Annotated in this window: 103 protein-coding genes and 5 tRNA genes (1 of these 108 only partly in view); 35 read left to right on the top strand and 73 right to left on the bottom strand. The window is 68.2% G+C overall.

Annotation, left to right across the window (positions count from 1 at the left end; genetic code table 11):
- Positions 1-11 precede the first annotated feature (11 nt).
- Entirely contained in the window at positions 12-1124 is a 1113-nt protein-coding gene (locus tag RUR_RS02565; protein WP_283133204.1) for a M12 family metallopeptidase, read from the bottom strand.
- Between the two features lie 838 nt (positions 1125-1962).
- Between RUR_RS02565 and RUR_RS02560 the strand changes: the two genes are divergently transcribed.
- From RUR_RS02560 to glnII, 3 genes are all read left to right on the top strand, one after another.
- Positions 1963-2853: a sporulation protein gene (locus tag RUR_RS02560; protein ID WP_283133203.1), complete on the top strand. Its 891-nt coding sequence runs from the start codon at positions 1963-1965 to the stop codon at positions 2851-2853.
- Positions 2854-3098: 245 nt separating this feature from the next.
- Positions 3099-3665 (top strand): ATP-dependent Clp protease proteolytic subunit, encoded by a 567-nt coding sequence (locus RUR_RS02555; RefSeq protein WP_283133989.1) that lies wholly within the window; start codon positions 3099-3101, stop codon positions 3663-3665.
- Positions 3666-3798: 133 nt separating this feature from the next.
- The gene (gene glnII, locus RUR_RS02550) at positions 3799-4851 is read left to right on the top strand and encodes a glutamine synthetase (RefSeq protein WP_283133202.1); all 1053 of its coding nucleotides are present in this window, start codon (positions 3799-3801) and stop codon (positions 4849-4851) included.
- Positions 4852-5037: 186 nt separating this feature from the next.
- Here the strand turns inward: glnII and RUR_RS02545 are convergent, their stop codons facing one another.
- On the bottom strand, positions 5038-5529 hold the full coding sequence (locus RUR_RS02545; RefSeq protein WP_283133201.1) for an anthrone oxygenase family protein: 492 nt from the start codon (positions 5527-5529) through the stop codon (positions 5038-5040).
- Between the two features lie 189 nt (positions 5530-5718).
- On the opposite strand from RUR_RS02545, the gene RUR_RS02540 reads away from it, so the two are divergent.
- The 4 genes from RUR_RS02540 (at position 5719) to RUR_RS02525 (ending at position 11569) form a co-directional block, all read left to right on the top strand.
- Positions 5719-6528, top strand: coding sequence for a phosphotransferase family protein (locus RUR_RS02540; protein ID WP_283133200.1), 810 nt, complete (start codon positions 5719-5721; stop codon positions 6526-6528).
- 382 nt (positions 6529-6910) lie between these two features.
- Complete coding sequence (locus RUR_RS02535; protein ID WP_283133199.1) at positions 6911-7855, top strand: AraC family transcriptional regulator; 945 nt, start codon at positions 6911-6913, stop codon at positions 7853-7855.
- Between the two features lie 517 nt (positions 7856-8372).
- Complete coding sequence (locus RUR_RS02530) at positions 8373-9338, top strand: alpha/beta hydrolase (RefSeq protein ID WP_283133198.1); 966 nt, start codon at positions 8373-8375, stop codon at positions 9336-9338.
- Positions 9339-9838: 500 nt separating this feature from the next.
- Complete coding sequence (locus RUR_RS02525) at positions 9839-11569, top strand: HNH endonuclease signature motif containing protein (protein WP_283133197.1); 1731 nt, start codon at positions 9839-9841, stop codon at positions 11567-11569.
- A 557-nt stretch (positions 11570-12126) separates the two neighbouring features.
- Here RUR_RS02525 and RUR_RS02520 read toward each other — a convergent pair.
- Positions 12127-13335 (bottom strand): FAD-dependent monooxygenase, encoded by a 1209-nt coding sequence (locus tag RUR_RS02520; protein ID WP_283133196.1) that lies wholly within the window; start codon positions 13333-13335, stop codon positions 12127-12129.
- 55 nt (positions 13336-13390) lie between these two features.
- On the opposite strand from RUR_RS02520, the gene RUR_RS02515 reads away from it, so the two are divergent.
- Both RUR_RS02515 and RUR_RS02510 read left to right on the top strand, forming a co-directional pair.
- Positions 13391-14110 carry a TetR/AcrR family transcriptional regulator gene (locus RUR_RS02515; RefSeq protein ID WP_283133195.1) on the top strand — a complete coding sequence of 240 codons (720 nt, stop codon included), beginning with the start codon at positions 13391-13393 and terminating at the stop codon, positions 14108-14110.
- Between the two features lie 606 nt (positions 14111-14716).
- Positions 14717-15334: an ABATE domain-containing protein gene (locus RUR_RS02510; RefSeq protein WP_283133194.1), complete on the top strand. Its 618-nt coding sequence runs from the start codon at positions 14717-14719 to the stop codon at positions 15332-15334.
- Positions 15335-15366: 32 nt separating this feature from the next.
- On the opposite strand, the gene RUR_RS02505 is transcribed toward RUR_RS02510, so the two are convergent.
- The 5 genes from RUR_RS02505 to RUR_RS02485 form a co-directional block, all read right to left on the bottom strand.
- Positions 15367-15585: a hypothetical protein gene (locus tag RUR_RS02505; protein WP_283133193.1), complete on the bottom strand. Its 219-nt coding sequence runs from the start codon at positions 15583-15585 to the stop codon at positions 15367-15369.
- Positions 15586-15650: 65 nt separating this feature from the next.
- Positions 15651-15878: a helix-hairpin-helix domain-containing protein gene (locus tag RUR_RS02500; RefSeq protein ID WP_283133192.1), complete on the bottom strand. Its 228-nt coding sequence runs from the start codon at positions 15876-15878 to the stop codon at positions 15651-15653.
- Entirely contained in the window at positions 15878-16654 is a 777-nt protein-coding gene (locus RUR_RS02495) for an alpha/beta fold hydrolase (RefSeq protein ID WP_283133191.1), read from the bottom strand. The genes RUR_RS02500 and RUR_RS02495 overlap by 1 nt, the downstream gene beginning before the upstream one ends.
- Positions 16655-16765: 111 nt before the next feature.
- Positions 16766-17764, bottom strand: a complete 999-nt coding sequence (locus tag RUR_RS02490; protein WP_283133190.1) for a sigma-70 family RNA polymerase sigma factor — start codon at positions 17762-17764, stop codon at positions 16766-16768.
- 374 nt (positions 17765-18138) lie between these two features.
- Positions 18139-19095 (bottom strand): DUF1152 domain-containing protein, encoded by a 957-nt coding sequence (locus tag RUR_RS02485; protein WP_283133189.1) that lies wholly within the window; start codon positions 19093-19095, stop codon positions 18139-18141.
- A 249-nt stretch (positions 19096-19344) separates the two neighbouring features.
- Between RUR_RS02485 and RUR_RS02480 the strand changes: the two genes are divergently transcribed.
- On the top strand, positions 19345-19581 hold the full coding sequence (locus tag RUR_RS02480) for a hypothetical protein (RefSeq protein WP_283133188.1): 237 nt from the start codon (positions 19345-19347) through the stop codon (positions 19579-19581).
- Positions 19582-20449: 868 nt separating this feature from the next.
- Here RUR_RS02480 and RUR_RS02475 read toward each other — a convergent pair.
- The 18 genes from RUR_RS02475 to RUR_RS02395 all read right to left on the bottom strand — a co-directional run bounded on the left by RUR_RS02475 (position 20450) and on the right by RUR_RS02395 (position 33077).
- Positions 20450-20521 (bottom strand) — tRNA-Val (locus tag RUR_RS02475).
- A gap of 10 nt (positions 20522-20531) precedes the next feature.
- A tRNA-Cys gene (locus RUR_RS02470) sits at positions 20532-20602 on the bottom strand.
- Positions 20603-20625: 23 nt separating this feature from the next.
- A tRNA-Gly gene (locus RUR_RS02465) sits at positions 20626-20697 on the bottom strand.
- Positions 20698-20728: 31 nt separating this feature from the next.
- The gene (locus tag RUR_RS02460; protein ID WP_283133187.1) at positions 20729-21124 is read right to left on the bottom strand and encodes a ribosomal maturation YjgA family protein; all 396 of its coding nucleotides are present in this window, start codon (positions 21122-21124) and stop codon (positions 20729-20731) included.
- A 4-nt stretch (positions 21125-21128) separates the two neighbouring features.
- Positions 21129-21719: a YceI family protein gene (locus RUR_RS02455; RefSeq protein WP_283133186.1), complete on the bottom strand. Its 591-nt coding sequence runs from the start codon at positions 21717-21719 to the stop codon at positions 21129-21131.
- 285 nt (positions 21720-22004) lie between these two features.
- Positions 22005-23027: a PQQ-dependent sugar dehydrogenase gene (locus tag RUR_RS02450; protein ID WP_283133185.1), complete on the bottom strand. Its 1023-nt coding sequence runs from the start codon at positions 23025-23027 to the stop codon at positions 22005-22007.
- 607 nt (positions 23028-23634) lie between these two features.
- The gene (locus tag RUR_RS02445) at positions 23635-24393 is read right to left on the bottom strand and encodes an ABC transporter permease subunit (RefSeq protein WP_283133184.1); all 759 of its coding nucleotides are present in this window, start codon (positions 24391-24393) and stop codon (positions 23635-23637) included.
- A complete protein-coding gene (locus RUR_RS02440) occupies positions 24390-25292 on the bottom strand; it encodes an ATP-binding cassette domain-containing protein (protein ID WP_283133183.1) in 903 nt (300 codons plus the stop codon). The genes RUR_RS02445 and RUR_RS02440 overlap by 4 nt, the downstream gene beginning before the upstream one ends.
- Before the next feature lie 80 nt (positions 25293-25372).
- Positions 25373-26032 carry a response regulator gene (locus RUR_RS02435; protein ID WP_283133182.1) on the bottom strand — a complete coding sequence of 220 codons (660 nt, stop codon included), beginning with the start codon at positions 26030-26032 and terminating at the stop codon, positions 25373-25375.
- A complete protein-coding gene (locus tag RUR_RS02430) occupies positions 26029-27216 on the bottom strand; it encodes a sensor histidine kinase (protein WP_283133181.1) in 1188 nt (395 codons plus the stop codon). Before RUR_RS02430 ends, RUR_RS02435 begins: the two co-directional genes overlap by 4 nt.
- Before the next feature lie 243 nt (positions 27217-27459).
- Positions 27460-28506 (bottom strand): methyltransferase, encoded by a 1047-nt coding sequence (locus tag RUR_RS02425; RefSeq protein WP_283133180.1) that lies wholly within the window; start codon positions 28504-28506, stop codon positions 27460-27462.
- A gap of 83 nt (positions 28507-28589) precedes the next feature.
- A complete protein-coding gene (locus RUR_RS02420) occupies positions 28590-29024 on the bottom strand; it encodes a hypothetical protein (protein ID WP_283133179.1) in 435 nt (144 codons plus the stop codon).
- Positions 29025-29288: 264 nt separating this feature from the next.
- Complete coding sequence (pqqE, locus tag RUR_RS02415) at positions 29289-30431, bottom strand: pyrroloquinoline quinone biosynthesis protein PqqE (protein ID WP_283133178.1); 1143 nt, start codon at positions 30429-30431, stop codon at positions 29289-29291.
- Positions 30428-30688, bottom strand: coding sequence for a pyrroloquinoline quinone biosynthesis peptide chaperone PqqD (pqqD, locus tag RUR_RS02410; RefSeq protein WP_283133177.1), 261 nt, complete (start codon positions 30686-30688; stop codon positions 30428-30430). The genes pqqE and pqqD overlap by 4 nt, the downstream gene beginning before the upstream one ends.
- Positions 30678-31433 carry a pyrroloquinoline-quinone synthase PqqC gene (gene pqqC / locus RUR_RS02405; protein ID WP_283133176.1) on the bottom strand — a complete coding sequence of 252 codons (756 nt, stop codon included), beginning with the start codon at positions 31431-31433 and terminating at the stop codon, positions 30678-30680. Before pqqC ends, pqqD begins: the two co-directional genes overlap by 11 nt.
- Positions 31430-32350, bottom strand: a complete 921-nt coding sequence (gene pqqB / locus RUR_RS02400; RefSeq protein WP_283133175.1) for a pyrroloquinoline quinone biosynthesis protein PqqB — start codon at positions 32348-32350, stop codon at positions 31430-31432. The genes pqqC and pqqB overlap by 4 nt, the downstream gene beginning before the upstream one ends.
- Before the next feature lie 14 nt (positions 32351-32364).
- Positions 32365-32451, bottom strand: a complete 87-nt coding sequence (pqqA, locus tag RUR_RS36755; RefSeq protein ID WP_428846972.1) for a pyrroloquinoline quinone precursor peptide PqqA — start codon at positions 32449-32451, stop codon at positions 32365-32367.
- 137 nt (positions 32452-32588) lie between these two features.
- Entirely contained in the window at positions 32589-33077 is a 489-nt protein-coding gene (locus RUR_RS02395; RefSeq protein WP_283133174.1) for a hypothetical protein, read from the bottom strand.
- A gap of 179 nt (positions 33078-33256) precedes the next feature.
- On the opposite strand from RUR_RS02395, the gene RUR_RS02390 reads away from it, so the two are divergent.
- Positions 33257-33634, top strand: coding sequence for a peptidase inhibitor family I36 protein (locus tag RUR_RS02390; RefSeq protein ID WP_283133173.1), 378 nt, complete (start codon positions 33257-33259; stop codon positions 33632-33634).
- Between the two features lie 70 nt (positions 33635-33704).
- Here the strand turns inward: RUR_RS02390 and RUR_RS02385 are convergent, their stop codons facing one another.
- The gene (locus RUR_RS02385) at positions 33705-34613 is read right to left on the bottom strand and encodes a sugar kinase (protein ID WP_283133172.1); all 909 of its coding nucleotides are present in this window, start codon (positions 34611-34613) and stop codon (positions 33705-33707) included.
- 119 nt (positions 34614-34732) lie between these two features.
- Here RUR_RS02385 and RUR_RS02380 point away from each other — a divergent pair, with 119 nt between their 5' ends.
- On the top strand, positions 34733-35590 hold the full coding sequence (locus RUR_RS02380) for a metallophosphoesterase family protein (RefSeq protein ID WP_283133171.1): 858 nt from the start codon (positions 34733-34735) through the stop codon (positions 35588-35590).
- Between the two features lie 129 nt (positions 35591-35719).
- Here the strand turns inward: RUR_RS02380 and RUR_RS02375 are convergent, their stop codons facing one another.
- The 8 genes from RUR_RS02375 to RUR_RS02340 all read right to left on the bottom strand — a co-directional run bounded on the left by RUR_RS02375 (position 35720) and on the right by RUR_RS02340 (position 45293).
- Positions 35720-36529, bottom strand: coding sequence for an SAM-dependent methyltransferase (locus RUR_RS02375; RefSeq protein WP_283133170.1), 810 nt, complete (start codon positions 36527-36529; stop codon positions 35720-35722).
- A 365-nt stretch (positions 36530-36894) separates the two neighbouring features.
- A complete protein-coding gene (locus RUR_RS02370) occupies positions 36895-37032 on the bottom strand; it encodes a hypothetical protein (protein WP_283133169.1) in 138 nt (45 codons plus the stop codon).
- Positions 37033-40092: 3060 nt separating this feature from the next.
- Positions 40093-40596 carry an HAD domain-containing protein gene (locus tag RUR_RS02365; protein WP_283133168.1) on the bottom strand — a complete coding sequence of 168 codons (504 nt, stop codon included), beginning with the start codon at positions 40594-40596 and terminating at the stop codon, positions 40093-40095.
- A gap of 9 nt (positions 40597-40605) precedes the next feature.
- Positions 40606-41040 (bottom strand): hypothetical protein, encoded by a 435-nt coding sequence (locus tag RUR_RS02360; RefSeq protein ID WP_283133167.1) that lies wholly within the window; start codon positions 41038-41040, stop codon positions 40606-40608.
- Positions 41041-41158: 118 nt separating this feature from the next.
- The gene (locus RUR_RS02355; RefSeq protein ID WP_283133166.1) at positions 41159-42220 is read right to left on the bottom strand and encodes a hypothetical protein; all 1062 of its coding nucleotides are present in this window, start codon (positions 42218-42220) and stop codon (positions 41159-41161) included.
- 240 nt (positions 42221-42460) lie between these two features.
- Positions 42461-42856 carry a DUF4259 domain-containing protein gene (locus RUR_RS02350; protein WP_283133165.1) on the bottom strand — a complete coding sequence of 132 codons (396 nt, stop codon included), beginning with the start codon at positions 42854-42856 and terminating at the stop codon, positions 42461-42463.
- Between the two features lie 83 nt (positions 42857-42939).
- Complete coding sequence (locus tag RUR_RS02345) at positions 42940-43443, bottom strand: NUDIX hydrolase (protein ID WP_283133164.1); 504 nt, start codon at positions 43441-43443, stop codon at positions 42940-42942.
- 56 nt (positions 43444-43499) lie between these two features.
- Positions 43500-45293, bottom strand: coding sequence for a PD-(D/E)XK nuclease family protein (locus RUR_RS02340; RefSeq protein WP_283133163.1), 1794 nt, complete (start codon positions 45291-45293; stop codon positions 43500-43502).
- 345 nt (positions 45294-45638) lie between these two features.
- On the opposite strand from RUR_RS02340, the gene RUR_RS02335 reads away from it, so the two are divergent.
- The 4 genes from RUR_RS02335 (at position 45639) to RUR_RS02320 (ending at position 49547) form a co-directional block, all read left to right on the top strand.
- Complete coding sequence (locus RUR_RS02335; RefSeq protein WP_283133162.1) at positions 45639-47513, top strand: N-6 DNA methylase; 1875 nt, start codon at positions 45639-45641, stop codon at positions 47511-47513.
- A 162-nt stretch (positions 47514-47675) separates the two neighbouring features.
- Positions 47676-48491: a TIGR02452 family protein gene (locus RUR_RS02330; RefSeq protein WP_283133161.1), complete on the top strand. Its 816-nt coding sequence runs from the start codon at positions 47676-47678 to the stop codon at positions 48489-48491.
- A 65-nt stretch (positions 48492-48556) separates the two neighbouring features.
- Positions 48557-48904: a cupin domain-containing protein gene (locus RUR_RS02325; protein ID WP_283133160.1), complete on the top strand. Its 348-nt coding sequence runs from the start codon at positions 48557-48559 to the stop codon at positions 48902-48904.
- Positions 48905-48962: 58 nt separating this feature from the next.
- Entirely contained in the window at positions 48963-49547 is a 585-nt protein-coding gene (locus tag RUR_RS02320) for a DJ-1/PfpI family protein (protein ID WP_283133159.1), read from the top strand.
- On the opposite strand, the gene ispH is transcribed toward RUR_RS02320, so the two are convergent.
- From ispH to RUR_RS02305, 3 genes are read right to left on the bottom strand one after another with little or no spacing between them, the layout of a single operon-like run.
- Positions 49544-50803, bottom strand: a complete 1260-nt coding sequence (gene ispH / locus RUR_RS02315) for a 4-hydroxy-3-methylbut-2-enyl diphosphate reductase (RefSeq protein ID WP_283133158.1) — start codon at positions 50801-50803, stop codon at positions 49544-49546. The two genes, RUR_RS02320 and ispH, sit on opposite strands and share 4 nt — an antisense overlap.
- Positions 50804-50860: 57 nt before the next feature.
- Positions 50861-51901: a family 2 encapsulin nanocompartment cargo protein polyprenyl transferase gene (locus RUR_RS02310; RefSeq protein WP_283133157.1), complete on the bottom strand. Its 1041-nt coding sequence runs from the start codon at positions 51899-51901 to the stop codon at positions 50861-50863.
- A gap of 42 nt (positions 51902-51943) precedes the next feature.
- The gene (locus RUR_RS02305; protein ID WP_428846971.1) at positions 51944-53341 is read right to left on the bottom strand and encodes a family 2B encapsulin nanocompartment shell protein; all 1398 of its coding nucleotides are present in this window, start codon (positions 53339-53341) and stop codon (positions 51944-51946) included.
- A 702-nt stretch (positions 53342-54043) separates the two neighbouring features.
- On the opposite strand from RUR_RS02305, the gene RUR_RS02300 reads away from it, so the two are divergent.
- From RUR_RS02300 to RUR_RS02285, 4 genes are all read left to right on the top strand, one after another.
- Positions 54044-54520 carry a peroxiredoxin gene (locus RUR_RS02300; RefSeq protein WP_283133155.1) on the top strand — a complete coding sequence of 159 codons (477 nt, stop codon included), beginning with the start codon at positions 54044-54046 and terminating at the stop codon, positions 54518-54520.
- A 139-nt stretch (positions 54521-54659) separates the two neighbouring features.
- On the top strand, positions 54660-57227 hold the full coding sequence (locus RUR_RS02295; RefSeq protein ID WP_283133154.1) for a glycosyl hydrolase family 18 protein: 2568 nt from the start codon (positions 54660-54662) through the stop codon (positions 57225-57227).
- Positions 57228-57554: 327 nt separating this feature from the next.
- Entirely contained in the window at positions 57555-58640 is a 1086-nt protein-coding gene (locus RUR_RS02290) for a C45 family autoproteolytic acyltransferase/hydrolase (protein WP_283133153.1), read from the top strand.
- 513 nt (positions 58641-59153) lie between these two features.
- A complete protein-coding gene (locus RUR_RS02285) occupies positions 59154-60086 on the top strand; it encodes a serine/threonine-protein kinase (protein ID WP_283133152.1) in 933 nt (310 codons plus the stop codon).
- A gap of 139 nt (positions 60087-60225) precedes the next feature.
- On the opposite strand, the gene RUR_RS02280 is transcribed toward RUR_RS02285, so the two are convergent.
- The gene (locus RUR_RS02280) at positions 60226-61539 is read right to left on the bottom strand and encodes a serine/threonine-protein kinase (protein ID WP_283133151.1); all 1314 of its coding nucleotides are present in this window, start codon (positions 61537-61539) and stop codon (positions 60226-60228) included.
- 347 nt (positions 61540-61886) lie between these two features.
- On the opposite strand from RUR_RS02280, the gene RUR_RS02275 reads away from it, so the two are divergent.
- The gene (locus RUR_RS02275) at positions 61887-62939 is read left to right on the top strand and encodes an ABC transporter substrate-binding protein (protein ID WP_283133150.1); all 1053 of its coding nucleotides are present in this window, start codon (positions 61887-61889) and stop codon (positions 62937-62939) included.
- Positions 62940-63137: 198 nt separating this feature from the next.
- On the opposite strand, the gene RUR_RS02270 is transcribed toward RUR_RS02275, so the two are convergent.
- The 14 genes from RUR_RS02270 to RUR_RS02205 all read right to left on the bottom strand — a co-directional run bounded on the left by RUR_RS02270 (position 63138) and on the right by RUR_RS02205 (position 73010).
- Positions 63138-63470, bottom strand: a complete 333-nt coding sequence (locus tag RUR_RS02270) for a gas vesicle protein K (RefSeq protein ID WP_283133149.1) — start codon at positions 63468-63470, stop codon at positions 63138-63140.
- Between the two features lie 19 nt (positions 63471-63489).
- Positions 63490-63720, bottom strand: a complete 231-nt coding sequence (locus tag RUR_RS02265; protein ID WP_283133148.1) for a gas vesicle protein — start codon at positions 63718-63720, stop codon at positions 63490-63492.
- Entirely contained in the window at positions 63717-64502 is a 786-nt protein-coding gene (locus RUR_RS02260) for a GvpL/GvpF family gas vesicle protein (protein ID WP_283133147.1), read from the bottom strand. Before RUR_RS02260 ends, RUR_RS02265 begins: the two co-directional genes overlap by 4 nt.
- Positions 64492-64872 (bottom strand): gas vesicle protein, encoded by a 381-nt coding sequence (locus RUR_RS02255; protein ID WP_428846902.1) that lies wholly within the window; start codon positions 64870-64872, stop codon positions 64492-64494. The genes RUR_RS02260 and RUR_RS02255 overlap by 11 nt, the downstream gene beginning before the upstream one ends.
- The gene (gene gvpO, locus RUR_RS02250) at positions 64869-65204 is read right to left on the bottom strand and encodes a gas vesicle protein GvpO (RefSeq protein WP_283133146.1); all 336 of its coding nucleotides are present in this window, start codon (positions 65202-65204) and stop codon (positions 64869-64871) included. The genes RUR_RS02255 and gvpO overlap by 4 nt, the downstream gene beginning before the upstream one ends.
- 4 nt (positions 65205-65208) lie before the next feature.
- Positions 65209-65481 carry a gas vesicle protein GvpG gene (locus RUR_RS02245; RefSeq protein WP_283133145.1) on the bottom strand — a complete coding sequence of 91 codons (273 nt, stop codon included), beginning with the start codon at positions 65479-65481 and terminating at the stop codon, positions 65209-65211.
- Positions 65472-66278 (bottom strand): GvpL/GvpF family gas vesicle protein, encoded by an 807-nt coding sequence (locus RUR_RS02240; protein ID WP_283133144.1) that lies wholly within the window; start codon positions 66276-66278, stop codon positions 65472-65474. Before RUR_RS02240 ends, RUR_RS02245 begins: the two co-directional genes overlap by 10 nt.
- On the bottom strand, positions 66275-66694 hold the full coding sequence (gene gvpJ / locus RUR_RS02235) for a gas vesicle protein GvpJ (protein ID WP_283133143.1): 420 nt from the start codon (positions 66692-66694) through the stop codon (positions 66275-66277). Before gvpJ ends, RUR_RS02240 begins: the two co-directional genes overlap by 4 nt.
- A gap of 34 nt (positions 66695-66728) precedes the next feature.
- On the bottom strand, positions 66729-67814 hold the full coding sequence (locus RUR_RS02230; protein ID WP_283133142.1) for an SRPBCC family protein: 1086 nt from the start codon (positions 67812-67814) through the stop codon (positions 66729-66731).
- Positions 67815-67819: 5 nt separating this feature from the next.
- Complete coding sequence (locus tag RUR_RS02225; RefSeq protein ID WP_283133141.1) at positions 67820-68302, bottom strand: hypothetical protein; 483 nt, start codon at positions 68300-68302, stop codon at positions 67820-67822.
- A 382-nt stretch (positions 68303-68684) separates the two neighbouring features.
- The gene (locus tag RUR_RS02220; RefSeq protein ID WP_283133140.1) at positions 68685-69911 is read right to left on the bottom strand and encodes an enoyl-CoA hydratase-related protein; all 1227 of its coding nucleotides are present in this window, start codon (positions 69909-69911) and stop codon (positions 68685-68687) included.
- On the bottom strand, positions 69908-71092 hold the full coding sequence (locus RUR_RS02215) for a CaiB/BaiF CoA transferase family protein (RefSeq protein ID WP_283133139.1): 1185 nt from the start codon (positions 71090-71092) through the stop codon (positions 69908-69910). Before RUR_RS02215 ends, RUR_RS02220 begins: the two co-directional genes overlap by 4 nt.
- Entirely contained in the window at positions 71089-71955 is an 867-nt protein-coding gene (locus tag RUR_RS02210) for an ABC transporter substrate-binding protein (protein WP_283133138.1), read from the bottom strand. Before RUR_RS02210 ends, RUR_RS02215 begins: the two co-directional genes overlap by 4 nt.
- Complete coding sequence (locus RUR_RS02205) at positions 71952-73010, bottom strand: LLM class flavin-dependent oxidoreductase (RefSeq protein WP_283133137.1); 1059 nt, start codon at positions 73008-73010, stop codon at positions 71952-71954. Before RUR_RS02205 ends, RUR_RS02210 begins: the two co-directional genes overlap by 4 nt.
- Positions 73011-73695: 685 nt before the next feature.
- On the opposite strand from RUR_RS02205, the gene RUR_RS02200 reads away from it, so the two are divergent.
- Both RUR_RS02200 and RUR_RS02195 read left to right on the top strand, forming a co-directional pair.
- A complete protein-coding gene (locus tag RUR_RS02200; protein ID WP_283133136.1) occupies positions 73696-74127 on the top strand; it encodes a DUF6153 family protein in 432 nt (143 codons plus the stop codon).
- An 83-nt stretch (positions 74128-74210) separates the two neighbouring features.
- A complete protein-coding gene (locus RUR_RS02195; protein WP_283133135.1) occupies positions 74211-74858 on the top strand; it encodes a DUF305 domain-containing protein in 648 nt (215 codons plus the stop codon).
- A 56-nt stretch (positions 74859-74914) separates the two neighbouring features.
- Here RUR_RS02195 and RUR_RS02190 read toward each other — a convergent pair whose 3' ends face one another.
- From RUR_RS02190 to RUR_RS02155, 8 genes are all read right to left on the bottom strand, one after another.
- Positions 74915-75472: a hypothetical protein gene (locus tag RUR_RS02190; RefSeq protein ID WP_283133134.1), complete on the bottom strand. Its 558-nt coding sequence runs from the start codon at positions 75470-75472 to the stop codon at positions 74915-74917.
- A 368-nt stretch (positions 75473-75840) separates the two neighbouring features.
- Positions 75841-76416: a hypothetical protein gene (locus tag RUR_RS02185; RefSeq protein ID WP_283133133.1), complete on the bottom strand. Its 576-nt coding sequence runs from the start codon at positions 76414-76416 to the stop codon at positions 75841-75843.
- A 487-nt stretch (positions 76417-76903) separates the two neighbouring features.
- Positions 76904-76978 (bottom strand) — tRNA-Gly (locus RUR_RS02180).
- Positions 76979-77059: 81 nt separating this feature from the next.
- A complete protein-coding gene (locus tag RUR_RS02175) occupies positions 77060-78451 on the bottom strand; it encodes a phenylacetate--CoA ligase family protein (protein ID WP_283133132.1) in 1392 nt (463 codons plus the stop codon).
- Positions 78448-79680 carry a glucose-1-phosphate adenylyltransferase gene (gene glgC, locus RUR_RS02170; RefSeq protein WP_283133131.1) on the bottom strand — a complete coding sequence of 411 codons (1233 nt, stop codon included), beginning with the start codon at positions 79678-79680 and terminating at the stop codon, positions 78448-78450. The genes RUR_RS02175 and glgC overlap by 4 nt, the downstream gene beginning before the upstream one ends.
- Before the next feature lie 53 nt (positions 79681-79733).
- Positions 79734-80777: a DNA polymerase domain-containing protein gene (locus tag RUR_RS02165; protein ID WP_283133130.1), complete on the bottom strand. Its 1044-nt coding sequence runs from the start codon at positions 80775-80777 to the stop codon at positions 79734-79736.
- A 193-nt stretch (positions 80778-80970) separates the two neighbouring features.
- On the bottom strand, positions 80971-81942 hold the full coding sequence (locus RUR_RS02160; RefSeq protein WP_283133129.1) for an aldo/keto reductase: 972 nt from the start codon (positions 81940-81942) through the stop codon (positions 80971-80973).
- A gap of 148 nt (positions 81943-82090) precedes the next feature.
- Positions 82091-82537 (bottom strand): hypothetical protein, encoded by a 447-nt coding sequence (locus RUR_RS02155; protein ID WP_283133128.1) that lies wholly within the window; start codon positions 82535-82537, stop codon positions 82091-82093.
- A 1168-nt stretch (positions 82538-83705) separates the two neighbouring features.
- Between RUR_RS02155 and RUR_RS02150 the strand changes: the two genes are divergently transcribed.
- Positions 83706-86258, top strand: a complete 2553-nt coding sequence (locus RUR_RS02150; protein WP_283133127.1) for an HNH endonuclease signature motif containing protein — start codon at positions 83706-83708, stop codon at positions 86256-86258.
- A gap of 840 nt (positions 86259-87098) precedes the next feature.
- Positions 87099-87590: a TIGR02611 family protein gene (locus RUR_RS02145; protein WP_283133126.1), complete on the top strand. Its 492-nt coding sequence runs from the start codon at positions 87099-87101 to the stop codon at positions 87588-87590.
- Positions 87591-87653: 63 nt separating this feature from the next.
- Here RUR_RS02145 and RUR_RS02140 read toward each other — a convergent pair whose 3' ends face one another.
- On the bottom strand, positions 87654-88286 hold the full coding sequence (locus tag RUR_RS02140) for a hemerythrin domain-containing protein (RefSeq protein ID WP_283133125.1): 633 nt from the start codon (positions 88284-88286) through the stop codon (positions 87654-87656).
- Positions 88287-88527: 241 nt separating this feature from the next.
- On the opposite strand from RUR_RS02140, the gene RUR_RS02135 reads away from it, so the two are divergent.
- On the top strand, positions 88528-88701 hold the full coding sequence (locus tag RUR_RS02135) for a hypothetical protein (protein ID WP_283133124.1): 174 nt from the start codon (positions 88528-88530) through the stop codon (positions 88699-88701).
- Positions 88698-89342 (top strand): DsbA family oxidoreductase, encoded by a 645-nt coding sequence (locus tag RUR_RS02130; protein WP_283133123.1) that lies wholly within the window; start codon positions 88698-88700, stop codon positions 89340-89342. The genes RUR_RS02135 and RUR_RS02130 overlap by 4 nt, the downstream gene beginning before the upstream one ends.
- A gap of 667 nt (positions 89343-90009) precedes the next feature.
- Here the strand turns inward: RUR_RS02130 and RUR_RS02125 are convergent.
- Positions 90010-91812 (bottom strand): hypothetical protein, encoded by a 1803-nt coding sequence (locus RUR_RS02125; protein WP_283133122.1) that lies wholly within the window; start codon positions 91810-91812, stop codon positions 90010-90012.
- 448 nt (positions 91813-92260) lie between these two features.
- On the opposite strand from RUR_RS02125, the gene RUR_RS02120 reads away from it, so the two are divergent.
- On the top strand, positions 92261-92956 hold the full coding sequence (locus RUR_RS02120; protein ID WP_283133121.1) for a class I SAM-dependent methyltransferase: 696 nt from the start codon (positions 92261-92263) through the stop codon (positions 92954-92956).
- 31 nt (positions 92957-92987) lie between these two features.
- On the opposite strand, the gene RUR_RS02115 is transcribed toward RUR_RS02120, so the two are convergent.
- The 5 genes from RUR_RS02115 to RUR_RS02095 all read right to left on the bottom strand — a co-directional run bounded on the left by RUR_RS02115 (position 92988) and on the right by RUR_RS02095 (position 101967).
- The gene (locus tag RUR_RS02115) at positions 92988-93491 is read right to left on the bottom strand and encodes a DinB family protein (RefSeq protein ID WP_283133120.1); all 504 of its coding nucleotides are present in this window, start codon (positions 93489-93491) and stop codon (positions 92988-92990) included.
- 84 nt (positions 93492-93575) lie between these two features.
- Complete coding sequence (locus RUR_RS02110) at positions 93576-96653, bottom strand: DEAD/DEAH box helicase (protein ID WP_283133119.1); 3078 nt, start codon at positions 96651-96653, stop codon at positions 93576-93578.
- An 838-nt stretch (positions 96654-97491) separates the two neighbouring features.
- A complete protein-coding gene (locus RUR_RS02105) occupies positions 97492-100242 on the bottom strand; it encodes a condensation domain-containing protein (RefSeq protein ID WP_283133118.1) in 2751 nt (916 codons plus the stop codon).
- A gap of 314 nt (positions 100243-100556) precedes the next feature.
- Positions 100557-100751, bottom strand: coding sequence for a ferredoxin (locus RUR_RS02100; RefSeq protein ID WP_283133117.1), 195 nt, complete (start codon positions 100749-100751; stop codon positions 100557-100559).
- A 7-nt stretch (positions 100752-100758) separates the two neighbouring features.
- Positions 100759-101967 carry a cytochrome P450 gene (locus RUR_RS02095; RefSeq protein WP_283133116.1) on the bottom strand — a complete coding sequence of 403 codons (1209 nt, stop codon included), beginning with the start codon at positions 101965-101967 and terminating at the stop codon, positions 100759-100761.
- 579 nt (positions 101968-102546) lie between these two features.
- On the opposite strand from RUR_RS02095, the gene RUR_RS02090 reads away from it, so the two are divergent.
- Positions 102547-103251: a TetR/AcrR family transcriptional regulator gene (locus tag RUR_RS02090; protein WP_283133115.1), complete on the top strand. Its 705-nt coding sequence runs from the start codon at positions 102547-102549 to the stop codon at positions 103249-103251.
- A 34-nt stretch (positions 103252-103285) separates the two neighbouring features.
- Here RUR_RS02090 and RUR_RS02085 read toward each other — a convergent pair whose 3' ends face one another.
- Both RUR_RS02085 and RUR_RS02080 read right to left on the bottom strand, forming a co-directional pair.
- The gene (locus tag RUR_RS02085; RefSeq protein ID WP_283133114.1) at positions 103286-103582 is read right to left on the bottom strand and encodes a VOC family protein; all 297 of its coding nucleotides are present in this window, start codon (positions 103580-103582) and stop codon (positions 103286-103288) included.
- 32 nt (positions 103583-103614) lie between these two features.
- A complete protein-coding gene (locus RUR_RS02080; protein WP_283133113.1) occupies positions 103615-104658 on the bottom strand; it encodes a MinD/ParA family ATP-binding protein in 1044 nt (347 codons plus the stop codon).
- A gap of 640 nt (positions 104659-105298) precedes the next feature.
- Here RUR_RS02080 and RUR_RS02075 point away from each other — a divergent pair.
- The 5 genes from RUR_RS02075 (at position 105299) to RUR_RS02055 (ending at position 112019) form a co-directional block, all read left to right on the top strand.
- Entirely contained in the window at positions 105299-106666 is a 1368-nt protein-coding gene (locus RUR_RS02075; RefSeq protein WP_283133112.1) for a condensation domain-containing protein, read from the top strand.
- A gap of 155 nt (positions 106667-106821) precedes the next feature.
- Entirely contained in the window at positions 106822-108117 is a 1296-nt protein-coding gene (locus RUR_RS02070) for a helix-turn-helix domain-containing protein (protein ID WP_346349007.1), read from the top strand.
- 65 nt (positions 108118-108182) lie between these two features.
- Positions 108183-108917: a toll/interleukin-1 receptor domain-containing protein gene (locus tag RUR_RS02065; protein WP_283133111.1), complete on the top strand. Its 735-nt coding sequence runs from the start codon at positions 108183-108185 to the stop codon at positions 108915-108917.
- Positions 108914-110869: a hypothetical protein gene (locus RUR_RS02060; RefSeq protein WP_283133110.1), complete on the top strand. Its 1956-nt coding sequence runs from the start codon at positions 108914-108916 to the stop codon at positions 110867-110869. Before RUR_RS02065 ends, RUR_RS02060 begins: the two co-directional genes overlap by 4 nt.
- Before the next feature lie 43 nt (positions 110870-110912).
- A complete protein-coding gene (locus RUR_RS02055; protein WP_283133109.1) occupies positions 110913-112019 on the top strand; it encodes a hypothetical protein in 1107 nt (368 codons plus the stop codon).
- 444 nt (positions 112020-112463) lie between these two features.
- On the opposite strand, the gene RUR_RS02050 is transcribed toward RUR_RS02055, so the two are convergent.
- Together RUR_RS02050 and RUR_RS02045 are read right to left on the bottom strand one after the other, a co-directional pair.
- Positions 112464-113018: an SMI1/KNR4 family protein gene (locus RUR_RS02050; RefSeq protein WP_283133108.1), complete on the bottom strand. Its 555-nt coding sequence runs from the start codon at positions 113016-113018 to the stop codon at positions 112464-112466.
- A 571-nt stretch (positions 113019-113589) separates the two neighbouring features.
- Positions 113590-113661: transfer RNA gene (locus RUR_RS02045), tRNA-Val, on the bottom strand.
- Positions 113662-114208: 547 nt separating this feature from the next.
- Here RUR_RS02045 and RUR_RS02040 point away from each other — a divergent pair.
- Positions 114209-114625, top strand: coding sequence for an SsgA family sporulation/cell division regulator (locus tag RUR_RS02040; RefSeq protein ID WP_283133107.1), 417 nt, complete (start codon positions 114209-114211; stop codon positions 114623-114625).
- Here the strand turns inward: RUR_RS02040 and RUR_RS02035 are convergent.
- Positions 114620-114675, bottom strand: the final stretch of a protein-coding gene (locus RUR_RS02035) for a DUF305 domain-containing protein (RefSeq protein WP_283133106.1). The gene runs 592 nt beyond the window's last position; the window shows 56 of its 648 coding nt (coding positions 593-648); the start codon falls outside the window, past its right edge; the stop codon is at positions 114620-114622. The genes RUR_RS02040 and RUR_RS02035 overlap by 6 nt on opposite strands.

Genomic DNA, 114675 nt, shown 5'->3' with positions numbered 1-114675 from the left:
GGGGGCTCCTCTCACGTCGCCGCGAGCGACCAGCCGAGGACGTCGTATCGGGCTTCGAAGCCGATCTGGCCGGCGGTGAGGTTGCGGACGGCGATGAAGTACTTGAGCAGCCCACCGGACTGCCGGGTCACCTGGACCGTCCACTCCAGCTGGGCCTCCCCGTCCACGATCGGGGCGGTGGGGACCACCGTCCAGATGACGTACCAGGCGGCGGGCCAGCTGTGGGTGAACCACCGGCGGGTGCTGTTCGCGGGGACCGTCCCGGTGAACTGGACCCCCCGGAAGACCGCGGCGGGCTCCAGACCCTGATAGATCGACCGGATCGCGGCGCAGTCACCCGGGCTGAGCCCCTCCCGCTGGCCGATCTCGACGTTCTGCACCGGCGTCAGGGTGTCCGCGTTCGGGTCGATCGCGAAGCCCCGGCGCCCGTAATGCATGATCGAGTGATAGTCGTACGGGCCCACGTCGTCGCCGTCGTTGATCTGCTGGTTGAAGTTGTGCGCGCTCGCGGGCTGGATGTTGGCCCAGTTGACCGTGACCCAGTTGTTCCGGTCCTCCCGGCTCTGCTCGTGCCACAGCCCGGCGCTGTGCCCGATCTCGTGGATGGTGCTCCCGGTGCTGCACCCGGCGGCGAGCCGGATGGTCTGCTGGTTGCCCCGCATCCCCACCGGTGAGCTGCAGCCGTCGCCCACCCCGAAGCGGACGAAGTTCGGGAACTGCGCGGCGTTGGCGGCTGTCCGGAGCACGAAACGGATCCGGGTGTTGCGCTCCCAGTGGGCGATGGCGTCGGTGACCCGGGCCTGATTGGGGAGCGCGGCCTCGATGTCGTACGGCACCACGCCGTTCGGCCATCGGAACTGGTTCCCGGTGACGACGATGCCGCGTTCGACGCCGGAGTCCCCGGACACCGGCTGGAGCAGGTCTTCGGGGCCGATGAGGCTGAGGACGATGTCCCCCTCCACCATGGGCTCACCGTCGACGAGGGTGTACTGGACGGCCTTCGGGCCTTGGGTGACGGTCTGGATCAGACCGACGTGTACCTCCGGGCCGATGCGGTACTGGCCCGAACCGGTCACCCCGTCGGTCGCGGATGTGTCAGTGCTTTGATCATCGGTAGGTGCCATTTTCGGCTTCCTCCTAAGTCGCCGCTTGGCTGCTTAGGCAACTGACCCTGCATTGGCGTGGCCCCGACGTGGCGGCCATGCTTGATAATCCGCCCCAGCGGCATTACTGACAAGGCAGGAAACGGTTACCAATTCACGGTCGGCATCAGATGGGCAGGAGGCAGCCGGGCATAAGTGAAATCGGGGTGGTGGAGGGCCTGGATGGTCTGTGGCCTGGTGGTTCTCGATCGATGGCGTGTGCTTTTACCAGGGAATGTAGTGATCAGGATAGGGTTTTTCTGGCAAGATTTGGTAAAGGTTGAAACGCTGGATCTTCGGTGGCCAGGCTTCGGCAGATGATTGGTTTGATATGTCCCAATAAAAGTGCTAAATGTTCGATCGGCTGTCGGTAATAATGAATACTGTGTCGGGAGTCTGTGGTATTCCGGGATCCCGTCCAGGCATGTTCCGAGGGTGTTCGGAGGGGGGTTTCGGCAAGCCGAATCCTCCCGGCCGCACCCGGTGCGCCGGCGCTTGGAGCCGCGCCCGCCGTACCCGCTGCGATGAATCATGGTCAAGGGCCGAGTCAATCGCGGTTCCGGGGTCGGTGTGATCCGTGCCGTTCGCCGGAGACCGGATGGATCGCCGTGTCTGCCTGGTATCTGAGCCTTTATGGTGGTTTCGGGTGATCTTTGAGTGGTGGCGGACCGTACGGCGGCCGTACCCACGGTAGTGAGACCAGGTCAAGCTTGTGGTCAACCCGGAAAACGGGAACAGGGCGGTGCGCGGTGATCGTTGGCCCCAGTGGTTCGCGTTACCGGCCAACACAAAGAAGAGGCGGACAGTGATTTTCAAGCGCATGCTGGGTGCATTGGGCGTGGGCGGTCCCTCGGTGGACACCGTGCTGGTGTCACCCGAATGCCGGCCCGGAGGGGTTCTCGCCGGCGAGGTGCGTGTCCTCGGCGGTGACCTCGACGTCGACATCACCGAGGTGACCCTGGGGCTGGTCGCCCGGGTGGAGTACGAGCACGGCGAGGGGGAAGGCTCCGGCCAGGTGGAGTTCCACCGGGTCCGGGTCTCGGAGGGCTTCCGGCTCGCGGCCGCGGAGCGGCTGGAGATCCCGTTCCGGCTCGCGGTCCCGTGGGAGACGCCGATCACCGAGGTCTACGGTCAGCCGCTCCGCGGGATGGCGATGGGGGTCCGCACCGAACTCGCCGTCGCCAAGGCGGTCGACAAGGGCGACCTGGACGAGTTCGTCGTCTCGCCGATCTCCGGTCAGCTCCGGGTGCTCGACGCCTTGGCCCATCTGGGCTTCCGGTTCAAGAGCGCCGACCTGGAGCACGGGCGGATCCACGGATCCGTCCAGGAACTGCCGTTCTACCAGGAGATCGAGTTCCAGGCCCCGCCCGCGTACGCGGGACAGGCCGACGAGATCGAGCTGACCTTCATGACGGACCACGCCGGGTTCGAGGTCATCCTGGAGGCGGACAAGCGCAGCGGGCGCGGGGACACCCTGGCCCGCCTGCACAGCACCCACGAGGCGGCCGAGGACACCGACTGGATCGGCGCGATCGGCTCCTGGCTGGAGTCGCTCGGCTCCCGGCACCACGGGGGGCACGGCCACCACGGTGACCACGGACACGGTGCGGGCGGTGCGGCCGTGGGCGTCGCGGCCGGCTTCGCCGGCGGCATGATCGCCGCGGAGATCGTCGACGAGGTCGGCGACTTCTTCGAGGGAGACGAAGAGTAGTCGCAGGTCGTCCGGTGGACGGGCCGGGTGCGGGGACGTCGGTTCCGGCACCCGGCCCGGTCGTTTTCGGGAAGGACACAACATTTTCACTTCTGCCAGCGCTTTCTTGCACAGCATAATCCGCCTTTAGCGAATTCCGCCGTTGATGAAAATCAATTCAAATGGGTCAAAATTGTCTTAGCGTAATGCGGACTCGCCCCTGTTGAGACGGAGACACAGTGACTGACGCACCCCCACCCGCCCAGATGACGGAGCACCTTCACGACCGGCTGCTCCGCAAGCGCATCGTCTTCCTGGGACAGACGGTCGACGACGAGGTGGCCAACCGCATCTGCTCGGAACTGCTGCTGCTCGCCGCGGAGAACCCGCAACGGGATATCTTCCTTTACATCAATTCCCCGGGAGGCTCGGTCTCGGCCGGAATGGCCATCTACGACATCATGGAATACATCCCCAACGAGGTCTCCACCGTCGCGATGGGACTGGCCGGTTCGATGGGGCAATTCCTGCTCTGCGCGGGCGCCCCCGGAAAGCGGTACGCGCTTCCGCATACCCGGGTCGTGATGCACCAGCCTTCCGGAGGCGTCGGCGGTACGGCCTCCGACATCAGGATCCAGGCCGAGCAGATGGCGCACACGAAGGCGGTCATGGCCGAACGGATCGCCCAGCACACCGGCCAGACCGTCGAGCAGATCAAGCTCGACTGGGATCGGGACCGCTGGTTCACCGCGGAGGAGGCCAGGGAGTACGGCATGGTGGACCAGGTGGTGCGGAGCGCCCGCCAGGTCCCGTCCGTGAACGCGGTCTCCTGACCTCGGAGCCCGGCCGTCCGGTTCCCGCGCGGACGGTCCGGGTACCCTGGGAGAAACTCCCACGAAGCGCAACGTTTTACATAGCGTTCATATTTGGGCAATCGTTGCGAAATAGCACATAGGGACCCTCAGTGTGGGCAGTGGACGACACGCCGCCGAGGAAGGGACCAACGTGAGCTACAAGGCCGAGTACATCTGGATCGACGGGACCGAGCCCACCGCCAGGCTGCGCTCGAAGACCAAGATCCTCCCGGACGGCGCCGAGCTGCCCCTGTGGGGCTTCGACGGATCCAGCACCAACCAGGCGGCCGGGGAGCGGTCCGACTGCGTGCTGAAGCCGGTGTTCGTCTGCCCCGACCCGATCCGCGGCGGAGACCACAAACTCGTGTTCTGCGAGGTCCTGCTCACCGACCTGTCCCCGCACCCCACCAACACCCGGGCACGCCTCTCCGCCGTCGCCGAACGCTTCGCCGACCAGAAGCCGATCTTCGGGATCGAGCAGGAGTACACCTTCTTCAAAGACGGGCGCCCCTACGGCTTCCCCTCCGGCGGATTCCCCGCACCGCAGGGCTTCTACTACTGCGGCGTCGGCGCCGACGAGGTCTTCGGCCGCGACATCGTCGAAGCCCACCTGGACGCCTGCCTCGCCGCCGGACTGGAGATCTCCGGGATCAACGCCGAGGTCATGCCCGGCCAGTGGGAGTTCCAGGTCGGTCCCCTGTCCGCCCTGGACGTGGCCGATCAGCTCTGGGTCGCCCGCTGGCTGCTCTACCGCGTCGCCGAAGACTACGACGTCGCCGCGACCCTCGACCCCAAGCCGGTCAAGGGCGACTGGAACGGCGCGGGCGCCCACACCAACTTCTCCACCGAGGCCATGCGCACCGGCTGGGACCCGATCATCACCGCCTGCGAGTCACTCCGCGAACGGCGCCAGGAGCACATCGACGGCTACGGCGCCGAGATCGAGCACCGCCTCACCGGCCTGCACGAGACCGCCCCGTGGAGCGAGTACAGCTACGGCGTCTCCGACCGCGGCGCCTCCGTCCGCATCCCCTGGCAAGCCGAGATCGACAAGCGCGGCTACATCGAAGACCGCCGCCCCAACGCCAACTGCGACCCCTACGTCGTCACCCGCCTCATCATCGAAACCTGCTGCACCGCCCTGGAAAAGGCCGGCCAGGTCTGACACCCGACATGCTCCCCACGCCCTTCGGCACCCCCACGGGCGTGGGGAGGAGGCTTGTTGAGCTGGCAGGTTCTCGGTGACCTGGGGTGATGTCACCTGTCGGGGATTGTCGGTGATTAGACGAGGGCGCTGCCGGTCGGAGTGCGGCGGCTGTGCCGATCCGGATAGCCGTACGGGCACTCGCCGTCAGGCGGGCCCGTACAGGACGAGGGCCCAGCACAGGCAGGCGAACGCCGCCGTGCACAGGACCGTCCTGATCACGTTCCAGCGGACCCATCTCGGCTCGAACCGCGTGCGCGCCGTCGAGGGGTCGGTGCCGACCGCACGGCCATCCGCCTCCAGTCCGTTGTTGAGCGGTACGTTGACCACCGCGGTGATCAGCAACGCGGCGCCGTACAGGACGAATCCGGCCCCGATCCAGGGCAATGCCGGACGACTGTCCGCAGAGATTTGGAGCAGCCCGGCGGCGAGAGTCAGTATGGGGGCGCCCGCGAACGCGACGGCGAACCAGCCGTTCATGATCGCCACGTTGATCCGCCGCATCACCTCGACGAACGCCTGATCGCCTGCCATACGCAACCCCGGCATCACTGCGCAGGCGAACCCGTAGAGCAGTCCGGCGATCAACCCCACGCTGACCGTGGCACCGATCAGCGTGACGTTCCTCAGCAGTTCCACCACGTCTTTCCTCCGGATTCCCGGCGCCGGCGTGACCTCGGCGACGTTCTGTCGACGTTTCGTATCCGGTCACGATTGAAGTCGACGGCGCGGGCCCCGGACATGGTCGAGGACCTCGGAGACATACGCGTGCGTCCACGGGGGTCGAATGTCGGTAAGGTCGATCCGCTCAAGGGAGGCGGAGAACGCATGGGTGGCCGGGCCAGTACGCACGCGATCGAGGTCCGGCCCGATGTGGTGGTCAAGAAGTACCGAATGTCGGACCACGACCAGCCCGAACGGGAGTGGCGAGCCCTGGGGCTGCTCAGCCGGTACGCGCCCGGGCTGGCGCCCGTACCGGTGACCGCCGACCTGGACGGCGATCCGCCGACCGTGGTGATGTCCCGGCTCGACGGCGTCCCCGTGCGCGGACCGATCACGGGACCCCTGTCCGACGCTCTGGCCGAGGCCGTAACCCGGGTCCAGCAGGCGATCCCTCAGGCCGTACTGGAGTTGATACCGGCACGTGCCGGGCACCCCGTCGAACTCCTCCGGCAGGTACGGGCGTGGTCCGCGGCCCCTCCCGCCGGAAATCCGATCGTCGTGGACGCGCTGCGGTCGGCCGCCCGCTGGGTGGCACGGCCGTCCCTGGACGACTTGCTGGCGCGGCCGGGCACGCCGGTGTTCGGCACCGGCGACGGCAACCTGGCCAACTACTTGTGGGACGGATCCCGCGCCCGTGTCGTCGACTTCGAGTACTCCGGGCGGAGTGACCGCGCATTCGAACTCGCCGAGGTCGTCGAGCATGTGTCGGTACGGCGCGGCGACGCCGCCGGCATGACCGCCGTTCTGGCACGGCTGGAACTGACCGTCGACGAAGCGGCCAGGCTCACCGAGTGCCGCCGCCTTCTCGCCCTGTACTGGCTGGTGCGGACCCGCGGGGAGACTCAGGTCCAGCAGGCCGAGCGGATGTCGGCCCTGCTGGAGAACCCACTTCGACGCGGTGTAGGTCGCATGTGACTTGTCGTGTTCGGTGCCTTGGTCGGCGGCGCGGCGCCGTACAGTCCGGTCGAAAGAGACGTTCCGCCTGATGCGTGGTCGAGAGTCCCGCCGGGCAGCTGAGCCCGTTGCCGGCCGGCCGTAGGGGTCAGCGGCGGGTCAGGGACCACGAACCGTCCGCCTTGACGGTGACCAGGCGGGTTCCCGAGTGCAGGAGAACCTTTCCGCGGTAGCGGCCGATCTCGTTGATCAGGAGGTCGGGGTAGCCGCGGCCGATCTGAGCGTAGGCGTGGACGATGAAATTCGCGTTTCCGTCGTGTGTTCCGCGGAGGGTGCGCAGTCCGCGGGTCGGGTTGAGTTTGAGCGGGACGCAAGGGCATGGCCGCCCGTCTACGCTGGATGCGTGGATGCATTGGCCGGACTGCTGGCCGGGCCGCGAGCCCGGGGCGCGTTTCTCCTGCGTGCGATTCTCAACCCACCGTGGGCCATCCGGATCGAGGATCGGGCCCCGCTGACCCTCGTAGCCGTGGAACGCGGCGAGGTCTGGGTGCTTCTCGACGGCGAGGATCCGGTACGGTTACGCCCCGGCGACATCGGCGTCGTACGCGGGCCGCACCACTACACCATCGCCGACGCCCCAACCACCCCTCCGCGGTCCAGAGTCCTCCCCGGCGGGTGCAACATCAGCCTGGACGGTGAAGACCTGTGCGCGTCGATGGAACTCGGCGTCCGCACCTGGGGAGACAGCCTCGACGGTTCGACGACGGCACTCATCGGCACCTACCAACTGCGCGGCGACATCAACCGGCGCCTCCTGGACGTGCTGCCCGGATTGGTCGTCCTGCGCGACTGGGACTCACCGATCGTCAGCCTGCTCGGCGAGGAGGTCGTCAGGGACGCGCCCGGTCAGGAAGCGGTGCTCGACCGTCTGCTCGACCTGCTCCTCGTCGCCGTCCTACGCACCTGGTTCACCCGCCAGGGAGACCAAGCCCCGGCCTGGTATCGCGCCCACCTCGACCCCGTGGTGGGCCGCGCACTACGGCTACTCCATGAAAGCCCGGGTCATTCGTGGACGGTGGGCACCCTGGCCGCCAGGTCAGGCGTTTCCCGAGCCCTCCTCGCCCGGCGTTTCACCGAACTCGTCGGCGAACCCCCGATGGCCTACCTCACCAACCGCCGGCTCTCCCTCGCCGCCGACCTCCTCCGCGACCCCGAAACCACCGTCGACGCGGTGGCCAGGCAGGTCGGCTATGCCAGTCCTTTCGCGCTTAGCACCGCCTTCAAACGCGTCCGCGGCATATCCCCCCAACAACACCGCCTAACCACCACCCACCCCCAACCCGCCTGACTGCGGCCCGAGCCAACCGCTCACCCCCACGGGCGTCGGGATGGGCCCGGCACGCGGATGTCGATATGAAGCCGGTTCCGGTCTCCCCAGCTCCCCAAGCCCGTGGGGTGAACCAGGGCCGGCATCCCCAGACGGTGCGCCACCTAACCGTTCCCCATGCCCGTGGGGGTGAACTGGGATGGGCCGGTCTGCGGGCAACGTCGCTGGCTCGCTCCCCACTGCCCGTGGGGGTGAACCGACCACCATGGATCGGCGCGTCTGGGGAGCGCGCTGTTCCCCACGCCCGTGGGGGTGAACCGGTGACGAACCAGGCGCCGGTGACGATGGTGTGGCGGTTGCCGGAGACCTCCCCATACGCGTGTTCACTCGCCACAAGGCCGCTGCGGCGTCTGGTACCAGTCCCAGACGCGTCGATCCGGAAGTGTTGATCACGATCCGTTGCCGCTCAGGTAATGCCGATGAGCCGTGATATAACCGGGTAGCGGTTCCTCTTATGAGTGAATCGGAGGAGTAAGGCATGCGTCATGCCGACTGGGGTGTGCGGTCCCAACGTTGGGCCGGGATTCACAGCGAAGAGACCGACGTCGATGGCGTCGCCGTACATTACCTCCGGGCCGACGCGGGCCTCGGCGGGCCCACCCACCTGTTGGTCCATCCGATGGCGGGTAGCGCTTCGATGTGGCTGGACCTCATCGCCCCGCTGAGTCGACTTGGCGCGGTCATCGCCCCCGATCTAGTGGGAACACTGTTCGGGCACACCGGCTCACCTCACTCTCGGGCAGCCACGGCTGAGCTGAACGCCCGCTTCCTGCGGGCGTTCACCGACCGACTGGGTATCGGGAACGCAGTTGTTCACGGCTGGTCCATGGGTGGGCTGGTTGCGGTGCTGTTCGCTGATTCGGCGCCCGATCGGGTGGGGCGCCTTGTGCTCGCGGCTCCCGCTTTGCCTGGTCCGATCCCCGCTGACGAGGTTCGCTTCTGGACGACCGCCGGCAGGCTGCTCTTGGCGGTCGGACCGCCTGTCGCGCGAGCCGTACTCCGTATTGCGGGTCGACGGATGCTCGACCTCAAGCTGAAAATGTACGCCGACCCCAGCGCCTGGTCGAGCGGGAACTATGTCGGTGGAGACCCGTCGCGGTTGTCGCCGGAAATGACCGCCCTGCTCGCCGACGAACTGCGAAGCGCACAGCCGCGGCGGCTCGGCGACGCTGTCACAGCCTTCGCCTCGGTCATGTCGGCCCTGTTCGTCAACAGGGATCCCGTGTACAGAGCGATCGCCGGGCTGAGCGCGCCCACGCTAATGCTCTCGGGCGACGAAGACGGTTTGATCACCACAAGTACGATCGACGATATCGCCCGACGTCGACCCGATTGGCAGCGTCGTGTCTTCGAGTCGGTCGGGCACCTTCTGCCGTTGGAGGTGCCGGACGACTATGTTGAGACGGTGCACCGGTGGCTGACCGACGAGCGTTCGCCAATGTGATCAACTGTTTCCGGGTTCATCACCATCCTGGTCAGCAGCATGGGCTCGGTTGCCGGTACTTGATCTCGAAGATAGGAGAGCTGCCGGCGATGCTCTCCCGACGCAGGACTTGTACGGCTTCGCGCTGGCTGGCTGTCGCCTGATTGGACATAGCGGATTTCTGCACCTACGGAAGGCTTACGCTCTCCGGCGGAGGAGGTGTCTGATGACCCTGGCCACCGGTCGAGGTCGCCTGTGATTATTTACGTTCTTTCTCTCGTTCAGAAGAGGCTCTTCCGCAAGGTTGCGGGGATCAAGAAGGTCACGTCCTGTGAGGTGGTGGGATTCGGGAGGCGCGGCGTCCCCCGTCCGTGCCTTGAGGCGAGCCGTCGTGCAAGGCAGGGCCGGGCTTGCCCACCCACGGCGATCGGTCGTCGCCTGCTCGAATCCCACCACTCGATGGGACACCATCATCAAGGACGACTCCGATAACTGTCGGTGCCGGGTGAGACACTGTGGGTATGGATGCGGAGACGGTGATCGAGTGGCTTGAGACGGCCTCCCGGCAGGAGCTGGGGCGGGTCGCGACCGCCATGGCCCGTGCGTGGGCCGCCCGCCCCGTCCCGGACTCCGCCCTCGCCTGCATGCGGGAGGCCGCCAGGTTCGCCGACCTGCTGGACGCCGGGGAAGCGGGTCTGACGCCGCTGGTCGCGCGGGTCGACTCCACCGGTGAGGCCAAGTCCCATGGATTCTCGGGTACCCGGGCTTGGCTGACCGTCGGTCTTGCCGCCCGCCGTTCGACGGCCGCGGACCGGCTGGCGCTGGCGCGGACCCTGCACCGGCTGCCCCAGGTTGCCCGCCGGGTGGAGCAGGCCCGGCTTCCCGTGGCGTACGCGGCGGCGATCTGCCACGCGGTGAGGCACCTGGACGACGCCGGCACCGCTCTGGCGGAGCAGACCCTGCTGGGGCTGGCCGAGCAGGGCGGGACGGTGGAGCAGATCCGCAAAGCCGGGGAGAAGGCCCTGGAGCTGCTCCGGGGGGATGCCCCCGATTCGGACACCCGCAAAGGCTTCGCCGACTCCTGGCTGCAGGTGTCGGAGTCCCTGGACGGCGGGGCGTGGCTGAAGGGCTGGCTGGACGCCGAGCTTAAGCAGCTGCTGCAGTCCAAGCTGGACCCGTTGACCTCCCGCACCGCCTCAGCGGGGGCCGGGACCAGGGACAAGCGCAACGCCGCCGCGCTGCGGACGTTGCTGACCCGGGACGGGCGGGGCCAGGAGGCCGTCGTCGTGATCACCCTGCGCGACACCCAGGCCGACGGCACTCCCGTGACCGGTGTGTCCCGCCCCGGCCCGCGCCTTCTTCCCCCGGCCGCCACCGACGTCGTTCCCGGACCGGTCCCACTTCCTCCCGGTGACACCGGCCTGACTCCCGGCCCCGCCGCAGAGCCGCAGGACCTCCCGGCAGCCCGGCTCCTGGAGAACGTGGTCCGGCTTCCCCGGCGGCCCGGCCCCGATCCGACACCCGGTTCCGGGTACGGGACCACACCGCAGACCGGTCCGGCGACCGCGCCCACCCGAACCACCCGGTTCGCGGCGGGGACCGGGCCGCCTGTACCGGTCCCCGACCCCGGGCCGCCGGACGACGCAGCCTCCGGCGAACCCGCCCGCGCCCGGACCGGCGACGGGACCGCACCCGACGCCTGCGGCCCGGCACCATTCGGGGCCGTCCCGGCTGACGCCCACGACATCGGAACCAAAGCCGGATCCGGAGCCGACCCGGAGTGCGTTCCCGGCATGCCCGTCGCCGCCGGTTCCGGGACGAAGGGCGCGGGCCGGTGGGAGATTGCCTCCGCGCACCTTTCCGACGGCACCCCGATCGACGCCGCCCAGGCCAAGCGGATCGCGTTGAGCCACGGGATCTCGGTGCTGCTGCTGTCCGGCGACGGCCGTCCCCTCTTCCTGGGCCGCAGGGTGCGGTTCGCCTCCGACGCCCAGCGGCTGGTCCTGGCCGCCCGCTACAGCACCTGCGCGGTGGACGAATGCGACATCCCCGCGCACGCCTGCGAGGTGGACCACGTCACCGGATGGGAGTTCGGCGGCAAAACCGACGTCTCCAACCTCGCCCCGCTCTGCGGGTTCCACAACCGTGACAAAGCCGACCACCCCGGCGCCTACACCGTCAGCCCTCAGCCCGGCGGCACGGTGGTCTACCGGATCGACCGGCCGCCCTGGATGCGAAGACACGCCGCGTGACCTCGACTCCGCCCGGCGGCCTCGTCGCCGGGCGGGATCCCCTGCGGGGATTCAGGGGCCGCGACAGGATGGCAGTCTGGATCGAGCGGCCTGGGAGGGTTGTGGCCGAACGGTGGATGCCGCCGGTGACCCACCGGCATGATGGAGAGGCCGCACAGCCGACGGCGGGCAACCGACTCACGATCCAGGTGCGAACTCCGTGCGAATGGACGATCCGATCACCGACAAGCCCCGACATCCGCGTTTCCGCAGCTCGCTGATGTCCCCGCAGTTCAGCAAGCCCGCTCCCCACGCCCGTGGGGGTGAACCGTCCAGCGAGGCGTACCCGTGCGACCTTTGGACCCTTTGCCCACGCCCGTGAGGGTGAACCCAGAGGCCGAAAGCCGAAAGAGCCCCCTCGTCACGCCCGCCGGGGGGTGAACCGGAGCGGCGAAAGCCAGGTCGTGATCGTGTGTCGAGTGCTGCTGGGCCTGCGGCCAGAAGGCGGACATCATTTCCCACACCACGCGTCCGTAGAGGACCTCATCGTCTTCACCTCCCCCGACGCTCCGACCGCGCTACTCACGTGTCGTGATCGGCGGATGATCCGTGAACGGCATGGGTGGCTGCCACGCGAAGGCGGCTCCTATCCCGCGGATCAGCAAGGAGGCCGGTACGGCCGCCGCGAGGTTGTCCCGGAGCAGGGCCGCCACCGGGTTGGCCGTCTGCATGATGCGACCGAGTCTGCCGGAGGTGCGGGCCATCCGCTCGGTGCGAGGGCGCCGGAGAGCGTCGTAGATCCGGAGTCCGGCGTCGATTCCCGAGTTTTCGATCCCGGTCGCGAGGGTCACCGCGTCTTCGATGGCCAGGCAGGCCCCTTGACCGATGTCGGGGGTGACGGCATGCGCCGCGTCACCCAGGAGCACCACCCGGCCGTGCGTGAATCCGGGGAGCCTGGCCCTCAGGTAGTACACGTCGTGGCGGAGCAAGGTCTCTTCCGGGGTCGCCCTGAGCAGCGCCGGGATGGGGTCGTGCCAGCGCTTGAATCGGGTGGCGAGGAGGCCGAGGTCATGGGTGGGGACGGTGTGCTCGGGGACGCTTTCGCAGGCGAACCAGTAGACCTGGCCGTCGTTGATCGCCGCGATGCCGAACCTGGCGCCGCGTCCCCAGCTTTCCGCCAAGACCGGGGGGACGCGTAGGGCGGCGGCCCGATCGGCGGGGACGATGCCGCGCCACACCGTGTATCCGGCGTAGGCCGGGCCGGGATAGCGGGGGAGCAGGGTGGTGCGCAGCGCGCTGCCGACCCCGTCGGCCGCCACCACCAGGTCCGCGGTTTCCGACACCGTGCCGTCGGCCGTACGGAAGACGACCGTGGCGCTCCAGGGCTCGGAGACGATTCGTTCGGCGCGGTGACCCGTGCGTAGCGTGGCCGCGTCCAAGCCGGTCAGGAGAAGACGGTGGAGCTCCGCCCGGTGCAGGGCGTAGAAGGGGGCGCCGTAACGGCGCTCGATGTCCGAAGCGCATACGCGCGCGACCTGTCGGCCGTTGCGTAAGCGGATCTCCATCGCCTCCTGACGTCGGCCGCGGTCGCGCAGAGCCGAGCCCAGCCCGAGGTGGTCCAGGGCCTTGACGGCGTTTGGGGCGATGCCGACTCCGGCGCCGACCGGGGCGATGGTGTGGGCCTGCTCGTAGACCGTCACCCGCCATCCGGTACGCCGCAGGGCCTGAGCCGCGGTCAGGCCGCCGATCCCGGCGCCGACGACGATCGCCGTGTTGCTCGGACGCAATGTGGACACCTCCGTAAAACGATCGTTTCAAACACTCGTTTCAAACGGATGCTATATGATTCCGTTGACGGCGGCAAAGGCGAAGGAGGCGCGGGTGGCCGAGCAGGAGCAGGCGGCTGGGCGAGGGAGCTCCACGCGGGACCGGCTGATCGACTCGGCCGTTCGGCTGTTCGGGGAGAAAGGGTTCGAAGCGACGTCGTTGCGTGCGGTGACCGACGCCGCCGACAGCAACGTCGCCGCGGTCAACTACCATTTCGGCTCCAAGGAAGGCCTGCTGCGCGCCGTCATCGACGGGACGATGCGGGCGGTCAACGAGGAGCGCCGCCGCCGGCTGGACGAGCTTGAAGCCCGATCCCCCGTGCCGTCGGTGGCCGAGCTGGTACGGGCCTTCGTCGAACCGGGTGTGGCTCTGACGACGGGCCACGGAGTGAACGGCTCCGTCGTCGAGCGCTTCATCGGCCGCATGATGGGCGAATCGGATCCGCGGGTCCGTCAGATCTTCGCCGATCAGGTGGACCGGGTGGAGGGGCGATACCTGGCGGCGATGGCCCGTGCGCTGCCCGGCCGCGACGAGGGCGACGTCCGCTTCGCCTACACCAGCATGCTGGGGCTGCTCAGCCTCCATCAGTCCGGGGTGTTCACCGCGGTGGAGTGGCCCCGGCGTCAAACGTCGGGTGCGCAGCGCGAAGGTTCCGAGATCATCGAGAGCGAGCGTCTGGTCGACTTCATCACCGGCGGCATCCTCAGCCTGTTCTCAGGTGAATCCTCGCGATAGGCAACCGTACCGGCGTGGTGTGGCATGGCTCCGTGACCCCGGGCGACGCCGCTCCAGGTCGGGATGGCGCAACCCGGCGAGTGCTTCGGATGCCGAAGGCGCCGACCGGCGTCCTTCCGGGAAGGGTACGGCCGGCATCCGGGCCGCTTCCCCGCACTTCACCTTCGCACCATGGTCGGCGACGTCTCCGACGACCAGAAGACACGGTACGGGGCGGAGCCCGCAGGTACTCCATGACGCGGGTGACGCGGCGGGTTGCTCCGTCGCTTCCATGATGTACGGCATGCGGGCACACCGCGCACGCCGACGTCAACGCAGCCAAGAACATCTTGAGGGCAGGGCTTGCCCTTCGCCGGGCTGCGCAAGCGGCTTAGCGAGAAGCCGCTCCCTTCAGGGAGCGAAGGAGTCACCCAGATGCAGGTCGCCGATGTGCGCGGGTAGCGCGGTCATCGGTGCACCGCCTCCTGCCGCGGGCGTGTGCCGCGTCGTTCCGGAATCGATCCCGGCCTAACGGGGTTTCCCGGTTTTCCGTTAGGAACTCTAGGCTTTACGCGAGGATGTGATCAATTGGTTTGCAGCCGGACGCGGCGAGAAGAGAGGCGTTTTGTGGAGCGCTTTCTGGCTTTGGAACTGGCGAGCACGATCCGCCATGACGGGAGCGGCGGTATCGCCGACGACCTGCTCACACTCCGGGGAACCGCGCTGTGGATCGAGAAACAGAGCGAGTTGCTGGCCGGCCGTACTCCGGGTGGGGGAGTACTGGTCGACGAGCGTTTCCGGAGCGAGGTCATCGGTTTGCGTCAGGCGGTTCGCGCACTCTTCGCCCGGGCGGTCAGCCCGGCTCCTCCGAGTCCGGCGGATGCCCGTCGTCTGATGCCCGCGGATGAGGCGTTGGCCCACATCAACAAGGTGGCCGCCCGGGTGCCGGTGATCTTGCGCATGGAGTGGCCGCCTGGTGAGGCGCCCAAGGCCCGGCTGATGGCGACCGAGACCGATCCGCATGTACGGCTGCTCGCGGCGCTGGCCCGCGCGGCCATCGACTTTCTCACCGGTCCGCAGCGGGAACAACTCCACGCCTGTACGGCACCCCGCTGCATCCGATACTTCCTGAAAAGTCATGGTCGGCAGGAGTGGTGCAAACCCTCCTGCGGAAATCGCGCCCGAGCCGCCCGGCACTACCGGCGTCGGCAGACGGCGCCGGGCGGCGGGTCCGGCCCATCGTGATGCCGGATGCCGTGGAGCCGCGCGCCGGATGTTCAGCGGAGCCTGCTGTCCCCGGTGATCCGCCATGAGTCGGTAACCGGATCCGGGGCGGCGGAAACCGGTGAACGCGAGACCGGACGCTCCATGGGGTGAATCCGCACCGCGGAACCGGCCTTTCTCCACCGCCGCAGCGGCAGCCGGATTCCTGTCGTCGGGCCGGACAGGCGCGGCATCGCCCCCTGGAGGGTGAGCCGGACGGGGGAGTCCGCCATGTGGGTGGCACCGCACCGGGTGGCCTGTGCGGTGCCACCCGGTGCGGATGCGTTGACCTGGTACTTCAGCGTTCGTCGGCGAACGACAGCCCCTGTTCCGCGAGTGCTTCGCGGATGCGGTTCAGCACTTTGGGGCCGATGCCGTGGAGGCGCAGGACCGCGGCGGCGTCGGCGGAGGCGAGCAGCCCGGGGGTGGTGTATCCGGCGCCGGCGAGGGCACGCCGCGCCGGTTCGCCGAATCCGGCGATGAAGTCCGCGTCCTGCTCGGCACCTGTGCGTGCGGTCCGGGTCATCAGGCCACCTCGACGGGCCGGGGGGAGCGACGCATCGGCATGAAGGTCGGGGTGGGATCCTGGGTCAGGAAGTCGGTGACGAGTTTCACGCACAGGTCGCCTCGCTCGAAAAGGAGGAGGTGGGATGCGTTGGGGATGATCGCGAGCTGGGAGTTCGGCAGGCCTCGGTACAGCGAGATCGTGTGCTCCAGGGTGACGATGTCGTCGTCGCCGGCCATGACGAGTGCCGGGCAGGTCACGGTGTTCAGCTCGCCGGTGGTGAGCCCCGGTTCCGAGTCGGTGCTTTCCACGATCTTGTTGATCACCACGGAGAAGTGGTCCGCGCCGTCCGGCGAGACCTCGGCGTAGTGGGCCAGGAGCTCCGCCGGGGGCTCGAGCCCGGCGACCGGCCGTACGATCAGTCCCTCGGGATCGAAGGTGCCGCTGATGAGGACGAGCCTGGTGACCAGGTCGGGGCGGCGCGCGGCCACCCACAGTGCCACCCCGGCACCGGCGCTGTAGCCGACAAGCCGGGCCGGTCCGCCGACGACGTCGTCAAGGAAGGCGATGATGTCCTGGGCCATCACCTCCATGGTGATGGGTCCTTCGACGTCGGCGGTTCGGCCGTGGCCCCGGCGGTCGGGGAGGTACAGCCGGAAGCGGTCGCCCAGCTTGTCGAGGTTCCCGAAGAAGCTCCTGCTGTCGGTGAGGCCACCGTGCAGGAGAACCACCGGTTCGCCGTCGCCCCGCTCGTCGTACCACATGTGTGCGCCGTTGACCTGTGCGTAGTCAGCCATGGATGTGCCTTCCGATCGCGGCGACGAGCCTTGAGGCCGTCGCCGTACATTCCGTTCAGGGGTGATACGGAGCGCGACCCCGGAACTCATCGCCGGATCGGAAGAAACTTTTCAGGGCAACTCCGCAGGCAGGCCGAACAGCGGGAACAGGGGGAACGGCCTCGCGGTCTCCAGGTAGGTCGTGCACGAGGTGATCACGTCACCCGACACCTCCACGATGAGCAGGGCGAACGGCCGGTATCCGCCCTCCGAAGGCCAGTACTGACCGAACGCAGGGGAGCCGTTGGCCACGGTCGGCACCAGCCGGGCGTCGGCACAGGGCAGCTCGGCGGCGCTCAGCACCTCCCGGATCCCGGTACGGCCGCGCAGCCACCAGAGGAACGGCGGCATCGACGTGGTGGCGTCCTTGTGGAGCAGCGAGACGAGGGCGTCGACGTCGTGGCGTTCGAAGGCGTCGCAGTAGCGGTCGAGGAGGTCCCGCTGCACCCGGTCGGCAGGGTCGTAGGGGTCGGCGGCGGGAGGTTCGACGGCCTTGAGGGTGCTCCTGGCCCGCTGCAACGCGCTGGTGACCGACGCGACGGTGGTGTCCAGCAGCCGGGCGACCTCGTCGGCCTTCCAGCACAGGACGTCCCGCAGGATCAACGTCGCCCGCTGGCGGGGAGGAAGCCGCTGCAGCGCGGCGATGAACGCCAGCCGGACCGTCTCCCGCCGCGCGACCAGGTCGGCCGGGTCCCCGCCGAGGGGAAAGATCAGGCTGTCGGGGATCGGCTGCACCCAGGCGGAGTCCGGCAGCGGCAGCCCGATGTCGGCGCCGGGGTGTGCCGCGGGTGCGAGGTCCATGGCCAGGGCACGGCGCTGCGCGCTGCGCAGCATGTCCAGGCAGACGTTCGTCGCGATCGCGTAGACCCAGGTTCGCAACGATCCCCGGGCGGCGTCGAACCGGTCGAGACCACGCCACGCCCGGACCAGCGTCTCCTGCACCGCGTCCTCGGCCTCGAACGCCGAGCCGAGCATCCGGTAGCAGTACCCGATCAGCTCACCGCGGAAGCCCTCCAGCCGGGCTTCCGGCCCGTCGGCCCGCCGCCGTCCGTCCGTCGCCGGAGATCTCACCGTCGCCACCTCCCCTCAGTCGATCCGCTCACACTACTCACCGTGACCGACAACGGACGACCTGCGGACGACCGCTCCTCCTTGGAGCGGCATGGTGAAACCCGGCGAATGCCCGTACGGACCTAAGGCCGGTATCGGCACCCGTGGTGGAATCCGTCCCGCAGCAGCCATGCCTCGATCTTCGGATCATCCGTTTCGCCGAACCGTTCGACCGCGTGGATCCGGCCCCAACCGCGGACTTGGCGGGCTGGCCGGTACACGCCTCGCTCCCGATCCGGCCAAGCTCGCGAACAGGGCGAGATCCTCCGGAAACACCGAGCACGTGAAGCAAGTCCAAGGGGCGTGCAGTCGCGGTCTGTGAATGTTCCGGTCGCTCAGTGCGGGATGGGACGCTTCGGGCGTGGCTTGATTCCGGCGCGGAACGTTTCGACTATCGCGCGTACCTCGTGCTGGGTGTCGGTGTCGTTCAGGTGCGGCGGATACCGGAGGTGGTCCGCGAGTGCGGGGAGGTCCACGGTGAAGTACACGGCCATCAGCGGATTGACGAACAGCTCGCTGCCCGCGGTTCGGTCGGTGACGCGGACGTCGCCGAACTCACCGCGGACCGCCGCCGCGATCTGGCCGTTGACGATGCTGGGCCGCGCCGGGGTGTGCGCGTGGGCGTGGGCGGCGGCGTCCAGATAGAGCGCCGCCTCCTCGCTGTGGCGGGGGATCGACAGCGCGCCCAGGTACGCGCCCCGGCGGTCCAGGGCGGCGAGGTTCTCCAGGACATGCGCATGGCACACTCCGTGGTAGGCGTCGATGCCGAAGCCGGCACAGGTGACGAGACGTACCGGCACTTCGACCCCGGCCACCGCGACCAGGCTGGTGATGTCCTCCTCGAAGGTGCCGACGCCCGCCTCGTCGCCGCGCATCAGGATGTCGGTGCCGCCGTCGACCAGCACGATGCCGTCGATGTCCAACGTCCGCACCAACGCGCGGTAGGCGGCGCGCAGGGGTCGCACACCGATCCTGTCGAAGGCGTACACGATGGGGTTCAGGCCGCGGGAGGACAGCCAGCGAGCGAGGGTGCGTTCGGGGAAGTAGCGGTCGTGTCCCGAGGTCGCGGGCGTGATCGCGGCCAGGTTCGGCGCGACCCAGGCGTCGGTGCCGATGAGATCCAGCGCACTGAAGGACAGGTTCGCCAGGTGCACACTCTTGCCGAGCCGCATCAGCGCAAACGCAAGCGGGAGACCGACATAGACATCGAAGCCGCCCCCCGCCCCGGCGATCAGCACCCGTTGAGCATCCTTCAAAGCGGCAAACAGGGGCGGTTCATCCAAGAACCTCATAGTTCGCGATGCTATAGAGGCCCAAGCGAATCCACCGCCGCCCCGCGGTCCGGAATCGCGACCCAAATGGGACGTACGGGGCCCGCCATGCGTCTCTGGTTGTGCGCGGGTTTCTGCCTGGCTATCTCCTACGACACAGGGCGCTCACCTTAGGGGGTTCGAAAGCGGACTGAGGCTTCCCTCGAGCCTGACTGCGGTAAGTAGTTGATTGCTCGCTATGAGTGACAGTCGACCTGTGAAGGAGAGGTCATGCGTTCTGCGATGCCCATCGCTGTGAAACTGGCCGGCGGTCTGCTTGCCGCCACCGCCGCGCTCGCCGCCCTCGCGCCCACCGCGTCAGCGGCCCCCGTCTCCAACCTGCCTACCAACGAGGCGGAATGCCTCGCTGCCGGCGGGCATACCAATCTGCTCTTCGTCACCCATGCCCCTCTCCGAGTCTTCCGGACGTGTCACCTCAGTATCGGGAGCTTCTTGATCGTCAACTGATCTCGGGCGGCCCGGCGGACTTCGCGCACGCCGGGCCGTCGGCTTGCAGTCTGTTCGGCCCCGCAGAGCCTTTTGAGCAAGGTGATCCGCCACGCCAACCGGATGCCGGGGCTGTGCTGCGACGGCCTGCTGAATCCGCACCCATGTGCCGCGCAGCTCTGGCAACCCCACTTCCAGGCGGCCCCACAGGCGCTGACACCCGCAGGACATCAAGCGGAGCGAGATGACCAGCAAGGCGGCGCCACAGCCACCACACCGAGGAGATCCGGGGGTCGCCCCCCGGCAAACACCACATGGCCCCCGCGATAATGCCCCCAAAAGGGGCTTTTGAATAGGCGTCAACGCCCGCAAGGCATCAAGCGGAGCGACCGGGTCCAAGCGACCGGGCCCAAAGGTGGCGGCGAAGCCGCCACACCGGGGGTCCGAGGGTCGTGCCCCGGAAAAACACTGCGCGGTCCCCGCGAAAAAAGCCCCGAAGGGGTTTTTGAATAGGGTGATCCGCCTCGTGGTTGGTCACCCAGAATGCGTCGACGCCCGCAAGGGCGTCCAGCGGAGTAACCGGGTCCAAAGGTGGCGGCGAAGCCGCCACACCGGGGGTCCGGGGGTCGCCCCCCGGAAAAACACTGCACGCGTGCCAACGCGAAAAAAGCCCCCAAAGGGGGCTTTTGGGCAAGGTGATCCGCCTCGTGGCTGGTCACTCAGTAGGCGTCGACGCCCGCAAGGGCGTCCAGCGGAGCGACCGGGTCCAAAGGTGGCGGCGAAGCCGCCACACCGGGGGTCCGGGGGTCGCCCCCCGGGAAAGTACTGCGCGGGCCCCCGCGAAAAAAGCCCCCAAAGGGGGCTTTTGAGTAGGGTAACCCGCCACGCGTGGGCGATACTGGGATCGAACCAGTGACCTCTTCCGTGTCAGGGAAGCGCTCTCCCGCTGAGCCAATCGCCCTTATTGTTCGAGGTGGAGACGGGATTTGAACCCGTGTAGACGGCTTTGCAGGCCGTTGCCTCGCCTCTCGGCCACTCCACCGAGGAGGTCCGTGGACCTCTCCGAGCGGAAGACGGGATTCGAACCCGCGACCCTCACCTTGGCAAGGTGATGCTCTACCACTGAGCCACTTCCGCGTGCCGCTTGCGCGGTCTTACGAGAAGAACTCTAGCGGATTCTTCGACTCCGTGTGACGCTTGAACGTCTGCGTGCCACACCTGCGTGTACGGCGAGGGCGAGGAGTGCGCCGAGCGCGTAGGCGAGCAGGTCGGGTGGGTGGTAGGTGCTGCCGAGGATGAGGCGGGCGAGGGTGCTCTGCGCGGAGAGCGCGGCGGGTACCGGGGTGAGCTGGGCGAATTCGACGGCCCAGCTGAGGGCGAGGGCGATCGCGGCGGTGGTGCGGGGGCGGGTCCGGGGCCGGATGAGGATGATCAGCGTGTAGACGAGGACGGTGTAGAGGGCGACGCCGCCGTATTTGGCGAGGGGGCCGTCGGTCCAGGCTCGGATGCCGAGTCCGGCGGCGAGGGTCGCGATGACGGCGACGGCGGCGGGCAGGCGGGTCATGGGGTCAGTCACCGTGGGTGTGGACGGGGGAGTCCTGCCGCACGGCGAGGATCTCCAGTTCGAGTTTGATCTGGGTGCCGAGGATTTTCCCGCCGGTGTCGAGGGTCTTGTTGTAGACGAGCCCGAAGTCGAGCCGGTCGATCATCGTGGTGGCGCTGAACACCGCCCGGTATTCGCCGGTGTGGACGGAGACGACCCCGAGGAAGTCGAGGCCGAGGACGGCGGGCTGGGTGACTCCGGCGATGGTGAGGTGGCCGTGGATTTCCAGGTCGCCGTCTTCGGTGACGTGGGTTTTGGTGCTTCGGTAGGTGATGAGGGGGTGTGCGGCGACGTTGAAGAAGTCTTCGTCGCGCATCGCGGCGTCGCGGGCGCTCAGGCCGGTGTCGACGCTGGAGGCTTCGATGCCGAGGGAGACGGTGGTGTCGTGGAGTGTCTCGCCGACGTCGATGATTCCGGCGAACGCCCGGAAGGTTCCGCGGAGTTTGGCGATGCCGAGGTGGCGCATGAGAAATCCGGCGGAGCTGGTGCCGTGGACGAAGACCCAGGCCCCGGGGATGGGCATGAGGCGGCCTTCGATGGTCCGGGTGTACTCCATCAGGGTCTCTTTCGCAGGGTATCTACGGCCAGGCGCGGGCCGGCGGGATTCAACACGGTAGCCGATCAGGGGAAACATCCTGATGTATGTCCGCTGAGGGGTGCAAGGCCACCTGATGAGCACCCGTACGGCCGATCGGCGCACGTGCTTCCGGCTTGGACGGCACGCGATCGCCAACCCGGCGGCGGGTTCGGCCGAGGCCGTGCCGATCCGCGTCGGAGTACACCCGGGCCCGCGGCCGGGTGTCCGGGCGTGGGCAGGACACCGGCAGGCGTCCGGGCCGGGTCAGCGCAGGTCGGTGCGGATGATGCGGTCCGAGCCGCTTGGCGCGCCGCCGTTGTCGACGTTGGAGGTCGAGAACCAGAGCGTCTGCCTCCCGGGTACCGGGGCGACCGCGCGGAGTCTGCCGTACATGTCCGGGAAGAACCACGAGGTGTCGCCGATCTCGGTGCCGTTCAGCTCGATCCGCCACAGCCGCCGGCCGCGCAGGGACGCGATGTACACGGTGTCGTTGACGATGGTCATCCCACTGGGGGAGGCGGTGCCCACCGGCCAGGTGGCCTTCGGGTTCTCCTTCCCGGGTTTGCCGCAGTATCCCTCGCAGACCGGCCAGCCGTAGTCGCGCCCGGGCAGGATCAGGTTGAGCTCGTCGCGCCGGGTGTTCCCGAGTTCGGTGGCCCACAGCCGTCCGGCCGAGTCGAAGGCGAGCCCCTGCGGGTCGCGGTGGCCGTAGCTGTAGACGGCGGTGCCGAAGGGGTTGCCCGGCGCCGGGGCCCCGGTCTTGGTGATCCGGAGGATCTTGCCGTTGAGCGAGTTCAGGTCGGGTGGGAGGTAGGTCTGCATGGCGTCGCCGGTCGCCACATAGAGGTAGCCGTCGGGACCGAAGCGCATCCGGCCGCCGTTGTGGTACCGGTTTTTCGCGATCCCTTTGAGGAGCACGGTGTATCCGCTGAGAGACGTGCCGTCGAAGCTCATTCTGGCGACCCGGTTGCCTTCGTCGGCGGCGTGCATGAAGAAGACGTCCTGGTCGGTGGTGCCGTTCCAGGTTGGCGATAGGGCGAACCCCATCATGCCGCCGTCACCGGGAACTCCATGCGGTATCCGGCCGATCTGGGTTTTCACCCCTTTGCGGGTGACCCGGAAGACGTTGAAGGTGTCCCGTTCCGTGACGAGCGCGGACTTCCCGTCGGGTAGCCAGGCGATCTCCCAGGGCGCGGTCCAGCCGGTGCTGATCACGGTGGGGGTCTGCGGTACGCCGCCGCGGGCGCGGGGATGCCGGCGGGATCCGGCCTTGCTTTTGGCGCTCATGCACGCCCGCCTGCCGGGTCCACAGCAAGGGCAGCATTTCCAGCCCCTTCCGGGCACGTAGCACGGACAACATCTTTTTCCTCGATGGAGGCAACGCTCTCGGTCCCCGCGGTCCCGCGGATTCCCGGCGTTCGCGGGGATCGGGGCGAACAGCGGGGTCAGCACGCTGAGGCCGATCGCGAGGATGAAGGTGAGCCGTACGGCTCGCGCCCGGCCGGTCCGACGCCGCCGGGACGCCGGGCGAGGGGTGCCGAATCGTCGTGCCTGGGTCCGGTCCGTGCTCGCCTGTGGTCGTTGGGTGTGCAAAACATCCCCCGGACTGTCCGTAAGCGGCGTCGATGCCGTCGAGTTACCGTCCCTCTCGTATGCCCATATGCCCCCACACAGGTATTCAACACTCTCTGTAACTTTTAAAGTACAAACGGTGATGTATTGGGCGTGGGTTCTGTACGGCGGCGTTCGCCGGGGTCCGTCACCACGCCATACCCCGAGGTCCTCTCCCCGGAACGCGTCCGCACGACACCGGGCCCGCCGCGAGGTTCACGGCGGGCCCGGTGGGGACGGCGGCGACGTTCTCTGCCGAAGCGCCGGGTGGGCTTGCGCCCCGCTAGGCGTCCCGGCGGTGCAGCAGGACGGCCGCGACGATCCCGATCACCGCGATCCAGAGCAGGTAGACGCCGAGCCCGGCCCAGGGTTCGAGCATGCCTGGGCGTGTTTCGAGGAGGGCGATCTGCTGCCCCGCGTTGGAGGTGAGGTACGTGCGGACCGTCTCCCCCCACTGACCGGGCAGCAGGGCGGAGATCTGGGGCAGGACCAGGATCAGGGCGATGGCCGAGACGATCGCGCCCGGGGTGTGCCGGATGAGGGCCCCGAGCACCAGCCCGAGCAGGCCGCTCGCGGTGAGGTAGAGCCCGGCGCCGACGACCGTCCGTACCACGCCGGGGGCGCCGAGCGTCGTCTCCAGCCCGGTGCCGTCCAGCACCAGCTGTCCCGCGAAGAACGACAGGAACGCCGCGGCCGTGGTGACGACCAGGGAGACGACGGTGAACACGACGGCCTTGCCGGCGAGCATGTTCACCCTGCCGGGCACCGCCAGGAACGAGGTCCGGATGGAGCCGGTGCGGTACTCCCCGCTGATCGTCAGCACGCCGAGTGCGGCGATGGTCAGCGCGGCGAGGCCGAGACCGGTAAGGCTCAGGTCGGTGCCGTTCAGACCGGATTCAGCCGGGTTCGAGGAGTTGGCGACGGCGAGCGGAAGCAGGATGCCGAAGGCGAGCATCGTCACCGCGGTCGCGATCAGCGTCCACATCGTGGATCGGACCGAGCGGAGTTTGGTCCACTCCGAACGAAGGACAAGCGTGCTCATGCCGCGACCGCCTCATACTCGACACTGCCCTTGGTGAGTTCCATGTACGCCGCCTCAAGGGTCGGCTGGACGAACGTCAGCTCGTGCAGGACGAGCCCGGCGCGGGCCGCCGTCTCGCCGACCTCGGCGGCGGTGACGCCGGTGACCCGCAGATGGTCGCCGTGCAGGACGGCCTCGCCGCCCAGGAGCGGCGCGAGCTGGGAGAGCTGCGGCGAGCCGACCCGCACGTATCCCTGGGAGCTGAGCCCGATGAACTCGCCGACCTCGGCGTCGGCGATGAGCTGTCCCTTGCCGATCACGATGAGGTGGTCGGCGGTCTGCGCCATCTCGCTCATGAGGTGGCTGGAGACGAAGACGGTACGGCCTTCGGCCGCGAGCTTGCGCATGAAGGTGCGGACCCACAGGATCCCCTCCGGGTCCAGCCCGTTGACCGGCTCGTCGAAGATGAGGATCTCCGGGTCGCCGAGCATCGCGGCGGCGATGCCGAGCCGCTGCCCCATCCCGAGGGAGAACCCGCCGATGCGCCGGCCCGCCACCTCGGTCAGCCCGACGATGTCGAGGACCTCGGTGACCCGTTTGGCGGAGATGCCGTTGCTCTGGGCCAGGGCGAGCAGGTGGTTGTGGGCGGTCCTGCCGCCGTGGACCGCCTTCGCGTCCAACAGGGCGCCGATCTTGTTCAGGGGTCTGCGGAGTTCCGCGTAGGAGCGGCCGTCGATCTTGACGGATCCGCTCGTCGGGCGGTCGAGGCCGAGGATCATCCGCATGGTGGTCGACTTCCCGGCCCCGTTGGGCCCGAGGAAGCCGGTGACCCGACCTGGCAGGACCTCGAACGTGAGGTCCTGCACCGCTACGGTGGCACCGTAGCGCTTGGTGAGGTTTGTCGCCGTGATTGCCGTCATGTGTCCAGCTTCCCCGGACGACGGCCGGGATTCATCGAGCCTGAGAACGGTCCCTTCGGCGGCGGACTGGGGCCGGAGTCCTACGCCTTCCGATCGATGAGCCCCGTCTCGTAGGCGACGATCACGGCCTGCGCCCGGTCCCGGACACCGATCTTGCCGAAGAGGTTGGTCACGTGGTTCTTGACCGTCGAGGGCGACACCTGCAGCGCCTGGGCGATCTCGGGGTTGGACCGTCCCCGCCCGATCAGCGTGAGCACCTCCCGTTCCCGCTCGGTGAGGTCGGCCACCCGGGGCGACGTGGTGGCCAGGCGTGGCCGGGAGGCCCGGACGAACGTGCCGATGAGCCGGGTGAGCAGCCGCGGGGCCACCGCGGCCTCGCCCCGGTGCACCACCCGCACCGCCTCGACCAGCTCCTCGGGCGAGACGTCCTTGGGGAGGAATCCGGCGGCCCCCGCCCGGAGCATCGCCACCACGTGTTCGTCGAGGTCGAACGTGCTCAGCGCGAGCACGCGCACCTCCGGCAGCTCGGCTGCGATCCGCTCGGTCGCCTGCACCCCGTCCACCCCGGGCATGTGCAGGTCCATGAGCACGACGTCCGGGCGGAGCCGCCCGCCCAGCCGGACGGCTTCGGCTCCGTCGGCGGCCTCGCCCACGACGGTCATGTCGGGCTGGGAGCCGAGAAGCAGCCTGAACCCGGTGCGTACCAGCGCCTCGTCGTCGGCGAGCAGCACCCTGATCATCGATGTGCCTCCTGCACGGTCGGCCGGGGGAGTACCGGGAGGGGGAATCGGGCGTAGACCCGGAAGCCCCCGTCCGGCCGCGGCCCGGTCTGCAGCTGTCCGTGGCACATGGCCACCCGCTCGGCCATCCCGCCCAGGCCGAATCCGCTCGGCTGCCGGCCGAAGCCGCCCACGGCCCGCTCCACCGGCATCCCGTCGTCCAGCACCTCGACCTCGACGGCGTCGGACTCGTAGGAGACCCGGACGTCGGCCCGGGCCCCGGCGGCGTGCTTGCGGGTGTTGGTGAGGGACTCCTGCACGATCCGGTAGACCGCGTGGTCCACGAGGGCGGGGAGCGGCACGACCTCACCGGTGATCTCCAGCCGGGCGGGCAGCCCCGCGCTCCCCGCCTGCTCGATGAGGCCGGGCAGCCCCACGGCCCCCGCGGCGGGTGTCGTCTCGGTGTCCCCGTCGGCTCTGAGGACGTCGAGCAGCTGCCGCATCTCCGCGAGCGCCTGCCGTGCGGTCTCCTCGGCCGAGAGCAGGGCGTCGCGCGCCCCCGACGGGTTGGCCTCCATGGCGGCGCGGGCGCCCCCGACCAAGGCGTTGATCACGCTGATGTGGTGGGCGACGACGTCGTGCAGTTCCCTGGCGATGTGCCGCCGCTCGGTACGGACGGCCTCCTCGGCCGCCTGCTGCACCCGGCGCGTCCGGATCTCGCCGCGGAGCCGGAAGAAGGTGCCCACGCACACGCAGAAGACCGGACCCACCACGGCGCTCAGCAGCTCGCCCACGAGGTTCTCGGACCCGTCCCGGACCAGGCGGAGCACGGCCGCGTTGCCCATGTTGGCGGCGCCCGCGAGGATGGCGACGATCAAGGAGGTCCGGCCCGCGCTGTGCCGGCCGACGCTGTAGAGGGCGATCGACGCGGTCAGGCCGGGCGCGGGCTGCTGGGAGAGCGGGGAGGCGGCGACGTCGAGGACCACGGTGATCGTCGCGGCGATCACCGGGTGGCTCCGCCGGACCAGCAGGGGGAGGGCGGAGACGGCGAAGACGCCCGCACCGAGGGCGAGCTCGGGATGGTCGTGGACGGAGGCGACGGCGGCGAGTGCCCCCGCCGTGAAAAGGACGGATACCAGAATCGTGTCGAGGACCCGGGGACGCCTGATGAACCCCCAAAAGGCCTGGAGGCCCGCGAAGCGCATATCCACACCTTAACCGGCATGTTCCGATGAGGTGTACGGCGTGCGCCGCGATCTCCGCGGACGTCGGATCGCCGGCCCGTCGCGGGAGCACGGCAGGCCGGTTCGGCGCGTTCCCGCCGTCGGCGAGCGCGCCGTACGGCCTGCGGCGGTCGCCGCCGCAGGCCGTACACCGCACTCCGGATGTCGATCGCCCCGCGCCGGCCGTCGCGGCGCGGAGCGCCGGCACCCGATCGGCGCGGTCGGTCAGACGCGTTCCGCGGTGATCAAGGATGGCCCGGAGGGCAGCGGGACGATGCCGGTGACGCGCAGACCCGCGGTGTCGAGGAGTCCGCGAAGCTCGGACTCGGTCCGTTCCCGGGCGCCGTTGAACATGATCAGCATGCGCAGGTCGAGCAGGCGGCCGGGATGCGGGGCACACGGGTCGTCCGGCAGCGGGGTTTCGGCGATCAGCAGCCGATCCTGCCGGCCCATCGCCGCCGCGACGTTGTTCAGGATCCGCTGGGCGTGGTCGTCGTCCCAGTTGTGCAGGATGCTGGCGAGCAGAAAGGCCGAGGGATGCTCGTCCGCACCCGGAACCGACTGGAAGAAGTCCCCGGCGACGGTCCGGAAACGCCCGGTCAGACCTTGGGCGGTGAGGTGGTCCCGGGCCGACGGGATCGCCGGTTCCAGGTCCAGGACGGTGCCGGTCAGATGGCCGTGGGGGCCGAGGATCTCGGAGAGGACGGTGCCCGCCCCGCCGCCCACGTCGATCACCGACCGGATGTCGCCGAAATCGTGCCGTCCCGCGATGTCGCGCCCGATCGACTGGGAGCGGTCGATCATGCAGTGGTCGAAGAGGGAACGCGAGGTGGGCCGGGTGCTCAGGTAGTTCCAGGAGCTGCCGTACCGCGCGATGAAGCCGGACTTGCCGGTACGCAGGGTCTCGGCGACGTTGCCCGCGGTCGTCCACCAGGCCGGCTCGATGGCCAGGCGGATCGTCGCGCGCAGCGAGTCCGGTCCCTCCTTGAGGGTCTCGCCGGCCGGGGTGAGCCGGTAGCGGCCTTGCGCGTCGGCGTGCAGGATCCCGGCCGGAATGAGGATCGGCAGGACCCGGGTGAGCGCGGCGGCGTCGAGGCCGCAGTCGTGGGCGAGTTCGGCCGCGGTGCGCGGGCCGTCGGCGAGGCGGTCGGCGATGCCGTGCTCGGCGAACGCGGCCAGCACGGTGAAGGTGAGAAAGGACTCACGGAGTCCGATGACGACGTCGTGGGCCGGAGTGGGGGTGTTGTCTCCGGCGTCGACCGTCTGGGTCATGGGGTGTTCGCCTCTCTGATCGGGAGGAATCTGGGGCACGGTACCCATATCTACGTGGGTCCCGCGAGGGTGGGCGGTGCCGATCAGGTGGGCCGGTCGACCGACGAGGTCGGGATCTTGTTGGGGTCCGGGTTCCGGCCGAGCGCGACGTACCAGCGATCACCGTTCTGGGTGATCGTCAGCGTTTCGCTGTACGAGCCGGCGGTGCCGACCCCGGAGAGCCGCGCGGTGGCCACCTTGCGGAAGTCCTCGCTGGTGATCGCGGCCTCGCTGAGGGTGATCTCCTTGCCGCCGTGGGCCTTGAGCAGTTCCTCGATCTCGGCGTCGGCGTTGTTGCCCGGGGGGATCAGCCGGTTGAGCGCCTCGGTGTCCTCCTCGTTGAGGGCCGTGACATAGGCGTCCACGACGTCCCGCGGGGTGTCCGCGCCGTTCGCGTCGCCGGAGCAGCCCGTCAGCAGGAGGAGCCCGGTGAATGCCGTAAGCACCCCCGCCGAGGTTCTGATTTTCCATGAAGACATATTGATAAGTCTATATCTGTTGATCACAGCTTTACGCTGTGGTTGGTTGAAATGTCAAATTTCATGCCGATATAAGGCAATGTATAAGTGAAGAAAGGTGAAGATGACTCCGTTAATTGTTTAGTTGCTGTTTTTCCGCATGCGTAATATACGTCCGATGTGTCGGATCGGGAATGTGGGGCGTGGGCACACGACTCAACCGCATGGCTCCGTCCTGCCGGCGACGTCGACGCGACCCCGCCCGGCGGGGGCGGGGTGTCACGATCAACCTATTGGTTGTTCGGGTGGAGCCGAAACCATGACTTCACCGACGGCTCCCCGCCGCCGGCGCGGGCCGCGGTAGACCAGCTCGGCCGGCGCCGCGGGGTCGCCGCCCTCGGTGAGTTCCTTGATCAGGTGATGGTCGGGGGAGAGCGCGCAGGCCGGATCGGTCCGCCCGGCGTCCCCGGTGATCGCGAATGCCTGGCAACGGCACCCGCCGAAGTCGATCTCCCGGCGCGGGCAGCCGGCGCACGGCTCGGGCAGCCACGCGGTGCCCCGGTAGGCGTTGAACGCCGGGGAGCTCTCCCAGATCCAGGCGAGCGGCCGGTCGCGGACGCTCGGCGGGTCCAGCCCCGGCAGGGCGTACGCGGCCGGGCAGGGGAGCGCGGTCCCGTCCGGCCCGACGGTGATGGAGAGCGACCCCCAGCCGCCCATACACGGCTTGGGGATGCCTTCGAAGTAGTCGGGCACCACCCAGATCACCTCGACGGAACCGGCCAGCCGGTCACGCCAGCGCCGCAGGGTCGGCTCCGCCCGGGCCAGCTGCTCCCGGGTGGGCAGGAGCGCCGCGCGGTTGAGCTGGGCCCATCCGTAGTACTGGGTGTTGGCGAGCTCGATCCGGCTGACGCCCCAGGAGAGGCCGAGGGCGATGATCTCGTCGAGGGAGTCCAGATTGTGCCGGTGCAGCACGACGTTGAGCCCGAGGGGGAGCCCGGACTCGACGACCAGCCGCGCGGCGCGCTCCTTGGCGGGGAACGACCGCCGGCCGCCGATCCGGTCGGAGGAGACCGGGTCGGCGTCCTGGACGGAGAGCTGCACGCTGTGCAGGCCCGCGTCGAGGAGCTCGGCCATTCTGGTCTCGGTCAGCCCGACCCCGCTGGTGACGAGCTGGGTGTAGAGCCCGGTCCGGACCGCCGAGGCGGTGATCTCGGCGAGGTCGGGCCGGAGCAGCGGCTCGCCGCCGGACAGGTGGGTGTGGACGACGCCGAGCCCGGCCGCCTCGCCGAACACCCTGGCCCAGTCGGCGGCCGTCAGTTCGGCCGATCGGCGGACGAGTTCGACGGGGTTGGAGCAGTACGGGCAGCGCAGCGGGCACGCGTGGGTGAGCTCGGCGAGCAGCGCCCACGGCCGGGGGAGGCCGGTCACCGTACCCAGCCCTCCCCCCGGACCCGGTCGATGAAGACCGGGACCTCCTCGGCGACCGGGGCGCCGGGATGGTCGGCGAGGAGCCGGTCGACGATCTGCGTCACGGTGCTGGCCCCGTCGCAGAGCCGGAGCACCGCTCCGGCCTGCTCGTTCAGGACGACCACACGTTCGGGCATCACCAGCAGGTCGGCCCCGGTCACCCCGTCCCGGCGGAGCAGGACCGCAGGGGCGAGCGCCGGTCTCCAGTCAGTTTCCATGGGCGAACTCCCCCTCGCGTGGCCGCCTTCCGCCCTCGGGGCCGTAGGCGTCCTGGACGGCGTCGAGGAGCGACCAGAGCACGTCGCACTTGAAGGAGAGCGCGGCGACGGCCCGTTCCTGCTCCTCCCGGGTCCGGGCCCAGGAGCGGACGAGGTCGAGCGCCTCGCCGCTGTCCCGTCTGCCTTGGCCGATCCGGGTGTGGAAGTACCTCAGGCCGTCGCCGTCGATCCAGCGGTAGTGGCGTTCGAACGCGTCGATCCGGGTCCGCATGATGTCGGGGGCGAACAGTTCGGTGAGCGAGGAGGCGACGGCCTCCAGCGTGGTGCGCAGGCGGCAGAAGTTGACGTAGGCCTCGACCGCGAAACGCACCCCGGGGAGCACGGAGTAGCCGGAGAGCAGGAGCGCGCGGTCGAGTCCGGCGGCCTCGCCGAGCCGGAGCCAGCGCTCGATGCCGCCGCCGTCGGGGTCGCCGGGGACGTGGGGTCCCCCGTCGTGGTCGTGGATGCGGCGGATCCACATCCGGCGGAGTTCGCGGTCCTCCAGTTTGGCCAGGATGAGGGCGTCTTTGATGGGGATGTTCCGCTGGTAGTGGAAGCGGTTGAGGATCCAGCCCCGGATCTCCCCCCGGTCCAGGTCACCCGCGTGCATACGGAGGTTGAACGGGTGGAGGTGATGGTAACGCTCGCCGGGGACGGCACGCAGGCGCTCGCCGAACTCCGCCGGGCTCCACGGTGTGTCGCTCATAGTTCGATCACTGCTCCTTCGCCGGCGACCTCGATGCCCATTTCGGCGAGTACCCGGTGCTCGGGAGCGGCCGGGTCGACGAGCCGGTTGGTGTTGTTGAGATGGGTGTAGAGGTGGCGTCCTCCGTTTCCGGGGCGTGCGGCGCGCAGGCGCGCCAGTCGGGTGGCCGTGCCGTCCGGGCCGTCGATGGGGAGGTGCCCCATCTCCGTCGCAGACTTGGGGGATATTCCCGTTTTGCGGGGTTCGTCATCGTCCCAGAACGTTCCGTCGAGAATGACGCAGTCGGCGTCGGCCGCGGCCCGCTCCAGCTCCGGCGACCAGGTGCCCACGGCGGGGGCGTACAGCGCGGACGCGCCCGACTTCGCGTCGGCGAGCAGGAGCGCGATCACCCAGGGCGCGCCGCCGGCCGTACCGTCCACGGCGTATCGCGGGCGTTTGCCCGACACCGGGATGGCGCGGACCGTGACCGATCCGGCGCCGCCGAGCCGGAGCGGGCGGTCCTCGGGCAGTTCGCGCCAGGTGAGTGTGGTGTAGGGGTCCAGGATCCGGCCGAGCCGCAGACGGTCCAGGAGCGCGTCCCGTACGGCGGGGGCGGCGAGGATTTCGGTCTCCCCGGCCTGCCGCAGGAGGGCGAGGCCGAGGGTGTGGTCGAGTTCGGCGTCGGTGAGGATCACCCCGCGCACCGGGGTGTCCCGGCCGCCCGCGGGTGGGTGCAGGGGCCGGCACGCCTCGATCTGGGCGGTGATGTCGGGGGTCGCGTTGACGATGTACCAGCTGCCGGGGCCTGAGCGCACCGCGATCGAGGCGTGGCATCGCCGCCGGGCGGGATGTGCGCGTGCCCCGGCGCATCCGGGGCACGCGCAGTTCCACTGCGGGATGCCGCCACCCGCCGCGGTTCCGAGAACGCGCAACTGCATGGCGGTGTTGGAATCTAGCGGTTCGTCATGAAGTAAGCGGTCACTTCGAGCGATGTCTCGATGACCTCGTAATCGGGGGTGTGCCAGGTGTTCTCTGCCATAACCGGTTCACCTACCCTTGCTGCCGCGTGCCGTCTTATCGGCACGGCCGAACCGCATTATTCCCGGGGTCATGTCGAGAATCGCTGGAGATTTGCTGGTTTGTTGGTGAACGACTGGTAATCAGCGCAGCGTGCAGTCAGCGCGGGGCGCAGAAGATCTGCTCGATCGCGGTGACGATCCGCCTCGCCTGACCGGGGGTTGCGGGGGCGAACCGTACCCGCGCGCGTTCGACGACCCGGGGAACGGCCATGCCCCGGAGCATCTCGGCGCAGGTGAGCCTGGCCCGGTGGATCGCCGTGGCGCCGGTGAGGGACGGGGCGGCCGCCTCCAGGACGATCAGCAGCCGCCGTCGCTGGTCGGCGTCGGGGGAGGGTACGGCCCCCGGTCGCGGCGTGGTGGTGGGCGCGGTGGAGACGGGGCTGACCCGCGGGCCCGCACCCGGCCCCGGTGTGGGCGAGGCGGTCGCGGCGGCCGCGAGGTTGGGCCTCGGCGGGGAGACGGTGTCGGCGATGGAGACCAGGACCGCGCCGAAGGTCATCGTCAGGGCCGCCATGATCGACAGGGCGATCAGCATCTGGACGGCAGGGCTCCGGGAGCTGATTCCCTGGCGTGGTGGGTCGAACATGATCCACCACAATATCCGGCATGTCCTGTTACATACGGCAATATGCACAGGATTGGTACGTGTTGTCGTCGAATTCACGATCAGGCCACGGCGGCATGTCATCACGAAGAGTGATATTTGAATCGCCGAAAGTTATGATCGCGAGCGTGGTCGTTCGACCGTGACCGAGAGGAAGACCCATGACCGGCTTACGAGCGATCCTCGCGGGACTCGGCGCCGCGGCGGCGGTGGCCCTGCCCGGCGTGGCGCAGGCCTCGCCCGCGCCCGCCTGCCCGTACGGAGCCGTCTGCCTCTGGTCCGGGCCGAACTACACCGGCGCGTCGTACGTGTGGACCCCGAACCAGGGAAACGTGTTCCTCGGCGACCGGGCCGCCGCCCTCGTCGACCACGTCGGGTCCTTCATCGCCAATACCCGGGCGTGCCTCATCGACACCGGGGACGACCCCGGCGGGGACTTCCACGGTGCCCGGTTGGCGGGCGCCGGTGACTATCGGGCCGACTACCTCGGCGCCTTCGGCGGGGTCATGGACCGCATCGCCTCGGGCGCCTACTGCTGAGTCCCGGGCGCCTGCCGCCGAGTCGCCGCCCGGGGACCCGGACCACCGGACCGGGTCCCCGGCGCCCAGCTCAGCGCACCAGGTCCCGGTTGACCGGACGCAGGTCGTCCCGGCTCGGCAGGCCGTGCCAGGCGCTCGCGCTGGCCAAGGAGAACGCGCTGAGCAGCGCCCCCCGCTGCAGCCGCATCGACGGGTGCAGGTCCTCCAGCAGCGCGCTCAGGTAGCCGGCGACGAACGCCTCACCCGCACCGGAGGGGTCCACGACGCTCACCGGGACCGCCGTCGTGTCGAATCTGAGCCCGCCCACCGTGACGCTCGCCCCCTTCTCCCCACGGGTGACCACGAGCTCGGGGATCCGGTTCAAGACGGACTCGATCAGCATGAGCTCGTCCTGGTTGGCGAAGACGACGTCCGACTTCGCGGCCAGCGACGAGAGGACGTCCACCGCCTCGTTGGCCTCCGGCCAGAGCTCGGCGTGGTAGTTCACGTCGAAGGAGACCGGGACCCCCGCGTCCTTGGCCGTCGACACCGCCTGCTTCACCGCCTCGTACGCGCTCGGGCTGAGACCCGGGGTGATGCCGGTGATGTGCAGGAGCCGGGCCTCCCTGACCGCCCCCGTGGGGACGTCCAGCGGCGACAGCCCCAAGCCCGCCGTGCCCGCCCGGTAGTGGGTGAGCCGAGGGAACGTTCCGAAACGCAGCTCCTTGAGCACCATTCCGGTCGGCGACGTGGTGTCCGTACGGCATCCGCGGACGTTGACGCCCTCGCCGTGCAGGGTGGCCAGGATCCGTCGGCCCAGCTCGTCGTCGCCGACCCTGCCGATCCAGGTCACCCGATGCCCCAATCTGATCAGCCCGATCGCCAGGCTGGTCTCGGAGCCGCAGATGTCGAGCCGCAGCCGGTCGGTATGGCGGAGCCGGTCGCCGGGTTCGGTGGCGACGACGGCGAGCGCCTCGCCGAGGGTGAGCACGTGCGTCATTGCGGGCCTTTCAAAGGGGGGATTATCCGCGATACGCAGGATCTTAGGGATTGGCGGCGGGCTGGAGCACCGTCATCACCTATCCCGTACACATGGGATTCCGCGCTACGATCACGCCGATGACGGTGAAACCTGGGACGTCGGGGAAGCTGCTGGCCATCAGCGACCTCCATGTCTCCCACCCCGAGAACCGGAAGATCACTGAGGGGATCCGGCCCGAGTCCGGCGACGACTGGCTCCTGGTCGCCGGGGACGTCGCCGAGACCGTGGGCGAGGTCGAATGGGCGCTCGGCCTGCTCCGCGAGCGGTTCGCCCGCGTGATCTGGGCTCCGGGCAACCACGAGCTGTGGACCGCGCGCCAGGACCCGGTCAGGCTGAAGGGCGAGGCCCGCTACCGCCGTCTCGTCGAGGTCTGCCGGAGCCTCGGGGTGACCACCCCGGAGGATTCGTACCCGATCTGGGAGGGTGCCGACGGCCCCGCCCTGATCGTCCCCCTCTTCCTCGGTTACGACTACACGTTCCGTCCCGAGGGGGCCTCGACCAAGGAGGAGTCGCTCGCCGTCGCCTACGAGTCCGGCGTGGTCTGCGCCGACGAGGTGCTGCTCCACCCCGACCCCTACCCCACCAGGGACGCCTGGTGCCGGGCCCGGGTCGCCGAGACCGAACGCCGGCTGAGCGCCGAGGCGGGCGGGCTGCCCGTGGTCTTCGTCAACCACTATCCGCTCGTCCGCGAACCCACCCGGGTCCTGCGCTACCCCGAGTTCGCCCAGTGGTGCGGGACCGAGCTCACCGCGGACTGGCACATCCGGTACAACGTCGCGGTCATGGTCTACGGGCATCTGCACATCCCCAGGACCACCTGGTACGACGGGGTCCGCTTCGAGGAGGTCTCCCTCGGCTACCCCCGCGAATGGCGCCCCCGACCCGTCCCGCCGGGCCGCCTCCGCCAGATTCTGCCCCACCCCCCGGCGGCCTGATCGACTCATCCCGGGTTCCGTACGGCCGCCTGCCGGGGATGCGGTACGGCGTGCGCCGCCCGGGGCCGGACCTTTTCCGCCGTCCCGGCCGCGTTGCACCGGACGGCTCACGCGGGTCCGGGGCCTCGCTCAGTTCTTCCGCGCCACGCAGCCGAGGAGCATCCAGTCCGGGTCGCCGCCGCTGGGATCGGAGTCGGCGGGGCGCCAGCGGTGGATGTCGACCAGGCCGGGGTCGAGCAGTTCGAATCCGTCGAGGAGCCGGACGAGTTCGGCGTGGGACCGCGGGGTCAGCGGCACGCCCGCGCTCCGGAACCCGCGCTTGGCGGCGATCATGGCGTCGTTCTGGCCGACGTCCTCGGTGTGGGAGAGGACGAGGTGGCTCCCCGGCGCCATCGCGTCCCTGAGGGTGGCGACGACCCCGGCGGGGTTCTCGGAGTCGGTGATGAAGTGCAGGACGGCGAGGAGGAGCACCCCGACCGGCCGGCTGAAGTCGATCAGCGCCGTCACCTCGGGATCGGCGATGATCTCACCCGGACGCCGCAGGTCCCCCTGGACCACGGCGGTGGAGTCGGCCTTGGTCAGCAGCGCCTGACCGTGCACGATCACGACGGGGTCGTTGTCGACGTAGACGACCCGGGAGTCCGGCGCCGCCCGCTTGGCGATCTCGTGCACGTTGTTCTGCGCCGGGAGCCCATTGCCGATATCGAGAAATTGCCGGATGCCAACCTCTTTGGCGAGGTATTGCACGGCCCGTTGAAGGAAGGCGCGGTTGGCCGTGGCCGTGGCCGGTGCCGAGGGGCAGGCCGCGAGCATCTGCCCGGCGGCGGCGCGATCCGCGGCGAAGTTGTCCTTGCCACCAAGGAGATAGTCGTAAATCCGCGCACCATTGGGGATGGTCACATCAATTCCGACAGGGGCTGACCGCTCATCCGCCGCCATATCTCCCGCTTTCCGCTATTTATACATATATTGGACAATATATATCTATAGCGTGATCTTACCAATGAGAAGGATCATTGGAAACGGCAACGCCACACTCCGTGCCGATCCGTACACCGGTTCCACCATCCTCTGACCTGCGCCGCAGCCCACCGACGCGACGCCGGCTCCCTGCCGCCGCCCGAGGCCTCTCCGTTCTCCGGTCGGCCCGGACCGCGACTCCCGCCGTCGATCCGCGGGCACCGATCGCCGTTCACGCCCCCGAAAGAACCAGTGGAGCGCGAAGCTCACGATCATACCCCCACCCGCAAGAGCGGCGATACGCCTGACCCCGTGCGCGGATCACCCCGAAGAAGGGGGTGGAGCTAGAGTTTCCGTCCCAGCCGGACCACCAACGCGAGAATCCCCACCACGATCCCCACACTGACCGCGAGCAGAAGCACCAGCGCCCCGATCGTGATCACGTGATCCCACAACCCCGGCTGCACAGGGTCAACCGCCACCCTTGGCCTCCTTCTCCGGCGGACGGTCGTCGAAACCGCCCCGTTCTACGTCGAAAGATCGTTAGCCGGGGATCTTAGCCCTCCCGGCGGTACTCATCGCGGTCACCGTATCTCCGCCTCGGGGAAGGTGATCGCCTGAGGTCCGGTCGGCCGCCGCCCGAACGGGATCAGGCGGTATCGCGGGTGAGCCAGGTGCGGGCTTGGGTGAGGTGGTCGCGGGTGAGGCCGGTGCGTGGGACGCGGCCCAGAGCTCTGCGCCACCGTCCGCAGCATCGCCAGCGGCCCTGCTGCGCGCTGGCCGTGACTGCCGGTCAGGTCAGGAATCTGCTCGGCGCAAGTCCGCTTGTCACAGGCAGCGTTTTCACAACGGAAGCGGCGCACCTGTACCTGGGGTAGCCACCTCCCCGGCCACCGGCAGATCCGCCGGGCACCGCTGATGGCTGCTGCTAGCCTGCACCGACTCGCAGCCACAGACTGGACACCTGCCCTTCGGCTCCATCGTTGCGGCCTTCACCTGCACGGTCGCGCCCATCCGATACCCCCCTCGACACGAACGGTGACAAGATGTAGGAACAGACCGTCTGCAGCCCCGTGATCGACACAACAGAGTCTCGACGCTGGCACCGGCCTGCAACCGTCTCAACATGATCGCGAACCTGGAATTGGGCGGTCATGGAAAGTGGGCCAGAGTCACTTTTGCATGGCCACAGACAAGTCGCCGCTCGTCTCTGGGAGAGTCGAATGAGCCAACTCACGCCCTTCGTCTGGATGAGACACCATGAGTCATGGTGACCAGACCTATTTCTCGATGGGAGCGTTTCTTGTGGCCCTCGGCAATAGGAGGCTCCTTCCCAGTTAATGTGGGACCGGGCGCCGGGGTGGGTGATTTGAGGGAGAATTGCTCGTTGGTGTGGCACTCCTGGTAGTGATCTCGCGTGCGCGAGCGTAGCTTCGCTCCAAAAGTGGCACATACGACCGTACGATGGACAGCCTGCCGTTGTGCCCACGATAAGTAAGCGGCGGCAGTGTGGTGGATGAACGTCTTCTCAAGGAACTAGTGAAACCGACACCAACACACCTCATACTGAAACAACCCCTAATGTTGCTATCTCCTTGGAGATAATGACTTTGGTCCATAAAGGAGTTGGCCACGAGTTGTGCTGGTGCGGTTTCAATCCGGCTAACCGTGAGTTCGCTGACCCACCGCTGGCCTAGGCTGCCACCGCTACGGTGGCAGCCCCAGCATGGTACCAAGCTGGGGCTGCCACCGTCTTTGGCGTCAGCTACTGCCAGCCTCAGTCGGCACTTGTCGGGATCCTGGAGATCCTCGGCCTCTACTTAGGAGTGCTGCTAATCCCGGACCGAACGTCTCGGCGGTCATTGGAATACGTGGCGATACAGGGCAAGCTAGTGTTTGAATCGGATCGTGATCGAGGAGATCCGATGTCCCTGCCACCACGTGGACTCAGCGGCCTTGGGCCGATCTTGGGAGGGCTTTGCTGGGGACGACAAGCTCGAGGAGCGCGCACGCAGCCGCTCCACCTCGTCTCGAATGTCGGGCTGACTATACAGCCAGGAGCGAGATACCCGAGCCCGGTGAGCCACAAGCGGGAAGGTGACGTGCCCCTGCTCGCGGTCAAGGTCCTTCAGGACGCGGAACGTCCTCGCGCGGAGTTCGCGATTGAGGGCATCGGAGCGTGTTCGCGGGATCGGGGGGCTGGTTCGGCTTGTGGCGGCACGACATGCTGGCGGCCATGAGGCGATGGGATCGAAGCCGATCAGCCGGACGATGGCCGCTTGGCACTGGCAGGAATGGGCCGGTCCCATGTGATTATCGACTGGTTGGTTCAGGTTGAGGTGCGTAGGTTCCGACTCTGGTCGGTCCGAAGCAGGTGGGGACATACAAACTCCTTGTCGAGAAGAATTGGTGACAATTGTGCCCGATGTGCAAGGATCCGTGGCGGCTTTGATTGATCTCGTAGGATAATCATGAAGGATTGTAGTCCTTCGTCATGTTTCGGCGAATGATCATCTTTGATTCTATTCAGGCTCTTTGGGTCGATTCATGCAGATTGCTCTCTTCTGGGTGAGATAGGAGAAAGTTATCGCCATGTCTGACCTGTCGTATTGAGCATGCGGTGAGTTTGGAGATCGGGTCGTGTTCTTGGATGGCGGTGAGCGGTCTGATTGTGATGAGTTCCGCATTGCGGGCCATGTCGGTTCGGCGGACTTCAGCTGGTCGTAGTCGAGGTAGAGCTCAAGATCTTCTCCCAGTCGTCGGTGCACACGTCGGGAATCACGCCGGCCAACGAGTGAGGATCACATCGCGCTCGTCGGGCCGGTAGGTCATTCTGTGCAGATGTACGGCAGGCCTAGGCTCGTCCCCCAGCCTGTCCGGCCGGTTGCGCACGAACCGGGCACGCCATTTGCACACCGTCTCGGTGGTGACACCCATCTGCCAAGCCGCCGAACCGGCCGCACGGGGTAACCCGTTGTCATCTATTTCCGCGCACGTCGGCACGATTCGTGACCACAAGGCCGGTGTCTGCGGTGTCGAGGAGACCTGCTGCCGTTGCTGCAGTATCCGCCGCTCACAATCAGGACACTAGGGCGTCCTCGTGTTGGCGATGAGCGGGAATCTACAGGTCGAGCGTCGCGCTGAGAAGGGCGCTTTGGCTCGTCATTCGAACTCCCGGAGCAATCGGGGTCTGCCCATGCCGCTTACGCCGGTGACATTGAGCACACGGGGCCCGTGGTTCGGTTCCTGCAGTTCCTCGGTGAAGATCGCGAGTGCGGCTTCACGGTCGGCGAAACTGCGGCTGAGTGCGCGCAACTGGCCTGAACCTGGGTTCCAGGGACACTCGGGAGGCCCCGGCCGGGCTAGGTCATGCGGCAACGCGCCAAGAGGCCGGACCGTGTCGTTGACCCGCGCTAGACAACCGTCCTGGAACGATCAATTTGATTAGGCAACAGGTTGTCGAGATGTCATGGAGCCGTTCCGGTGACTTGGTCGTGCGGTGTTGCCGAATCGGGAGAGCACATTCACGCCATCGTGGGCGCTCAGCCGGGCCGGCGGGTGAGCCAGGTGCGGGCTTGGGTGAGGTGGTCGCGGGTGAGGCCGGTGCGTGGGGGGATCTTGACGATGAGGAAGTCGCCGACCTGCTCGTGGGAGAGGAGGTAGGTGCGGTCGCCGCCGCCGACGGCGTCGTCGAACCAGACGAAGGGGCGGGAGCCGGCGTATTCGGCGATCGGGCCGGTCTTGTGGCCTTCGCCGTAGTGGGAGACACCGTCCCGGTTGACGTCGACGACCGGAAGCGGCGGGAGGCCGAGCCGGGGGGAGATGTGCTCGTTGGCGTGGTGTTCCCAGGTGGTGGCCCAGACGAGTTCGGCGCCGGTGTCGCCCGCGAGGGCGAGGAGCCAGGCGCCGTGCCGGCGGTCCAGGAGGACGCGGTAGGTCTGGCCGTCGACGACGCATTCGTGCCGCCGGAGCCGCAGGGAGGTCCGGGAGGTCGGGTTGAGGACGCCGTCGACGTCGAGGAGGACGAGGGGCCGGGCCGAGGACATGGCGGGATTCTAGGCTTTCCGGATGGTCAGGACGGCTCGGTAGGCGCCGGGTGCGATGGGGTCGGCGGTCAGGCGCTCGGGGGTGACCTTGACGAGCTGGACGCGGTGGCCGCCGACGTCGGCCGAGGTGGCGAACCGGGCGTTGGTGTGGAGCCGGTGGACGGCGCGCCCGGTGGGGGTGGCGATCGTGAGTTCGGCGATCGCGTCCCCCTCCCAGACGCAGGTGACGTTCTTCGGGCAGCGGCTGTCCTCGGTGATCTTGTCGAAGGTGACCGTGAGGGAGCCGTCGGCGGGCCGGGCGCTTTCGCCCGGGGCGAGGGTGAACTCGGCCCCGGGTTCGACGGTCCGCGCGGCGTCGGCCGAGGAACCCCGCTCGCCGCCGCAGCCGGTCAGGATGAGGGTGGTCAGCAGGACCGTGAGAACCGCCGGTCGCGGACAGGTCATCGGAGTCTCCCTTCGCTTCCCGCCATGCAACACCCTTCTCGCCGCGGTCGCGCGGCTTACACGCCCGTCTCGGCGGCCGAATCCCTCCGCGGGGCGGACAACCGGCGGGGAGCCGACGTCATCGCTCGGGTTCGGCGGCAACCGGCGGGTCGTCCGGAAGGGTTTGGGCCGCCTCGGCCTGGTCGGCCTCCGGATCGCCGGCTGACCGGCCGCCCTCGGCCCGGCGGTGCAGTCGTAGCCCGACCACGCTGGTGCCGATGAGGACGGAGCCCGCGACCATGAGGGTGAGCGCGACACCGATCTCTCCGTCGGTCAGGTCGAAGAGCGCCTGGGTCACCGAGGCGGTGACGCCGAGGATCCCGCCGATGAGGAGCGCCCAGAGACGTTCGCGGCGGAACCAGGCCAGGCTGCCGACGGCGATGAGGAAGGTCAGCGCATACGTCCACGCCCCCACTCCGTCCGCCACGCTGTACTGGCTGCCCAGCAGGGCCAGCAGCACACCCGCGCCGATGCCGAACCCTCGGTGCGGCAGGATGCCCGAGAGGGCGATGAGGACCCAGGCCGCACCCACTGCGGTGATCCCCAGCCCGACCACGAAGAACGGTGCTTCCGGAAACAACGCGATGACTTGGGAGACGCTGAACGCGCTGAACACGACGGCGGCGAACACCCCGAAGACCGTGGGAATCACCGTGTAGCCGGCTAGCGCCGTCACCAGGCCGACCACCCCGGTGATGAGCCCCCGGTAATCTGCGACGGCTCCGGATCCGTCGAAGTACACGGGCTCGGCGACGAGGAACTGGGCGGCCACCGCCGCCGTCACCGCCGCGAGGGCGAACAGGGCGCCGGTGAAGCGGACTCGGATCGGTGATCCGGTCCGCGCCGGCCTCGGGAAGCCGCCCACGTTCAACCACCCGCCGGCGATCAGGCCTGCGGTGAGGACGAGCATGGTCACGATCTTCGCTATGTCGGAGAGCCCGTACAGCGCCGAGCCGATGAAGGTGGCGGTGCCCACGAGCAGGAGGCCGCCGCCGACATAGCCGATGATCTCGGGCCAGCCGATCCGGGTGGCCAGGCGGCTCTCGTCGAGGGCACGCCGGACCGAGGCCGCCTGGTCCCGGCTGATCACTTCGTCGGTGACGAGCCGCTCGAATACCCCGTCCCACGATTTGGAGGTCATGGGTGACCTCCCCCTTCCGATCGGACGTACCGGACACGATCTGAGCGCCCCGATCGTATCGCCGGGTTGATCAATTGACCGTGGGATTCCGGCACGTCAGGTATTACGGGAATCAGTCCGTCCAGGCCTTCCGATCACACGGTTCTTCCCACGGACGGGTGCCCGGGTCCGGAGAACGCCGAAAGCGACGCGGTGCGCGGGGGGCACCGCGTCGCGTGAGGTCGGCGGGAGGCGTCGCGTTCAGGCGATCGCCTGGCGGTAGGGGGCGAGCTCGGCCCGCCACTCGTCCAGCGAACCGCCCTCCTCCCACAGGTCGTACAGCTCGTTGTCCTGGGGGTCGAGGGCGCGCTCGAAGGTCGAGTGGGCGAGGTCACGGAGGTCGTCGGTGACCTCGAACGGGTTGTCGGCCAGCCACTTGGCCGCGTTGGGGTTCTCCTCGGCGGGCAGGTACTGGGCGGCGATCAGGCATGCGACGGCGATCGCCTCCGACATCTCCGGACCTTCCACGTAGTCGTCCTTCAGGGCGGCCTCCATCACGGCGCTCATGTCACGCTCCAGGTCGGTGCTGCCGTTGAGGTTCCCGAGCCCGTCCAAGGCTCCGTCATTGTCAAAGGGGCCATATCCCCACGCACCCATGGTTGTCTCTCCTTGTCGTGATCTCGATGACGGATCATAGGGGGAGACGTCACCGTGGGCTGACGCCACGTCTTCCGGCGGTGTCAGATCCGCGGGCGCCAGGGCAGGACCACGGGGACGGCGGGGAGGCCGCCGCCGAGCAGCATCCGCATGAGATGGTGCAGGCCGTCGGGGAGGATCGTCTCCTCGGTGGACTCCAGCTCCTCCGCCGTCCACCAGCGGTGGCCGACGATGAACTCCCGCTCGTACGGCTCGCGCCCGGAGACGTCCAGCGGCAGCCGGTCCACGCGGACGAAGAAGAACGAGTTGATCGCGTGGGTGGCCTGCCCGTCCAGGACCGCCGGTCCGGAGGAGGTCGCCACGACCGGCCCGAGCCGCTCGGGGGTGAGCGGGTAGCCGGTCTCCTCGCGGATCTCCCGCACCGCGGCCTCCGGGACGGCCTCGCCCGCCCGGACACCGCCGCCGGGGGTGAACCAGACGTGCCGGGCCGGATCGTTCCCGTCGGGGCGGTGGCGGAGCAGGAGGACCCGGTCACGGCGGTCGGTGAGCAGGACCCGGGCACTGGCCCGGATGGCGGGGGCGGTCATCCCAAGATCATAGTGCGGACGGCCGCGATCGGATTACTTTGTAAAGGGCGCGGCCGTCAGAACGGCGGCTCCTCGTCGTCCTCCGGCTCGGTCACGGCGGCGGCGAGGGCCTCCGCGCGGCTGCTGCTCGGACCGTCACGCAGGACCTCCCCGGTGACCGGGTCGATCGTCATCCCGTCCAGGCGCAGCGGCGTCGTGGCGGTGGAGTCGGCCGGTTCGGCGTCCGCGCACCACCGGGAGACCGGGCAGAACCGGCACCACGGGCCGGGGGTCGCCCGGAAACCGGTCTCCCCATGCCATCCGCGGGCGCGGTCGGAGACGATCCGCCGTGCGGTGGCGAGCACCCCGGGATCCGACACCCGGAGCGTGATCAGGTCTCCGGACACCGGGGTGAGCTGCTCCAGCTCCACCCGCCCGCCGGAGTCGCCCGCCGGGCCCAGCGCGCCGTCGGCGATGAGGCAGACGGCGAGGGCGAGCTGCGGCACGAGTTCGAGGGCGTTCTCCGCGGTGATGCCGCGGTGCGCGTCCGAGGTCTTCTGCTCGCGGTACACCAGCTCACCCCCGGCCCGGCGCAGCAGGTCCGGACTGGCGATCACCACGACGTCGGCCTCGGCGTCGTAGGAGGCCACCCTCGGCTCCGGGACGACCTCCGTGATCGGGCCGGGGCCGTCCAGGGGACAGATCGGCAGGTGGTTGCGGAGGAAGGGGAGGATCTCCCGGTACTCGTCCGGGGCCATCAGGGGCTCGGCGAGGCCGAGGTCCGGCTCGCCGGGTGCGGGCAGGTCCCGCCGCGTGCAGGCCGGGGCTCCGGGACGACTGTGCGCGACCTCCAGCCATCGGTGCACGAGCAGGCCGCGGCGAACCGCCGTACTCTCCGGTTCGGCACCGGGGATGTGCAGCTCGCGCAGGTGGGCCTGGGCCGGGCAGATCTGGTACTGCCGGTCCGTCGTCATCGACCAGGTGCGGCGGTGGGTTCCCCGGCCGCGCAGCCCGAGCAGGCCGGGCGTGTGGGCGAGCGTGTCGCAGGAGCCCAGGAGCTTGCATTCGGCGCAGTCCCGTCCGGGGGAGCGCGGCCCGCCGTCCAGCAGGCCGGAGGCGACCGGTACGGCCGTGGCCCGGTAGAGCGGGTGGACGTCCTCGGGGGAACCGTCGAGGAGGACTTTGACGCCGCCGCCGGTCAGCCCGATCTCCACCACGCGGACCCGCTCGGGCCGCGGGCCGCGCTCCAGCAGCGGGACGGGGATCGTCCGGTAGACGTCCTGAGGGTTGGCCGCCCGGTGTCCCGCGGCGGCGATGTAGCCCATGGCCAGGGTCGAGGGGGTGTCGGGTGTTCCGATCGGGTGGCGCATCCGCAACCGCCGGAACTCGACGACGGTGCCGTCGGGGGAGCCGTACCAGCGTCCCCAGGCGGTGAGGGCGCGCATCTCGGCCGGGGAGGCACCGCCCTGGACGATCCGCGGATGGCGTTCCGGTTCGATCGGCACGCCGTCCGCGGCGAGCTCCGCGGCGAGGCTCTCCGCCGCCTCAAGATAGGTGTCGCAGGCGTGGGCGATCCAGGCGGCGGCCCCCGGGTGCACCGGGTTGCGGTTGCCTTCGATCGCGGCCGCGGTCGCCGCGGCGGGGTCGGCCCCGCCGAATTCGACGGCGTCGAGGACGCTCATGACCAGGCCGAGCGGGAAGGTCTCCCACGGGGCGTAGCGGCGGCGCCCGCCGGTGCTCGGCCACATCTGGGGGCGGGCCTTGGCGGCGGCGAAGTCCCCGCAGTCGTCGGCGCTCCGGTCGAGCATGCTCGCCGACAGCCGGACGGTGCCGGGGTTGCCGGTCAGCGCGGTGTGGAGGGTCCGGCTCATGTGCCTCCTCGTCTCTCACAGAGCAGTATCAGGGAAGCACATGTGATTGCCATTCACAAGCAAAATGCTGATTCTAACCCGGTTAGTGATGGGTTCGGCCTGGGAAGAACCCGCTCGTGAAGAGCCCTATCACAGCGGACGCCACCCACGCGGCCGAACCGCCGGGACCGTGGCGACCGGCGGCATACGGCGGGCTGGCATGATCTCTCCCGGTACGGCCCCGCCCCGATTCGGCGGGGAGCCCGCGAGCCGGACCGGGTTTCGCGGGCGGGAGCCGTACCCGGGCCGTAAGGTCCACTACGACCGCCGCGACGTCGGCACAGCGAGCAGAGACGGAGGATGGGCATGGCCGAGGACATGACCGTCAACGCCGGGGACATCGCCCGCCTCGCCGACGTAGGCCGGGCGGCCGTCAGCAACTGGCGCAAACGGTACGACGACTTCCCCCAGCCCGTCGGCGGAACCGCCTCAAGCCCACTCTTCTCCCTGCGGGAGGTCGAAAGCTGGGCGACCCGCCACGACAAGACCTTCGTCGCCTCCCCGGGCGACTTGATCTGGCAGCGACTGCGCGGCATCGACGACGACCTGCGCCTCGGCGACCTCGTCGGACACGTGGGGGCCTACCTGCTCCACCTGCGCGAACACCCGGGCGACGGTGCCGCCCCCGCGGCCGTACCCGGGCTGCCCGGCGGGATCGACACCGAACTGGAGGAAGACCTCCTTCGAGCGGTCGCCGAATGGTCCGCCGAGGTCGGGCCGCGTGCGGCGTTCGACTTCCTGTGCGAGCGGTACACCGAGGCCCACTCCCGGCGGCTCCTCGTCACCCCGGAGCCGATCGCCGCGGTCATGGCGGCCATCGCCGGAGGGGAGACCGTGTTCGACCCCTGCTGTGGGATCGGGGCGCTCCTCGCCGCCTCGAAGGCACCCCGCCTCATCGGACAGGAGATCGACCCCACCGCGGCGCGGCTCACCGCCGTCCGCCTGCTGCTCCGCGGCGACGCCGACGTCGTCGTCCGGACCGGTGACTCCCTCCGCCGCGACGCCTTCCCGGGCGAGCGCGCCGACGCCGTACTCTGCAGCCCGCCGTTCAACGAACGGACCTGGGGGTACGAAGAACTCGCCGGAGACCCCCGATGGGAGTACGGGCTGCCGCCGCGCGGCGAGTCCGAACTCGCCTGGGTCCAGCACTGCCTGGCGCACGTCCGGCCCGGCGGCGTCGTCGTGGTGATGATGCCGACGGCCGCCGCCGCGCGCCGCCCCGGCCGCAGGGTCCGCGGGAACCTGCTGCGCTCGGGCGCGCTCCGGGCCGTCGTCACCCTGCCGCCCGGCTCCGCCCCGGGCTCCACCTCCGCCCCCGACCTGTGGGTGCTCCGCCGTCCGGCCGCCGGTGAGACGCTCCCCTCCGGCGTGCTCATGGTCGACGCGGGCCCGGACCTGGCCGCCGTGGAGCGGGCCTGGCACGCCTACGACACCGACGGCACCGAGCTCCCCGGCGTCAGCCGTGTCGTCCGCATCATCGACCTCCTCGACGACGAGGTCGACCTGTCCACCCCCCGGCACCTGGCCGCCGTCCCGGTCCCGGCCGCACGCTTCCCCGACCTGCGGGATCGGCTCGCCGCGATGCTGACGACCACCGTCCCCGACCTGGGGGTCCGCCGGGAGCGGCGGGAGCTGCCGGCCACCAGCGTCGGCGAACTCGTCAAAGCGGGGGTCGTCACCGTCCACCAGGCGCCGCAGAAGACCCCGGTCGACGGCGGCGACCTCCCGGTGCTGACCGTGGCCGACCTCGTCGAGGGTCGCGAACCCGGCGGGCGGACCGTGCCCGCGCCCGACACGGTGCTCACCGAGCCCGGCGACGTCGTCACCCCGCTCACCCCGACCGATCCGGTGGCGCGGGTGATCTCCCAAGGCGGGGTGGCCCTCGGCCCGCAGCTGCTGCTCTTCCGGGTCGACGCCGAACGGGTGGACCCGCACTTCCTCGCCGGGTTCCTGCGGATCGCCGGCGGCGCGGGGACGGCTCGCGCCTCGTCGGCCTCGACCAGGATCGACGCCAGGCGGGTGCGGATCCCGCGTCTGCCGATCGAGGAGCAGCGCGCGTACGGCGCGGCGTTCCGGAGCCTGACGGAGTTCGAGGACGGCGTCCGCGCGGCGGGTTCGCTCGCCCGTTCCCTGGTCCGACTCGGCTTCGACGGACTCGCCGAAGGCGTCCTCCAGCCGTAGGGCCGGTACGGGCATACCCCTTCCCGCGGATCCGGTACGGGCGGAGCCGGAGATCCGCCTCAAAGGGATGGCCGGGCCGGCTGCCGCGAGGGGCCGCGTCAGCCGTACCCGCATGGATATCGGTTTGTGCGACGGATCGGTGCCCGGTCATGATGGCGCCTCATGAGGGCGAGGTTCCGCGAGATCGCGCGGGAGACGGTGGACATCCTGGACGCGGGAGGGTACGCCACCCGGTCGGGGCGGCGGGTTTCCCTGGCCGAGGACGTCGCCCGTGCGGTGGCGGGCACCCGGCTCCATCCGCCCGGGGAGGTGCTTGCGGGCGGCGAGGCCCGGCCGGAGCAGCGGATCGAGGTGGTGAACGAGTCCACCCTGGTGGCCGGGCGCCGGTTGACGGCCGGCGACGCCGACGTCGCCTGTCTCGTCTTCGCCTCGGCGATGAACCCCGGCGGCGGATTCCTCAACGGCGCCCAGGCGCAGGAGGAGAGCCTGGCCAGGTCGTCGGCGCTGTACCCCTGCCTGGTCGCGGTCCCGGAGTTCCACGACCACCATCGCGCCCGGCAGGATCCTCGGTACAGCGACCACGTCGTCCACTCGCCGCGGGTGCCGGTGTTCCGCGACGACTCGGGTGAGCTGCTGGACGAGCCGTACCGCGTGACCTTCCTGACCGCGGCGGCGCCCAACGCGGGCGCCGTCGGGCGGGAGCGGCCGGAGGCGGTGGCCTCGCTCCCGGCGACACTGCGGGCGCGGGCCGCCCGGGTGCTGGACGTGGCGGCCGCGCACGGGCACCGCCGGCTGGTGCTCGGGGCGTGGGGGTGCGGGGTGTTCCGCAACGATCCGACGGTGGTGGCGGGGGCCTTCGCCGCCGCGCTGGGCGGACGGCCCCGATTCGATCACGTCTGTTTCGCGGTGCTCGACCCGCAGCCGGGTACGCCGACCTTTGCGGCGTTCGCCCGGATCCTCGGCGGCGGGGGCGGCTGACCGAATCGAGGTGGCTCAGCGTGCCGTCACGGGGTGTGATCGAAGGCCGTGCTTATAGTTCGAGCATGGACAAGGTGTCGTTGGAGGCCGTCGCACGCAACCAGCTCGAACGGGCTGCCATGACCTCGAGCGGGCGGAGCGCGCAGACCGTGTACGGCGGTCACGCGTACGTGCTCCGCCAGACGGTGATCGCGCTGACCTCGGGGATCACCCTCGACGAGCATGAGAACCCCGGGGAGGCGACGGTCCAGGTCCTGATCGGGCGGGTGCGGCTGATCGCGGGCGACGTCTCCTGGGAGGGGCGGACCGGGGCGCTGATCGTGGTCCCGCCCATGCGCCACTCACTGGAGGCGATGGAGGACGCCGCGGTCCTGCTCACCGTCGCCAAGATCGGTTCGACGCCCGAGGAGTGAGGTCGGTCCGGCGGAAAAGCCGGTGATCCTGCCTGGGCCTATCCGGATAATCGCGGACATGAAACGTATTGGCATTCTGCTGTTCGACCAGGTGGAGGAGCTGGACGCGGCCGGGCCGTGGGAGGTGTTCGGCCTCTGGGCCACCACCTGCCCCGACGAGGCGTCGGTGGTCTCCCTGGCCACCTCGCCGGGTCCGGTCCGCGCGGCCCACGGCCTGACCTTCCACGCCGACCGGGGCTTCGCCGACGTGGGGGAGCTCGACGTCCTGGTCTACCCGGGAGGCAGGGGGACCCGTCCGCTGCTCAAGGACACCGGGCACCTGGACTGGGTGCGGGAACGACGGGAGCGGACACCGCTGATCGCGAGCGTCTGCACCGGCTCCCTCGTCCTCGCCGCCGCGGGCCTGCTCCGGGGGCGTCCGGCCACCACCCACTGGAGCTGCCTGGACCTGCTCGCCGAGCTCGACCCGAGCGTCGAGGTGCGGCGCGAGGACCGGTTTGTGGACGACGGGGACGTGGTCACCTCGGCGGGGATCTCCGCGGGCATCGACATGTCGTTGCACCTGGTGGCGAGGTTCGCCGGAGTGGAGCGGGCCCGGGAGATCCGTCGCGAGATGGAGTACGACCCGCTGCCCCCGGTCTAGCGCGCGGCGGTGGGCAGGGTGAAGCGGACGTTCTCCGGCGGCGCGGCACGCTCGACCACGGTCACCGGCCCGAGGCCGCCCAAGGCGTGGACGACCTCGGCGACCAGGTACGGCGGCGCCGAGGCCCCGGCGGTCAACCCGACGCTGTCCACCCCCGCCAGCCATTCGGGCCGGATGTCCCCGGTGTCGTCGATCAGATGGGCCGGGACCCCGCGCCGGTGGGAGAGCTCCACCAGCCTGCGGGAGTTGGAGGAGTTGTCCGACCCGATCACCAGGATCAGCCCGGCCTCGTCGGCGACGTCCTTCAGGGCCTCCTGGCGATTGGTCGTTGCGTAGCAGATGTCGTCGGAGGCGGGTCCGCGCAGGGCGGGGAACCGGGCTCGGAGGGCGTCGATCACCTCGGCGGTCTCGTCCACCGCGAGCGTGGTCTGCGTCAGGTACGACACCCGGTGGGGGTCGGGCACCACCAGGCCGTCGACGTCTTCGACCCGCTCCACCAGGACGGTCTGCGCCGGGGCTTCACCCATCGTGCCCTCCACCTCCTCGTGTCCCGCATGGCCGATGAGGAACACCGTGTCACCGCGGGCCGCGAACCGGCGGGCCTCGATGTGCACCTTGGTGACGAGGGGGCAGGTCGCGTCGACCACCCGGAGCCCCCGCCGGTCGGCCTCGGCGTGCAACTCCGGCGAGACCCCGTGCGCGGAGAAGACCACCGTCGCCCCGTCCGGGACGGTGTCCAGCTCGTCCACGAAGACCGCGCCGCGGGTCTGCAGGTCCGACACCACATGGGTGTTGTGCACGATCTGCCGCCGGACGTAGATCGGACCGCTCTCCCGGGTCAGCAGGCTCTCCACCGTCTCGATGGCGCGTTCGACCCCGGCGCAGAACGACCTCGGCGAGGCGAGCAGGATCCTCCGCTCCCCGGTGGCCGCGAGCCAGGCGGCCAGGGCCGTCCTGGCGTGGTGGCGCGCCCCGGTGTCTGCGGCCACGCCGAGCCCCGCGGGCCCGCCGGTCGCCCGGAGCAGGACGGCCAGCGCCGCCGAGTCCTCCCCCTGCCCACCGGGCGACGGGAGGGGGAGGGGGCCTCGTACGGCGGTCACCCCACGACGGCGCAGTTCACCGGCGAGCAGCGGCGCGGCCGGGCAGTCCACCGCCGGACCGGGGCCGATCAAGGTGTCGGCGACGAGCGCCGACGTGGGTGCCGGTGGGCCGGAGGCGGCGCCGACGGGCACGGGCCGGATGTCACGGACTGTCATCTGCGGGGCTCCTCGACTCGGTCGGTCGTCTGGTCGCCAGGGGGTGCCTGGATGTGGTCAGCGGTCGCGCCGGGTGGCGAGCCGGGCGAGGGCCTCCAGTTCGCCCGCCGCCCGCCCCGCCGGCCTGGCCGATCGCAGGTGGTGCAGGGCCTTGGCGAGGAGCTCGTCGGCCCGGGCGCGGCTCCAGGACCGTCCGCCTGCGGCCTCGATCAGCTGGGCGCCCCGGGCGGGCTCGGCGTCGGTGAGGGGGGTGTCCCGGCGGTAGAGCGCCGCGAGTTCCGCCCCGGCCTCGCTCCCGGAGGTGAGGGCGGCGACCACCGGCAGCGACTTCTTCCGGCTGCGCAGGTCGGAGTGGACGGGCTTACCGGTGACGGCGGGGTCGCCCCAGATGCCGAGGAGGTCGTCGGTGAGCTGGAACGCCAGCCCCAGCAGCCGCCCGAAATCGCCCAGGTGCGCCACCTGCTCGGCGGTGCCGCCCGCCAGCAGGGCCCCCAGGGCGCAGGAGCAGCCGAGCAGGGCGCCGGTCTTGCGCTCGGCCATGGTCAGGCATTCGGCGAGGCCGACGTCGTGCCGCCGCTCGAAGCTCACGTCCGCGTTCTGGCCTTCTAGCAGGTCCAGCACGGTCGCGGTGAGCATCCGCCCGGCTTCCCGCAACCGCGGGTGCCCGATTCCGGCGAGCGTGTCGAAGGCGAGGGTCTGCATCGCGTCCCCGGCCAGGATCGCCGCGCCGAGGCCGTACACGGTCCAGGCGGTCGGGCGGTGCCGCCGGGTGACGTCCCCGTCCATGATGTCGTCGTGCACGAGTGAGAAGTTGTGGATCAGTTCCACCGCCACCGCGGCCGGGACGGCGGCGGCGGGCTCGCCGCCCACGGCCTCGGCCGCCAGCAGGACGAGTGCGGGACGGATCGCCTTCCCGCCGTCGGATTCGGCGGGCGTGCCGTGCTCGTCCCACCAGCCGAAGTGGTAGCCGGTGATGTGCCGCATCGCGGCGGGCAGGGTGTCGACCGCCCGGCGGAGACCGGGGTCGATCAGTTCGCGGCTCCAGCCCAGCACCTCGCCCGTCTGGCGTGCCTCGGCGGTCATCTCGATTCCGGCCATCCGCCCGTCCCCTTTCTACGACGTGGTTTCCGCGCTGCTTGGTCAGTGGCCGAGTTCGACGTTCTCCAGGATGCCGAGGGCGTCGGGGACCAGGACGGCGGCGCTGTAGTAGGCGCTGACCAGGTAGGAGATGACGGCTTTGTCGTCGACGCCCATGAAGCGGACCGAGAGGCTGGGCTGGTATTCGTCGGGGATGCCGGTCTGGTGGAGGCCGATGACGCCTTGGTTCTCCTGGCCGGTGCGCATGGCCAGGATGGAGGTGGTGCGGGTCTTGGTGATGGGGATCTTGTTGCAGGGCAGGACGGGGACGCCGCGCCAGGCGGGGATCCTGTGCCCGTCGAGTTCCACGCTCTGGGGGTAGACCCCGCGCCGGTTGCACTCCCGGCCGAACGCCGCGATCGCCTGCGGGTGGGCCAGGAAGAAGTTCGTCCGTCTGCGGCGGCTCAGCAGATGATCGAGGTCGTCGGGGGTGGGTGGGCCGGTGCGGGGGTGCAGGCGCTGGCGGAGGTCGGCGTTGTGGAGCAGGCCGATCTCGCGGTTGTTGACGAGTTCGTGTTCCTGGCGTTCGCGCAGGGCTTCGATGGTGAGGCGGAGCTGCTGCTCGGTCTGGTTCATCGGGTGGTTGTAGAGGTCGGCCACCCGGCTGTGGATGCGCAGGACGGTCTGGGCGACGCTGAGTTCGTATTCGCGGGGTGTGGTCTCGTAGTCGGCGAAGGTGGCGGGGAGGTTGTGTTCGCCGGTGTGGCCGGCGGCGAGCTCGATGGCGGCTTCGCCGTGGCGGTTGTGGGGTTTGGGCGGGTTGTCGTGGAGGTTGCGCAGGTGGGCTTGGAGGGTGGGGGATTGGTCGGTGAGTTCGGCGAAGGCCTGGCGGGGGAGGCTGAGCAGGGTGCAGGCGGTGAGGGTGGTGACGGTGTAGGGCCAGGTGGCGGTCTCGTCGGTGAGGGCGTGGTCGCCGAAGTGGTCGCCGTCGGCCAGGACGCCGAGGGTGGCCTGGTCGCCGTAGGGGCCGGCGCCGGTTTTGGTGATCTTGCCGTGGGCGATGAGGTAGATCCGGTCGGCGGTCTGGCCGGTGTGGGCCAGGGTGTGGCCGGCTTCGACTTCGTGCTGGGTGAAGCGGGTGGCCAGGGCTTGGAGGGTGTCGGGGTCGTCGTATCCGCGCAGGAGGGGGATCTCGACGAGTTCGGCGGGGATGACCTGGACGGTGGCCCCGGCGGTGGTGAAGCTGACGCGGCCGTCGCCGATGGCGTAGGTGAGGCGGCGGTTGACGCGGTAGGTGCCGCCGGTGACCTGGACCCAGGGGAGCATGCGCAGGAGCCAGCGGGAGGTGGTCTCCTGGATTTGGGGGACGGATTTGGTGGTGGTGGCCAGGTTTTTGGCGGCCGCGGTACTGAGAGCCGTCTGCGCCCGCTGGACGTCTGTCTCAACCGGTTGGGTCACAATACACACTACCAATCTTGGTTATTCGCGAAAATGCGGGTTAGTGTTTATTGCGGGTTCGGCCTGGATTGATGATGCGTGGAATCAGCCTGTCATCGGGGCGTGGGCATGCGTTTATCGGCAGAGCTGTGACATGGTGTGGGGGTCTTTGTCGGGCTGCGTCAACCCATCTCCAGACAGCGCTTAGTTTGCTGCAATCGCGCGGCGCATGTCAATTGGAAAGTGAATCAATCCTCGGGGTAGGATAATCGGATATATCGACCAAGTGTGGCATTTGGGATAAATCATTATATCCGGGATATTCTATTTATAGAGTTATTCAGAAAGATGGATGATTTGCCGGCTGTTCTCTACGGCCGGGAGCGGTCCTGCCGGGAGAAAGGCCGGGCGGGGGATGGGATCGGGCTGATTCGGATCACACTTCCGGATCGCCGGATCCGGGTGGGTTCGGGAGGTGTCGGCGACGGAGGGGCCGGGCGCGAGCCGTACCGCCAATGCGGGCTCAAGCCGGCCTCGGGGCCGGAGACGGCGGGAAAACTGACTGGACTAGACAGGAGTTCGATGAATGTTTGTCAGGTCGACTTTTTGTCCGCCGAAGTCGGTCGATTACGCAAGAATCACCCGGAGGCGCCCATCTCCGGCCCAAAGCATCACGGGGTGGCGCGACAAGGGGCCGGAGCGTGTGAATTCAGGGAGGTACCTATCGTGGCTGCGAACCCCAGGGTCGGAGACGTCGTCAAGGACTTCGAGCTTCCCGACCAGACCGGTACGCCGCGGCGGCTCAGCGCCTTCCTGGAGGACGGACCGGTCGTGCTGTTCTTCTATCCGGCGGCCATGACGACCGGCTGCACCCTGGAGAGCTGCCATTTCCGCGACCTCACCCCGGCCTTCGCCAAGGTGGGGGCGACGCCGGTCGGGATCAGCAGGGACACGGTGGACAAGCAGCGCAGGTTCGCGGAGCGGTACCACCTGACCTATCCGCTGCTCTCGGACCGGCACGGCTTCGTGGCGCGGCGGCTGGGCGCGCGGCGGACCTTCGCCTTGGGACCGTTCCTGACACGGCGCATGACTTTCGTCGTCGACGTCGACCGCCGCCTGCTGGAGACCATCCACAGCGAGACGAACATGCAGACGCACGCGGACCGCGCCCTGGAGGTGCTGCGGGCCCGCGCCGGAGGGTGATCGGCGCAGCGGTATCACGCCGTCGGCGCCGAGTGCGGCCTCTGTCTCATTGATCCGTTTTGGGTCTTGCCGAGATCGGAGCGCAGGTTTACGATCCGCTCAACTATTAGGAAACTTTCCTTAAAGAAAGAGTCCTCCCATGCGCCGATTCGTCGTCGTGCTTTTGGTCATGATCGTCGCCTCCGCTCTTGCCGCCCCCGTGCAGGCCGCCACTCGCTTGACAGCGGCCTTCACCCTCAACGGGACCGTGGGCAAGTTCGTGGTGAGCAACCCGAACCCCACCCCCGTCACCGGATGGTCGATCGTGTTCGACCTGCCGGCCGGGGTCACCGCCGGCAATCCACAGAACGCCACCATCAGCCAGAACGGCACGCGGGTCCGGTTGAACCCCGCGTTCTACATCAACACCGTGCGGGCGAACGGCAGCACCGAGCCGTGGAGCCCCACCATCACCCTCAGCTCGGCGGTCCAGCCCACGAGCTGCAAGATCAACAACGCCAACTGCGACGGCAGCGGCGACCCGCCGCCGCCCCCCGCGCCGCTCTCGGCCACCTACGACGTCAACGGCACCCAGGCGAAGTTCGTCGTCGCCAACAACACCGCCACCGTGCTCAACGGATGGTCGATCGTGTTCGAGCTCCCGGTCGGGGTCACCGCGAGCAACGCGCAGAACGCCACCCTGAGCCAGAGCGGGCGCATCGTCACCCTCACCCCGCTCCACTACAACACCAACGTCGCGGCGAACGGCACCACCGAGCCGTACAGTCCCTCGTTCACGGTCAGCAGCGCCGGCGCCGAGCCGACCAGCTGCCGGATCAACGACGTGAACTGCGACGGCTCCCCGGACGTCGGGCCCGGTGCGCCCACCAACCTGCGGGTGACCGCCAAGACCACCCGGATCGTCGCCCTCGCCTGGGACGCGGCCACCCCGGGCAGCCTGCCCATCGTCGGCTACGACGTCTACAACGGCGCCACCCTCGCCGCGTCGGTGACCGGGACCACCGCCACGATCAGCGGGCTCACCCCGAACTCGCCGTACACCTTCACCGTGCGGACCAAGGACCGGCGGAACAACGCCTCGCCGCCGAGCGGGGCGCTGCAGGTGACGACCAACAACCCCGCCAACGACACCCAGGCGCCGACCGTGCCGGGCAACCTCCAGGCCGGCACGGTGACCGCCTCGTCGGTCAACCTCTCCTGGGGCGCCTCGACCGACAACAGCGGGGTCTTCGGCTACGAGGTCTTCCTCGACGGGGTCCTGAAGACCACGGTCACCGGCACCTCCGCCACCGTCAACGGGCTCTCCCCGTCCACCCGGTACACCTTCACCGTCCGGGCCCGGGACACCTACGACAACGTCTCCGCGCAGAGCAACAGCGTGGTGGCGAACACCTCCGACGTCATCGGCCCCGGCTACGCCCGGGTCGGGTACTTCGTCCAGTGGGGCATCTACGGACGCCAGTACTTCATCCGCAACCTGGACACCACCGGGGCCGCGGCCAAGCTCACCCACATCAACTACGCGTTCGCCAACATCGACCCGGTGAACCTCACCTGTCTGCAGGGCGTCACCAAGGGCACCTCGCCGAACCCGCAGGACCCCAACCAGGGTGACGGCGCGGGTGACGCCGAGGCCGACTACGGCCGTCCGTTCAGCGCCGGGCAGTCCGTGGACGGCGTCGCGGACACCGGGTGGGAGCGGCTCCGCGGCAACTTCAACCAGATCAAGAAGCTCAAGGTGAAGCACCCGCACCTGAAGGTCCTCATCTCCCTGGGCGGCTGGACCTACTCCAAGTACTTCTCCGACGTGGCGGCCACCGACGCGGCCCGGAAGAAGTTCGTCGCCTCCTGCATCGACATCTACATCAAGGGCAACCTGCCGGTGGTCAACGCCTCCGGCGGGCCGGGCAGCGCCCTCGGGGTCTTCGACGGCATCGACCTGGACTGGGAGTGGCCGGGTGCCGAGGGCCACGCCGGCAACCACATCGGCCCGAACGACAAGGCGAACAACACCCTGCTGATCGCCGAGTTCCGCCGCCAGCTGGACGCGCTGACCGAGCAGACCGGCAAGCGCTACCAGCTCACCGCCTTCACCCCCGCCGACCCCGTCAAGATCGCGGCCGGCTGGGACCTGCCCGAGGTCGCCAAGTCCCTGGACATCTTCAACATCCAGGGCTACGACTTCCACGGCGCGGGCAGCGACAACTCCTGGGAGCCGAACCGGACCGGCCACCAGGGCAACCTGTACACCGACACCGAGGACCCCTACAACTTCAAGTTCAGCGTGGAGAACGCGGTGAACGTCTACCTCCAGGCCGGGATCAACCCACGCAAGCTCACCATCGGCATGGCCTTCTACGGACGTGGCTGGAAGGGCGTCACCGACGGCGGCAAGGCCGGTGAGTGGCAGGCCGCCACCGGGGCCGCGAACGGCCAGTTCCAGGAGGAGGCCGGCACCCGCGGGTACAGCAACCTCATGGCGATGGTCCCCGCGTGCAACGGCACGGGCGTCCGGCACGACACGCAATCGGTGTCCACCTACTGCTTCACCGGGAACGGCGGGGAGTGGTGGACCTTCGACGACGCCTGGTCGATCCAGCAGAAGACCGCCTGGCTCAAGAGTAAGAACATGCTCGGCGCGATGATCTGGGAGATGTCCGGCGACACCGGAACCCTGATGAACGCCCTCGACGCCGGTCTCCGCTAACCGGCTCGGCGGCCGGGCCGCCGTGCGGGACTCACCCCGCGCGGCGGCCCGTTCCGTTTCCGGTACGGCCGTGGGCGGCCTCGCCCGTACCGCTTCCTTATCCGAAGCGATGAAAGCGACGATCTCGCCTTTACATGACGAACATATTCACCGTCTCCCAAGGCGGCTAGGGTCGGGCGTCAGTCGACAGGGCCGGATCGATGTGCCGGAATCCGGTCGAGGCACAAGGAGGGCTATGCCGACCATCGGCCGAGGGTATCGGGCGGAACATCTGGAGTCCGGCTTTCCGTGCGGAGAGGCCGGTACGGCGGATCGGAGGGTTTCCCGATGACCGTGCACCATCTCCGAATCGACGCGCTCGACCCCTATGCCCGGGGTGAACACATCGGCCGGGCCACCGCCGGCGCGATCGCCGACAACCTCCGCTCCTACGGACTTCTCTTCGACGCGGTGAAGGTGAGCCGCGGTGACCTGCCCGCTTTCGGCGCCGCCGCGATCGATCGCGTCGCGGGATGGGCGCCGGGCCTGGTGCGCGAATGGGAGGGCATCGCGGCGGGCGCGGCCGTCGACCTGTGGCAGATCGGCATGCTCAACGCGCGGACCGAGATCCTGGCCACCGGGGAGCTGACGGAGGCGGCGGAGTGCTCCGCCGCGGTGTTCGTCCCGGAGGAGGGCGCGCCCCGCAGCGTCCAGACCTGGGATTGGAACGAAGCCTTGGGAGGCGCTCTCTACCTGGTCACCCATGAGGTCGAGGGCGGGGCGCGGCTGCGTTACTTCACCGAGGCCGGTATCACCGGCAAGATCGGCCTCGCCTCCCGCGCGGGCGACGGGGCGGTCGGCGTCCACCTCAACATGCTCCGCCACGAGAGCGACGGGGAGGGGATCGGCGTGCCGGTCCACACGGTCGCGCGTCGGCTGCTCGAATGCGCGGACTCCCCGGAGAGCGCCGTCGCCATCGCCCGGTCGGCCGACGTCTCGGCGTCGTCGGCGCTCACCGTGGTGGGTTTCACCTCCGGCCGCTCGTGGGCGGTCACCCTGGAGATCAGCCCGGCCGGTGTCGCGGTCCACACCCCGGACGAGGGGGGAATCCTCGTCCAGACCAACCATTTCGTCGACCCCGGACTGGCCCGGGGCGACCTGGCGTGGAAGACCTCCGACACGTGGGCCCGCAGGACGGTGCTCGAACAGCGCCGGGAGCTCCTCCGCTCTCCCCGGCCGGACGACCGGTTCGCCTTCCTGCGCCGTCACCCCGAGGACGGGGCGGGCGTGTGCAGCCACCCCGATCCCGCGCTCCCGTTCGAAGAGCGCTGGAGCACCCTCATCACCATCGACGTCGACTACGAGCGGCACGTTCTCCGGCACGTCGACGCGGGCCCGTGCCGGCACGACGACCTCGGCCACCGCACGTTCTGACCGGATCTGAGAGGGCCACCGTGCGGGGCCGACCCCGTGCGGCGGTCCGTTCCGTTTCCGGTACGGCCTGGGGTGGCTTCCGGGTGAGGCCGGGGGCGTGAGCGGTCCGGCGTCGCCCGTACGGGCCGGGTCGCGCGGTTCCGCTGGACCTCGTACCAGGTGGGCCTGCGGTTTCGCGAGCCACCGGTGGCCGCCGGGGCGTGTGCGGGGACCGGCGGTTTCTCCTACGGGCCGGGCACGTGCACGCGCGAAACGCGGCGGCGATCCGGATTGAGGAAGGGCGCCTCGCGCCGACGGCGCGTTCTGACGAGGGAGGATGCCGCCTCCCCGGCGTTTTGAGCCGGCCGGGCGGAGGCTCGGCCCGAAGGCACGGCTCTTGACGGCGACCATGCCTGACACGGTGAGCACCTCCGGATTGTCACCGCGACGAGACCTACCGGGTCTGGCCGGTAGGTGTATCCGTGACTGTGCCAAGGTGGATCGACCATGTCTCCTCGGAGTGAGGGAGCCGCCATGCTGGACACGGATCGCTATCGGCTGGATCGGGTGATCGGCCGCGGCGGGATGGGGGAGCTGTGGGAGGGGGTCGACACCCGGCTGCACCGGCGTGTCGCGGTCAAGCTCATCGGGCGGGACCGGCTGTCGGAGGACGCGGCGCGGCGATTCCGGCGGGAGGCGCGGATCATGGCGCAGCTCCGCCACCCCGGTATCCCCGCCATCTACGACTTCGGGCGGAGCCGGGACGACTACTTCCTGGTGATGGAGCTTGTCGACGGCTGGACGCTCACCCATGTCCTGGACCTGCACGAGCGGCTCCCGCTGTCCTGGGCCGCCATGATCGGGGCCCAGCTCTGCGCGGTCCTGTCCGCGGTGCACGCCCGCTCGGTCATCCACCGCGACCTCAAGCCCGGAAATCTCATGATCTGGCCGGACGGGACCCTCGTGGTGCTGGACTTCGGCATCGCGACCGTCCTGGACTCCCCCGAGTACTCGGTGATCACACGCTCCTCGGACCGGCCGGGGACGGGCAACTACATGGCTCCCGAGCAGCACCGCGGGGCGCAGGTCACGGCCTCCGCCGACCTGTACGCGGTGGGCTGCGTCCTGTACGAGATGGCCACCGGGAGCCGGGTCTTCCAGTCCGCGAACCTGCTCACCGAGATCAACGGGCATGTCGAGGGGGAGCCGCGGCCGCTCCGGGAAACGGAACCGGCGCTGCCCGGCGAGTTCGACGAACTGGTCATGGCCCTGCTGGCGAAGGACCCCCGCAACCGGCCGGGGGACGCGGAGGAGGTGTTCCACCGGTTGATCCCCTGGGTCCGGGACCTCCCCGCCCTACCGGGGGTGATCGAGGGGCGTCTGACCCCCGTCCACCTGCACGCCGCCGCGCTCACCTGGGGCGGCTGGCCACCCGGCGCAGCCCGTACCCTGCTCTCCCCCGGGTGACGCTTGCCGTGCCGGGTGGGCGCCGGGAAACCACCGATCCGGTACGGCCTGCGGCGGCACAGCGCCGGACCCGCCGGGTGATAGGTCCGGCGCGGCCCCGTACCGGAGAGGAGCGGTGTTTCCGGCAGCGGTGACCGGGTCAGCGGGCGAGGGCGACCATCAGCTCCGCGGCCGTGGGGCGGTTCCGGGGGTCGGGGTCCAGGCATCCGGCGACGGGGGCCCGCAACGGCCCGGGCAGCGCGGACAGGTCGGGCCGGTGCTCGGTGATCAGCTTGAGCACCTGGTAGAGGGTGGGCGCCTCGAAGGGCGAGCGGCCGGTGGCGGCGAAGAGCATGGTCGAGGCCCAGCTGAACACATCCGACTCGGAACCGACCGGACCGCCCGCGACCTGCTCGGGGGACATGTAGGCCGGGGTCCCCTTGGCGTGACCCGAGGTCATGGTGACCCGGTCCAGCGCTTTGGCGACCCCGAAGTCGATCACGCGCGGCCCGTCTGGGCCGATCAGGACGTTGGCGGGTTTGAAGTCGCGGTGCACCACCCCGGCCGAGTGGATGCCGCTGAGCGCGGCCGAGGTCGCGATGGCCAGCCGGGTCAGCCCGGCGCCGTCCCGGGGCCGCTCCTCCAGGACCAGCCGCTCCAGCGACGGGCCGTGCACGTACTCGCTCACGATGTACGCCCGGTCCCCGACGACGTCCACATCGATGATCCGCGCGGTGGAGAAGGGCGGCACCCGGCGGGCGGCGGCGACCTCGCGGATGAACCCGTCCCGCTCCGCCGCGACGTCGTTGATCCGCTGGTGCAGCAGCTTGACCGCCACCGGCTGCCCGTCGGGGGCCTGCCCGAGGTAGACCGTGCCCTGCCCGCCCTCGCCGAGCTTGCGGGTCAGCACGTAGGGCCCGATCTGCCGGGGAATCGAGGTGGACGGGGGAACCGGGCCTCCGCCGGTGTTCCAGGAGGTTTCTGCGGGGACCCTCCGCGAGGTGGGATGCGAGCCGGTGTTCCAGGGGGTCTGAGCGGGGGGCGTGGCAGACGGGTGCCGATCGCGCGGCGGGGAGGGAGCCGCGTTGCCGTACGAGGACACGGGCGGAACGTGGTCGAACCGGGGGACCGGGAAGACGGCGCGCCGGAGCCGGAAGGCGTGGACGGTGCCGCCCAGCCATTCGACGATGAACCAGATGGTGGCGGCGGTGTTGTTCTGCCAGCTGTCGGTGCCCGCCTTGGTCAAGTAGTCGACCATCGACAGGTACAGGAAGAACAGGGTCGTGTAGCCCGCTGCGGCCAGCCCAAGCCGCCGGCTGCCCAGCCGGGCCGCCGCGTACCCGATCACCAGCGGGGTCGCGAAGCCAAGGGTGAGCAGCGGGGCCAGCGCCCAGATCTTGGCCAGGCGACTGCCGCGCGGCGGCCGTTCCGGAGGGTAAGGGGTACGACCGCTGGGGGATCGGTAGGCGGACACAGGCGAATAATACGAACGAATCAGCCGGTGATGTCAGAGGTCGCCACGGTCCGTCGCACCCCGTGTCGCGGGAATCCCTGTCGAGGTCGTCGGACGGGTCCGTCCCCCGGAGACGGAAGGATGCCGGCTCGCCTGCTCCAGCCGTCGGTCCGCGTGCGGAGGCGAGTCTGAAGTAGGGATTGGATACAAAGAGTCTTCCCTCTTAAAAAGCCTTAGTTTGCGATCCGGGCATGGTGTGCATTGATTGGATACAGGATGCAAATTTTGGCTGAGGTCAAGATGAGGAGATGCCGATGGCGAAACCGGCGTACCCGGGGGGATGGAGGTCCACGCCGCGGAGCAGGCGTGTGGCGGTCGTTGTGGCGATGACGCTGGCCTTGGGCGCATGCGGGGGTGTCGACCTCACCGACGCCGGCCCGGACGAGGTGGCCGGTGAGGTGGCGGTGCCGGCCTCGGAGGCGGCGCTGCGGGAGAAGGTCCAGGGGAAGACGGTCTCGGTGGCGAGCGCCGGCTTCACCAACCCCACCTTCACCACGATGCACAAGACACTGGAGATTCTGAACAGCGACTTCGGCGTGAAATCCGACTACCGGGTGATGGACTCCTCGCCGATGAACGCGGCCCTGATCTCGGGTCAGATCCAGATCGGTCACGTCTCCATCGGCGGGATGCTCGGCGCGATCGAGGCGGGCGCGCCGCTGGTCGCGATCGGGGTGAACTCCCAGAAGAACGCCTACGAGATCCTGGCCAAGGCGCCGATCGCCAAACTCGAGGACCTCCGGGGCAAGCCCTTCGCGGTCTCCCAGAACCTCAATTCGATCGTCGGCCAGACCGCGACGACCTGTTTCGATCAGGTTGGCATGGATGTGAAGAAGGACCTCCAGCTGATCCATCTCGGTAACGTCTCCCAGATCACCGAGGCGTTGCTCAAGGGAACGGTCGCCGCCGGGGTCGCCACCAACTATGTGCGGATCGAGTTCGGGCTGGAAACCAAGGACACCTGGAACGTCCTGTGCCGGGGGGCGGACGCCAACCCGCAGTTCCACAACCTCTACACGGTCGGCAAGGAGTGGCTGCGGGAGAACGGCGACCTCGCGCTCGCCCTGGTGGCGGCCGAGCTGAAGTCGGCCCGCTGGGCTCGGGCGAACCCCGACGAGTGGGTCAAACTCGCGATGTCCAAAGTACGGGACCTCACCGAGGAACAGGCGAAGCTGGACTACAAGATGTTCATCGAGGAGCTCGACATGTGGCCGGTGAACGGGGGAATCGACCAGACGATCTGCGACAGGAGCATCGCCACGGCGAAGAAGTTCGGCGTGCTGCGCAAGGATCTCACCTGCGCCGACATCATGACCCGTAAGTACCAGGACGCCGCCCTGGCACTTCTCGGCAGACAGTGAGGACGGCCTCCCGGAACGGGAGGCCGGCCGACACGGCCCGGCCGGAGCCGGGCCGCCACCCGTCCACGACCCGGAGATGAGGGGGCAGCCGGCCAGGGTCGTCCACGCCGGAACGACGTGGCCGGCCCCGCCGGCGTCGGCCGTCCACCGCCGGGCGGTGCCGACGGGGAACAGGCTGAGCAGGTCACGCCCGCGAGGTCAGAGGTCGCCGGGCGGCTCCAGCCGGGCGGCGCGACGCTCCTGCCGGGGGAGCAGCGGGCCGAGCGGCCCCAGGTCGATGTTGAGGTCGGACGGGTCGAGCCCGAAGCGGTCGCACAGGTCGGCCATCGCCTCCTCCAGCCGCATCAGGGTCACGCCCAGCGTCTCGATCTGCTCCTCCGACAGGTCTCCCCGATCCATTCTGCGCAGGCACTGGCGCTCCACAAGCTGCCGGACGAGCTCCACCAGCGTCAGCACCAGCCGGGAGAGGTCACGCTCCACCGCCTGCCGGTCGGCCTCGATCCTGAGCCGGCCCGCCCGGCCTCTCCGCACCGGCCGGGCCCACCCCGGTTCACCCCTCGAACGGCTCATCGTCCCCGAGGCCCGACTCCCGGACCGACATGATCAACGCACGTACCGAGATCCGGACGAGGTCGATGTCCGCGATGGACAGGACCAGGTCCCCGCTCACCACCACCCCGCCCGCCAGCAGCCGATCCAGCAGGTCGACCAGCGCCACCCGCTCGGAGGGCAACCGACCCTCGGCGGCGAGCACGCCACCGCGGGTATCGGGGAGCGTCATGGGCGTTCTCCGTCCGCCTCGTCCAGGACGGTGAAGGAGTACGGGGTCCACGGGCCGGTGAGCTGGACTTCGACCCCCGGCTCGGACAGCCCGTCCACGACGCGGCGGAACGCCTCGGCCCGGTCCCGGTCGACGAGGTAGGCCCCGTTCAGCACCATCCACTCGGTGCGCCCGGACAGCTGGGGATCCTGGGTGCGATGCAGCCGGCTCGCCACCGCGGAGGCGGCCAGGACCTCGTGGATCCGCTCGGCGCCCACGGCGGCCCGCCGCCTCTCCTCCTCCTGCTCGTGCAGGTCGCTGCGCCGCCGCCGGAGATAGGCGGTACCCGGGCCGACGGTCGCCTCCTCCGCCTTCCGTCCCGGCGCGCCGGCGGAGGCCGGGGCACGGGCGTAGGCCTTGACCCCCCACTCCTGGCGTCCGGTGACCCGGGCCAGCACCGTGACGAAGTCGTCGTGCCGCCGATCGAGCAGCTCCTTCACCGGACCCTCGCCGCCGTACACCGTGACCAGCCGCACCGGGACGACCGGGGCCGCCTCCGCCACCGTTTCGACGACGTGGTGGTGGGCGCGCGCGGTCGCGTCCAGCCAGTCCAGATCCTCCATGGACCGCCGGAGGGCCTCCTCCCCGAACCGATCCAGCGGGACGGTGCTCACGTAGGCCACCAGGTCCGCGTGCGGGATCACCCGGACGGCCCGCCCGTCGACCCCCGTCAGCCCTTCCGGTTCCCTGATGCCGAGGTCGTGCGCGACCGCGTAGAGATAGACGCCGGTGTCAGCGGTCATCCTCCCTCACCTCCTCCGCGTGGCCCTGGATCGGTTCGAGTGCGGGACGACCCTCCTCCAGGGCGGCGATCCGGCGCCGGAGCCGCCGGTTCTCCTGGAGCAGGTCCCGCTTGCCGCCGGTGAGCCAGGGATCGTGCTCCCACCAGTCGATGCCGAGTTCCCTGGCGGTGTCCACCGAGGCGACGATGAGGCGCAGTTTGATGGTGAGCAGCTCGATGTCGAGCAGGTTCACCCGGATGTCCCCGGCGATCACGATCCCCCGGTCCAGGACCCGCTCCAGGATGTCGCCGAGGTTCGCCGGTTCGCGCCGCGACACCGAGCCGGAGTAGGCCCGGCCGGTCATGGGTTCCGGACGTCTCGGCTCGATCATCGCGTCGCCCCGCCGTCGTCGCCGCTGCCTCGCCGGTAGCGCCGGAGCCTGCGGTAGGAGAGCAGGTCGCCTTCGGAGTCCAGCTCCGCCTCGTACAGGGCCAGGACGTCGCCGGAGGACGGGATGTGCCGATCTTCGACCACCTCCACGTCCACCAGCCAGCCCTCCTCCGCCGGCTTCACGAGCGTGACCCCTTCGACCTCGCGGGCGGTCAGCTCGGCTATGTGCCGGAGTCCGGTCTCACCGGCGGCCGCCGCGGACAGCGCCCCGTGACGAGGTTCGGCGCGTGTCCCGGAGTCCGTGGGTTCGGGACGGCGTTGCCGGGTCGGCATGACCTCACCTCCGTTCTCCCTCCGCACCTGCCTCGGGATCGTCCATAAGGGCCGGTCGGCCGACCATCTCCTGAAGGACCTGCTCAACGGCTTCCTCCTGCTCTTCGGCGGAGATGAGCCCGGCGGCGCGGGATCGCTCGATCTCCTCCAGGCGGCGCCGGACCGCCGCGGGGTCGTGGGCCTCGCGCTCGATCTGCTCCTCGATCAGTTCGCCGAGGCGGATCACCACCCGGATCGGCGCGGCGGGCCAGGTGACCAGAAGCGAGATCAGTCCCATTCCTCATCACCCGGTTTCGACGACACGACGAAGTCGTACGGCGCCATCGGCCCGAGCAGCCACAGGTCGACCCGCCCCCGATAGCGCCTGGCGAACTCGTCGACGGTCCGCTCCAGGTCCGCGCGCCGGTCGTCGGCCACCAGGAGGGCCAGATGGACGGCGTCCTGCTCGTGGGAGGGCTCCCGAGGGGAGACCAGGACGCTGAGCGGTACGAGTCGTTCGGCGATCTCCCTGGTGTCGGCGTCCCGTTTCGCGGCGACCGCCTGGTTCACCAGTTCACCCAGCTCGATTCGCGCTTCCCGGCCCGCGTCCTCGGGCAGCTCCCGGATCTCCTCCCGCAGGCGCCGGGCCTCCGGATTCTCCTCAAGCACCTCTTCAAGCAGGTGGCGTTCGACGTACCGGCCCTTGACCACGTACTCGGCGTGCCCTTCCAGCTCCGCCAGCGCGGTGCGGAACTCCTCGTGATAGGGGGTGAGCAGCTCCTGGACGACGGCCTGCGGGCTCGACATCACCGCGCCGAAGCGCATGGGGAGTACGGGCACCTCGGCGGCGACCTCGTCGAGCAGGCGCTGATGCGCGGTGAGGCTGTCCGGTGTCCCCAGCGGGCGATCCAGCGGGACCTCGCTGACCAGGGCGCCGATCTCCCCGTGGGTGACCAGGCCGACCTCGGACGACGGGCCGTGCACCCCGGGCGTGCCGGGTTCGACCTCCACGTCGGCCGGCACGATGCCGTAGACGTAGCAGCCCTGGTTCGTGCTCGCGGCGGTGTGCCGCGGCTTGGCGGTCTGGGACGTCATCGCCTGTCCTCCCGATGCCGCCGCCGGCCGGACGGGGCCGCGGGCTCCTCCTCGTCGGAGTCGCCGACGAGATCGTGCAGCTTCTCCTGGGCGCCCTCCAGGGCTCCCTGGACGACACCCTTGCCCTTGCGGCTGCTCACCTGCTGGGTCATGTTCTCCACGAGCTCCGGCAGCCCCTGCTGGTGTCCCGTCTCCGCCAGGTCCAGCCGGTTCACGGCCTCGGCGAAGCGCAGATAGGTGTCCACGCTCGCCACGACGATCCGCGCGTCGATGGTGAGAAGCTCGATCCCCACCAGCGAGACCCGGACGTAGGCGTCGATCACCAGCCCCTTGTCCAGGATCGTGTCGATCACATCGGCCAGGCTGCCGGACGACGGACGCCGGGCCACTCCTCCGGTGGCGGGCTGAACGGTCATTCCCTTCCTCCTGCCGTGTTGGTCCGGCCGGACGTCAGGTGCCGCGGGTGCTCACGGTCCTGCGGCGTACCGGTCGTCGGGCCGGCCGGTCGTCCTCGGCCTCGCTCCTGCCGCGCTGCCGGGGCGGCCGGTGTTCCTCCTCGACCCGCGTGGTCTTCCGGGCCTTGGCCTCCTTGGCCTTCTCCGGCTCCTCGGGTTCGCCCCCTTCGGCCTCCTCGTATGCCTCTTCCTCGACCTCTTCGGGTTCCTCACGCTCGGCTTTCTCCGTCCGCGGGGTCTTCTCCTTCTCCTCGCGGAGGGCGGTCTCGTGGTCCTTGACGACCTCGCCGTCGTGGATCTCACCGCGCCAGCCGTTCTCGGCCATCTCCTCGGGATGGAGCATGGTCTTGATCATGAGGTTGCGTTCGAAGTGCTTGAGCTCCAGGCGGGCCCGCCGGCCCTGCGCACGCCAGATGTTGCCGACGTGCTCGAAGAAACCCTGCGGGTGGTATTCGAGGACCACCAGGATCCGGGTGAGGTTCGGCGCCAGCTCGTGGAAGGTGACGGCCCCGTCCACGTGGCCCTTGGCGCCCTTGGAACGCCAGATGATCCGGTCGTAGGGGACCTGCTCCAGGATGTGGGACTCCCAGGTGCGGTGCGACCAGAACACCTGGGCCTTCCAGTTCAGCTTCTCGTCCGACTTCTGCTGGACGCTCTCCACCTTCTTCATGTAGCTCGGGAAGTCCCGGAACTCGGTCCACTGGTGGTACGCGATCCGCAGCGGGGCACCGACGTCGATCGACTCCACGATGTTGGTGACCTTCTGCTTGCCGCCCCCCTTGCCGGCTTTGCCGAGGGCGCCCTTGAACGCGGCCTTGGCCCCCGTGGCCAGCAGCGAGGTCAGGCCGCCGAGCTTCCCGCCCTTGCCGCCGGATCCGGTGACGGCGCCGATCAGGCTCTTGCCGTTGCCGTCCGCGTAGTCGGTGAGGCGTCCGGACATCGCGGTGAGTTTCTCGGTGAGGGAGGAGAGCCTTCTCTCCAGCATGGCCCCGGCGAGGTTGCGGAGTTCGTGCTTGAGCAGGGCGGTGCCGAGTTTCCCGGTCGCCTTGCCGGCCGGTCCGCGACTGGCTTGGGTGGCCACCGACCTCACCTCCCCGAGCGGCTGATGGTCCGGACCGGACGTCCGCGGCGGGTCTTGGCCTTCGGCCTCCGGGTCTCCGGCTCCTCTTCCTCGGCCCCCTCCTCGTACTCGTCGTATTCGTCGTACTCCGGCTCCTCGGCCCCCTCCTCGGATTCGGCGCGGGGAGCGGGCACCGCGGGCGTACGCAGGGATTCGGCCCGATCGTGGAGCTTGGTGGTCAGCGTGTCGATCTGCTTGCCGGCCGCGGCCACCGCCGCCGCCTTGCCCACCTCCGTCAGCTCCGTGCGGAGGCGGCCGACCATCTCCTCCATCTCGGGGGACGCGCCGAGCAGTTTGGCGCCTTTGCCGAGGATGCCGCCGCCGGCGACGTGGCCGATCCCGCCGACCGCCCCGGCGGCCGCCAGGGCCGTGGCCCAGCGCAGTTTGTGCCGGCGCCCGAGGAAGTAGCCTGCCGCGACCGCAAGCGCCAGTTGCAGTCTGCCTTTCATAACCCGCGCTCCTTACCCTCGTGGGTCGCCTCCGCACCTGCGGCGGAGCCGTGGCGAGTGAAGCGACCTGCACGGAAACGGGCTCCCATGCCTGCGGCAGCCCTACCCCTGAAAGGTGCAACTAAACACATATCGGTTAGAAGTGGATAAAACGCCCAAAGGGTTGTGGTGGCCTGGGAGCCGTTTCCCGCTCGGGGAAGAGTGATGGGTCGATCGGCCTTGACCCGAATCAACGGCATTTATGGCGTGAAAATGATTTATATAAGCTCAAAAGATAAATAGAGCGGTTGAGAAATAAAGAAAAATCCTTTAGCTGGTTTTGGGTGGCACTTTCGCTCCCCGAGGTGGAGTACGGCGAAGTGGCCTCCCCGGCCGTGGTCCCTCAGGAGGCCGGGGTCGTCCACGCCGAGGTGAAGTAGCCGACCTCCCCGGTCTCCGGATGGTATGACCTGCGTTGGATCGTCCCGATGTCCCCGCCGTAGACGTGGATGCCCACGCAGGGCTCGTCCGAGCCGCTCGCCACCTGGTGGAGGTCCTGGTCCGTGGTACAGCAGACCGTGACCTCCCCCGGCCGCCACAGGCTCTCGTCGATCATCCGCGGCGCACCCGCCGGGGCCGGAGGCGCGTACCTGACTTCGTGCTCGACCCCCGAGTGGATACCGACGACCCCCCAGACGCCGTGGTCGTGGATCGGGGTCCGCTGACCCACGTTCCACACGGCCGAGGCGATCGAGAACGAACCGTCCGGGGCGACGTGGAGCGGATACATGACGTATCGCTCGGGGTGGGGGACCATGACGCCGGGCGGAAGCGACAGGCCCTTGGCGAGCGCGGCGCGCAGCACCTTCGCGACCCGTCCGGTCACCGCCTGCTCGCCGCCGCCCTCGGCGACCGCGGCGGCGACTCCGTTGATCAGCTGTTGCATCTGGCTCTCTCCTCGGTAGGCGCGGACCCGGTCGGCCAGACCGGGGTCCGCCGCGGACGCGACAAGGGTGGACAGCGGGTCTGCGGTCGCCCGGCCCCGGGTGACGGCCAGCAGCTCGCGCAGGGTGATCGGATCCAGCGCGGCGGCCGCGGCCGCGAGCTCGGCGGCGAACGGGCCGAGCTCGTCCACCCGGTGGCTGAGCAGGCCGATCCGGAGGGCCTCCTCGACGTCGACCCGCTGCCGCCGTACCAGCAGGTCGCGGGCGGGCTGCCCGCCGACGAGCCGGGTCAGGTGCGCGGTGCCGAGCAGCAGCCCGAAGCGGGGCCCGGGGAAGGCGAACGAGGCCGCCCCGGTGCCCAGCCGGTAGTCGCAGGCGGCCACGAGATCGGCGCCCGCGCCGACCGCCGGGCCGCCGACGCAGGCGATGGTGAGCAGCGGCGCGGTGCGAATCCGCTCAAGCAGCCGTTCGATCGTGACGAACCGGGCGAGCAAGTCGGCGTCGCCGAGCCGGGGGAGGTCGCCCAGGTCGAACCCCGAGCAGAAGGTGCCGCCCGCCGCCCGGAGGACGAAAGCGGCGGATCCCTGCGCGACGGCGTCTGCGAGGGCTCGGTCGAGCCGGGCCGTCGTCTCCGGCCCCAGCGCGTTCGCGCGGCCGGGCGCGTCGATCGTGAACTCCGTGATCACGCCGGTTCACCGGCCCGGTCCGGTCCGGCGCCCGCCTCCCCGCCGGTGGCCAGCCACCTGCGCAGGGCCGAGGAGTGCTCGCCGAGCAGGGGCGGCGGACGATGCCGGAGCCCGGGGAAGGAGTCGAACCTGAGCGCGGGCCCGGGCAGGGGGACGACGCCGATCTCGGGGTGTTCGACCTGGACCACCAGACCCTGGGATCGGACCTGCTCCGAGGCGTAGACGCGGTCGAGCGGTTTGATCTCCCCCGCGGGGATCCCGGCCTCCGCCAAGCGGGCCAGCCACACGTCGGTGTATTCCGTGGCGAAGGCCGGGACGATCAGTGCGTCGAGTTCCTCCCGGAAGGCGGCCCGGTCGGCGTTGGACGCGAACCGCGGATCGTCGGGGTCGACGCCGACCAGCGGGGCGAAACGCCGCCACAGCCCGTCGCTGCCCACCGCGATCTGGATCATTCCGTCGCGGCAGTCGTACGCGCCGTACGGCACCACGGTCGGATGGCGGTTGCCGGACGGTTCCGGCGTCTCGCCCGCGAGCAGCTGGCGGGTGCCCTGGAACACGTGGGTGGAGACGAGCGCGGCCAGCAGCGAGGTGCGGACCACGCCGCCCTTCCCGGTGCGCGTGCGTTCGTGCAGCCCGGCGAGGGCGCCGAGCGCGGCGAACATCCCGGCCTGCACGTCCCCGATCGGCACCCCGACCTTGACCGGCTCACCGGGGCCGTTCCCGGTCATGCTCATGATCCCCGCCTCACCCTGGACGATCTGGTCGTAGCCGCTGCGCGAGGACTCCGGCCCGTCGTGCCCGAAACCGGTGATCGACACGATCACCAGGGCGGGGTTCAGCGCGAGCAGCGCCCGATGGCCGAGGCCCAGGCGTTCCATCACCCCCGGCCGGAAGTTCTCGATCACCACGTCCGCACGCCGGAGCAGCTCGTGGAGGACCTCGATGTCGCCGGGGTCCTTCAAATCGAGTTCGAGGGACTCCTTGTTGCGATTGATCGACATGAAGTACGTGCTCTGGCCCCGCACGAACGGCGGCCCCCAGCTCCGGGTGTCGTCCCCGTCGCCGGGACGCTCCACCTTGACGACCCGGGCGCCGAGGTCGCCGAGGAGCATCGCGGCGAACGGCCCGGACAGCACCCGGGCGAGGTCGACCACGAGCAGATCGCGGAGAGGACCCGTCATCGGCGGAGCGCCTCCTGCAGGTAGCGCGGATCGGTGTAGGCCGAGAAGGGCACCTGCGGCAGGCCCGCCATGGCGATCAGCTCGGCGAACTCGTCCTCGCGCAGGGTCAGGTCCGCGCGCCCGTACGGACGCAGAAAGCCCTCGACGTAGGTGTCCCGCTGCTCCGGGGTGATCCGGATGCCGTGCTTCGCCCAGATCTCGAGCACGTCCGGGGCGTTCCCCGGGTCCATCCAGATCTCCATGGCGCGCAGCGTGGCCCGCAGGAAGCCGGTGGCCACGGCGGGGTTGGCCGCGAGGAAGGCCGTCGAGGCGCCGACCGAGTTGGACGGCCAGTCCTTGGACACGTCGAGGACGAGCCGGCACCCGGCGTCGAGGATCTCCCGCCGATGCCGGAGGAAGATCGGGGCCATGCCCGCCTCCCCGGACAGGAGCTGCCGGATCCAGACGTCGGACCCGCCGGGCGGGTTGACCGGCTCACAGTCCACGCCGTCGAGCGGGAAACCCGCCTCGGCGAGGAGCCGGAGCCGAACCGGCTGGTCGGACGGGGCGCCGAGGATCACCCGGCGACCGGCGAGGTCGGCCGGGACGGACACCCCGGGGGCGACGGCCATCCAGTAGTCGCGCCGGCCGTGCCACCCGGAGATCAGGCGGATCGGGAGCTTCCCGGCGTCGCCGAGGAGCGCCGTCGAAGGCATGTCGGCGAAGGTCAGGCCGCCGTCCAGGATCCCGGGGACCAGGTCCTCGGTCACGACGGTCCGCACCTCCAGCCCTTCCTCGGCGTAGAAACCGCGGTCCGTCCCGATCAGGAGCGGCGCCAGGTGGCCGGGGTCGGGCAGCCGCATGCCCACGGTGATCACGGTCATCGGCTGTCCCGGGTGTCCGGGCCGAGCTCCGCGTCCAGACCGGGCAACGCCGGGATGACCTCCTCACCGAGGATCCGCATCTGCTCCAGGGTCTCGTCCAGATCACGCGGTGTGATCTTGACGTCCGCCAGGTTGAGCCCGGCGCGGCGCCAGACGCCGAGCTGGCGCAGGATCGTCTCCGGGGTTCCGGTCAGGGTGGCGTCGACCATCGCCTGCCGGGTCTCGAACATCTTGCCGAACCAACGGCCCATCAAATCCTGGGCCTTCTCATCGGTCCGCGCCACGGCGAGGTCGATGTTGGTGCCCCACCACTTCGGTGCCGGCTTGCCGGCCGCGGTGGCGATCGCGATGCACTTGAGGCGGTTCTCCGCGAAATGCTGCGGGCTTTCGTGGCTGGGGCACCAGCCGTCGGCGAGCAGGGCGGCCCGGCGGATCGCGGCCTCCGAACGTCCGCCCACCAGCAGCGGGGGACGTGGCCTCTGCACCGGCTTGGGGTAGGCGTCCATGTCCTCGAACTGATAGATCTCGCCGTGGAAACTCGCCGAGTCCTGGGTCCACATGGCGTCCAGGATCTGCAGGTTCTCGTCCGCGAGCTTGCCGCGGTGCCCCATCACGTTGAGCGCGTCGAACTCCCTTGTCGCGATCGTCGCGTGATGGGCGAGTTTGAAGCCTTCGGCGGACTGCCGGGTACGGCCCGCGCCGACCCCGACGCCGACCATGAGCCGACCGCCGGACAGGGCGTCCAGGGAAGCGGTCTCCTTGGCGAGCATCACCGGGTGGCGGAAACCCGCGACCAGCACCGTGGTGATCAGTTTGACCCGTTCGGTCACCCCGGCCACCCAGCCGAGGGTCTGCAGCGCCTCATAGAGGTTGCGGTTGTCGCCGTCGCCCCCGCAGGGCGCGGCCTTGGGGTCGACCAGGATGTGGTCCTGCACCGACACGCCGTAGAAGCCGTAGGCCTCGGCGGCTTCGGCGACCTGGCGGATCGCCTTGGGGCCGGCGACGGCGTAGCTGTGCGGGAGGCGCAGGGAGATCCGCAGGGGGGATTCGCTCACGGTGATTCCTCTCTGGAACGTATCGGCGGGACGATCGGGCGTGCGGCGGGTGAAGGGTCCGCCCAGGTCCCGTCAAAGCCCAGGTCATCGACTGTTCCGCTAGATCTGGCTACATTATTCACCCTCTAATTAGTGGGTCAATAGATCTCTGGTGCCGTAGAAATGTGGGATTGGATACACATGGCGCCTCGATCGGGTAGGGCGTTCCGATGCCTTCCACGACCCATGGCGGGGTACGGCCGATCGGCGGCGAAAGCCCCGGACCGGCGCCGGGCGGATCCGCCGGTGCGGCGCTCCGGCCCCGGGTAGGCCCATGCCCCGGTGTTCGGGGCACCGGGGCATCGGGGTTCAGGGCACCGGGCCGCTCAGAGGGCGGCAGGGCGGAGACCGGTCACCGCGAGCAGCGCCGGGTTCGCGTTCTTTCGTGGGGTCAGGTCGCGGAGGCCGGCCCGGATCAGGCGTTCGGTGAGGGTGACGCCCAACCGCGCGAGCTTGTCGGCGTCCGGGCCGTCGAAGCGGAAGGTCGGGCGCCCGTCCGGCCGGAGCAGGTCGGCGACCGGCCGGAGTTCCCGCTCCGCGGGGCCGTACCCAGAACAGGTTGACGTTCACCGCGAGGATTTCGTCGAAGACGCCGAGGGATCCGACGTACACCGTTCGCCTGGGTAGGCTGTGGGCTGGGTACGGGATGACCGCTTCGGACGAAGGGGAGGGGATGGGAGGCTCGGCGCGGCGACGCCTGGCAGGCGTGTGGTGCCGGATGCTGCTCGGCACGCTGCTCCTCGGCGTCGTCACGATGCACACCCTGGGCCATCCCGACATGGGGCACGGCGCGCACGGCAAGGTCGCCGTGGCCGGACACGCGCAGGCGTCCGCGGGGTCCCTTGAATCCGAGGTGAGGTCGGCGCCGGGCGGCGCGCTCCCCGACCTCGATCCCACCACCGTCTGCCTCGCCGTGCTGACCGCGCTCCTCGCCTTGATCATCGCCATGGCGGCGCGGTGGCTGCGATCCGATCCATGGGCGGCCGGGGCGGAACGCACCTCGGCGTCCGCGGTCGCCCGTCCACCTCCTCGGCGTCGGCGTGCGAACCCGGCGCGGCTGGTCGTCCTCCGCATATAGGCCGTCGTCCGCGCGGGCGGCTTCGCCATGCCCGCAGACGAGCCGATCAACGGAGGACAACCGACCGGAGAGACCAGACCACCATGTTCAACGATCGATCGACCGTGCGCAGACTCACCCTCACCGTCGCGGCGGGCGCCGGGGCACTCACCCTGCTCGCCGCCTGCGGCGGCTCGGACACCGGCACGCACTCCCCGAGCGGGCATTCGGGCGCGCAGAGCTCGGCCGCTGCGAGCCCCTCGACCTCCGCGCCGGCGGCGGCGTTCAACGAGGCCGACGTCATGTTCGCCCAGATGATGATCCCGCACCACCGGCAGGCGGTCGAGATGGCGGACCTCGCCGCCACCCGAGCCTCCGACAAGGAGGTCAAGGACCTCGCCGCCAAGATCAAGGCGGCGCAGGACCCGGAGATCGTCACCCTGACCGGGTGGCTGACCTCGTGGGGCAAGCCGGTGCCCGCCGAGGGCGACGCCGGCGGCCACGGGGCGCACGGCGGCATGCCCGGCATGATGACCCCGGAGGACCTGGCCAAACTGGCCGCAGCCAAGGGCACCGCGTTCGACAAGCTGTTCGCCGAGCAGATGATCGCCCATCACAACGGGGCGATCGAGATGGCCCGGACCGAGGTCGCCCAGGGTGCCAACCCTGAGGCCAAGGCCCTGGCCGCGACCATCGGGTCCACCCAGCAGACCGAGGTGGACCAGCTCAAGAAGATCCTCGACCGGCTCTGACCGGTGTGAAGCCCGGGTGCCGCGACGGTACCCGGGCTTCATGGGCAGGTTGTGGATTAGCGGGCCAATCGGCATACGAGGGACTCGCTGCCGCCGGCCCAGGCCCCGAGCACGGTGTGGTTGCCGAAGGAGGCGAAGTACTGGCACGCCGCGGTGGGGGTGCCGTTCCCGAGGTGGGTCGGCCAGTTGTAGCACTCGATGGCGTTTCCGCGGTAGAGGCCGACGCTCGATTGCGGGTTCACCTGGGCGCGGCAGTACTCGCCGACGGAGACCGGGCTGTAGGTGGTCTCCACGATCTCGGTGTAGTACTCGCAGATCAGCGCCGCGTACGGGCCCTGCCGGTATCCGCGCATCGTGTACGTGTTGCCGTACTCGCAGGCGGTCTTGGTCGAGATCTGTCCGACCGGGATCAAGGTGCTGCCCTCGCGCCGGTAGCAGGATACGGAGTTTCCGCCCTGATAGATCCCAAGGAAGGCGCCGCAGATGTCGCCCAGGGTGCGCGGTACCAGGGTTGTCTCACCGGGGGGATTGGCCGCGGCGGGTGTGGCGGTGACGGCGACGACGCCGAAGGACATCACCGCGGCGAACAGGAGTGCGACAACACGTCGGAGCATGGGGAACCTCCAGGGACAGGGAAGGTACGGCGAGGGTGTCCGATGGGGATTCCGGCCATGGCCAAGGACGCCGCCGGGCGATCGGGTCTGGCCCGGGGCCGGTCTTGCCGAGCTCTCCGCAGTATTGATTAGGAAACCTTCTTATGCAATAGCCAAGATCCTTCCCGCTGCCGAGACGGACGCATGACGATCCACCTGTCGCCGGTGGGAACGCGGTCACCGTGGCGGCACCGTCGGCGCCGCTCCAGGAGATCCGGCGCCTGAGTCCGCCCAGCAGGCCGAGGTGGACCAGCTGAAGAAGATCCTCGACCGACTCCGACCGACCTGAAGCCCGGGTGCCGACGGGCATCCGGGCTTCAGGTCGTGGGTCAGCGGGCGAATCGGCACACCAGCGACTCGCTGCCGCCGGCCCAGGCGCCCAGCACGGTGTGGTTGCCGAAGGAGGCGAAGTACTGGCACGCCGCGGTGGGGGTGCCGTTCCCGACGTGGGTCGGCCAGTTGTAGCACTCGATGGCGTTCCCGCGGTAGAGGCCGACGCTCGATTGCGGGTTCACCTGGGCGCGGCAGTACTCACCGACGGAGACCGGGCTGTAGGTGGTCTCGAACACGTCCGTGTAGTACTCGCAGATCAGAGCCTGACCCGGCCCCTGCCGGTATCCGCGCATCACCGAGGTGTTGCCGTACTCGCAGGCAGTCCTGGTCCCGATCTGTCCCACCTGGATGGGGACGGAGTTCTGGATCCGGTAGCAGGGGACGCTGCTGCCGCCCCGGTAGAGCCCGATGTAGGACCGGGAGTCGACGAGGGACTTGCAGATGTCGCCCAGGGTGCGCGGTACCAGGGTCGTGTCGTTGGGGGGATTGGCCGCGGCGGGTCCGGCGGTGACGGCGACGACGCCGAAGGACATCACCGCGGCGAACAGGAGTGCGACAACACGTCGGAGCATGGGAACCTCCAGGGACCGGGGGGTACGGCGAGGGTGTCCGATGGGGATTCCGGCCGTGACCAGGGATGCCGCCGGGCGATCGGGTCTGGCCCGGGGCCGGTCTTGCCGAGCTTCTCCGCAGTATTGATTAGGAAACCTTCTTGCGCAATAGCCAAGATCCTCCCCTCCTGCGGTTCGCGTGCATGCCCTCCGGCGGGTAAGGGCCACGATTCGGATCGGTCGCGACGACGTGGTCGGCGATGGCCGTTCCGGTCGGGCTTCCACCGGTCGCGGAGGAGCCGGGCTTCGTTCCGTTACGGGCTGCGCCGGCCCGCTCGTGGAAGGCCCCGGGCCGCCTTCAGGCCGTACCGGCTCAGGAGGGTTCGAAGGTGCCCACCCGGTAGGCCACGGCGGTTGGTGTCCTGGTTTCGGCGCCTGCGGCCGTACAGGTAGGGCATGGTCCGGATCAGAGGTCATCGGACTGGCAAGGAAGGAAACCTACGGAGGTTGGAGCGGAAGACGGGATTCGAACCCGCGACCCTCACCTTGGCAAGGTGATGCTCTACCACTGAGCCACTTCCGCGTGACCGCCGGGGCTTGCACCCCGGCGTCATCACCTACGACTCTAGCGGATTCGGCGGCCCTCTTGAGCCGGATCGGCGGCTCAGCCCCGGGTGTAGCGGTGTTTGACCCCCGGCGGGAAGTGGGCGGGGTCGCCGTGCGGGCGGAGTTCCACCTCGGGCCCCTGGTAGGGCTCGGGGACGTAGTGGGCGAACTCGCTGTTGAGCCGGAGCAGGTGGGTGAGGATCGAGGATCGGACGGTGCGGTGGAGTTCGTCGGTGCCGGCGACGCCGGGGGCGAGTTCCACGGTGACCGCAAGGCGCCGGTTCCGGTCGGCGTCCTCGACGACCTCCAGGACGAATTTGCCGGTCACCGAGGCGCTGACCCCGGGTTGTTCCAGCCCCACGGTGACGTTCTCCGGGTAGACGTTCGCCCCGAAGTAGGAGATCGCGAAGTGGGTCCGCCCGAAGACGTAGACGAACGGGAGCTCGGGCCCCGGGAGCGGGTCGAACCCGTGTTCGGCGAGGGTGGCGAGCAACGCGTCGTGCTCCAGGATTCCGCCCTCGTCGGCGATGTGGTACCGGATCAGCGGGATCCCGTTGTCGCCGGAGAAGAGCAGGGTGCCTTCGGGGGTCGTCTCGAAGAAGCGCTGCCGCGGGTCGTACTGGACCAGGGTGGGCAGCCGGGATCCGCCGAAGATCTGCCGGGCGAGTTCGGGGCGTGCGGCGAGGAACCTCCGGATGGCGATGGAGCCGGGGGTCTCGTTGCCGAGGACTCCCGCGTCGGCGGTGCCGTACAGCGAGGCGGTGCCCCGGCTCAGGTCGACGATGCCCGCGCGGTCCCCGACCAGGGTGCGCCACTCTTCGCTGAAGACCTCGCCCGCGGTGACGAGTTTGAGCTGGTACTCGGACCAGGGGACGCCGTCGGCGATTCCGGTGTCGATCACGTCCTTGAGGAACGGGGGATAGCCGAGGAGCACCACCTGGTCGAAGTGCGGGGCCAGGTCGGGGATGACGCGGAGGATCTCCCGTTTGTCGTTTCCCGGTGCCACCACGGTGATCGGGAAACCGCGGGCGGCCAGGTGCCGGCAGCAGGCCGCCGTGTACAGGCCGCCCACCCAGGTGCCGAGGGCGAAGCAGACCACGGCGAGGGTACGGCGTTCGCGGGCCCCGAAGGCCTCGAAGACCTGGGCGAAGCGCTCGGTGATCCCCTGCTCGTCGTAGGACGCGCGTGGCCAGAAGGACGGCTGCCCGGTGGAGCCCGAGGACACGGCGATCATGTCGCAGGCGGTCAGATCCCCGTACCGGCAGAGCTCGGGGAGGGGATAGCGCCGGGTGTAGCCCGCTTTGTCGGTCAGTGGCAGCCGTACAAAATCCTCATAAGTCCGGATACTGCTGGGCGTGACCCCGTGGGAAGAGAGGAAGTCGCCGTACGCCGGGACCGTCGCGGCGACGCGGTGGAAGAGATCGACCACCGCCTCCCTCGGCCCGGTCACAGCGGGACGATCCGATCGTTCTTCCCGATGACGATCACACCGCCCTCGGTGACCGTGAACCGCCGCCGGTCCTGCTCGGGGTCGATGCCGATCCGCTCCCCGTCGGGGATCACCACGTTCTTGTCGATGATCGCCCGCCGGACGATGGCCCGCTCCCCGACCCGCACGTTGTCCATGAGGACGCAGTCCTGCACGAGGGAGCGCGGGTCCAGCCGTACCCCCGGCGACAGGATCGAGCCCTCCGCGGTCGCACCCGCGACGATCACCCCGGGGGAGACCATGGAGTCCAGCGCGTGCCCGATCCGATCGGGCTCGCTGAAGACGAACTTGGCCGGGGGCAGCGACTCGTGCCCCGTGTAGATGGGCCACCGCCGGTTGTACAGGTTGAAGATGGGATGGACTGAGATGAGGTCCATGTTCGCGTCGTAGTAGGCGTCGAGCGTCCCGACGTCCCGCCAGTAGCCGCGGTCCCGTTCGGTCGACCCGGGGACGACGTTGCGAGAGAAGTCGTAGACGGAGGCGTTGCCCGCTTTGACCATCGCGGGGATTAGGTCACCGCCGATATCGTGCTTGCTGTCGGGATTATCGGCGTCCCGTTTGACGGCGTCGATGAGGGCCTGGGTCTCGAAGATGTAGTTGCCCATCGACGCGTAGATCTGACCGGGTGCGTCGGGCAGGCCCACCGCGTCCGCGGGCTTCTCCCGGAATCCGGTCATCCGATCGCCGTCGGCCTCGATCACCCCGAACTGGTCGGCCATCGCCAGCGGCTGGCGGATCGCCGCCACGGTCACCCCAGCGCCGGAGGCAACGTGCGCGTCGACCATCTGGCGCGGGTCCATCCGGTAGATGTGGTCCGCGCCGAACACCAGGACGTGGTCGGGGTTCTCGTCGTAGATGAGGTTGAGGTTCTGCCGGATGGCGTCCGCCGATCCGGAGAACCAGTGCGGGCCGAGCCGCTGCTGGGCCGGGACCGGGGTCACGTAGTTGCCGAGGAGGGCCGACATCCGCCAGGTGCTGGAGATGTGCCGGTCCAGGCTGTGGTTCTTGTACTGCGTCAGCACGACGACTCGGAGATAGCCGCCGTTGGCGAGATTGGAGAGGACGAAATCAATCAGCCGATACATTCCGCCGAACGGGACGGCGGGTTTCGCTCGATCGGCGGTCAAGGGCATAAGCCGCTTTCCCTCACCGCCGGCCAGCACCATCGCAAGCACTCGGGGCGTCGCCATGATCCGAGAATATACGCGTTCCGTTTGCCGAGCCGATCGGCGGCATGGGCGGTTTAGTTCCTCTTGGCCTTACTCGGCTGAACCCGCTTGGGTTCGCCTGGCATCTTTGGATATTCAGGCGGATATGGTTTATCGCCGTCTCCTTGGCGTTCGTCGCGATCGGCCCACTCCAGCAGCACGTCGATGGAGTACGGCGACGCGGCCATCCCCGCGTGGGGGTCGCCGAGTTCGGCGAAACGCGCGGGCATCGTCGTGACGTCGAAGTCCCGGGGCGTCACCGCGGGGAGCTCGTCCCAGGTGATCGGGGCCGACACCGTGGCATGCGGATTGGGGCGGATCGAGTACGCCGAGGCGATCGTGCGGTCCCGCGCCATCTGGTTGTAGTCCACGAACACCTTCTCCCCGCGCTCCTCCTTCCACCAGTTGACGGTGACGCGGTCCGGCATCCGGCGCTCCAGCTCCCGGGCCAGCGCGATCAAGCCGCGGCGCACCTCCGTGAACGTCCACCGGGGTTCGATCGCCACATAGACGTGCACCCCGCGCCCGCCCGAGGTCTTGGGGTACCCGGTCCAGCCCAGCTCGTCCAGGAGCCCGCGCAGCTCACCGGCGACGGCGACCGCGTCGGAGAAATCGGTGCCCGGTTGCGGGTCGAGGTCGATCCGCAGCTCGTCGGGATGGTCGACGTTTCCCCGGCGGACCGGCCAGGGGTGAAACGTCAGCGTGCCCAGATTGGCCGCCCAGGCGAAGACCGCCTCCTCGGTCGGACAGACCTCGTCGGCGTGCCGCCCGCTCGGGAAGCTGATCCGGGCGGTCTCGATCCAGTCCGGGGCGCCGCGCGGGATCCGTTTCTGATAGAAGGCGTCGCCCCGGTTGTCCTGACGGGTGGAGAGCTTCGCCCCTTCGAACACCCCGGACGGCCACCGTTCCAGGGTCGTCGGGCGTTCTCCCGCGGCGCGGAGCAGCCCGGTGCCGACCGTGACGAAGTAGCCGACGACGTCCAGCTTGGTCAGGCCGCGCTGCGGAAAATACAGCCTGTCGGGGTTGGAAACACGGATGAGCCGCTCCCCGACCTGTATCTCCTCGTATTTCGTGGCCATGCCCGCAGAATACGGTCGGCCCTCCGGGGATTCATGAACCGCGGAGGGTGATCTCGCAGGTCACATCGCTCCATTCCCCGACACGGGCCGATTTCCGGGTTCCGAAGCGATGCTCCCCACGATTATCGGCGCTTCTCCGCAAAACCCCCTTGCTGCCTACAGAATGCGAAATTTCGTGGCATGGGGGTAAATATCAGTGTTGTACGGCCTGCGGCTGGTACGGCTCCTCCAGGAAAGCGATCTCCTCCGGCGAAAGGGAGAGCGAGACCGCGGCGACCGCGTCCTCCAGATGCCGTACCTTCGTGGCGCCGACGATCGGCCCGACGACCCCCGGCCTGTGCAGCAGCCAGGCCAGCGCCACCTGGGCCGCGGGCACCTTGCGCTCCTCGGCGGTCCGGGCCACCCGGTCCAGGATCTCCTTGTCCGCCGGGCCGCCGTACAACTGCTCGATCCGGAAGTCCGAGCCGGTCCGGGTGGTCGTCCCCGGCGCGGCGGCCCGGGCCAGCAGCCCTCGGGCGAGCGGGCTCCACGGGATCAACCCCACCCCCTGGTCCCGGCAGAGCGGGTTCATCTCCCGCTCCTCCTCCCGGTAGAGCAGGTTGTAGTGGTTCTGCATGGAGACGAACCTCGTCCAGCCGTTCCGCTCGGCGACATGCTGGGCCTTGGCGAACTGCCAGGCGAACATGGTGGAGGCACCCAGGTACCGGACCTTGCCGGCCTTGACCACCTCGTGCAGGGCCTCCATGGTCTCCTCGATCGGGGTGCTCTCGTCCCACCGGTGGATCTGGTACAGATCCACGTAGTCGGTGCCGAGGCGCTTGAGCGAGGCGTCGATCGCCGCGTGGACGTGCTTGCGGTTGAGCCCGCCGGCGTTCATGCCCGCCCCGAGCGGGAAAAAGAGCTTTGTGGCCAGGACGTAGTCCTCCCGGTCGGCGAAGACCTTGGAGAGCAGCCGCCCGGTCACCTCCTCACTCGCCCCCAGCGAGTAGATGTTGGCGGTGTCGAAGAAGGTCACCCCCGCCTCGGCGGCCTTCCGGACGATCGGCTCCGCGCCCTCCTCGTCCAGGACCCACTCACCCCATTTGGCGGGGTCGCCGTAGCTCATCATGCCCAGACAGATCCGTGAGACCTTAAGCCCACTCGATCCGAGCCTGACGTGGTCCATAGAGCCCTCCCGTCATCGCGTATGCCAGGACTCTAGCCACCCTCCGGCCTCTCGGCGGGCCCGATCCAGGAGGGGTTGCCGTCGGCGTCCTCCTGGACTCGCACCGGACAGGTAGATCAACCAGTGGGCGGTAGGGCAACGCATTCCGTCACCCGTCATCCTCCGTTTCCTCTTCCCAAATTGGGAAAACCGCATGCTCCGCGGCCATCCATGATTCGTCTATCACGCCGCCACACAAGGATTCCCCGGTGAGAAGGATGGCAACTTTCCGATGGCCAAGCCAGCCCTGTGTTCCTGGTGGTGTGGCCTGGATCCAGGATTCCACGCTTGCTTCATCCGGATCGAGCAGGCAATCCCATGAGATGTAATTGAAAGATATGTAGTCGCCTTCTTGGCGGAAAAGGGTGGCAGCCGCCGGGCAGAAGTCGCTCCATATCACTGAGAAGCACGGTCCGGTACGGGCCAGTCGTGACAAAAGATCGTCGCTTGGGTATCCCGAGGTGTGCAACATAAGTGACCCGTGCCCGAGATTCCCGATGACGATGGCGGTAAGAAGGTCGTGATCCGTTTCGTCCCAGTAGTCCGGATCGCTCACCTGGTCGACCGTCGCCCGGACTGTAGTCACTGGATCTACGCCATAGACATCCAGGACTTGGCGGGGCGTAGCGTAACTGCACCATGTTATCGCGTCGACTTGATCTAGACCCATGCTTTGCAGCAGCTCATAACGTTGAAGCGAATCAATCATTTTCAGTCCGTTGAGACCTGTTCATGAGCCCGTTGGGGAGAGTCATTGGAAGAATAGTAACGCGGTCAGCGATTTCAGTGCCTGGAGCTCTTCCGACAGTCGGCGGCAGGGAACCGGGAGCGTACTCCGGTTGTTCGGCTGGGATATCGAACGCTCGCTCAATGCGCGAAACGCGTTCACTACTCGGGTGTCCTCGGCATCTACGTCCGACGTAGGACCTTCCCGTCTTGGCTGAGCTGGCGTCGGCGCCCCTGACGTCCCTTGTCGCGGATCCCATGCATGCCGGCGGCTATCGAGGAAAGCCCGGCCTCTTCGTAGGCGATGGCGTCGTGCGGGAGCGCCGGGGACCGGAACGGTCGTCGCCCCAACGCCGGGTTGACCGTGACCGCGCTAGTGAGGCCGGTCTGGCGTTGTTTCCCGCGTACACCCCTTTCATTGACCCCAATTCAGGACGAGTTGGGACGTGTCGTTCGCCAGAGTGCCCCCGCCACCTCGGCGAGCATGGGAACGAAGCGCTTCGGGACCGGCCGGACCAGGTCCCGTTGCGGCTCACCGTCGACTGGGAGACGGCTAAGAGCGCAGCCGCGGCGTCCTGGGTGGCATTTATGCGGGGTGGAAACAGCACAAGGGCCGTTGAGGTCGCAAGGTCGAGCCGACAAGGCCACCATGTTTCACCTTGTCGCAGACCGTCTGGCTCGCCGGCTCCTTCAAGTGGATCGGTGGCGTGCTGGCAAGGCCGGTGGTGAGTGGCAAGCCCGACGGCACGCCGTGTCTCGACTTTGTGGACTGCACGATTTCACGGATGGCATTTTTGTCATGTCCCGGATCTCACGAAACTTGCCGATAGGCCGGTCAAATGTGGATAAGTGGAAGTAGGAAGGCAAGCTCGCATTTCGATCGTAGGGAGGTGCGGTGGAAGTTTCTGCTCTAATTTTCTCGCATACCGGGCATCGGTTGGCGATGTAGTCGAATTCAAATTCGACTGGGCGGGTAATGGGGCGGTAAAATCGCTCTCGTGGACACCGTCGAATTGCCGGCCGGAATCGCCGGGACGCCTCCGGGACCGGAGCTGGCACGCCTGCTGGAGGGCGTGCGCCCGGACCTGCTTGGCGGTTTCGACGTGGTGGTTCTGCTCCAGGCTCTGCACCGGCAGCTCGTCCACGACACCGCCCGGCTGAACGAGGCCCTGGCCGAGACGGGCATCCGGGTTCCCGGCGCCGACCTGACCGCCCAGCGGGGCGAGGTGCTCCACGAGTTCTCCGGGGACGAGACGCGGGCGGCGCTCCGCTGGTCCCGCACTCGCGCCGATGCCCGGGTCGCGCTCGCCTTCGATCTGACCCGGCGTCTGCCCGAGGTGCATCGGGCGATGCTGTGTGGTCTGGTGGACGAGTTCAAGGGGAAGGCGTTCTCGGAGTGGACCGCCGGGCTGACCGACGGGCAGGCCCGCGCCGTGTGCGGGGGGTTGCTGCCCGGAGCGCCGGGGATGACGGTGGGGGAGCTGGTCGAGGCGTTGAAGCGGGCGGCGGTCGCGGTCGACCCGGCCTGGGCGGAGCGCCGCTACCACGAGGCGGTGCGGGGACGCCGGGTGATCGGGTCGCGCAACCCCGACGGGACGGCGAATTTGTCCGCCTGCGATCAGCCGCTGGACGACACCGCGGCGGCGGCTGGGCGGGTCACGGCGCTGGCCCGGTCGGCCAAGCGGGCGGGTGATCCGCGACGGATCGACGTGATCCGGTCGGAGGTCTTCCTGGGGCTGCTGGACGGCCGGTTCGGCGGGCTCGCCGATGACGTGATCGCGGAGCGGCTTGCCGCCGACGGCCGGATCGAGTGGGGTGAGGAACGGCAGGCGGTCCGTGAGTCAACCTTGTCTGAGGTTCAGGGGGCCGGTCATGGGGCTGCGGTGGCCTCGCCTGTGGTGGTGTGTGGGCCCAGTGGGTCGCTGGTTGCGGCGGATCCGTGGGGTCCCGGCAGGGTCGCCGCCGCGAGTGGGGGGTCTTCGCGGGATCCGGTGGCGGGGCATTCGTCGACTGAGCTGTCGGTGATCGCGGCCGGACCGGTGCACGCCGGGATGGTTATAGCGGCAAAGGTGCCCTCGGGGCCCGGGAGAGATGACTCAACGCCTCAGGCTGAGATGGCACTCGGGGTTCTCCGGCCTGGAGCGACTGCGTCGTTGGCGGCGAATCGGTCGAGGAGTTCGCCGGTGGCGATTGGTCGGGAGAGCCTGGGCGATTTGAGCGCCATTACTGGAGCGTCCCAAATGCAGGCGTCCAGGCCACAGCCCGAAAGGAAGCCCCAGCCCGAGCCCGAGCCTGAGCCTGAGCCACAACCTGAGAGACGGCCTGAGCTCCAGCCCCAGCCCCAGCCCCAGCCCCAGCCACAACCTGAGAGACGGCCTGAGCCCCAGCCCGAGCCACAACTCGAGCCCGAGCCACAACCTGAGAGACAGCCTGAGAGACAGTTGGGCGGAGATTCGCCGGTCGCGGCTTTGGCTGCGGCAGGGGTTCCCCGGCCTGAGCTCGGAGCAGACGCGCCTCCCACAACAAGAGAGTCGGCGCACCCGCCGCCCAACGGTGTGTCGGCCGGGCGTCACGCGCCGGGTGAGTTGCGCGCCGAGCTGACGACCCTGGCCGGTCTGGACGAGCGCCCGGCCGAGCTCGCCGGCTGGGGGCCGGTTCACGCCGCGCTGGCCCGCCGGATCGCCGCCGCTCAGTCCCGGGCGGAGTGGCGCTGGGTCCTCACCGATGACGACGGGAACTTTCGGAGCTGCGGGGTGACCCGCGTACGACCGGTTCCCGCCACAGGGCGGGTTCTCACCGGTCCGGCCGGATCGGCTTCCCTGGGTCCCCGGTCTCCGGGTGATGCCCGGCTTACCGCGCAGGAGCCCTATGCGGCCCGGCTCACGGGGTTCCGGACTCCTGCCGTCGCCGGGGGCTTGGTCGAGGTGCAGATCCGTCAGGCCGATCTCGGACTTCTCTCCCGCGACCCGGCGCGTGCCGGGCCGTGGGCGCCGGTGGTGGCCGACATCCTCCGCCAGGCCGGGCGGGACGGGCCCGGCCGGGGAACCGACCCCGGGGCACGGTTTCCCGGTGCGGTCCTGCGCCGCCTGGTGCAGGTGCGCGACCGGCGGTGCACCGGCGTGGGCTGCCGCATGCCGAGCGTCGACTGCGACCTGGACCACGTTCACGACCGGGCGCGGGGCGGGGCGACCACGGCCGGGAACCTGGCCGCCGAGTGCCGTCACGACCACCGGCTGAAGCACCAGGGGGGATGGACGGTGACCCGCACCGCGGGAGCCACCGAGTGGACCAGCTCCCTCGGCCACACCTACACGGTGCCGAACCGTCCGGTCATCGCGCCGGTCCCCGACCCCCTACCCCGTGCCGCCGCCTCTTCAGGGCTCACCACAGACCGGATGGAAGCCTTGTTCTTCCCCGACGCCGACGAAGAACATCCCATCATGATCGGCTTCCGTGCCGACGTAGCCGTTCCAAGGCTCTCGATCCCATCGTTCATCGCCGCTGTCACGGAAACCGTCGCCGTCACGGAAGAGGAAGTTCCCCCGTTCTGAACGGTCACGTCCCGTGGAGGACGGTGTCCCCCAAGTGGTGGGGTGCGAGCCGATGATGACCACCGCGGACGGGTGAACCCGGTGCGGCCCGGCACGACGGTCCGCCGTACGGGACGTATGGGAACACCGGTCTGCGCAAAGACCACCATTCCATGGGACGCGACCCCGTGGAGTGGTGGAACTCGGGAAGAGCGGTGTCCCCGCCCGGGTCGTGAGACGCGCTGTGCGCCGGGCTTGCCTGCGCACGGCAATCGATCGTCATCAACTCGATTCCCACCACTCGATGGGACCCCGTCGGTCACGTCCCAGGGTCTGGTGGGATCCGGAAAGATCGGTGTCCTCGTCCATCTCGCGATGGCGAGCCGTCGTACCAGGCCGGGGTGGGTTTACCCGTAGGCGGTGGCCGACCGCCGCCGATTCGACTCCCACCGCTCGCAGGGACGCCGTCACCCCGTCGCCTTGAAAACCGACCGGAAGCCATTCGCTCCCCGGGTGAAGACCGATGCGAGTATCAGGAGAAGTGCCGATCCAAACGTCTCTGGAGCGCCGTCTACCCGGAGGTACGGAAACAAGGCGGTCCGTCGTGGTGTTCGGTGCGCCCTCAATGGGCCCTGACGGCAACCTTGGGTTGCTTCCTCGGTGGCGTTGCCGAGGATCCGGTCCGGCGACATCGGCCGGCGTCCGGCAACGCGGCGGAGCGGTGTGGTACGCGGAGGCGGCCTTGCCGCCTTACGCTTGGGGGAGCGGAAATTCCCCCACCACTGGAGCGGTCTGGCGTCGCGCCCGTCCGTCGTCGGGGATCTGGAGCACGAGTTGCGGAAATCGGGTAAGGATGGGCGCGTGAGCACGACACCAGGTGTCAACCAGGGGAATCAGGACGGGAAGGGCATGCTCGACCCGTCCGACGGCGACGACCTGCTCGGCGGGCTCGCCGGGAAGCTCGGATTCCGGGAGCGGTTGCGCCGGAATCCCGGGCTGAACATCGCCTACCGGGTCGGCGTCGGTGTGGTCGGCGGCGCTGTGCTGGTGCTGGGGTTTTTCGCGATCCCCTATCCGGGACCTGGCTGGTTGATCGTCTTCGCCGGGCTGGCCATCCTTGCCACCGAGTTCGCCTGGGCCGAGCGGGTGCTCCGTTTCGCCAAGGGCAAGTACGACCGCTGGGTGGCCTGGCTCAGACGCCAGCACCTCGCCGTCCGGCTGCTCGTGATGGGCCTCACCTGCCTGGTCGTGTTGACCACGATCTACATGCTGAACGTGTTCAGCCTGGTGGGCGGCTGGTTCGGCATCCACTGGGAGTGGCTGAAGTCCCCGCTCCCCTTCCTGCGCTCCTGACACCGGGGTTCCCTGATCCGGTACGGCCGCCGCGGCGACCCGCATTGAGGCCGTACCGAACGCTCAGTGGTAGCCGAACCGGGCGAGGGGCTCGATCAGTTCACGTTCCTCGTAGGCGAGGTGGGACAGGAGCGCGTCGGTGAGCAGGTCGATCTCGCGGCGGAGCCGGGGGATGCCGCCGGGTTCGGCCACGAGGGCGACGAGCGCCCGGTCGACCCGCTCCAGGACCGCGGCGATGGCGTGGTGCTCCTCCTCAAGCCGGGTGATCACAGGTTCGAGGTCCGGGTCGTTCTTGATCAGGTGCGGGAAGACGCTCCGATCCTCCAGGGTGTGATGCCCGGTGAGGATTCTGCAGTAGGTGGTGCAATACAGCCCGAGCGTCCAGGTGTTCTGGCGGATCGTCATCGTGCTGATCAAGGAGCGGGCGGCTCCCACCTCGGCGTTGCCGGCGGCGACCTGTTCGATCAGGTCACGCAGCCGGGTCAGCTCCTCGCGGAGCCCGTCGTGGATGTCGACCAGGTGCTGCGCGGGTTCCTGCTCGCGCGGGGTGAAGAGCCGGTCGGGGTCCGGTACGGGCCGGGTGGGCCGTGAGTTCTCGTCCCACAGGCGTTCGGCGCTGAGGCGGGTTCCGTCGTCGGGGGTGGGGGTGACCCGAAGCGGCGTCCCACGCCGCCCCGCCGGATCAGGCGTCGCCATCGCACCTTCTCCTTTTCCGCCGGCACGGACGTTCTGCGTGGGCGGACGCCCATGCCGTCCCGTGTGCCGGACATACATCCATCATTCACGTGGATCACCAAGCTAATCGATAAAACGGAAGGTTCATGACAGAACACTCTCCGTTGGGTGGGACGCCTTTGCGGAGCGGCGGGTAGGACTCCCGGCAGGCTCGCCATGGGCAGGCGAAATATCTGGGTCTCATGTGAAGTTGGGGCTGAACATGGCTGCACGTCCGAACACTGAATCATCCGGACAACCCGGGGGCCCGCTGCTGTTCCTCGGCGGCGAGGCGGACCTCTGCGTGGACGGAGTCTGCGCCGTACCGGACACATGGTCCGTACCGGACAAGCAGAGCGCGACCGGCGGCGAATCGGCGACGGAGGGTGACTCGTGAAGATCGAAATATGGTCGGACATCGTCTGCCCCTGGTGCTACATCGGCAAACGGCGACTGGAGCAGGCCCTGGACCGCTTCGAGCACGCCGCCGAGGTTGAGCTCGAGTGGCGCAGCTTCCAGCTGGACCCGAGCGCGCCCGTCGGCGTCGCCGAACCGGTGCTCCGGATGCTCGCCGAGAAACGGGGGATGGGGGAAACGGCGGCACGCGCCGCGCTGGACCGGGTCACCGCGATCGGCGCCGAGCTGGGCTTGGCCATCGACTTCGACCGGGCCCTGGCCGTCAACACCTTCGACGCGCACCGCCTGCTCCACCTGGCGAAGTCCGCCGGACTGTCGGACGCGGCCTGGGAACGCATGATGAAGGCGTACTTCACCGAGGGCGCCGACCTCTCCGACCGGGGGACCCTGGTCCGGCTGGTGGGCGAGGCGGGCGTGCCGATCGAGGAAGCCGAGCGGGTGCTCGCCGGCGACGATTACCGGGCCGAAGTCCAGGCCGACCTGCGGGCAGCCGTGGAGCTCGGCGCCTCCGGCGTCCCGTTCTTCGTCGTCGAACGCAGGTACGGGATCTCCGGCGCCCAGCCGGTGGAGACCTTCCTCGACGCGCTGCGCCGGGCGCACGCCGACCGAGCCGCGGTCTGACCGGGCCGTTCATCCGGCCGGTCCGGCTGGTCCGGCCGTACGGACGGGTGCGGGAGGGGGATTAGCCCTATTTCGGCGGTTCGCGGGAGGGCGTCCCGGGAGTGCCCTCGGCGAGGGAGCGAAGCCTGGCCAGGTCCATGCCGACCTGTCTCCGCTTGCGGATCTTTCCTCGCACGACGCACGACGACGGTGTCTTCAGGCGGGGATTGCCGACATCGGTTCGGTGGTCTTCCGGAGTCCGCCGGTACGGCCCAAGGACGCCGCAAAAGCCGTATCCGGCCCACGGTCGCCGGGACCCGTGATCGTTGTGGTGTGCGCGCCTTCTGGGGGGCGCACAGCACAACGATCATGCGAGCGGCGGGGTCACAGCTCCCCAGTGCGGGGTGCCATCACGACCGGCCCGGCGCAGCCCGTACGGCATCGGGCTGGTGATCGTTGTGGTGTGCGCGCTTTCTGGGGGGCGTACAGCACAACGATCACGCGAGCGGCGGGGTCACGGCTCCTCGGTGTGGGGTGCCGCCACGATCGGCCCGGCGCAGCCCGTACGACAAGGGAATCCGGCGACTGTCCCTCTCCATCGGTTCAGGGGAGTGTGTCTGCTGTATGCAGGTTCGTTCAGGACGCCGGTGGAGTCGTGCTGCCCGTGCACGCCCGTGCCGGTGAGTGATCAGGGGTCGGGCCAGGGGAAGCCGAGCCGGTAGGCGTCGGCCTCCGCTCCGGCGATCACCGTCGCGTAGTCTCGGGGGTCGACGCCGCGCAGGTGACTCGCGATCCGGACCAGCTGCGCCTCCGGGTCCTCGCCATCCCGAACAGGCACGATCCACTCCAACTGAAGCCAGGGCTCGTCGTCCTCGTCCCCGGGTTCACGGGGGTGCCAGAAGATCACTTCCATTCGGTCCCGGGCGTGGGCACGTGCGCAGACCCCGCCCGGCTCGCAGTTCCAGGGACCGAGCAGGTTCTCGTCCCGAATGAGCCGGTTGAGCCGCCCGGCCAGGGTCCGGGCAGGCCACTCCCAGCGGTCGTCCCGCAGGGCCTCCTCGATCACCATGGCGTACGGCCTCGCGGCGAAGCGGAGTTCCGGGAGGCCGACCTTCTCCCGCGGGTTACGCCAGTCACGCCAGATCACCGTGTCTCCGTCCAGGACGATCGTGACGTAGAGCGCGCCGCAGCACCCTTCATCACAGGCCACGCCGGCCAGCCGGACCTCGCGGGCCTGCGAACGGGCGGGCAACTCACGGAGCAAGGTCTCCGGGGTGCCCGGCACACCGAGCGGGAACGCCTCGGCGATCAACGGTCGATCATCCACCAGCAGCCGGGTCTGCACCTCCCGGTAGGACGCCGGGTCGGGCACCACGACGCCGACCGCAAGGCGGCTGTGGACTCCGGCCTGCGGCCGTACCGGAGTAGAGGTGAGCGCGCGTTCCCTGCCCCACCGGGCCCAATCGGCCCGTCCCCGGGTGAGCGGCTGCGGGGAATGCGACGCCTCCGCGAGCACCGGATCCCAGGAGGGGGAGCTCAACAGGTCCAGGAAACGCGCCAAGGTGGTCGCGCGTTCGCGCTCCGGCCAGTCGAGGCAGGCGAGGCGCCCGGTGCGCAGCTCCTCCGTAAGCGTGATCGCCGTCGCGAGCAGGTCAAGCGACCGTGTGGCGCCGGAGGCCCGCCGGGAGAAGCCGGCCACCGCCCGAGGGAGCTCAGGGTATTGATCCTCCAACGGGTCGTCGGCGAGCGCCGCCAGAAGTACCCCACCCTGTGTGATCACCGGGTCGTCGGCCTCCTGGAGCAGCTCCGCCAGGTCGACCGCGTCGGCGATCTCCTTCGCGAGCATGCGGGCCGGGACCCGGTCGTCGACGGCCCGGCGGAGCAACCACGGGAAGGTGCTCGGGTCACGCAACCGGCATAGGGCTCGGAGAGCCTCGGACCGGCCGCCTATCCGCGAGCGTTCCACCAGCCAGATCAGGGCGTCCGGCGATCCGGGGATCGCCCGCAGAACCTGGACCACGGCAGGCGTGAAACAGCTCAGCAAGCCTAAGACTTTGATCGACGACATGTCCTCCGGACGGGCCGTCCCCGTCAGCAGGAACAGTCCGACCAGCGCCGGAACCCGGTCGGTGGAGTTGCGAACCAGCCACAACCCGGTCGTCCGGGCACGATCGGGGGTCGGCCACGGCGGGTCTGCCGGCCATGCCAGATTGGCGGCGTGCTCCGCGCGGACCAGCAGGTCACGCAGGTCGTCGTGGAGCCGTTCGACCGGCCGGGTACCGTCGGCGAAAAACTCCCGCACCGTGGTGAGGAGAACCGCATGGTCGGCTTCCTCATCGCCGTAGGGGCGGTCCCAATGGTCGGCATCGTCGGGATAGGGGTGGCCACCGCCCGGCAGCGGCAGATCGGGTGCACGCGCATGCAGCCGGGACACGTGGTCGAAGAGGGACATCCGTGGGTCGAGCGCACTGCGCCCGCCGATCGCGCTCACCGTTGAACGGGAGACTCGATTCTCTCAGCCATGCCCGGCATGATCCCATCCCCTCGAACGCCCGGCAACCCGGGTCTGCGTACCTGATCTCGATTCCGGTACGGCCGAAGGCTGGGTCGGCGCGGTAGGTTTGGTCGCGCCCCTTTCACCAAGGCTTTGTCGCGTAGGGCCTTCGCCGCCTCAGGCCGTATCTGATCAAGCTGTACGGCGCACGCGCCACGAGCGACCCGGGGCTACATGCCGCCCTGCCACATCAAACGATGTCCAGCGTGCGCGGCCTCAGGCCGTACCGGCCAAGGATGTACGGCGTACGCGGTCCGGTTCGTGGCGGACCTGGGCATAGGGCGTGTGGGCATGAATTGCCGACGAGTCCGGCTGAGCAATGGCGGTGAGCCGATCGTTGTTGTGCTGTTTCGCGACAGGTCGGATTTCTCGCCATGATAGGGAAATGCCTCCGGAGACCGCGTACCACGACGCCCTCGGCCACCACTTCGCCCGGCATGCCGACGTGAGCCCGTACAACGCCTACACCGACCGCCCCGCGATGCTGGAACTCGCCGGCGAAGTCTCCGGCCTGAGAATCCTCGACGTAGGCTGCGGCGCCGGGCACTACGCGGCCGAACTGCTCACCCGCGGCGCCGACGTGGTCGCGGTGGACGGAAGCAGCACGCTGCTCGATCACGCGCGGACACGGGTGGGGGAGCAGGCCACGCTGCTCCTGCACGACCTGGAGAAACCACTCGACTTCGCCGCCGACGCGTCGTTCGACGGGGTCGTGTGCGCGCTGGTGCTCCATCACGTCACCCGGCGCGCGCAACTCCTGACCGAACTGCGCCGAGTGCTCCGGCCCGGCGGATGGCTCCTGATGTCCACGACCCATCCCGCGGCGGACTGGCAGCACTTCGGCGGCTCCTACTTCGCCGAGGACTGGGTCGACCTCTCCCTCGGCGGCGGTCCACACTCGATCCGCTTCCAGCGCATGCCGTTGGAGACCTTCCTGGGCGAGGCGATGTCCGCCGGATTTACCCTGGAACGACTCGTCGAGCCCCGTCCGGTACCCGCCCTCCGCGAGATCGACGAACCCGCCTACGACAGGCTGCACCAGAAGCCCTCCTTCCTCACCGTCAGGCTGAGGCGCCTCTGATCTCCATTGCGGGTTCACCCGGATCCGTGGGCTACTCGCCGACGGATCCGTCGATCCGCTCCCGGAGCAGGTCGGCATGACCGTTGTGCCGCGCGTACTCCTCAATCATGTGGACGAGAATCCAGCGCAAACTGACGTCTCGGCCGTGGCGCACACCGGTCACGTCCAGCGACGGAGCCTCCTCCACCGCACGCCTGGCGAAATCACATTCGGCGTGCCAGGAGGCAAACGCCTCCTCAGGATCGGCCGGGTCGACGTTCTCCCACTCCCCATCTGGCTGCTCCTCCGTCCACCAGATGCCGGGAGCGTCTTCCCCCGCGAGCACGCGGCGGAACCAGATCCTCTCCACATCGGCCATATGCCGGACCAGGCCGAGCAGCGACATGTTCGACGGGGCGACCGACCGCAGCACCAGCTGCTCCCGGTCAAGCCCCGCACACTTCAACGCAAGCGTCGCCCGATGCCACTCAAGCCACGAAACCAGCATCTCCCGCTCCCCGGCGATCACCGGTGGATCAATCCGCATACCCGCCATCCTCCCCTGCCAACAGCCTTACGTCACCGGATTGTCCGGCAATCTGGTCATCGGCAGGGGAGTGGGGGATTAGAGGTACTGCGATCAGGTGGCCATTGCCGCACGCCGAAATAGATCCACTGGCATCTCTTCGTCGAGCTTCCAAGTCACCGCCATAGGCCTTTCGCCAACATGCTCGACATAGCGTACGGTGCCATGGAAGACAAATGGCTCAGTTGTTCCATTTTCTTGCTTACTTACGCGGGTAAAAAGGAGGACATGGCTGCCTTCCTTAACGTGATTCTGATATCTAAGTCCGGTTGTCGTGTTCGCACCAGTTCGGTGCTGTGACTCCCAGTGGAAGAGGTCAGATGTAAGCGCGTAGTCACGGTACATCGTCCGAGGTGAGAAGTCCCGTTCATCCTTCCGCAGCGTCACCAGTAGCGCATCACATCGAGTCGCCGGAGCCCACGCGACCCCTTCACGCATGGTGGACGGCAAGCTGCCGCCGATACTAGCCCATCCGATGGCAGCAAGGATTTCGTCTGCGGAGTACCGAGCGTTAACTGCTAGGGGGAGATGAGCTAATTCGCCCACTAGTGGCTTAGTGACATGCCTAGGTCGGTTTGCGCCAAGCTCAATGACCTGCTGAATCTCATGGGCAATTGCAGTCTCAGACCGTAGACTCGTGAGCGCTTCGTCATAGTTCTTGAATCCGCCCCCGTCACGCCATAGAGAGAAGAACAACATTCGCATGAACGCTTGGTCGATAGGTGAACAGTCCTCATAGCGTCGATCATTGGGCTTGAGCAGAGCCGCATAAGCTTCTGCACGATGAAGGTCATCCACGTGAAGAAATACTCTGATGCGTCGGCCGAGGGATTCCTCCAGGGCAGATGATGGCCCCTCAAGGAGACCGGTTCTTCGTAGCAGGTTGGTCCAGTATTTACTTCGATAGATTTCGTAGATATCACGACCACTAGCTTCAAGATAATTGGCTAACCCAATCTTGTCGTATGCCTTAATCTCTCGGGAGAGGACTGTGACAGTGGTTCTGAGGTGCTCTTGAAGGCCAGATATCAACCGGTCCTTCGTAACGCGGTCGAGGATAATCTGACAGCCAGGAGGGAGTACGGGAAATCCACTCTCTGCCTGAGCCTTTAACCTATTACGTTGGAAACCGGTGAGTGCATAGAATCGATTCTCGAATCGATACTCCCTGCGATGCTGGCCCACGAAATCCAGTACGGTAAGTACGTCCTTGGTTGAAGTGCGGCGCAAGCCCCGTCCAAGTTGCTGAAGAAATACTGTGGCGCTCTCTGTTGGGCGGAGAAGTAGAAGTGTGTTTACATCAGGGATGTCGAGGCCCTCGTTGAAGAGGTCCACAGCGAACAGGAACCTAGTTGTTCCGGAGCGTAGCGCATTAAGGGCGGTCTTACGCTCGATCTCTGAGGTTCCACCATCGACAGCTAGAGATGGTATGCCTGATTCAGTGAAGAATTTTGCCATATGATGAGCGTGTCGAATCGAAACACAGAAGCCAAGGCCACGCAGGCTATTGAGGTCACCGCTCTTGTCAAGTAGAGCGTTGAATACTAGCTGCGCGCGTGCTCGGTTGTCTGCCAGGGCATTGTCGAGCTCTCGTGTGTCATACGAGGCACGAGACCAGGAAATGCTGCTGAGATCCGTTTCATCATCAATGCCGAAGTAGTGGAATGGGCAGAGAAGGTCAGCATCGAGCGCATCCCAGAGACGCAGTTCAGACGCAATACGTCCATTAAAGAACTCATCCTGGACCCAGGTGCCATCTGATCGCTCAGGTGTGGCGGTGAGTCCGAGCAACTCCTTGGGTCGTAAATGTTCAATGATACGACGGTAGGTGGGGGCATGAGCGTGATGAAACTCGTCAATGACTACCACATCGAACCTATGTGGATCGAGCTGGTCGACTATTCGGCTGACTGATTGGACTGAGGCGAACACATGTTGCCAGTGGGAGGCCTTATCTTCTCCAACATGTAACTCGCCAAAGTCCGGTGCAGCAAGTACATGTCGGTAAGTCTGCATCGCCTGCTGCAAGATTTCCTGACGATGCGCAACGAAGAGCAGTGACGGCTGATTGCGCAGTTCCTTTTGGAGGTTTCGATAATCGAATGCAGCGGTGACCGTCTTCCCAGTCCCAGTTGCCGAGACGAGCAGGTTTTGGTGCCTGTCGTACATGACTCGCTCGACTTCAAGGTCGTTGAGCATCTCTACTTGGTGAGGATAAGGAATCGGGACTCTGTGAGAAACGCTTGTTAGCTGTTGACCGTTCCTACTCGAGGCAAGTGCTTCGTCGAGGCGCTCCGCATCTTTTGTAGGGTCGTAGCGCTCAAACTCTGCTCTGCTCCAGTACGAGTCGAAGGTTCCCTCAAACTTACTGATGAGCCGAGGTGTTACCTCTCGCGAGAGTCGAACGTTCCACTCCAGACCATCTACTAATGCTGCACGCGAGAGGTTTGAGCTTCCGATATATGCCGTGTCGAAGCCTGTATCGCGTCGCAGAAGCCAAGCTTTGGCATGCAGGCGAGTGGAGCGTTCCTCGTAGCTGATTTTTACCTGGGCGCCGAACTCATTGACGAGGCGATCCAAAGCCCGCCGCTCAGTTGCGCCCATGTAGGTAGTGGTGATGATGCGAACTGGCACACCTCGGCGCCGAAGCTGTTCGAAGGGATCTTTCAGCAGGCGCAGACCGGACCACTTAATGAATGCACAGATGATATCGACTCGGTCGGCACTAGTCAATTCTAGAGCTAGCTCATGAGAGAGGTTTGGATCATCTTTTGCATTCGTCAGGAGGGCAGTTTCGGAAAGTGTAGTGAGTGGATGATCAGGGGGTGCTGATCCTGGCTCGTCTCTAATGAGAGAGGTGAGCTTCAGCGGATTCTCGCTGATGAGGTCCGCGTTTTCAAGAGTGGCGAGTAGATCATTTGCTAACTGGATCTGAGTTTGTGGTTCTCGAATGCCAGAGAGGAGTTCGGTCACTATCTTTCCGACATAGCGCCCGATTAGAAGAGGAAGCTGTTCTTCGTTGATTTCGGAAATGCCGGCGATTAGTCCAGACTCTCTCCATTGGTCGATCTGTTTTGCTAATTTCTGGGTGAGTATTGAGTCATACAAGCCAAGAATGGGTTGATGATCCATGGACCTCTCCCTCATAGGGGATCTTGGGTTGTAGTTTGATCTATTGTGATTACGCTCAGATTGGCGAGGCGGCCACTTGTGCGTTTGTGGACCGGTGGAGGGGCTATTAGCGGCTCAGGGTGATTATCCCGTGGATCCAATCGTTGTGCTAGGTGAGTCGTTGTGCTTTTCTATTGTGGAGAGATTTGGGAGGCGTCGGCCCTGGCGGTGGCCTCCTCTATGCAGCCTTTGGGGCTGGTCTCAAGATTTAGAGGCCGAATTCTAAGCATGTATAAAGCGCATGAAATGGGATTGAAGGGTAGTATAGTTGGAGTCGAGGAGCCAAGTGTGCTATTCGGGCAAATGTCGGATACGGGACCAGAACAGATGATTGTTCGGTCGGCGTGGTAGTTGGGTGTGCGTGTGTAAGCGCAGGTCAGTCGCTAGTGCCTGGTAGCACGGAGGCCCCCAGCGTCGGTTGCGCTGACCCTGCTATGAGCTGCGTGGCTGACGAGACCTAGGCCTGAACTGTCTGGGATACGTTGGGGAACCGGTTTCGTCCCCGCTGGGGACTGGTGCTTCCGTGGTGAATGTTTCTAAGGAGCTACAGGTCGTCCGGTAGGAGGTACGAATGGCGAAGTGACTCACGATCGACCGTGCTTGGCTCCGGAGAAGTTTCGGTGGTGCTTTGGTAAGGCTGTTGCAGGGATGGGTGTTGATCAGCGCCCTTGGTCCCGCGACCAAGGCAACGAGGGTAGATGGGCGGCATCGTGATGAGGGCCCCAGTGATGGCCACGCGTGCATTTACGTGGAGCCAGGGTAGGCCGACCTGGTCCGTACTGGATTCAGGTGAAACGGCTCAGACGTGGTTGAGGTGGCGGGCGATGGTTTCGGCGTGGGGTGGGGTGAGGCAGGTGAAGTGGTTGCCGGGGATGTCGATCACCGTGAGGTGGCCGAGGCAGAGGCTTCGCCAGAAGGCGGCTGCGTCGTCTTGGAGGGTGGGGATCGGGCTGGTGGTGCCGTGCTGGCGGAGCAGGGTGATGTCGCCGGGGTAGGGTGCCGGCTCGTAGCGGGTGACCGCTTTGAAGCTCTGCCGGAAGACCCGGTAGTCAAGTTCGATCTGTTCGGGTGCCCTGCCGACGGCTTGGGCGATGGAGGCCAGCCGTTCCTGCTGTGACCAGCCGGCCAGGTCGCTGAAGCGTCGGCCTACGTCGGTGTTGAGGAGGGCGAGGCTGCCTCCGCCGATGATGCCGGGGCTGGCGGCGAGGACGGCTCTGAGGGTGAGCGCGAGGTCGCGTTCGTCGGGATAGCCGAGCGCTGTCGGGTTTGCTCCGGCGGTTTGCGCGAAGCCGTACTCGATCAGTAGTTCGTCGTCGACCTGGTAGGGGAGTCGGGCGCTGCTGATGACGGTGAGGCTTTCGACGGTTGCCCCGGTCTCGATGAGGCGGCGGGCGAGTTCGGTGGCGATGAGCCCGCCCATGCCGTATCCGATGAGGTGGAAGCGGTCACCGGGTTCGTCGTGGAGGAGCCGTGCGTAGGAGTCGGCGACGGATTCCGCGGCGAGGGTCGGGTCCAGTTCGAGGTAGGGGAGGGCGTCGTCGATTTCGAATCCGAGTATGGGTCCGGTCAGCGCGGGGACGAGTGCCCGGTACGGCGTCAGCGTGCCGCTGGCGTCGTGGATGAGGACGCGTGGGACGCCTTCTCCGTCGGCCAGGCGGGTGAGGGATCGGACGGGGGTTCGGGTTGAGCTTCGCGCGCTGGGTTGCCGGAGGTGGGAGGCGAGGGCGGCGACCGTCGGCCGGCGGACGAGCCGGCGGACGAGGCTCTCCTGGTCCAGGTCGTGGGTCTGGTGGAACTCGGCGTGGACGAGGCCGGCCAGCCGCCAGATGAGGAGGGAGTCACCGCCGAGAGCGAAGAAGTCTTGGTTTCGGCTGACGTGTGGTCGGTCGAGTAGCTCCGCCCAGAGTCGGGTGAGTCGCCGTTCGAGCTCGTCCTGGGGCTCCTCTTCGACGGGTTCGGGGGAGGGTTCGGCGGTGGGGGTGTCCTCATGGGGTGGATCGTCGGAGGGCCGGCCTGCGGGGGTGTTCATGGGGGAGTGCTCGGACCACGGGGTTTCCTGGGTGAGTTCGCTGAGGAATGTGGTGAACACGTGGAACATGTCGTCGACAAGCCCGGCTGGGAACACGCCTTCCCGAACGTCCCAGTCGATCCGCAGGGCTCCCTGGTGGTCCCGTACCTGACAGTCGATCCACACTTGGGGTGGCTGGCCGAGCCCGTGGGTCGGCTCACACCGGTCGTCTTCGAGGCCGATCGCATCGGTGAAAACCACCGGCATGAGCCCGGCGTCCCGGCCCCGGCGCCGCGTCAGCTCGCGGATCACTTCGATGCCGGTGTATTCGTGGCGTTCCAGGTCGTCGCGGAGCCGGTCCGCGAGTGCCTGAGCCCGCGTTTCGAAGGTGGCCTCCGGGGTGGTGTCCACGACGAGCAGGTTGAACGTGGTGAAGTTCCCCACCACCAGTTCGATTCCCGGATGAACCGGATGAAGGAGCGGACGGTTGGGCAGCGTCAGCGCGAGCGTGAACCCGGGGCGGCGACTCCAACGGCCGATTGTCTCGGCGTATGCGGCGAGCACCGTCTGCGACGGCGTGACTCCTCGGCGAGCGGCGGTACGGCACAAGGCGGCCCATTCCTCTCGCGGGAGCACGCCCGTAATGCGATGGAATCGGACTTCGGATCCCTGGTCCGTTCCCAGGGTGGGAAGCTCCGGCCGGAGCGGGAACCGGTCGACACGCGCCAGCCAGTGGTCTCGATCCCGGTCGTACTTCGGGGTCTCCCGCTGTGCGCGCAGCGCGAGCACGTAGTCCCGGAAGGTCACCGGGGGAGGCGGTGGTTCGGTGGCGGGATCCTCGTACAGCCGTTGCAGTTCGGCGAGGAGGAGCCGGACGCTCGTCAGGTCGGCGATGAGCAGGTCAACCGATATGTGAAGGAAAGCACCGTCGTCGGTACGGGTGATCCGTAGCTCGAAGAGGGGCCACGCCCCCGCCGGGTAGACGGTGCGGGTCATCTCCTCCCGGATTGCGCCGACGATCGCCGCCTGGATCTCGGCGGGGCCGGTCCCGCGCAGGTCCACGACGGGGATCTCGTAGTCGGGTGCCTCCGGGAGGACCCGCTGGCGTCCGTCCGGATAAATCACGGCGCGCAGCATGTCGTGGCGCCGGATCAGGGTCCGCCAGGCCGCCTGGACGCGCGCGGGCTGGAGGTCGGCGTGACGAACCTCCAGGTAGGTGTGGCACGCGGCGCCGCCGTACCCGAACATGTCGTGCCGTCCGAGCAGGTAGGCGAGCTGGCCGTCGGTCAGCGGAAACGGCTCGAACCGCGCGTCCGGGGTGGGCCGGATCGACAGCGTGGACCCCGCGCGGAGATGAGCCAGGATCAACCGTTTGGCCTCGGCGAGGGCGGCGCGGCGCTCCGGGGTGAGGGCGTCTCGGCGGGCGTGGAATCGGAGTTCCCCCGCGTCCTCCCAGAGGCTGATTCCGGCGGCTTCCATCTCGGCGATCAGTTCGGCGACCTGCTCCCGATCGAATCCGATCGGCTCGGTCCCCGCGGTCATCGGCCGCTTCGTTCGGCCGGTACGGGCTTCGCCGGGTCCGGCCCGGTACCGGCCTCACCCTGTGGATGGTCGTCCCGTCTCGTGCGCATGTGGCAATCCCCCGACTTCCCTTGTTCGCTCGCGCCGACCGGGCGCGTGATCAAACCTGAAGGAGTGGCTCCCTTCGTCGAGGCTCTCCAGTGGAGGAAGCCTGTGCGAAATGGTGAGATTCGTCCACCATGAGAGGGAATCTAGTGGCCGGATACGCTTCAGGACCACAAGATCCTTTTCAGGGATGTGAAACCTGATTCAGGATTCGGGTGGCGCATAGATGTTTACTCGTGGAGTGACAGCGCACGGCTTGGGCAAACACGCACGGCTTCGCGGGCCCATTCGGCGGCGGCACCATTCGGGGTGCGGTCGCGGACGACGACCACGCCGTCCGTGTCGTCCTGGTCGAACAGGCTGGGGGCGGTCAGGACGCACTGACCGGCGCCGACGCACCTTCCGGTATCCACGACGATCTTCATCGCGTCCTCACCAGGTCACCGGAAGCCGGTGCAGTCCGAAAACCGCGGCGTCGTTTTTGGTGGGCAGGTCCTCGATCCTTACCGCTAGCCGCAGTGTGGGGATCCGCCGGAACAGGGTGTCGAAGACGATCTGAAGCTCCATCCTGGCGAGATGCTGGCCGAGGCACTGGTGCGGCCCGAAGCCGAAGGCGACGTGATGGCGTGCCCCGCGTTCGACGTCCAGTGAATCCGGATCCTCGAACACCTCGGGATCCCGGTTGGCGGCGTAGCCGAGCGCCAGCACGCCCTCGCCCGCCCGGATGGTGACCCCGCCGATCTCGGCGTCCTCGACGCACAGCCGCGCTTGGGCCGTGTCGACGATGGTGAAGAACCGCAGCAGTTCCTCGACGGCGCCGGGGGTCTTGCTCGGATCCGCGAGGATCACCGCCAGCTGATCGGGGTGTTTCAGGAGCCCGGCGGTGCCGAGTGAGATCATGTTCGCGGTGGTCTCGTGTCCGGCGACCAGCAGCAGGAAGCCCAGTTCGGCCAGCGCCGGACGCCGGTGGACACCGTTCTCGCGGCGTTTGGCGATCTGCCGGCTGAGCAGGTCGTCTCCCGGGTCGACCTCCTTCTTCGCGATCAGTTCGTTCATGTACCGGCCGAGGGCGTCGAACGCGGCTCTGCGTTCCTCCGGGGGCCCTCCCCGGAGGAGGATCTTCGCCGAGTTTCGCTGGAAGAAATCGTGATCGGCGTAGGGGATCCCGAGCAGCTCACAGATCACCAGGGACGGTACGGGCAGAGCCAGCGCGGGCACGAGGTCGACGGGTTTCGGTCCGGCGAGAATCGCGTCGACGCACTCGTCGACGATCGCCTGGATTCGCGGGCGCAGCCCCTCCAGTCGCCGGACCGTGAACTCGCCGACCACCAGACGCCGGGCGGTCGTGTGCTCCGGCCCGTCCATCGAGATCATCGACTTCTCGGCGTCCGGGCCACGGCCGAAGGCTCCCTCCAGCAGGTGGGGGAATGCGGGATGCTCTCGGTCGGCGCTGAACCGGTGGTCGTTGAGCACCTGGCGGACGTCCGTGTGCCTGGTGACGACCCAGGCCCGGTTGCCGTTCGGCAATACGACCTTTGTGATCGGCTCTTCTTCGCGGATCTTCCGGTATTCGGGCGGCGGTGTGAACGGACAGGTTCTTTCCAGCGGAAAGTTGTATTCGGAATGCGATACTTCTGCCATCTCAAGTCTCCTGAACTGGTTAGGGGTACCGAGTGGTGTTGAGTGTGATTCTTGGAGCGTTCACGACGGCTTCATGCCATGGTTATCAGGCGAGCTCGATGACGTGAGAACGCGGGTGTTGATGTATCGGGCAAGATCGTCGAGTAATCCAACACTTAATCGCCTTTCGCAGCCGGTCGGTTGTCGCGCCGATCTCGACGGTCTCTGCGACGAAGGCGATGCCGACGGCCTTGGGGAAACGAAGCCCGGTCGGCAGCCGAAGCTGCCCGGTCTGCTCAGGCAGATCACCCCGTTTGTGCTGCTCGCGTGGCCGCGAATCCAGGATCTCGCCGACTTGGGGTCGGGTACCGGACCCCGCCCTCCTAGCGGACCTATACGGTGGCCCCCACCGTTCGTAGAGGGTGGGCGCATTTCCTTAAATTCGTACTGCTGCCTTGCTTAACGTCCTGATAATTCACAGGCAATCCGATCGTCGACGGTTTCCCTCAGACGGGATACCATTGCAGTCGCTTCTCCGGACAGCTTCCACGTTAGTATGGAAAATCGCGGACCTCATCCATTCGACCGGAAGTGAGAAAGATGAACGTCGGAACCTTTCATTTGCGCCCGGAGTCCGATGCCGCCCGCGGCGACGTGGCGGGGTTGCGTGCCGACGCGCTGCACAACCGCAACCGAATCGTCGAAGCGGCCCGGGAACTGTTCGCGGAACGGGGACTCGACGTGCCGACGGCCTTGATCGCCCGGCGCGCGGGTGTCGCCGTCGCGACGCTCTACCGTCGCTTCCCCACCAAGGACTCACTGGTGGCCGAGGTCTTCGCCGACCGGCTGGCGGCATGCGTGCAGGCGGTGGACGACGGGCTGGCCGATCCCGACCCGTGGCGGGGATTCTGCGGCGTCATCGAGAAGGTGTGCGCCGTGCAGGCCGTGGATCGAGGTTTCCGGGCGGTCGTTCAATCGTTTCCCCACATGATCGATTCGGGGATACGGGACCGTGCCCTAGCGGGTTTGGCGGAACTGATACGGCGGGCCAAAGCCTGCGGCAGGTTGCGCACCGACTTCACCGAGGCCGATTTCACGCTGCTGCTCATGGCCAACGGGGGTATGGCGGCCGAGTTCGCCGACGCGGCACCGTCGGCGTCCCGTCGGCTGGTCGCGTATCTGCTCGACGCCTTCCGCGCCGACCGGGTCGAGCTGGCCGTGCCTCTGCCGCCGCCCGCCCCGCTCAACCTGCACGACCTCTATCCCCGGCCGATGCGGGCCGTCGGCGCCGCACCCGTGCGGTAGGCGCAGCCCGTACCGGACGCTGAGAAGCGGTGTGTCAGGTGATGTGGATCTCGACGGCACGCCCGTCGGGGTCGCGCAGGACCTGGCGGCCCGGCTCGAGGGCCGATCCGTCGGGTGGAGCGTCCAGCGAGAATCCGAGTCGCAGGGCGCCCGTGGATCGTCCGTCCGCAGCCGGATACAGCTCGAACACCGTTCCGTCGGGGAGTACGGCCGCATGGTGCTCGGGTCCGGAACCATGCCGTTCCCGGACGAACTCCAACCCCAGCCCGCGGTAGAAGAGCGTGCACTCCTCCAGTCGAGCCGTGTAGATCACCGTCAACGTCTGACGCACACGATCAGTCTGCCGGGAAAGGGGCGACGACCTCAAACTTTGCGGAGACGGGGGCGGCTGAAGCCGTCGCCCACGATGGCCGCCAGGGTGAGGTAGGCGTTCCGGGTTTCCTCGCCGAGCTGGTCGAGTTCGATTTCCGCGTCTTCCTCCAGATGCGGATCGAAGGGGATGCTCACCACCGCTTGGCAGCGTTCGTCGAAGTAGTTCCGGAGTGCGGCGAGATCAACCGTCGACTTGCTCTTGGGGTGGACCCCGGAGAGCACCACCGTCGCCGCGTGCGCGAGCCGGGCGTGACCGTGGGCCTCAAGCCAGTCCAGCGTCGCCCCCGCGGAGCGCGCCGCGGCCACCGACGGCGTGGTGACCAGCACGATCTGGTCCGCGGCGCCGAGGATCGCCGACATCGCCGAGTGCAGCAGCCCGGTGCCGCAGTCGGTGATGCAGATCGAGTAGAAGTGCTCAAGCAACGTGGAGACCGTGAGGTAGTCCTCCGCGCTGAAGGTCTCCGACAGCGACGGATCCCGCGACGAGGCGAGGATCTCCAGTCGGCTCGACGCCGACTGCGAGGTGTAGGCGCGGACGTCTGCGTACCGGGGGCTGTCCATCCCGACCAGCTCCGCGAGCAGGTCCCGGACGGTAGCCGGGGTCTCCAGCCGCAGCTTGTCGGAGAGCGTGCCGTGGTCGGGGTTGGCGTCGACCGCGATGACCCGGTCGCCGCGGATCCCGGCGAGGGTCGAGCCGAGCCCGACGGTGGTGGTGGTCTTGCCGACGCCGCCTTTGAGGCTGAGTACGGCGACACGGTGATGGCCGCCCGCCACGGGGGTACGGGCCCGGCCGGTCAACTCCCTGCGCCACAGCTCCGCGCTGGACTCCCCGGGGTGGACCCGCCCGCCGCTGAGCCGGTGGACCAACCGGCGCCAGCCTCCGGCCGGGGGGTGCCGGCGGCTCCGCAGCAGCAGCTCCGGGGTGAGCGTTCCGGTCCGCGTGACGACCCGCATGTGACCGAGGTAGGGCATGGCGACGCTGTGGTCGATCTCCTCGGAGCCGATGTCGTCGACGAGCTCGCCTACGTGGGTCACGGTGGCCTCCGCTTGGCCGGAATCGGATAGAGGTGAGCACGCTGGGTGCAGCTCACAGGCTTTTATATCCGTGACCCTCCGGCGGCGCGGGTCATAAAGGCGTCGGCAAGTCCAAAGGTCCGGACAAGAGGCTGACGCGCCGGCCCTCGAAGTGCTTAGGGCGCTCCGGTTCAGCACGTCCTGGATGGCTATGGGGGACATGGCCGGATCCCCGGGCGGGGCTCACAGAGGTGGTTGGGCTTCCGGGGTCGGTGAATTAGAGTGTGGATGTCACGGTTATTACTGGACTCGCGCTCCAGTGTGGGGGTTATCCCGGCGTGAGCCGGGCAGTCGGGGTTTCGGAGGGCTTCCCCGGTTTACCCGGCGATTCAGCGGACCCCGCGATATGTCCACCATGAGATTTCAGTCGGCTCTCCGGGTCAAGGGATGTCGACAAGGATCTTGACAATAAGTAAAGTGGCGTCAACACTGCCTGTCATGTGTCGCGCCCTCGCCTCCCCCCGCTCCCGGCTGTCATGGCTTTCGGCGTCGGAGAAGCATCGATCACCGGGTCGTCCCTGTTTCGGACCGTTCCGGTGGGCGCGATCCGGCCGGAGGGCATGGCCTCTCCCGGAGGCCGCTCCCTCCTGGGGGAACCGCGATGAACCTGGTCGATGATCCGGAGAGCTGGCCGACCCCGGCGAGTCGGCTTCAGGAGTGGCTCTGGCGTGTCGAGGAACACGGCGCCGACGACATATCCCTGGTCATATCCCTGGCGATCTGGTTCTGCGGACCGATCGACGTCGCCGCCGTAGCCGCAGCCGTCCGGCGTGTCATCCGCGCGCATCCGGTGCTCTCCGCGCGAATGGTGGTCAGCGACGACGGACTGCGTCAGATCATCGAGCCCTACTCCGATATCCCGTTATCCGTGGTCGACCCGATTGACCTGTCCGCAGCGATACATGCTGAACTCAGTATTCCGTCTACCTTTATTCAGGGTCCGCCATATCGGATACGGCTGTTTCGAGAAACCGGCGGAGACCACCTCCTGCTGATCCGCGTCCACCGCCTCGTCGCCGACCGGCGTTCCGTGGAGATCCTCTACACCGAGCTGGCCGCTGCGTACGACGCGCTCGCCGTCCGCCAGGCGCCCGGTGCCGCCGGTGGCCGTGGCGTGTCCGCCTTCGTGGGGGCCGCCGCAGGCCGTACCGGGCCTTTGGGCTCCGGCGAAGCCGAGTCCCCGTGGACCGCGACCGGTAGAACGGAACCGGGAGGCAGGTTCACGATCTCCGCACCGACGGCGGCAGGGCTGGTCCGGGTCGCCGGGACCGGGTTGTTCGCCCTGCTGCTCGGCGCGTTCGGGCTCGTCGTCGGCACACGCTCGAACCGGAAACACCTCGTCGTCGGGGTTCCCGACCACAGGACCGGCGATCAGGTGGGCCCTTTCACCGAGCTGCTCGCCGTCCCGCTGGACCTGACCGGCGACCCGCCGTTCACCACCCTGCTGGCGAGGGTGCGCGACAGCCTGGACACCGCGCTGACCCAGGACAGGATCCCCTACGGCCCGCTGATCGAGGCACGACGCGACCACTTCGGCGATGACTCGACGATGTTTGTCACGGCGGGTCCGGCGGCACCGAGGTTTCCGGAACTCAAGCTCCACGGCGGACTGCTCATGCGCGGCGAGGAGATCGCCGGCATTGACCGCGGACTCGCCCTCACCGTCGACACCACCCCCGGGCCTCCGGCGCCGTACGGGAGACCCATCCGCGGGAACCTCAGGCTTCCCGCCGGATTCGGAACCGCCGAACATCAAGGGCGGACCTCGAATGAATGGATCGACGAATACCTCCGGCTGCTCGCCCGAATCGCGGCCGAGCCCCACAAACGGTGCGGAGATCTCCTGAGCATGTCGGATCGCTTATCCGCCGAATCACTGGCGCCGCGATACGCCAAGCGGGGGGACAGCCGATCCCGCGGAACCACACTGCTCACGCCATCCTCCAAAGCCGGTCACAGCGCGACATGACCATCCCCGGCCCAGACCTGTAGCCGTGACGGCAATCGGCGTGGTTGCCCGTTGCCGTCACAGTTGGAAACGGGAAACACCGGAATCAGCCTTGTCTGTCCGATGGCCTGTGCCGCACGCTTGCACGCGGGAACCCACGGCTGCCCGGACGGGCGGTGACGGAGGTTCATGTGGTCCGGCAGCCGATCCGATTCGGTGAAGAACTGCGGAGACGACGCCTCGAGGCGGGACTCAGTCTTACTGATCTAGCCAGGCAGGTCTTTTTCAGCAAAGGCCAGCTGAGCAAAGTCGAGCGAGGACTCAAAGCACCAAGCCTCGACCTGGCTCGTCGGTGCGACGACGAACTCGAAGCCGGAGGAGTGCTTATCGCCCTCGTCCGCAAGGAGCTTCTCCGGGAGGAGCCCGTCGAGGCCATCAACGGTGACGAGGGGGTATGGCTGATGCAATTGTCCAGAGGCGGGCAGAGCTGGTTCCAGCCGATAGGTCGGCGGCAGGTGATCGCCGCGGGAGCCGTATCGGTCGCGGGGATGAGTATCGGAAGGCAGGGGCCGTCGTCCGACGCTGAAGACACGACCTTGCTCGGAGCCTTCCGATCGCTGTTCGACCACTACCGATCACTCGGGCAGCAGGTCGATCCGGGGTTTCTGCTTCCTGGCCTCATCACGCACACCCACTCGATCCGGGAACAGTCCGCCCACGCCGGCTCACGGACCCGCCAAGAGCTACTGCGACTCGGATCCCGATACGCCGAGTATGTGGGCTGGCTGGTCCAGGAGACCGGAGACGATCAAGGCGCGCTGTGGTGGACGCAGCGTGCCGTCGACCTTGCCGCGGCCGGGGGCGATGACGACCTCGCGGCCTACGGGCTCGTACGGCGTGCGCTGGTCACCCTCTATCGGAATGACGCGGAGCAGACGATCGAGCTGGCCCGGCAGGCACAGAGCGCAACCCTGCCGCCGAGGATTCGAGGACTGGCCGCCCAGCGGGAGGCGCAAGGCCATGCCCTCGCCGGCGACTACGACTCCTGTATGCGGAGCCTGGATCGGGCCAGGGAACTCCTCGCCCGCCACACCCCTGACCCGAATCTGCCGGTCATCGGCACCACCAACCTGTCCGACCCGGCAGCAATGATCTCCGGCTGGTGTCTCCACGACCTCGGCCGCTCGCGTGAGGCGGCCGAGGTCATCGACAGGCAGCTTGCCCAGGTGCCACCCGGGGCGCTCCGCACCCAGGTCCGGTACGGCGTCCGCCGCGCGCTCGCCCACGCCGCCGCCGGAGAGGTCGAGCACGCCTGTGACCTGACCGGCCGGTTGCTCGACGCCGCCCGCAGCGTTCGGTCGGCCACCGTCAAGGCCGACATGCGCAGCCTCGCGCGGGTGCTGGCCCGCCACCCCGGCAACGCTTCGGTTCGGGAGATCAACCCCGTACTCAGCCAGATAGTCGCCGGATAGGGCCTCGATCGGCGAGGGGAACCGATTCACCCTCGCCGATTTCGCTTTGGAGAAGGAGAAAGCCCATGCACGAAGTGTTCATCAACTACCGCACCGGGGACGGGGAGAAGACCGCCGGGACTCTTGCCACGGCACTCTCCCATCGCTTCGGGAACGATGCGATCTTTCATGCGTCTTCGACCATCCCGCCAGGGAGCCCCTACCCGAAGTACCTGCTCAACGGGGTACGGGGATGCGCGGTCCTGCTCGCCGTCGTCGGTCCCGCCTGGTCCCGGCACCCAGGGCTCCACGACGAGAGCGACTGGGTTCGGCGGGAGATCCTGGAGGCCCTGTCCGCCGGCAAACCCGTCATCCCCATCCTGGACGGAAGGAAGACCGACCGGCTGAACCCCGCCGACCTCCCGGCGGAGCTCGCTCGGCTGGCGGAAATGCAGTCAGTCTGCTTCGACCTGCACGACGCCCAAGCTGGCCTCACCCGCATCGGCAACACGGTCGCCACCCGGGTGCCGTCGCTCAAGGCTTTGGAGCGTTCCCATTCTGAGGAGGGCGGGACCGTGACCAACTCGACCGTCGACGTCCACGGCACAGTCATCCAGAACCGTGACGTTCTTGGGGATGCCATAGGCACCGTCGTCCACAACATGTCCGGGCAGTTGCACACCGGAAAGGGGAACAACTACCGCTACGACAATTCCCCGCATTTCTCGGGAGACGGCGGAACGAATATCACCGGCGACCATCACGGCAGCCTTGGCCACCGTTTCGGTGGCTCACGGGGCGACAGGGACGACGACCGATGAGTGACTCTTTCGCCACACTCATCGCCAACGCGCAAGGATTCGTCCACACGGGTAGCGGAGATCTGAACGCCTTCTTTCTCGGGTTGCTGAAGGATTCAAAGGGACTGACTCCCCGAGAGGTCGCGCTCGCCGACCTGCGCTGGCTGCGTGAACGCTTCCTCGACCCCCCCGGGTTCGGCATGGCTCGTGCCGCCCTGCAAGCCTGCGGATGTGTACTCCTGGACGGAGCACGAGGCAGCGGGCGGAGCGCCGCCGCCAAGGTTCTCCTCTACGACCTGGGTGAAAGCGGCAGAGTCTTCCGGGAGCTTTTGCTGGACGACGGTGTGACGGACTACCTGGACGCATGGGCCATTCAGCATGGAGAGCGGCTGCTACTCGACCTCTCCACAGATCAGGCGGGCGATTGGGGCAAAGCTCAGGGTCTGCTACCTGCGCTGCGCAACGTTGTGGAGAAGCAGGCCGCGCAGCTGGTGGTCGCGCTTCCGGCGGTCGGAGAGCGTGAAATCCCACCGGAGCTCGTTCAGTACCGCTTCGAGATCAAGCGCCCAGCGGATGACCAGGTGCTCCAACAGCATCTTCGGGCCGCGGGTATTCCCTACGCCGAGACGAGTGCACCCGCATCGATTGTCGCCAGGCACTTGGGCATGAACCAGCCGATGCGGAAGATCGCCCGATTCGCTGAGTTGGTCGTGGCAGCACGGGAAAGCGCCGGAAACACCCGGGGATTCGCCGAGTGGTGCGCCACCGCGCGGGACGCGTTGACCGAACAGATCGACATCACCGGACACATGCGTAGGCTCACCACGGCGCCGCAGCGTGGACTTCTGCTCACCGTTGCCATGTTGCACGGAGCGCATTCCGACGTTGTGCATCAGGCGGCCGGCCAACTCCTCCGGATTCACGAGTACGCAGAGGACAAGTTCCCGCTCGAACAGGACGATCTTGAGGTTCGGCTTAAGGATGTGGAGGCCGAACTCGATGAATCGGGCATCGTGCGGTTTACGAAGTTGGGATACGACGCTGCGGTCCGTAGCCACTTCTGGAGGAAGGTTCCGCAGCTTCGCACCGACTTCACCGAATGGGTCGGTGATGTCATCGCCGTTCCGAATCTGGACCAGGAGGATGGCGAACGGCTGATCCGCCGATTCACCGAACTGTGCCTCCATGAGAGATACCTCAGCACGCTGACAGACCTCGTTCCGAAGTGGACTGGGGAGGCCAGGAACGACCAGCGTCTTCGCGCGGCCGCCCAAGTTCTGAAGGTGGGCCTGCACCATGAGGTCCACGGTCGGTTCTTCCGGCGGGAGCTCTACAACTGGTCGAAGGACAAGAGGATCCCTGGTGCGCTCGCTCAACTGATCGTCGAGATGTGCACCCAGGTCATCGCCCTGCGCCATCCTGACCAGGCGCTGGTCCGCCTTCACCACCTGGCCAGGCGCGAGCGTGGCACCACCCGGGCGAGGGACGCGCTCGCGCAACTGATCGGCCCGAATCTCCAGTTCCACCACCGCCTTCTGGCACGGTTCCATCACACCTTCAGCCAACGCACCCAGAACCTTGACGCAGACACCGACCTGTTTCTCGCGATCAGTGACCCGGTTCAGCTCAGCGAGGCGGGCAAGCGCGATCATGCGCTCAGTGCGGACGACGTCGTACGGGATCAGCTGACCTGCGGCTGGAGCGTCGTCTTTCAGCGCCGTGACCACCAGACGTGGGCCCGTCCTGCGGAGCGCTGGCTGCGAGCGGCGCTCTCCGCCGACGAGTGGCACCGGGATCGGCTCCTCGACGTCATGGTCACCGCCGCTGTACGGACCACGAAGGCTCCGGCTTTCCTGTACCAGACCGCCCGGAGTCTGCCCTGGGTGGCGACGGACGGGCGCGAGAGCCATACGGCATTCGTCAACCGCGTCCTGGAGAAGATCACTGCCGCGCAGTGCGCCCAGGTCGCGTAGATCGTCAATTCTGTTGTTCGACAAACAAGATGGAGGCAGCGTCATGAGCGCTGACCGCAAGCTGGTGGCCGTCTTCTTCGCCCTCGTCGGCGGAGCGCTCCTGGTCGGTCTGGCGATATTCGCGCCCTGGCAGGTGTCGGTGGTGCTGATCGCGGTACTTCTGCTGGTGCTCCTAGCGGTGCGTGCAATTCGGGGAGTTCGGCGTCGATCCCATTATCCGCACCCGGGTAGGTCCGGCCGGTATGTGCCGGTGATGTCGCGGGACCGTCAAGCACGCCCTATCGTCAGGGCCCTGCTGCCGAGCAGCGAGCCGGACTACCAGTTCCTGTTCTCGGCGAAGGTGCTCTGGCGTCCGTTCGAAGACGCGGTGGACGAGTCGCTCGTCAACCCGGGCGCGCTGGCGGCGGAGGCCGTCGTGGAACGGGCGCGCAGGCTCGCTGAGAAGCGTGCGCCGGAGGACTTCTCCTATGTTCAGCACGAACTCAGCGGCGTACTGGGCACGATGGAACCCGATGAGACGCGGACCGTCCTGGCGATGGCCGAATCGGTGGAACTCGTGCTCTCCGCTGCCGATCGGCAGCGACTGGAGGAACTCGCGACTCTGCGCAAGACCCGGGCGCTTCAGGAGCATCTCCAGCAGAACGAACAGTTCAGGCAGGAGTATCTCAGCAGCACGGCATTCAAGGACTTCCCTGGCCTCGTACGGTGGCAGTTCGCCAGAAACGACGAGAATCTGGCGAGGACAGCGCAGGAGATCGGGCTTCTTGTCAAACTATCGGCGGCCACCGGAACGGAGATCCCGGAACATCTGCACCGATTCGCGCGGGTCGAGTTCGACGAGAACCCGGCTGATGGGCCGAGCCGACGTTTCAATGGTGATGGAGCGTCCGCGATCGATCATTTGGACGCGTACCTGGTGGCGGTTGACATTCCGGAGAGTGATCCGCTTCATGAGCTGGTGATCCACCAGATGGCGGCCAGTTTCGCCTCGAACGGACGTCCAAAGCAGGCCGAAGACTTGAGGCACCGTTGGCCACCGGAGTCGGATCCTGATCGATCAGCTGGGACCGGTCATCCCATGGAGGAGGGCGCTCCCCATGAAGGTGATGATGGAGATCGGGGAGAAGCTCCGCCCGACGTGGTGGAGTGAGGCTTCCTCGCTCAACGTGGCCAACATGCTGATCCCTGTCGGCGAGCTCCAGGGTGGCGCTGACGGCGGGCCGGCCGGATTCGCCGCCGGTGGCGGTACATCACGCGCAGGATTGCGATGTCATCTGCCGTCAGACCCCGGTATGGCCGGGGTCTGACGGCCCCGGCCGCGTCGCACAATACCCACCACGTCCGGCTGCGGGGTTCACCAACCTAGACCTCCACTGGGGTGACCGCCGGCCCCTCTTCTCAACGTCGATCACCGGAGCAGAGGAGACAGGGGTACCTGGTTGGTACGGGTTCCCGTCAGGGTGGTATCACCAAAGCGGTTCCCTGGCGGGATTCGCCGGCAGGCCGCTCGGCGGGCGGATTCTCCGGCGCGGGCGATTCCGCATCGAGACTGCGCGGGGACCCGCTTGCCTGGCCGAGATGCCGGGATCCTCATTCAGTCATTGTTCCACCATGGTTTCTTCGCGGCCCAATGCTTGACCCATCCGGCGAACCCCGGATCGGCGTCGGTGAAACCGAACGGCGGTGCTCCGAAAGCAAGGGCTCCTTCACCGCTGATCTCCCACATGTGTCCACGGTGCGGGCCGGCCACGATGAGGTGCCAGTTCAACCCGCACCCGTCCGTGCCCAAGACGATCGACCCGTGGTTGTGGATCGGGTCCAGGAGGTCCTCGTCGTCGAACTCGGGATCGGTCTCCCAGTACCAGCTTTCGGTCAGCGGGAACGGTTGGGCCAAGTCCCGCTCAGGGCGGCCCTCCCCCCAGCTGCCGGGCATCCCTTCAAGGGAGATGAGCCCATAGCCGGGGGGCCCGTCCTTGTACCCGTTGCAGATCTCCGCGACGAAGGTCCGATACGGCTCGGGCAGCACGATCCCATGCAGCGATTCGAAAGCCCGTACGGCGTCCCAGCCCAGAGGGGCGGCACGGCGATCGACGTCAAAGGCCGCGCGGAGCACCTCAAGATCCTTGGGTTCAGCATGATCAGTATTCACCCGCGATACCTACCACCGTCCGCCAAACCCCACCAAAGAGATCGCTGAATTCGGTACGAAGACATACAAACCGTGATCAGTCTCCGGAGCATGAAGGCGGAAGCGACCAACAATGTGCGGCACCCGCAGGTCGCAAACAGGCCGACCCGGTCCAAAGTCAGGCCACGACGCAGGCCCAGTGCCGTGGGTAGCCACCTGGCGGGCGTTGACACCTCAGGACACGGCTCAGACCGACTGGTCCGCGCCAGTAGCCGCCATACCGTTTCTCCCGAAGACGCCCTCGGAGGAAGCGCGTCGATCTTTAAGCCAAGCAGGGGACCTGGTCCCGGGTTACCCCTTGGACAAGCAGTCGCGATCGATGAGGAGCAGCGTCTGACAAGGGTGGTTGAGGTGGGTCGGTCACCCACTAGGCGTCGGCGCCCGCAAGGGCGCCCAGGGCGGCGACCGGGTCCAACGGTGGCGGCGGAGCCGCCACAGGCGGGGTTCCAGGGGTCGCCTCCTGGAAAAAAATTGCGGGCCACCGCGAAAAAAGCCCCCCGAAGGGGGCTTTTGAGTAGCGTGATCCGCCACGTGGGCGATACTGGGATCGAACCAGTGACCTCTTCGGTGTGAACGAAGCGCTCTCCCGCTGAGCTAATCGCCCTTGCCTGTCGTTCCCCGGTCGTTCGGGGGCGACGGAGAAAACCATACCGCACCTCGGGCACATGATGGGACTGCGAAACCGTGGGCTGGGCGCATAGACTGCGACCAGCACCGCGACTGCCGGGTGGGCGACGGACGTGGCGGAGTTCGCGCTCGCGCCGCATTCATGATCAAACCCGGTGAGCACTGCTAGGGAGCCGACGGTGAGGACACCCAGCCGGCAGGTCGGATTCGTCCCCGAGGTGCCGTTGGTCGTGACCGTCCAGAAGATCACATGTATGGCCGAGGATGATCGAGGTTGTTCTGTTCGTCCTTTGCCATCCGGATGGGCTTCGCTGACGGAAAAACCACGGTCCTCACGGCCATCTTGCAGGTGTTTAACCAGGTCATCACCCAAATGTCGTAGTGTGATCTGTGTTACAGAACGCCCGGGAAGCGGAATCTTTCCTAGTGGTTTCTTCGTTCCCGCGTCATAGCTCTGGACGAAGTCCGTTGGAGCAGTGAAAGCCCCGTAGAGGGGACCCGACGATGAAAAGGTTTGGCTGACGATGAACAGCACCACCGTCTTTGCCGAGCTGGGCCTTCGGCTTGTGGTCCCCGACCGTACCACCGTCCCCCTGCTCGCCGGACTGAGCTACTCGGCCGAGGATCCGTACGCGATCCGCATGGCCTTCCACGTGGGGAACGACGAACCGGTCGAGTGGATCTTCGCCCGTGAATTGCTCACCGTGGGCATCGTCCGCAAGGTGGGTGAGGGGGACGTCCAGGTGTGGCCCGCGCGGACCGAGCGTGAGCGCACCCTGAACATCTGCCTGACCTCGCCGTTCGGTCAGGCCCTGTTCGAGGTTCCGCTGACTCCGCTCACGGAGTTCCTGCACCGGACGTATGAGATCGTCCCCGCCGGCCGGGAGAGCGAGTTCATGGACCTGGACAACGAGCTCGACAACATGCTGTGGAGCTCATAACCGGGCCAGCAGTTTCCTCATCCGGTTGATCTCGATGCCCTGACCGGACA

Origin of the sequence: Rhizohabitans arisaemae, assembly GCF_025996515.1 — a bacterium.
GTDB classification, from domain to species: domain Bacteria; phylum Actinomycetota; class Actinomycetes; order Streptosporangiales; family Streptosporangiaceae; genus Rhizohabitans; species Rhizohabitans arisaemae.
This window is presented reverse-complemented; position numbering and strand designations above follow the sequence as displayed.

Coding starts and splice junctions, on each gene's coding strand:
- RUR_RS02565 (WP_283133204.1), bottom strand. CDS start 1,124: ATGGCACCTACCGATGATCAAAGCACTGACACATCCGCGACCGACGGG.
- RUR_RS02560 (WP_283133203.1), top strand. CDS start 1,963: ATGCTGGGTGCATTGGGCGTGGGCGGTCCCTCGGTGGACACCGTGCTG.
- RUR_RS02555 (WP_283133989.1), top strand. CDS start 3,099: ATGACGGAGCACCTTCACGACCGGCTGCTCCGCAAGCGCATCGTCTTC.
- RUR_RS02540 (WP_283133200.1), top strand. CDS start 5,719: ATGGGTGGCCGGGCCAGTACGCACGCGATCGAGGTCCGGCCCGATGTG.
- RUR_RS02530 (WP_283133198.1), top strand. CDS start 8,373: ATGCGTCATGCCGACTGGGGTGTGCGGTCCCAACGTTGGGCCGGGATT.
- RUR_RS02525 (WP_283133197.1), top strand. CDS start 9,839: ATGGATGCGGAGACGGTGATCGAGTGGCTTGAGACGGCCTCCCGGCAG.
- RUR_RS02515 (WP_283133195.1), top strand. CDS start 13,391: ATGATTCCGTTGACGGCGGCAAAGGCGAAGGAGGCGCGGGTGGCCGAG.
- RUR_RS02505 (WP_283133193.1), bottom strand. CDS start 15,585: ATGGCGGACTCCCCCGTCCGGCTCACCCTCCAGGGGGCGATGCCGCGC.
- RUR_RS02500 (WP_283133192.1), bottom strand. CDS start 15,878: ATGACCCGGACCGCACGCACAGGTGCCGAGCAGGACGCGGACTTCATC.
- RUR_RS02495 (WP_283133191.1), bottom strand. CDS start 16,654: ATGGCTGACTACGCACAGGTCAACGGCGCACACATGTGGTACGACGAG.
- RUR_RS02485 (WP_283133189.1), bottom strand. CDS start 19,095: ATGAGGTTCTTGGATGAACCGCCCCTGTTTGCCGCTTTGAAGGATGCT.
- RUR_RS02480 (WP_283133188.1), top strand. CDS start 19,345: ATGCGTTCTGCGATGCCCATCGCTGTGAAACTGGCCGGCGGTCTGCTT.
- RUR_RS02460 (WP_283133187.1), bottom strand. CDS start 21,124: ATGACCCGCCTGCCCGCCGCCGTCGCCGTCATCGCGACCCTCGCCGCC.
- RUR_RS02455 (WP_283133186.1), bottom strand. CDS start 21,719: ATGGAGTACACCCGGACCATCGAAGGCCGCCTCATGCCCATCCCCGGG.
- RUR_RS02450 (WP_283133185.1), bottom strand. CDS start 23,027: ATGAGCGCCAAAAGCAAGGCCGGATCCCGCCGGCATCCCCGCGCCCGC.
- RUR_RS02445 (WP_283133184.1), bottom strand. CDS start 24,393: ATGAGCACGCTTGTCCTTCGTTCGGAGTGGACCAAACTCCGCTCGGTC.
- RUR_RS02440 (WP_283133183.1), bottom strand. CDS start 25,292: ATGACGGCAATCACGGCGACAAACCTCACCAAGCGCTACGGTGCCACC.
- RUR_RS02435 (WP_283133182.1), bottom strand. CDS start 26,032: ATGATCAGGGTGCTGCTCGCCGACGACGAGGCGCTGGTACGCACCGGG.
- RUR_RS02430 (WP_283133181.1), bottom strand. CDS start 27,216: ATGCGCTTCGCGGGCCTCCAGGCCTTTTGGGGGTTCATCAGGCGTCCC.
- RUR_RS02425 (WP_283133180.1), bottom strand. CDS start 28,506: ATGACCCAGACGGTCGACGCCGGAGACAACACCCCCACTCCGGCCCAC.
- RUR_RS02420 (WP_283133179.1), bottom strand. CDS start 29,024: ATGTCTTCATGGAAAATCAGAACCTCGGCGGGGGTGCTTACGGCATTC.
- pqqD (WP_283133177.1), bottom strand. CDS start 30,688: ATGGAAACTGACTGGAGACCGGCGCTCGCCCCTGCGGTCCTGCTCCGC.
- pqqC (WP_283133176.1), bottom strand. CDS start 31,433: ATGAGCGACACACCGTGGAGCCCGGCGGAGTTCGGCGAGCGCCTGCGT.
- pqqB (WP_283133175.1), bottom strand. CDS start 32,350: ATGCAGTTGCGCGTTCTCGGAACCGCGGCGGGTGGCGGCATCCCGCAG.
- pqqA (WP_428846972.1), bottom strand. CDS start 32,451: ATGGCAGAGAACACCTGGCACACCCCCGATTACGAGGTCATCGAGACA.
- RUR_RS02395 (WP_283133174.1), bottom strand. CDS start 33,077: ATGTTCGACCCACCACGCCAGGGAATCAGCTCCCGGAGCCCTGCCGTC.
- RUR_RS02390 (WP_283133173.1), top strand. CDS start 33,257: ATGACCGGCTTACGAGCGATCCTCGCGGGACTCGGCGCCGCGGCGGCG.
- RUR_RS02385 (WP_283133172.1), bottom strand. CDS start 34,613: ATGACGCACGTGCTCACCCTCGGCGAGGCGCTCGCCGTCGTCGCCACC.
- RUR_RS02380 (WP_283133171.1), top strand. CDS start 34,733: ATGACGGTGAAACCTGGGACGTCGGGGAAGCTGCTGGCCATCAGCGAC.
- RUR_RS02375 (WP_283133170.1), bottom strand. CDS start 36,529: ATGGCGGCGGATGAGCGGTCAGCCCCTGTCGGAATTGATGTGACCATC.
- RUR_RS02365 (WP_283133168.1), bottom strand. CDS start 40,596: ATGTCCTCGGCCCGGCCCCTCGTCCTCCTCGACGTCGACGGCGTCCTC.
- RUR_RS02360 (WP_283133167.1), bottom strand. CDS start 41,040: ATGACCTGTCCGCGACCGGCGGTTCTCACGGTCCTGCTGACCACCCTC.
- RUR_RS02355 (WP_283133166.1), bottom strand. CDS start 42,220: ATGACCTCCAAATCGTGGGACGGGGTATTCGAGCGGCTCGTCACCGAC.
- RUR_RS02350 (WP_283133165.1), bottom strand. CDS start 42,856: ATGGGTGCGTGGGGATATGGCCCCTTTGACAATGACGGAGCCTTGGAC.
- RUR_RS02345 (WP_283133164.1), bottom strand. CDS start 43,443: ATGACCGCCCCCGCCATCCGGGCCAGTGCCCGGGTCCTGCTCACCGAC.
- RUR_RS02340 (WP_283133163.1), bottom strand. CDS start 45,293: ATGAGCCGGACCCTCCACACCGCGCTGACCGGCAACCCCGGCACCGTC.
- RUR_RS02335 (WP_283133162.1), top strand. CDS start 45,639: ATGGCCGAGGACATGACCGTCAACGCCGGGGACATCGCCCGCCTCGCC.
- RUR_RS02330 (WP_283133161.1), top strand. CDS start 47,676: ATGAGGGCGAGGTTCCGCGAGATCGCGCGGGAGACGGTGGACATCCTG.
- RUR_RS02325 (WP_283133160.1), top strand. CDS start 48,557: ATGGACAAGGTGTCGTTGGAGGCCGTCGCACGCAACCAGCTCGAACGG.
- RUR_RS02320 (WP_283133159.1), top strand. CDS start 48,963: ATGAAACGTATTGGCATTCTGCTGTTCGACCAGGTGGAGGAGCTGGAC.
- ispH (WP_283133158.1), bottom strand. CDS start 50,803: ATGACAGTCCGTGACATCCGGCCCGTGCCCGTCGGCGCCGCCTCCGGC.
- RUR_RS02310 (WP_283133157.1), bottom strand. CDS start 51,901: ATGGCCGGAATCGAGATGACCGCCGAGGCACGCCAGACGGGCGAGGTG.
- RUR_RS02295 (WP_283133154.1), top strand. CDS start 54,660: ATGCGCCGATTCGTCGTCGTGCTTTTGGTCATGATCGTCGCCTCCGCT.
- RUR_RS02290 (WP_283133153.1), top strand. CDS start 57,555: ATGACCGTGCACCATCTCCGAATCGACGCGCTCGACCCCTATGCCCGG.
- RUR_RS02285 (WP_283133152.1), top strand. CDS start 59,154: ATGCTGGACACGGATCGCTATCGGCTGGATCGGGTGATCGGCCGCGGC.
- RUR_RS02265 (WP_283133148.1), bottom strand. CDS start 63,720: ATGACGCTCCCCGATACCCGCGGTGGCGTGCTCGCCGCCGAGGGTCGG.
- RUR_RS02260 (WP_283133147.1), bottom strand. CDS start 64,502: ATGACCGCTGACACCGGCGTCTATCTCTACGCGGTCGCGCACGACCTC.
- RUR_RS02255 (WP_428846902.1), bottom strand. CDS start 64,872: ATGATCGAGCCGAGACGTCCGGAACCCATGACCGGCCGGGCCTACTCC.
- gvpO (WP_283133146.1), bottom strand. CDS start 65,204: ATGCCGACCCGGCAACGCCGTCCCGAACCCACGGACTCCGGGACACGC.
- RUR_RS02245 (WP_283133145.1), bottom strand. CDS start 65,481: ATGGGACTGATCTCGCTTCTGGTCACCTGGCCCGCCGCGCCGATCCGG.
- RUR_RS02240 (WP_283133144.1), bottom strand. CDS start 66,278: ATGACGTCCCAGACCGCCAAGCCGCGGCACACCGCCGCGAGCACGAAC.
- gvpJ (WP_283133143.1), bottom strand. CDS start 66,694: ATGACCGTTCAGCCCGCCACCGGAGGAGTGGCCCGGCGTCCGTCGTCC.
- RUR_RS02225 (WP_283133141.1), bottom strand. CDS start 68,302: ATGAAAGGCAGACTGCAACTGGCGCTTGCGGTCGCGGCAGGCTACTTC.
- RUR_RS02215 (WP_283133139.1), bottom strand. CDS start 71,092: ATGACGGGTCCTCTCCGCGATCTGCTCGTGGTCGACCTCGCCCGGGTG.
- RUR_RS02210 (WP_283133138.1), bottom strand. CDS start 71,955: ATGACCGTGATCACCGTGGGCATGCGGCTGCCCGACCCCGGCCACCTG.
- RUR_RS02200 (WP_283133136.1), top strand. CDS start 73,696: ATGACCGCTTCGGACGAAGGGGAGGGGATGGGAGGCTCGGCGCGGCGA.
- RUR_RS02195 (WP_283133135.1), top strand. CDS start 74,211: ATGTTCAACGATCGATCGACCGTGCGCAGACTCACCCTCACCGTCGCG.
- RUR_RS02190 (WP_283133134.1), bottom strand. CDS start 75,472: ATGCTCCGACGTGTTGTCGCACTCCTGTTCGCCGCGGTGATGTCCTTC.
- RUR_RS02185 (WP_283133133.1), bottom strand. CDS start 76,416: ATGCTCCGACGTGTTGTCGCACTCCTGTTCGCCGCGGTGATGTCCTTC.
- glgC (WP_283133131.1), bottom strand. CDS start 79,680: ATGGCGACGCCCCGAGTGCTTGCGATGGTGCTGGCCGGCGGTGAGGGA.
- RUR_RS02165 (WP_283133130.1), bottom strand. CDS start 80,777: ATGGCCACGAAATACGAGGAGATACAGGTCGGGGAGCGGCTCATCCGT.
- RUR_RS02160 (WP_283133129.1), bottom strand. CDS start 81,942: ATGGACCACGTCAGGCTCGGATCGAGTGGGCTTAAGGTCTCACGGATC.
- RUR_RS02140 (WP_283133125.1), bottom strand. CDS start 88,286: ATGGCGACGCCTGATCCGGCGGGGCGGCGTGGGACGCCGCTTCGGGTC.
- RUR_RS02135 (WP_283133124.1), top strand. CDS start 88,528: ATGGCTGCACGTCCGAACACTGAATCATCCGGACAACCCGGGGGCCCG.
- RUR_RS02120 (WP_283133121.1), top strand. CDS start 92,261: ATGCCTCCGGAGACCGCGTACCACGACGCCCTCGGCCACCACTTCGCC.
- RUR_RS02115 (WP_283133120.1), bottom strand. CDS start 93,491: ATGGCGGGTATGCGGATTGATCCACCGGTGATCGCCGGGGAGCGGGAG.
- RUR_RS02110 (WP_283133119.1), bottom strand. CDS start 96,653: ATGGATCATCAACCCATTCTTGGCTTGTATGACTCAATACTCACCCAG.
- RUR_RS02105 (WP_283133118.1), bottom strand. CDS start 100,242: ATGACCGCGGGGACCGAGCCGATCGGATTCGATCGGGAGCAGGTCGCC.
- RUR_RS02100 (WP_283133117.1), bottom strand. CDS start 100,751: ATGAAGATCGTCGTGGATACCGGAAGGTGCGTCGGCGCCGGTCAGTGC.
- RUR_RS02095 (WP_283133116.1), bottom strand. CDS start 101,967: ATGGCAGAAGTATCGCATTCCGAATACAACTTTCCGCTGGAAAGAACC.
- RUR_RS02090 (WP_283133115.1), top strand. CDS start 102,547: ATGAACGTCGGAACCTTTCATTTGCGCCCGGAGTCCGATGCCGCCCGC.
- RUR_RS02075 (WP_283133112.1), top strand. CDS start 105,299: ATGAACCTGGTCGATGATCCGGAGAGCTGGCCGACCCCGGCGAGTCGG.
- RUR_RS02065 (WP_283133111.1), top strand. CDS start 108,183: ATGCACGAAGTGTTCATCAACTACCGCACCGGGGACGGGGAGAAGACC.
- RUR_RS02060 (WP_283133110.1), top strand. CDS start 108,914: ATGAGTGACTCTTTCGCCACACTCATCGCCAACGCGCAAGGATTCGTC.
- RUR_RS02055 (WP_283133109.1), top strand. CDS start 110,913: ATGAGCGCTGACCGCAAGCTGGTGGCCGTCTTCTTCGCCCTCGTCGGC.
- RUR_RS02040 (WP_283133107.1), top strand. CDS start 114,209: ATGAACAGCACCACCGTCTTTGCCGAGCTGGGCCTTCGGCTTGTGGTC.